Annotated in this window: 103 protein-coding genes (1 of these 103 only partly in view); 62 read left to right on the top strand and 41 right to left on the bottom strand. The window is 34.5% G+C overall.

All coding sequences use genetic code 11. The annotated features are described in order from the left end of the window. Nucleotides 1-48: 48 nt before the first annotated feature. From T367_RS0101110 to T367_RS0100985, 25 genes are all read left to right on the top strand, one after another. On the top strand, nucleotides 49-849 hold the full coding sequence (locus T367_RS0101110; RefSeq protein ID WP_157454077.1) for a hypothetical protein: 801 nt from the start codon (nucleotides 49-51) through the stop codon (nucleotides 847-849). Between the two features lie 15 nt (nucleotides 850-864). Beyond that, complete coding sequence (locus T367_RS20960; protein ID WP_051568263.1) at nucleotides 865-1,389, top strand: GNAT family N-acetyltransferase; 525 nt, start codon at nucleotides 865-867, stop codon at nucleotides 1,387-1,389. A 159-nt stretch (nucleotides 1,390-1,548) separates the two neighbouring features. Next, nucleotides 1,549-3,294, top strand: a complete 1,746-nt coding sequence (locus T367_RS0101100) for a serine hydrolase domain-containing protein (protein ID WP_027418190.1) — start codon at nucleotides 1,549-1,551, stop codon at nucleotides 3,292-3,294. A 4-nt stretch (nucleotides 3,295-3,298) separates the two neighbouring features. Next, the gene (locus tag T367_RS0101095; RefSeq protein ID WP_027418189.1) at nucleotides 3,299-4,327 is read left to right on the top strand and encodes a sensor histidine kinase; all 1,029 of its coding nucleotides are present in this window, start codon (nucleotides 3,299-3,301) and stop codon (nucleotides 4,325-4,327) included. Then, nucleotides 4,320-5,021, top strand: coding sequence for a LytR/AlgR family response regulator transcription factor (locus T367_RS0101090; protein ID WP_027418188.1), 702 nt, complete (start codon nucleotides 4,320-4,322; stop codon nucleotides 5,019-5,021). Before T367_RS0101095 ends, T367_RS0101090 begins: the two co-directional genes overlap by 8 nt. A 400-nt stretch (nucleotides 5,022-5,421) precedes the next feature. Beyond that, nucleotides 5,422-6,798 (top strand): serine hydrolase, encoded by a 1,377-nt coding sequence (locus T367_RS23520; protein WP_027418187.1) that lies wholly within the window; start codon nucleotides 5,422-5,424, stop codon nucleotides 6,796-6,798. A gap of 229 nt (nucleotides 6,799-7,027) precedes the next feature. After that, nucleotides 7,028-7,642 (top strand): Tll0287-like domain-containing protein, encoded by a 615-nt coding sequence (locus tag T367_RS20950; protein ID WP_169736005.1) that lies wholly within the window; start codon nucleotides 7,028-7,030, stop codon nucleotides 7,640-7,642. A gap of 584 nt (nucleotides 7,643-8,226) precedes the next feature. Continuing rightward, nucleotides 8,227-8,634: an OsmC family protein gene (locus T367_RS0101070; protein WP_027418186.1), complete on the top strand. Its 408-nt coding sequence runs from the start codon at nucleotides 8,227-8,229 to the stop codon at nucleotides 8,632-8,634. Nucleotides 8,635-9,061: 427 nt separating this feature from the next. Beyond that, complete coding sequence (locus T367_RS0101065) at nucleotides 9,062-9,628, top strand: Crp/Fnr family transcriptional regulator (RefSeq protein WP_027418185.1); 567 nt, start codon at nucleotides 9,062-9,064, stop codon at nucleotides 9,626-9,628. An 85-nt stretch (nucleotides 9,629-9,713) separates the two neighbouring features. After that, complete coding sequence (locus T367_RS0101060; protein WP_027418184.1) at nucleotides 9,714-11,087, top strand: TolC family protein; 1,374 nt, start codon at nucleotides 9,714-9,716, stop codon at nucleotides 11,085-11,087. Between the two features lie 23 nt (nucleotides 11,088-11,110). Continuing rightward, nucleotides 11,111-12,073, top strand: a complete 963-nt coding sequence (locus tag T367_RS0101055) for an HlyD family secretion protein (protein ID WP_027418183.1) — start codon at nucleotides 11,111-11,113, stop codon at nucleotides 12,071-12,073. 4 nt (nucleotides 12,074-12,077) lie between these two features. Further along, nucleotides 12,078-13,247 (top strand): ABC transporter permease, encoded by a 1,170-nt coding sequence (locus tag T367_RS0101050; protein ID WP_027418182.1) that lies wholly within the window; start codon nucleotides 12,078-12,080, stop codon nucleotides 13,245-13,247. Between the two features lie 69 nt (nucleotides 13,248-13,316). Next, nucleotides 13,317-13,907: a TetR/AcrR family transcriptional regulator gene (locus T367_RS0101045; RefSeq protein WP_027418181.1), complete on the top strand. Its 591-nt coding sequence runs from the start codon at nucleotides 13,317-13,319 to the stop codon at nucleotides 13,905-13,907. Between the two features lie 244 nt (nucleotides 13,908-14,151). Further along, a complete protein-coding gene (locus T367_RS25255) occupies nucleotides 14,152-14,433 on the top strand; it encodes a hypothetical protein (RefSeq protein WP_245593007.1) in 282 nt (93 codons plus the stop codon). A gap of 3 nt (nucleotides 14,434-14,436) precedes the next feature. Then, complete coding sequence (locus T367_RS0101035; protein WP_027418179.1) at nucleotides 14,437-14,745, top strand: DUF3817 domain-containing protein; 309 nt, start codon at nucleotides 14,437-14,439, stop codon at nucleotides 14,743-14,745. 217 nt (nucleotides 14,746-14,962) lie between these two features. Continuing rightward, a complete protein-coding gene (locus T367_RS0101030) occupies nucleotides 14,963-20,017 on the top strand; it encodes a translocation/assembly module TamB domain-containing protein (protein WP_027418178.1) in 5,055 nt (1,684 codons plus the stop codon). Between the two features lie 26 nt (nucleotides 20,018-20,043). Next, the gene (gene tamL, locus T367_RS0101025) at nucleotides 20,044-22,293 is read left to right on the top strand and encodes a translocation and assembly module lipoprotein TamL (RefSeq protein ID WP_245593006.1); all 2,250 of its coding nucleotides are present in this window, start codon (nucleotides 20,044-20,046) and stop codon (nucleotides 22,291-22,293) included. A 90-nt stretch (nucleotides 22,294-22,383) separates the two neighbouring features. Continuing rightward, entirely contained in the window at nucleotides 22,384-22,962 is a 579-nt protein-coding gene (locus T367_RS0101020; protein WP_027418176.1) for a Crp/Fnr family transcriptional regulator, read from the top strand. A gap of 82 nt (nucleotides 22,963-23,044) precedes the next feature. After that, nucleotides 23,045-23,665, top strand: coding sequence for a hypothetical protein (locus T367_RS0101015; protein WP_027418175.1), 621 nt, complete (start codon nucleotides 23,045-23,047; stop codon nucleotides 23,663-23,665). A gap of 145 nt (nucleotides 23,666-23,810) precedes the next feature. Further along, entirely contained in the window at nucleotides 23,811-24,257 is a 447-nt protein-coding gene (locus T367_RS0101010) for a hypothetical protein (protein WP_157454076.1), read from the top strand. 24 nt (nucleotides 24,258-24,281) lie between these two features. Beyond that, nucleotides 24,282-24,845 (top strand): Crp/Fnr family transcriptional regulator, encoded by a 564-nt coding sequence (locus T367_RS0101005; protein ID WP_027418173.1) that lies wholly within the window; start codon nucleotides 24,282-24,284, stop codon nucleotides 24,843-24,845. A gap of 61 nt (nucleotides 24,846-24,906) precedes the next feature. Then, entirely contained in the window at nucleotides 24,907-25,281 is a 375-nt protein-coding gene (locus tag T367_RS0101000; RefSeq protein WP_027418172.1) for a hypothetical protein, read from the top strand. 171 nt (nucleotides 25,282-25,452) lie between these two features. Further along, nucleotides 25,453-27,099, top strand: coding sequence for a serine hydrolase domain-containing protein (locus T367_RS0100995; RefSeq protein ID WP_084274262.1), 1,647 nt, complete (start codon nucleotides 25,453-25,455; stop codon nucleotides 27,097-27,099). 177 nt (nucleotides 27,100-27,276) lie between these two features. Then, nucleotides 27,277-28,587, top strand: coding sequence for a T9SS type A sorting domain-containing protein (locus T367_RS0100990; RefSeq protein ID WP_027418170.1), 1,311 nt, complete (start codon nucleotides 27,277-27,279; stop codon nucleotides 28,585-28,587). A gap of 244 nt (nucleotides 28,588-28,831) precedes the next feature. Next, nucleotides 28,832-29,134, top strand: coding sequence for a hypothetical protein (locus T367_RS0100985; protein ID WP_027418169.1), 303 nt, complete (start codon nucleotides 28,832-28,834; stop codon nucleotides 29,132-29,134). A gap of 2 nt (nucleotides 29,135-29,136) precedes the next feature. Here the strand turns inward: T367_RS0100985 and T367_RS0100980 are convergent, their stop codons facing one another. Then, nucleotides 29,137-30,003 carry a winged helix-turn-helix domain-containing protein gene (locus T367_RS0100980; RefSeq protein WP_051568261.1) on the bottom strand — a complete coding sequence of 289 codons (867 nt, stop codon included), beginning with the start codon at nucleotides 30,001-30,003 and terminating at the stop codon, nucleotides 29,137-29,139. Between the two features lie 140 nt (nucleotides 30,004-30,143). Between T367_RS0100980 and T367_RS0100975 the strand changes: the two genes are divergently transcribed. From T367_RS0100975 to T367_RS0100955, 4 genes are all read left to right on the top strand, one after another. Continuing rightward, on the top strand, nucleotides 30,144-31,052 hold the full coding sequence (locus T367_RS0100975) for a hypothetical protein (protein WP_027418167.1): 909 nt from the start codon (nucleotides 30,144-30,146) through the stop codon (nucleotides 31,050-31,052). A 69-nt stretch (nucleotides 31,053-31,121) separates the two neighbouring features. Next, entirely contained in the window at nucleotides 31,122-31,658 is a 537-nt protein-coding gene (locus T367_RS0100970; protein ID WP_027418166.1) for a dihydrofolate reductase family protein, read from the top strand. An 84-nt stretch (nucleotides 31,659-31,742) separates the two neighbouring features. Continuing rightward, nucleotides 31,743-31,973, top strand: coding sequence for a DUF1059 domain-containing protein (locus T367_RS0100960; protein WP_245593005.1), 231 nt, complete (start codon nucleotides 31,743-31,745; stop codon nucleotides 31,971-31,973). Nucleotides 31,974-31,981: 8 nt separating this feature from the next. Continuing rightward, nucleotides 31,982-32,515, top strand: coding sequence for a hypothetical protein (locus T367_RS0100955; protein WP_027418164.1), 534 nt, complete (start codon nucleotides 31,982-31,984; stop codon nucleotides 32,513-32,515). On the opposite strand, the gene msrA is transcribed toward T367_RS0100955, so the two are convergent. Further along, nucleotides 32,508-33,002, bottom strand: a complete 495-nt coding sequence (msrA, locus tag T367_RS0100950; RefSeq protein WP_027418163.1) for a peptide-methionine (S)-S-oxide reductase MsrA — start codon at nucleotides 33,000-33,002, stop codon at nucleotides 32,508-32,510. The two genes, T367_RS0100955 and msrA, sit on opposite strands and share 8 nt — an antisense overlap. A gap of 165 nt (nucleotides 33,003-33,167) precedes the next feature. Beyond that, nucleotides 33,168-34,250 (bottom strand): T9SS type A sorting domain-containing protein, encoded by a 1,083-nt coding sequence (locus tag T367_RS0100945; protein WP_035841987.1) that lies wholly within the window; start codon nucleotides 34,248-34,250, stop codon nucleotides 33,168-33,170. A gap of 135 nt (nucleotides 34,251-34,385) precedes the next feature. Here T367_RS0100945 and T367_RS0100940 point away from each other — a divergent pair, with 135 nt between their 5' ends. The 4 genes from T367_RS0100940 (at nucleotide 34,386) to T367_RS24435 (ending at nucleotide 37,307) form a co-directional block, all read left to right on the top strand. Then, nucleotides 34,386-34,877 carry a hypothetical protein gene (locus T367_RS0100940; protein WP_027418161.1) on the top strand — a complete coding sequence of 164 codons (492 nt, stop codon included), beginning with the start codon at nucleotides 34,386-34,388 and terminating at the stop codon, nucleotides 34,875-34,877. Then, nucleotides 34,877-35,392, top strand: a complete 516-nt coding sequence (locus T367_RS0100935; RefSeq protein WP_027418160.1) for a hypothetical protein — start codon at nucleotides 34,877-34,879, stop codon at nucleotides 35,390-35,392. The genes T367_RS0100940 and T367_RS0100935 overlap by 1 nt, the downstream gene beginning before the upstream one ends. 124 nt (nucleotides 35,393-35,516) lie before the next feature. Next, complete coding sequence (locus T367_RS25250) at nucleotides 35,517-36,983, top strand: peroxiredoxin-like family protein (protein WP_084274261.1); 1,467 nt, start codon at nucleotides 35,517-35,519, stop codon at nucleotides 36,981-36,983. A 159-nt stretch (nucleotides 36,984-37,142) separates the two neighbouring features. After that, nucleotides 37,143-37,307 (top strand): DUF1328 domain-containing protein, encoded by a 165-nt coding sequence (locus T367_RS24435; protein WP_027418159.1) that lies wholly within the window; start codon nucleotides 37,143-37,145, stop codon nucleotides 37,305-37,307. A gap of 129 nt (nucleotides 37,308-37,436) precedes the next feature. On the opposite strand, the gene T367_RS0100915 is transcribed toward T367_RS24435, so the two are convergent. Further along, a complete protein-coding gene (locus T367_RS0100915) occupies nucleotides 37,437-37,883 on the bottom strand; it encodes a hemerythrin domain-containing protein (protein WP_027418158.1) in 447 nt (148 codons plus the stop codon). A 293-nt stretch (nucleotides 37,884-38,176) separates the two neighbouring features. On the opposite strand from T367_RS0100915, the gene T367_RS0100905 reads away from it, so the two are divergent. From T367_RS0100905 to T367_RS0100890, 4 genes are all read left to right on the top strand, one after another. Then, nucleotides 38,177-38,395: a DUF6500 family protein gene (locus tag T367_RS0100905; RefSeq protein WP_027418156.1), complete on the top strand. Its 219-nt coding sequence runs from the start codon at nucleotides 38,177-38,179 to the stop codon at nucleotides 38,393-38,395. Nucleotides 38,396-38,422: 27 nt separating this feature from the next. After that, complete coding sequence (locus T367_RS0100900) at nucleotides 38,423-38,869, top strand: acyl-CoA thioesterase (protein WP_027418155.1); 447 nt, start codon at nucleotides 38,423-38,425, stop codon at nucleotides 38,867-38,869. A 94-nt stretch (nucleotides 38,870-38,963) separates the two neighbouring features. After that, nucleotides 38,964-39,377 (top strand): hypothetical protein, encoded by a 414-nt coding sequence (locus T367_RS0100895; RefSeq protein WP_027418154.1) that lies wholly within the window; start codon nucleotides 38,964-38,966, stop codon nucleotides 39,375-39,377. Between the two features lie 4 nt (nucleotides 39,378-39,381). Beyond that, nucleotides 39,382-39,879 carry a hypothetical protein gene (locus T367_RS0100890; RefSeq protein WP_157454075.1) on the top strand — a complete coding sequence of 166 codons (498 nt, stop codon included), beginning with the start codon at nucleotides 39,382-39,384 and terminating at the stop codon, nucleotides 39,877-39,879. On the opposite strand, the gene T367_RS0100885 is transcribed toward T367_RS0100890, so the two are convergent. Then, entirely contained in the window at nucleotides 39,876-41,555 is a 1,680-nt protein-coding gene (locus T367_RS0100885) for a hypothetical protein (RefSeq protein ID WP_027418152.1), read from the bottom strand. The genes T367_RS0100890 and T367_RS0100885 overlap by 4 nt on opposite strands. 224 nt (nucleotides 41,556-41,779) lie before the next feature. Here T367_RS0100885 and T367_RS0100880 point away from each other — a divergent pair, with 224 nt between their 5' ends. The 3 genes from T367_RS0100880 (at nucleotide 41,780) to T367_RS0100870 (ending at nucleotide 45,161) form a co-directional block, all read left to right on the top strand. Continuing rightward, nucleotides 41,780-42,556, top strand: coding sequence for a hypothetical protein (locus T367_RS0100880; protein ID WP_157454074.1), 777 nt, complete (start codon nucleotides 41,780-41,782; stop codon nucleotides 42,554-42,556). A 117-nt stretch (nucleotides 42,557-42,673) separates the two neighbouring features. Then, nucleotides 42,674-43,534 carry a dienelactone hydrolase family protein gene (locus tag T367_RS20935; RefSeq protein ID WP_035841986.1) on the top strand — a complete coding sequence of 287 codons (861 nt, stop codon included), beginning with the start codon at nucleotides 42,674-42,676 and terminating at the stop codon, nucleotides 43,532-43,534. Nucleotides 43,535-43,568: 34 nt separating this feature from the next. Beyond that, a complete protein-coding gene (locus tag T367_RS0100870; protein ID WP_027418150.1) occupies nucleotides 43,569-45,161 on the top strand; it encodes a phytoene desaturase family protein in 1,593 nt (530 codons plus the stop codon). Nucleotides 45,162-45,577: 416 nt separating this feature from the next. Here T367_RS0100870 and T367_RS20930 read toward each other — a convergent pair whose 3' ends face one another. Then, nucleotides 45,578-46,540, bottom strand: coding sequence for an alpha/beta fold hydrolase (locus tag T367_RS20930; protein ID WP_035841983.1), 963 nt, complete (start codon nucleotides 46,538-46,540; stop codon nucleotides 45,578-45,580). A 100-nt stretch (nucleotides 46,541-46,640) separates the two neighbouring features. Between T367_RS20930 and T367_RS0100860 the strand changes: the two genes are divergently transcribed. From T367_RS0100860 to T367_RS0100840, 5 genes are all read left to right on the top strand, one after another. Next, nucleotides 46,641-47,798 carry a DEAD/DEAH box helicase gene (locus tag T367_RS0100860; RefSeq protein WP_316930838.1) on the top strand — a complete coding sequence of 386 codons (1,158 nt, stop codon included), beginning with the start codon at nucleotides 46,641-46,643 and terminating at the stop codon, nucleotides 47,796-47,798. Between the two features lie 104 nt (nucleotides 47,799-47,902). Further along, nucleotides 47,903-48,739, top strand: coding sequence for an AraC family transcriptional regulator (locus T367_RS23515; protein WP_051568259.1), 837 nt, complete (start codon nucleotides 47,903-47,905; stop codon nucleotides 48,737-48,739). A 13-nt stretch (nucleotides 48,740-48,752) separates the two neighbouring features. Continuing rightward, nucleotides 48,753-50,051, top strand: coding sequence for a YCF48-related protein (locus T367_RS0100850; protein WP_262485451.1), 1,299 nt, complete (start codon nucleotides 48,753-48,755; stop codon nucleotides 50,049-50,051). A gap of 139 nt (nucleotides 50,052-50,190) precedes the next feature. Beyond that, nucleotides 50,191-52,947, top strand: a complete 2,757-nt coding sequence (locus T367_RS23510; RefSeq protein WP_051568258.1) for a PAS domain S-box protein — start codon at nucleotides 50,191-50,193, stop codon at nucleotides 52,945-52,947. Between the two features lie 263 nt (nucleotides 52,948-53,210). Beyond that, a complete protein-coding gene (locus T367_RS0100840; RefSeq protein ID WP_211252675.1) occupies nucleotides 53,211-54,341 on the top strand; it encodes a methyltransferase in 1,131 nt (376 codons plus the stop codon). A gap of 87 nt (nucleotides 54,342-54,428) precedes the next feature. On the opposite strand, the gene T367_RS0100835 is transcribed toward T367_RS0100840, so the two are convergent. From T367_RS0100835 to T367_RS0100815, 5 genes are all read right to left on the bottom strand, one after another. Further along, the gene (locus T367_RS0100835) at nucleotides 54,429-56,231 is read right to left on the bottom strand and encodes a T9SS type B sorting domain-containing protein (RefSeq protein WP_027418146.1); all 1,803 of its coding nucleotides are present in this window, start codon (nucleotides 56,229-56,231) and stop codon (nucleotides 54,429-54,431) included. 121 nt (nucleotides 56,232-56,352) lie between these two features. Continuing rightward, on the bottom strand, nucleotides 56,353-56,625 hold the full coding sequence (locus T367_RS0100830) for a cupin domain-containing protein (protein ID WP_316930837.1): 273 nt from the start codon (nucleotides 56,623-56,625) through the stop codon (nucleotides 56,353-56,355). 92 nt (nucleotides 56,626-56,717) lie between these two features. Next, nucleotides 56,718-57,443: an outer membrane beta-barrel protein gene (locus T367_RS0100825; protein WP_084274260.1), complete on the bottom strand. Its 726-nt coding sequence runs from the start codon at nucleotides 57,441-57,443 to the stop codon at nucleotides 56,718-56,720. Nucleotides 57,444-57,619: 176 nt separating this feature from the next. Then, entirely contained in the window at nucleotides 57,620-57,835 is a 216-nt protein-coding gene (locus tag T367_RS0100820; RefSeq protein ID WP_027418143.1) for a YwbE family protein, read from the bottom strand. A gap of 2 nt (nucleotides 57,836-57,837) precedes the next feature. After that, nucleotides 57,838-58,365, bottom strand: coding sequence for a hypothetical protein (locus T367_RS0100815; RefSeq protein ID WP_035841979.1), 528 nt, complete (start codon nucleotides 58,363-58,365; stop codon nucleotides 57,838-57,840). Between the two features lie 106 nt (nucleotides 58,366-58,471). Here T367_RS0100815 and T367_RS0100810 point away from each other — a divergent pair, with 106 nt between their 5' ends. Next, nucleotides 58,472-59,590, top strand: a complete 1,119-nt coding sequence (locus tag T367_RS0100810; RefSeq protein ID WP_027418141.1) for a DEAD/DEAH box helicase — start codon at nucleotides 58,472-58,474, stop codon at nucleotides 59,588-59,590. 1 nt (nucleotide 59,591) lies between these two features. On the opposite strand, the gene T367_RS0100805 is transcribed toward T367_RS0100810, so the two are convergent. Genes T367_RS0100805 through T367_RS23505 form a run of 3 tightly spaced genes read right to left on the bottom strand, consistent with a single transcriptional unit; the run spans nucleotide 59,592 to nucleotide 63,170 of the window. Beyond that, nucleotides 59,592-60,512: a T9SS type A sorting domain-containing protein gene (locus T367_RS0100805; protein ID WP_027418140.1), complete on the bottom strand. Its 921-nt coding sequence runs from the start codon at nucleotides 60,510-60,512 to the stop codon at nucleotides 59,592-59,594. 49 nt (nucleotides 60,513-60,561) lie between these two features. Then, nucleotides 60,562-61,464, bottom strand: a complete 903-nt coding sequence (locus tag T367_RS0100800; protein WP_027418139.1) for a hypothetical protein — start codon at nucleotides 61,462-61,464, stop codon at nucleotides 60,562-60,564. Between the two features lie 59 nt (nucleotides 61,465-61,523). Continuing rightward, nucleotides 61,524-63,170, bottom strand: coding sequence for a DUF2341 domain-containing protein (locus T367_RS23505; RefSeq protein ID WP_051568257.1), 1,647 nt, complete (start codon nucleotides 63,168-63,170; stop codon nucleotides 61,524-61,526). A gap of 147 nt (nucleotides 63,171-63,317) precedes the next feature. On the opposite strand from T367_RS23505, the gene T367_RS0100790 reads away from it, so the two are divergent. Further along, nucleotides 63,318-63,911 (top strand): phosphatase PAP2 family protein, encoded by a 594-nt coding sequence (locus T367_RS0100790; RefSeq protein ID WP_027418138.1) that lies wholly within the window; start codon nucleotides 63,318-63,320, stop codon nucleotides 63,909-63,911. Continuing rightward, nucleotides 63,904-64,278: a fluoride efflux transporter CrcB gene (gene crcB / locus T367_RS0100785; protein WP_027418137.1), complete on the top strand. Its 375-nt coding sequence runs from the start codon at nucleotides 63,904-63,906 to the stop codon at nucleotides 64,276-64,278. The genes T367_RS0100790 and crcB overlap by 8 nt, the downstream gene beginning before the upstream one ends. Before the next feature lie 56 nt (nucleotides 64,279-64,334). On the opposite strand, the gene rho is transcribed toward crcB, so the two are convergent. Further along, on the bottom strand, nucleotides 64,335-66,116 hold the full coding sequence (gene rho / locus T367_RS0100780) for a transcription termination factor Rho (RefSeq protein WP_027418136.1): 1,782 nt from the start codon (nucleotides 66,114-66,116) through the stop codon (nucleotides 64,335-64,337). Nucleotides 66,117-66,355: 239 nt separating this feature from the next. Between rho and glmM the strand changes: the two genes are divergently transcribed. From glmM to T367_RS0100765, 3 genes are all read left to right on the top strand, one after another. Beyond that, nucleotides 66,356-67,744 (top strand): phosphoglucosamine mutase, encoded by a 1,389-nt coding sequence (gene glmM / locus T367_RS0100775; RefSeq protein ID WP_027418135.1) that lies wholly within the window; start codon nucleotides 66,356-66,358, stop codon nucleotides 67,742-67,744. A 162-nt stretch (nucleotides 67,745-67,906) separates the two neighbouring features. Next, a complete protein-coding gene (locus tag T367_RS23500; protein ID WP_051568256.1) occupies nucleotides 67,907-68,965 on the top strand; it encodes a tetratricopeptide repeat protein in 1,059 nt (352 codons plus the stop codon). A gap of 40 nt (nucleotides 68,966-69,005) precedes the next feature. Next, entirely contained in the window at nucleotides 69,006-71,081 is a 2,076-nt protein-coding gene (locus T367_RS0100765) for an OmpA family protein (RefSeq protein ID WP_027418134.1), read from the top strand. A 243-nt stretch (nucleotides 71,082-71,324) separates the two neighbouring features. On the opposite strand, the gene T367_RS0100760 is transcribed toward T367_RS0100765, so the two are convergent. Both T367_RS0100760 and T367_RS0100755 read right to left on the bottom strand, forming a co-directional pair. Continuing rightward, a complete protein-coding gene (locus T367_RS0100760) occupies nucleotides 71,325-73,499 on the bottom strand; it encodes a 7TM diverse intracellular signaling domain-containing protein (protein ID WP_027418133.1) in 2,175 nt (724 codons plus the stop codon). Between the two features lie 98 nt (nucleotides 73,500-73,597). Beyond that, nucleotides 73,598-74,857: a hypothetical protein gene (locus tag T367_RS0100755; RefSeq protein WP_157454073.1), complete on the bottom strand. Its 1,260-nt coding sequence runs from the start codon at nucleotides 74,855-74,857 to the stop codon at nucleotides 73,598-73,600. A gap of 135 nt (nucleotides 74,858-74,992) precedes the next feature. Between T367_RS0100755 and T367_RS0100750 the strand changes: the two genes are divergently transcribed. Both T367_RS0100750 and T367_RS0100745 read left to right on the top strand, forming a co-directional pair. Beyond that, entirely contained in the window at nucleotides 74,993-75,550 is a 558-nt protein-coding gene (locus T367_RS0100750; protein WP_027418131.1) for an RNA polymerase sigma factor, read from the top strand. Between the two features lies 1 nt (nucleotide 75,551). Then, entirely contained in the window at nucleotides 75,552-76,247 is a 696-nt protein-coding gene (locus tag T367_RS0100745; RefSeq protein ID WP_027418130.1) for a tetratricopeptide repeat protein, read from the top strand. Here T367_RS0100745 and T367_RS0100740 read toward each other — a convergent pair. From T367_RS0100740 to T367_RS0100705, 7 genes are all read right to left on the bottom strand, one after another. Continuing rightward, complete coding sequence (locus tag T367_RS0100740) at nucleotides 76,223-78,718, bottom strand: CHAT domain-containing protein (protein WP_157454072.1); 2,496 nt, start codon at nucleotides 78,716-78,718, stop codon at nucleotides 76,223-76,225. The genes T367_RS0100745 and T367_RS0100740 overlap by 25 nt on opposite strands. Nucleotides 78,719-78,794: 76 nt before the next feature. After that, nucleotides 78,795-80,912, bottom strand: a complete 2,118-nt coding sequence (locus T367_RS0100735; RefSeq protein WP_027418128.1) for a S9 family peptidase — start codon at nucleotides 80,910-80,912, stop codon at nucleotides 78,795-78,797. 412 nt (nucleotides 80,913-81,324) lie between these two features. After that, a complete protein-coding gene (locus tag T367_RS0100730; protein ID WP_027418127.1) occupies nucleotides 81,325-81,897 on the bottom strand; it encodes a hypothetical protein in 573 nt (190 codons plus the stop codon). Between the two features lie 218 nt (nucleotides 81,898-82,115). Continuing rightward, nucleotides 82,116-82,490: a hypothetical protein gene (locus tag T367_RS0100725; RefSeq protein ID WP_157454071.1), complete on the bottom strand. Its 375-nt coding sequence runs from the start codon at nucleotides 82,488-82,490 to the stop codon at nucleotides 82,116-82,118. Nucleotides 82,491-82,815: 325 nt separating this feature from the next. Further along, nucleotides 82,816-83,127, bottom strand: a complete 312-nt coding sequence (locus T367_RS0100715) for a hypothetical protein (RefSeq protein WP_027418124.1) — start codon at nucleotides 83,125-83,127, stop codon at nucleotides 82,816-82,818. Nucleotides 83,128-83,130: 3 nt separating this feature from the next. After that, a complete protein-coding gene (locus T367_RS0100710; RefSeq protein WP_027418123.1) occupies nucleotides 83,131-83,700 on the bottom strand; it encodes a hypothetical protein in 570 nt (189 codons plus the stop codon). Nucleotides 83,701-83,896: 196 nt separating this feature from the next. Continuing rightward, nucleotides 83,897-84,520 carry a hypothetical protein gene (locus tag T367_RS0100705; RefSeq protein WP_027418122.1) on the bottom strand — a complete coding sequence of 208 codons (624 nt, stop codon included), beginning with the start codon at nucleotides 84,518-84,520 and terminating at the stop codon, nucleotides 83,897-83,899. Nucleotides 84,521-84,657: 137 nt separating this feature from the next. Here T367_RS0100705 and T367_RS0100700 point away from each other — a divergent pair, with 137 nt between their 5' ends. After that, complete coding sequence (locus T367_RS0100700) at nucleotides 84,658-86,742, top strand: alpha-ketoacid dehydrogenase subunit alpha/beta (protein WP_035841975.1); 2,085 nt, start codon at nucleotides 84,658-84,660, stop codon at nucleotides 86,740-86,742. Nucleotides 86,743-86,989: 247 nt separating this feature from the next. On the opposite strand, the gene T367_RS23495 is transcribed toward T367_RS0100700, so the two are convergent. Then, nucleotides 86,990-87,895 (bottom strand): C40 family peptidase, encoded by a 906-nt coding sequence (locus tag T367_RS23495; protein WP_051568255.1) that lies wholly within the window; start codon nucleotides 87,893-87,895, stop codon nucleotides 86,990-86,992. A 139-nt stretch (nucleotides 87,896-88,034) separates the two neighbouring features. Between T367_RS23495 and lpxB the strand changes: the two genes are divergently transcribed. Genes lpxB through T367_RS0100680 form a run of 3 tightly spaced genes read left to right on the top strand, consistent with a single transcriptional unit; the run spans nucleotide 88,035 to nucleotide 91,222 of the window. Beyond that, the gene (lpxB, locus tag T367_RS0100690) at nucleotides 88,035-89,153 is read left to right on the top strand and encodes a lipid-A-disaccharide synthase (protein ID WP_027418120.1); all 1,119 of its coding nucleotides are present in this window, start codon (nucleotides 88,035-88,037) and stop codon (nucleotides 89,151-89,153) included. Nucleotides 89,154-89,155: 2 nt separating this feature from the next. Then, a complete protein-coding gene (locus T367_RS0100685) occupies nucleotides 89,156-90,337 on the top strand; it encodes a SpoIID/LytB domain-containing protein (RefSeq protein WP_157454070.1) in 1,182 nt (393 codons plus the stop codon). Continuing rightward, nucleotides 90,338-91,222, top strand: coding sequence for an AEC family transporter (locus T367_RS0100680; RefSeq protein WP_027418118.1), 885 nt, complete (start codon nucleotides 90,338-90,340; stop codon nucleotides 91,220-91,222). It abuts the gene before it with no gap. On the opposite strand, the gene T367_RS0100675 is transcribed toward T367_RS0100680, so the two are convergent. Both T367_RS0100675 and T367_RS0100670 read right to left on the bottom strand, forming a co-directional pair. Further along, complete coding sequence (locus T367_RS0100675; protein WP_027418117.1) at nucleotides 91,208-91,564, bottom strand: DUF779 domain-containing protein; 357 nt, start codon at nucleotides 91,562-91,564, stop codon at nucleotides 91,208-91,210. The genes T367_RS0100680 and T367_RS0100675 overlap by 15 nt on opposite strands. A gap of 69 nt (nucleotides 91,565-91,633) precedes the next feature. Beyond that, nucleotides 91,634-93,133 (bottom strand): aldehyde dehydrogenase family protein, encoded by a 1,500-nt coding sequence (locus T367_RS0100670; protein ID WP_027418116.1) that lies wholly within the window; start codon nucleotides 93,131-93,133, stop codon nucleotides 91,634-91,636. Between the two features lie 113 nt (nucleotides 93,134-93,246). Here T367_RS0100670 and T367_RS0100665 point away from each other — a divergent pair, with 113 nt between their 5' ends. Further along, the gene (locus T367_RS0100665; RefSeq protein ID WP_027418115.1) at nucleotides 93,247-94,155 is read left to right on the top strand and encodes an AraC family transcriptional regulator; all 909 of its coding nucleotides are present in this window, start codon (nucleotides 93,247-93,249) and stop codon (nucleotides 94,153-94,155) included. A gap of 1 nt (nucleotide 94,156) precedes the next feature. Here T367_RS0100665 and T367_RS0100660 read toward each other — a convergent pair whose 3' ends face one another. Further along, nucleotides 94,157-94,384, bottom strand: coding sequence for a hypothetical protein (locus T367_RS0100660; protein ID WP_027418114.1), 228 nt, complete (start codon nucleotides 94,382-94,384; stop codon nucleotides 94,157-94,159). A 144-nt stretch (nucleotides 94,385-94,528) separates the two neighbouring features. On the opposite strand from T367_RS0100660, the gene T367_RS0100655 reads away from it, so the two are divergent. Continuing rightward, entirely contained in the window at nucleotides 94,529-96,067 is a 1,539-nt protein-coding gene (locus T367_RS0100655; protein WP_027418113.1) for a hypothetical protein, read from the top strand. Nucleotides 96,068-96,069: 2 nt separating this feature from the next. Here the strand turns inward: T367_RS0100655 and acs are convergent, their stop codons facing one another. The 9 genes from acs to T367_RS0100605 form a co-directional block, all read right to left on the bottom strand. After that, complete coding sequence (acs, locus tag T367_RS0100650; RefSeq protein ID WP_027418112.1) at nucleotides 96,070-97,980, bottom strand: acetate--CoA ligase; 1,911 nt, start codon at nucleotides 97,978-97,980, stop codon at nucleotides 96,070-96,072. Between the two features lie 10 nt (nucleotides 97,981-97,990). Then, the gene (locus T367_RS0100645; protein WP_027418111.1) at nucleotides 97,991-99,868 is read right to left on the bottom strand and encodes an acetate--CoA ligase; all 1,878 of its coding nucleotides are present in this window, start codon (nucleotides 99,866-99,868) and stop codon (nucleotides 97,991-97,993) included. Further along, nucleotides 99,865-100,083, bottom strand: coding sequence for a hypothetical protein (locus T367_RS0100640; protein ID WP_027418110.1), 219 nt, complete (start codon nucleotides 100,081-100,083; stop codon nucleotides 99,865-99,867). Before T367_RS0100640 ends, T367_RS0100645 begins: the two co-directional genes overlap by 4 nt. Nucleotides 100,084-100,136: 53 nt before the next feature. After that, nucleotides 100,137-100,499 carry a response regulator transcription factor gene (locus T367_RS0100635; RefSeq protein WP_027418109.1) on the bottom strand — a complete coding sequence of 121 codons (363 nt, stop codon included), beginning with the start codon at nucleotides 100,497-100,499 and terminating at the stop codon, nucleotides 100,137-100,139. A gap of 6 nt (nucleotides 100,500-100,505) precedes the next feature. Continuing rightward, the gene (locus tag T367_RS0100630) at nucleotides 100,506-103,202 is read right to left on the bottom strand and encodes a sensor histidine kinase (RefSeq protein WP_027418108.1); all 2,697 of its coding nucleotides are present in this window, start codon (nucleotides 103,200-103,202) and stop codon (nucleotides 100,506-100,508) included. Nucleotides 103,203-103,452: 250 nt separating this feature from the next. Continuing rightward, complete coding sequence (locus tag T367_RS0100620) at nucleotides 103,453-105,231, bottom strand: sodium:solute symporter family protein (protein ID WP_027418106.1); 1,779 nt, start codon at nucleotides 105,229-105,231, stop codon at nucleotides 103,453-103,455. 38 nt (nucleotides 105,232-105,269) lie between these two features. Further along, nucleotides 105,270-105,539 carry a DUF4212 domain-containing protein gene (locus T367_RS0100615; protein ID WP_027418105.1) on the bottom strand — a complete coding sequence of 90 codons (270 nt, stop codon included), beginning with the start codon at nucleotides 105,537-105,539 and terminating at the stop codon, nucleotides 105,270-105,272. A gap of 11 nt (nucleotides 105,540-105,550) precedes the next feature. After that, on the bottom strand, nucleotides 105,551-106,795 hold the full coding sequence (locus tag T367_RS0100610) for a hypothetical protein (RefSeq protein WP_027418104.1): 1,245 nt from the start codon (nucleotides 106,793-106,795) through the stop codon (nucleotides 105,551-105,553). A gap of 112 nt (nucleotides 106,796-106,907) precedes the next feature. After that, on the bottom strand, nucleotides 106,908-107,327 hold the full coding sequence (locus T367_RS0100605) for an IS1/IS1595 family N-terminal zinc-binding domain-containing protein (RefSeq protein ID WP_027418103.1): 420 nt from the start codon (nucleotides 107,325-107,327) through the stop codon (nucleotides 106,908-106,910). Between the two features lie 253 nt (nucleotides 107,328-107,580). On the opposite strand from T367_RS0100605, the gene T367_RS0100600 reads away from it, so the two are divergent. Beyond that, nucleotides 107,581-109,755: a S8 family peptidase gene (locus T367_RS0100600; protein WP_084274256.1), complete on the top strand. Its 2,175-nt coding sequence runs from the start codon at nucleotides 107,581-107,583 to the stop codon at nucleotides 109,753-109,755. 76 nt (nucleotides 109,756-109,831) lie between these two features. Here the strand turns inward: T367_RS0100600 and T367_RS0100595 are convergent, their stop codons facing one another. Together T367_RS0100595 and T367_RS0100590 are read right to left on the bottom strand one after the other, a co-directional pair. Continuing rightward, on the bottom strand, nucleotides 109,832-110,176 hold the full coding sequence (locus T367_RS0100595) for a single-stranded DNA-binding protein (RefSeq protein ID WP_027418101.1): 345 nt from the start codon (nucleotides 110,174-110,176) through the stop codon (nucleotides 109,832-109,834). 96 nt (nucleotides 110,177-110,272) lie between these two features. After that, complete coding sequence (locus T367_RS0100590; RefSeq protein WP_027418100.1) at nucleotides 110,273-110,617, bottom strand: single-stranded DNA-binding protein; 345 nt, start codon at nucleotides 110,615-110,617, stop codon at nucleotides 110,273-110,275. A gap of 285 nt (nucleotides 110,618-110,902) precedes the next feature. Here T367_RS0100590 and T367_RS0100585 point away from each other — a divergent pair, with 285 nt between their 5' ends. Beyond that, a complete protein-coding gene (locus T367_RS0100585; protein WP_027418099.1) occupies nucleotides 110,903-111,355 on the top strand; it encodes a hypothetical protein in 453 nt (150 codons plus the stop codon). Between the two features lie 6 nt (nucleotides 111,356-111,361). Here the strand turns inward: T367_RS0100585 and T367_RS0100580 are convergent, their stop codons facing one another. Further along, the gene (locus T367_RS0100580; protein ID WP_027418098.1) at nucleotides 111,362-112,048 is read right to left on the bottom strand and encodes a LytR/AlgR family response regulator transcription factor; all 687 of its coding nucleotides are present in this window, start codon (nucleotides 112,046-112,048) and stop codon (nucleotides 111,362-111,364) included. Then, nucleotides 112,045-113,088 carry a sensor histidine kinase gene (locus T367_RS0100575; protein ID WP_027418097.1) on the bottom strand — a complete coding sequence of 348 codons (1,044 nt, stop codon included), beginning with the start codon at nucleotides 113,086-113,088 and terminating at the stop codon, nucleotides 112,045-112,047. The genes T367_RS0100580 and T367_RS0100575 overlap by 4 nt, the downstream gene beginning before the upstream one ends. Before the next feature lie 215 nt (nucleotides 113,089-113,303). Here T367_RS0100575 and T367_RS0100570 point away from each other — a divergent pair, with 215 nt between their 5' ends. Continuing rightward, nucleotides 113,304-115,343, top strand: the 5' portion of a protein-coding gene (locus tag T367_RS0100570; protein ID WP_027418096.1) for an outer membrane beta-barrel family protein. Its footprint extends 321 nt past the window's final position; the window shows 2,040 of its 2,361 coding nt (coding positions 1-2,040); it begins with the start codon at nucleotides 113,304-113,306; the stop codon falls past the right edge of the window.

Here is a 115,343-nt window from a genome sequence, read left to right as displayed (position 1 = left end):
AATCGCATAATAAATTTCCTGCAATTACTACCAATTGTATTGTTAATTATGGTGGGTTGTCAATCTGCAAACAACCAAAAACAGCCAACAGATTTAATAAAACAAAAATTAAAAGGCAAAATCAAAACTATTAACGAATTCGTCCTGAGAATTGACCAAAACAATCTTTTAAAAGACACAATTTCTACTAACTCAATTACTTTTAACAAGCTTGGATATGCAATAAAAGAAGTAAAAACAACACAAAATAAAACCTTAAAAAAACTATACGAGAGAGACGACAAATTCAACATCACTCAACAATTGACTATGGATGAAAATGATACTGTTTTGCTTACTGAAAATTATTTTTACGACAATCTTCAATTAAAAACCGTAGAGCAAATTAATCAAAACGGCAAAAACTTAATCGAATATTTCTATGATGATAATGATTCACTAATTGAAGAAAGAAGGAGCGCAGATGGTTCTGAATTTAGTCTTACAAAATATGCATATTTCGAAGAAGATGGACTTAAAATAACACATCAATCGAATTATTTCCAATCCAAAAATAAAGCTCAAAAAATTATTCAAAAATTCAACAGTCAGAATCGCACCAATGAGACAACCTACGAAATTTATAATTCAGATCAACCTGTAGAACCACCTATTCTCGGATCAATTTTAAAAGTGAAAATGGATGAAAACTGGAATTTATCCTCAATGGAATCAATAAATGCACATGGCATAAGTTCTTTTACAACTATTAAAAATGAATATGACGAAATGGAAAACTGGATTAAGCAAGAACATTTTACAGATGGTCAATTGGCTGTTTTAATAATCAGAAAAATTCATTATTTTTAAGCTGATCTCGAAAAAATGGTCTATTTCAATCAAGAAAGCGAACGCTTAACATATAGAAAACTCACAGCAGATGACATCCCAAGTTGGCTTGAATTCTTCCAAGAAAATGACCGTTTACACTTTCTCGGTATGGATTTAACAAAAAAAAACACCGACCTTGCTGGAGATTGGATTCGAGCTCAATTCAATCGTTATGAGCAATTTGGCTTAGGTCATTTGGCTGCCATTGAAAAGGAAACCGGATTACTCATTGGATTGGGAGGTATCATTCCAAGAGAAATAGATGGTCATCAAGAATATGAAATTGCTTATTCGATAAAACCAAAATTCTGGGGAAAAGGATATGCTACCGAGCTAGCCCAAACCATGAAACATTTTGGCATGAAGCATATCAAAACCAAACGTTTTATTTCAATTATAGATGTGAACAATGTTGATTCTGCACGTGTTGCTAAAAAAAACGGCATGGATATACTTTTCAAAACAGAATTTTTAGGGATGCAGGTTAATATTTATGGGATTGAAAAAACGACAGAATAATGAATCCTTAATATAAAATTTCGTTCTATTTAATTGTTGATTTTCATCATTTAACAAACACATATCATGCGTTGGACTAATCAATCTACGCGTTTATCAAAAAGCAATTTGTTTCCATTCAATTCTAACTTACTATTGTTCCGAATAAAAAAAAGCAACATGAAATATTTATTGATAATCAGTTTATTTTTAGCGATGACTTCATCCGGACTAAGTCAAACTTACAATACGATTAAAGAAACCTCAAAATATACTATTGATAGTATTTACAACGAATTTATAACAACAAATGAAATTGCTGGAGCCAGTATAGCAATAGTCGACAATGGAAAAATTGTTTATTCGCAAGGCTACGGTTTTTCTGATTTAGAAAATCAAATAAAAGCTTCAGACAATACTATTTTTAGAATTGGTTCTTGTACCAAATCATTTACAGCGATGTCTATTATGCAATTACAAGACGCTGGTAAATTGAATGTCAACGATCCCATCACAAATTATATTGAAGAATTATCAATGTTAGATCGTTTCTCTAAAAAAAATGATTTAATCATTCGAGATATCCTCACACATACCTCAGGTTTGCCCGGTGATGTATTGAATGGATCATTCTGTGATGCTCCTGCTACTACTAACCTCACAATTCTTGAACTAAATAAGCAAACCTTTGCCGCTCCTAACGCTTATCAATTATCTTATTCTAACGTTGGCTTTGAATTGTTAGGTGAAGTGATTGCTAGATTAAGCAAACAAAGTTATGCTGAGTATCTTGAAACGAATATATTCTCTCCAATAGGGATGAAATCTTCTTATGTTTTAGGCACGACTCCCATTGGTTATATTGACAAAAAACCTTTTGTAGAACCGCTTATTCGAGATCAATCTGCAGGATTAATTCATAGCAATGCCATTGATATGGGGAATTATTTAATGCTATTATTAAACCGTGGTAAAATAGGAGAACTTCAAGTGTTATCCGCTCCTGCTATTTTAGAAATGGAGAAAAACCAAATTGAAGATGTTCTTTTTAATTATGGTTCTAAATGGGGATATGGTTTGTACAAAAAAATGGTGAAAATAGAGTCTGAAAAAGATACGACGCTAGTTGAAATGATAGGACATGGTGGTGATACTTGGGTATTTCATGCTGATATTAAATACATTCCTGAATTAGGAATTGCAGCAATAATAATGACCAATACAGACAAAGGTGCGCGCGTTACTTCGGCTGCCAACTTATTAAAAACTTATGTTGAATTAGAAAAGGACAAAAATCTAAACTTAAGGGTACCAAAAGATAAAAACACTAATTTAGTTGAAACCATTCCTAGTGAATCTGAAATAAAAGGATTTTATGGGGTATCAACTTTTCCTGTAATTGTAGAAAATACAGATGTAATTAAATTTAAAACTGGTTTTGGTAAAGCTGTTTTGAATCAAAAGAATGATTCGATGATTTATACAGGTAAAATTAATTTATTTCGCATCATACCTATTAAGTTAAAGCAGCAAGAATTTAAGTTTGTTAAAATTAATGGCGAAGTATTCTTAAAAAATATAAATGTAAATAGTCAACAAGGTTTCTACGAAGGAAGAAGGTTGAACTTAAACCCCATTCCAGACGAATGGGCTGAAATGATTGGAAAGTACAAGGCAATCAATGATTTTGCTTGTACCGATTGTCCTGCAAAAGTAAAACAATCTACCTTGAAATTAAGTAAAAAGGAAGGAATGCTTTTTTTCGAAGTTGAGACGACCGGATGGGTAAAAGGAGCTTGTTTTATAGAAATTATTGGTGATGGAATTGCCGTTACTGATGGAATAGGCAGAGGAACGGGGGAAACAGTAAAAATTCTAGAAAATGGTAACCTCTATTACAGTGGATACGAATTTTCTAAAAAATAGTAGCATGACTTTAAAAAAAATTGAAAAAGCAAAAAAGGAATTCTGGATAGCCAACACCTTGGGTTGGCTATCTGTTTATTTGGTGAATATTTTTTTTCAAACGAATGTGTTTACTGAGAATCCAGATGCCTACATTTATTCCGTTATTATTTGTGGCATGAGTTTTATAATGTCATTTTTTTTAAGATGGGTTTTGCTCTATTTTAATGTAATTGAAAGAAAGTTCGTTCATACCATTATACTCTCCGCTCTTTTAATGATTGTCGTTTCGCTACTCGTTATTTTTGCATATACCCCAATTATAGATTATTTCTTTGACGAAGATTCATTTAAATGGAAATATATTGTACATGATTGGGTAAATTTAGCACCAAGTTTTTTCAATTGGACGTTGATTTATTTAAGTTATATTCTTTTTATTCATCAACGAAAATTAACGGCTGAAAAGTATGAAATGTCGTTAGAATTAAAAGAGACTGAACTTGCGAACTTGAGAAACCAACTTAGTCCACATTTTTTATTTAATGCCATTAATAATATTCGTTCTTTGATTTTAGTTGAACCAGAAAGAGCCAGATCTGGCTTATTAGAAATGTCTGATTTACTTAGATATGTACTCAATTACCAGAAAAGAAAAACTGTTCCACTTTCAGAAGAAATGGAAGTTGTTCAAAGTTATATCGAATTGAATACAATTCATTTAGGTGATAACGTTCAATTTGAAGTATCCGTGGACGAATCATTAAATTCGTTTCAAATCCCTCCTATGTCCATTCAACTATTATTAGAGAATGCAATAAAACATGGTGAAATAAAAGATAAAGCCAAGGTGGTAATAGAAGTAAAAAATCAAACCGACTTCATCTCTATTCAGGTTATTAACCCCGGTAAATTATTAACCAAAAGTGACGAAGGTATAGGATTAAAGAACTTAAAACACCGCTTTAAAGATATATTTAAAGAGAAGGTGAAATTCAAAATTTTTGAAGCTAACAATACCGTAATTGCAAACATAACTATCGCTCATGATTAATGCTATACTTATTGAAGATTCTAAATTAGCCAGATTAGAATTGGTCAATTTAATTCAAAATTCGGAAAGAATTAATTTGATTGGTGAAGCCACAAATGGCGCTGAAGCCATTGCTATGATCAATTCAAAAAACCCTGATTTAATCTTTCTAGACATACATTTACCTGACATGAATGGTTTTGATGTTTTGAATGAAATAAATACCATTCCATCAATTATTTTCACGACTGCATATGATGAATACGCTGTTAAATCTTTTGAATACAACACCTTAGACTATCTACTAAAACCTATCAAAAAAGACCGATTTCAACAGGCCATTGAAAAAATTGTAACAGAAAAGGAAGAAACTTCTCTTTTAACAACCGAGCAAAGTATTTTTATAAAAGATTCTGAAAAGGTTTATATCGCAAAGTTAGCTGATGTCAGTCTATTTGAAACGGAGGGAAATTATACCAAGGTATTTTTTAAAGACAAATCTCCCTTACTTCATAAATCAATGAATCAAATTGAAAGCCGATTGGATAAAGATGTCTTTTTTAGAGTGAACCGGCAACAACTGATAAATATTCACCATATCGTAGATGTTAACCTCTGGTTTAAAGGCAAATTAAAGCTTCGATTAACGAATAATCAGGAAATTGAAGTAAGTGAAAGACAAAGTATTGCATTGAAAAGATTTTTGAGCTTTTAATTAAACTAATGCCCTCGGTATTAATTGCCGCTAGATTATCGACAATATCAACATTCAAACGATAGGTTACTTGTAACCTCAGCTCGACTATTCCAAACGCTCACAGTTGATTTTAGTTTTCTTAGTCAAGGCATGGGCTTGAAGTCATATTCACGACAAAAATTCATAACGCGGAATAAGTAAAATGAAATCAATCCATTAGGGAAGTCCAGAAAACGCTAATATTTTGACTGTGATAGACAAGTATTATAACAATACATTTGAAGAGTATGAATAACATTGGATTGAACTTTAAAAACAATAAAACGGATTTACCACCAAAATCCTGCGTTCGTCAAAAATGTGTTTGAGTTGGAAATATTCAGCAATACATTTGATTCAAAATATAATAACTACAATTATGACGAAAGTATTTCAAACATTTAATTTCAAGCAAGTATTCTTATTCATTTCGATTTCGATAATGAATCTTAGCCTAAATGCACAAATGAATCTTACTTATGCAGACACCTTAGAAGCGACTCTATCAAGTTTTGCGTATGATTCGGATATGCAAGGCGTAGCAAGTGCCGTTATTTTTCCTGACGGCTCAACCTGGTCGAGCGCATATGGACATTATGGAGATGAAGAACTCCATACTGATTTAATTTATGATATTGGTAGTAATACGAAATCGATGATTTCTACGATTATATTAATGCTGGAAGAAGAAGGGGAGCTCAATATTTCAGATAGCTTATATAGTTTTATTGATTTCATTCCAAATGTGCCTTATGGCATTAGTTTAAAACGATTGCTGGAACAAAGAAGTGGAATTGCAAACTATACTGAGCATCCAGATTTTTTTGATACTATTTTAGATGATGAAGACTTCTTTTGGCATCCTGATAGTATTCTAAGTAATTTTGTCTCTGAACCAGAATTCCCAGTGGGTCTATATTTTCACTATTCCAATACAAATTATTTATTGCTTGGTAAAGTAATTGAGGAAGTTGAAGGATTACCACTTAATGAAGTATTATACAACCGTTTGTTTGAACCGCTTGACTTAACCAATACATATTTAGAAGGCTATGACGCATATGACATGACGCATACTGGAGCATTCTTTGGGCCCGGAGATTATGAAATAGCGGCAGGCGTTGCACTTTATTCTTCGGCTTGGTCTGCAGGTGCAGTTGTCTCAACTCCAGAAAATTTTGCTGGCTGGTGTCATCAATTGTTCCGCGGCGACATATTAAGTGAAAGTTCAATGATAAAAATGCGAACAGGGACTTACCTTGGTGTCGGTTCGATATATGGATTAGGCATTGAAGAGGAAAGATACAATGGTCGAAAATATTTAATGCATGGTGGCAATACATTTCAAAATAGTGATATGCATTATAGCCTTGAAAGTGACTTTTCTGTGGTAAGCATGAATCTTGATGCTGGATTTTCTGATGAAACGAGAGCACTTCAGCACGCCTTGATTGATGTTCTTGAATTTGCTATTGAACACTTTGCGAAAATTGAAGAGGAAAAAAAGGTGTTGTCGATCGAACTATTTCCTAATCCAAGTAATAATGCAATAAGTTTAAATTTAACCAGTCATGCTACTTCAAATAATCTGCTTGTTAAAGTGTATAATACAATTGGTAAAGTTGTTTATATACAGCCTATCACTAATCAGCAAACAATACTGAATAAAAGCGATATTGGTCAAGGATTATTTATTGTTGAGATTTCGAGCGAAAGTAAAATATTGGCTACCGAGAGAATTATCTTTTATGATTAATTCCACTGAATAAATAAGTTACTATAGAAAGAAGCCAAACATTTTACTTGGTTTCTTTCTATTATTATTCTTCTTCAAAGTACTTAAAATTAATCTTATAGCCGCAAACCGCAAACGATTATAGATCTGCATATCTCCATAACCCTCGTTGGAAAAACTCATAGAAATCATGCAATCATCCCAACATACCGACTATCTTAGTACGAATCAAATCATTAAATCGGATCCTATGAAAAGCAGCGCATATTTCCTAATGCTTACGTCTTTCTTCTTGTTCAATTGCTCGAACCCTAAAACCGAAGAAGAAGACGTAGTTATTGCCCCCCCTATTGAGGAACCAATTCCAACGGTGGAATCAAACCCAGTTGAAGGCGGCAAAAAAATTGCGATGCAAACCGGAGGTGTTTTAATGGCCAATCTAACAAAAGCAATTGCAGCGGACGGAACAGAAAACGCTTTGACATTTTGTTCTACCCAAGCCATTCCTTTAACCGATAGCATGTCCGTAGCATTGAATTCCACAATCAAACGTGTATCAGACAAAAACAGTAACCCCAACAATAAAGCAAACGAAGAAGAATTGGCTTATATAACATCGGTAAAAGAAACTTTGTCAAAAGGCGAACAACCGACGCCAAAACTGACAGTTGTAGATGGTAAAAACGTGGCCTACTACCCTATCATGACCAACCAATTGTGTATGCAATGTCATGGAAAACCCAATTCTGAAGTCTTACCGAATACCCTGGCTAAAATTAAATCACTTTACCCCAACGATATGGCAATTGGTTATGCAATTAACGAATTGAGAGGAATTTGGGTTGTTGATTTTGAAGCCAATTGAGTCGGTAGTATTGGAATTTGTCTTTCTCTTTTCGTTGTCCAATATAGCTTTTGCTAGCGCGCATAAAGCTAACGGTTGTTCAGCGTAATTGAGACTATTTACCTAATTCGATGCTGCGGTAATCTACGGTCCTTTTTTTCTCTGTGCCCTTTGTGACAACCTTCGTGCGCTTTGTGGTTAAACCATCTATAATGTTTTATTTACAAAATTCGATACTGCGGTAATCTACGGGCTTTTTTCTCTGTGCCCTTTGTGACAACCTTCGTGCACTTTGTGGTTAAACCGTCTATAATGTCTTATTTACCTAATTCGATGCTGCGGTAATCTACGGGCTTTTTTCTTTGTGCCCTTTGTGACAACCTTCGTGCGCTTTGTGGTTAAACCGTCTATAATGTCTTATTTACCTAATTCGATACTGTGGTAATCTACGGGCTTTTTTTCTCTATAGTTAAACCTTTTATTCTGTTTTGCTTATTTGAATTGAGCTTTGATATTTGGAATCTGCAGCTTCAAAACCGAAACTGATAAATATCACCGTTTATTCATCTCGATACGCTTAACTTAGTACGTATAATTAAAATATCATGAACTACCACATAACAGCCTCATCTCTTTCCAACGCAGATGCTCAACTACATATTAAACAATCCAATATTGATTTTGGCACTACCCCAACAACGGCAAATCAATTACCCAATCCTGCAGAATTATTCTTAGGGTCATTTGCAGCTTGTATGTTGAAGAATGTAGAACGTTTCTCTAAAATGATGAAGTTTACCTATTCAAAAGCCGAATTAAAAGTAGATGCCACTTGGCTTGAAAAACCACCCCGAATGGATGCTATTCATTATGAATTGATTGTTTATAGTACCGAAGAAGACATTAATGTTCGTTTATTACAAAAGAACATCGAAAAATTTGGAACGATTTACAATACGGTTAAACTGGCATGTGCTATTTCTGGAACGATTGAGACAGCCGTTCAAGTTTGATAGTTGTTGCAAGTTAGGAGCTAATGGAAAAGGAAAGGAATTGAATTTAGATTTGTTTTTATCTCTTTTTTCTTTTTGAAGCCATTATCAGCCTCCGATTTGGTACCGGGAAATAGAATCACTGATCACATCATGTTAAAAAATAATGCCCGCAGATTCACGCAGATATAAAATCGCAGATTTACGCGGATTTAATTGAAGAATATTCAATCTTTAAAATTTCAAACATGAGAACAATCGTTAAACATATGTGAAAAATAAATGTAGTTTTTTTATTAACCTCACGACAGAAAAAAAAACAACACAGTTGGATCTTCCCCATCTTTTGTCTTCTCTCTTTCTATCTTTTTCCTCAAAAACAATTCCTAATTCCCTCTGAAATTACCATCTTAGCAATTCCGTTATTAAATAGTCAAAAAACTCAAGCATGTTAACAGCTTATTTTCAAAATCTAGTTCCTTTTACCGATGATGAAATAGCAGATGTTTTGTCCTACTTTGAGCATGAAACGATTAAAAAAAACACGACATTAATTAAAGAAGGACAAATCAGTAATAAGCTCTATTTTGTAGAGAAAGGCATTGGTAGAAGCTATTATCTAAAAAAGGATGGCAAAGAAGTGACGCAATGGTTTTTTGGTGCAGGTAATTTTATGGCAAGTGCCGACAGTTTTTTCCAACAGACGCCGAGTTTTTATTATTTAGAGGTTATTGAGGATACATTATTGTACACCATCACTAAAGAGAAGCTTGACCTATTGATAGAGAAGTATCGAAAAATGGAAACCATCATCCGTTTATTGGCCATTGAAATTTTAACCAGTTTTGTACACAAGTTAAATTCTATTCAATTTCAGACTGCTAGAGAGCGTTACGATTATATGCTGTCCGAATTCCCAGACATCTCTTACCGTGCACCATTGGGGCAAATCGCATCTTATTTGGGCATGACCCAAGAAACACTCAGTCGTTTGCGCCGATCGGAGCAAGCATAATCAATTTAAATTCATTTTTTGATTTAGGTCAAAGGATTCAATCTCATACCGCCGCACCTTTGTATTGTAATTAAAAACAATAACAATGCAAACAAAAAAAACAAGGCTCGGTGTCACTATAATTGCCATTCTTTGCCTCGTATCCCCAATCACAAATGCGCAACAGCTCGATCCTATTCTGTTGGAATTGATTCAAAAAGGAATAAATAAAAGTCACGCCGTTAGCATTCGGAATTCAGATGCTGCACTCGCACAGACAGATCAAAAAATAGCCAAAGCAGTTTATTTACCAAAGGTTACTTTGAACGGTAGTTTCACAAGGTTGAATGATGATATCACTTTTGGTGAAGACACTGAAAACCTTTTATTGTCTACTCAAAAACTATTGATTAAAGAAGCTGTCGGCATTCCTTTCAATACCCCATTACCAGAAAGCGTTCCATTAACAGCTGTTCCAAACTTACAAGACAAGAATATTCTTAAATCCTCAGTTGATTTGAATTGGGTATTGTTCAGCGGATTAACCGTTCACAATGCCGTTAAAGCGAGCGAACACAAAGAGGAATCGATGAATTACCTCAGCCTCGCCGAACAAGACAAAGTCGCTTTAAAAATAATAGAAGTATATGACCAATTGGCATTGGTTTACGCATCCAAAACAGCCTTAACAACGACAAAAAACTACTTAGACGAACAAACCAACTTCGTAACAAAAGCCATTAAGCACGGTTTAGCGACACCAATCGACTTGAAGAAAATAGAATTGGCACAACAACAAATGGCGGGTAAGTTTTTAGCGTTCGAACAAAATAAAACACTCTTAATCGAGGTCCTTCATCAACTCACAAACGAAGACAAATCGACCTTAGCATTATTACATCCTAAATTAAATCAATTTAGCAATGACACCTCTTCGACTATTGAAAAACGAAACGAGATTAAAGCCTTAGAAGAGGTTGATCAAGCATTATTGTATAAATCTAAAATGATCAAAAGTAATTTTATTCCAAAATTAGCTTTGCAAGGGCATTACGAATTCTTAGAAGATGATTTATCCTTATTAGATCCAATCTGGTATGTTGGTGTAGGCGTAAAATGGAATATTTTTGATGGTAATCAAACCCGTTTATCAAGTAAGAAAGTTGTCATAGAAAGTGACAAATACAAATCCCAAATTTCTGAAGCGACTGAAATGATCAATTTAAGTATTGTCAAAGCAGAATTAAACTATGAAGCTTCTATTCAGAATGCTAAAATCGTTGAAAAAGAAATAGAATTGGCAGACGAGACCTATCATCTTGTACAAGAACAATACACCAATAATCTTACAACGATTAACAATGTACTCGATGCTTTAAAAGATGTTGAACAGGCAAATTTCAAATTACAAAATTCATTATACGAACAGCGCAGGGCAGTTACTGAATTGCATCATGCAAAAGGCATTTTAAAATATTAATCAAATAAACTAGAAAGAAGAAAATGAAATCACGTAGAAATATATTCATCGGATTTATTGCATTGCTAACATTGCAAGCATGCTCCAACCAAGAACCAATTACTGACCCGCGCGGAAAAGTAAAATTCGAAACAATTACCGTGAGCAGTAAATTAGCTGGTCGTGTGAGTGCTTTATATGTCAACGAGGGAGACATTGTTCAAAAAGGAGATACATTGGCATTATTAGACATTCCCGAAGTTCATGCTAAAATGATGCAGGCAGATGGAGCAATCACTGCTGCAACTGGTCAATTAGACATGGCCAATAAGGGAGCAACAAGCGATCAATTGGCACAAATTGATGGTCAAATTAAAGCTGCTGTAGCCCAATTAAATTTCGCTAATGAAAGTTATAGTCGACTAGATAATATGTACAAAGATTCGTTGATCAGTCTACAACAATTGGAAGAAGTAAAGATGAAACGCGAAATGGCCAATGCTCAAGTGAGTGCTTTACAAGCCAAACGAACTGAAGTGAGTAAAAGTGCTAGACGCGAACAATTAGACCAAGCACAAGGTTTATTAGACCGCGCTTTGGGTGCCAGAGAAGAGGTGCTAACTGCCGAAAGAGAGCAATTCCTAATTGCGCCTGCAGATATGTCAATCGAAACAATCAGCTTGCAAGAAGGGGAATTATTAACGCCGGGATACGCACTTTTTAATGGTTACAAAACGAGTAGTGTCTATTTCAGATTCACGATTCCCGAATCTAAAATTTATGCATATAAGGTTGGGCAAAGCATGTCTGTTGACAACCCTTATATCGATCAAAAAATTCCTGGTAAAATTGTATCAATTAAACAATTGGCACATTATGCGGACATCACAAGTACAGATCCTATTTACAATATTTCTGAATCGATTTATGAATTAAAAATCATTCCAACAATAGACGTTAGTGAGCAATCATTTTACTTGAACGCTACAGTCCTTTTAAAACAATAATCTCATGAAAAAATTTATACGCTTAATCCGCGTCGAATTTAAACGCATCTTTTCGAATGGGGTTTTATTGGCGATCTTTCTTGGCGCACCAATTCTTTACGGAATACTCTTCGGTTTTGTTTACCAACAAGCCAAAGTAACAGATCTGCCAATTGTCATTGTAGATCAAGACAGAAGTCCGATGACGGAAAAAATAATTGATGCATTTGACGACAATGAGACCGTTAAAATAAGTGACATCAGGTATACAACAGGCGACATTCTAGCAGAAATGCCAACAAAACAATATGCTGCGGTGATCACCATTCCAAGCAATTTTGAAGCCGACATTCTTCAAAAAAGACATCCAGAAATTAGGGTTGATTTAAATATGGCGAATATGGTCAATGCAAACACCGCCAGCAAAGGTATTCAATCGGTATTAATGACTTTAAATGCAGGTTTTGAAATTGAAGGATTGAAGAAAAAAGGACTACATGCAAGTGAAGCGATGGCGCAATATGAAAGTTTTAAAATCAATTTTAATAAACTCTACAATGCTTCCGGGAATTATGTCACTTTTATGTTACCTGGTCTTTTGGCTGCGATTATGCAACAAATTATATTCTTAGCATTGGCTTTGGTATTCGCCCGTGATTTTGAGGATGGTTACTTTAAAACACTTGTCAAAGAAAGTAAATTCTCTTTGTATCATATCGCGTTAAAAGCTGTTCCATTCCTATTGATGATTCCAATTATGTGGGGCATTGTAAGTAGTTTTGTTCCCTTTTTTAGAATAGACATAGACATCTTTAATTATCCAATGTTTGTATTGGTAGCCCTATTGACATTTGCCTCTATTTTTGTAGGAATGCTATTCTCTGTTGCAATACCAAGTCAATTAAAAGCAACTGAATTATTAATGGTGATTTCTACGCCTGCTTTTGTTCTAAGTGGATTTACATGGCCAACTTCAACCTTCCCCTCTCCCATTATGGCGGTTGCAGAATACATTCCTTTGACTCAATTTTTAAGTGGTTTTAGAAAAATCGCATTCTATGGCGGAGATATGGCATCCATTCAAAAAGAAATTGGAATTTTAACGACCATAATCGTTATTACATTTGTTGCGATTGTTGCGATTTTACAGTTTAAAATCCACAGAACGGGTAAGAAAATGGAGAAATTGGCTTAAAAAGATACTAAAAAGGAGGATTTTAGTCGATTTTCCATAAATTGCACTTCATACCAACCAGTATCTTTTATGAGCAAAGCATCCAATACGAGACATACTATACTTGAAAAAGCATTCGATTTAATCTATAAAAAAGGGTATCAAACAACAAGTATCGACGAGATAATAGCGACCACAAAAGTGACTAAGGGAGCGTTTTATTATCATTTTAAAACCAAAGATGATATGGGTTTGGCAATTATCAATGAAATTGTCAAACCTACTATGCATGAGGAATTCATTTTGCCTTTAGAAAGTACGAACGATCCATTAGATAACATTTATAATATCACGGAATCTTTGCTACTTAAAAACGAGTATTTGACAATAGAATTTGGATGTCCTGCTGGCAATTTAACGCAGGAAATGGCGCCATGGAATGTCGAATTTTCTAATGCTTTGAATGAGATTATTCTAGAATGGCAATCCTCTATTGAAGAAAGCCTACAATTAGCAATCGAAAAAGGTTCAATTCAAACGACTGTGAACCCAAAACAAGTTGCACTTTTTGTTATTGCTGGTTATTGGGGAATAAGAAATTATGGGAAACTAGCTAAAAACATCGACTGCTACCATACTTATTTAGAAGAACTTAAAAGATATTTAAATCAATTAAAATAAACTTTACTGCTAGAACATACTAATTAGTATGTTTTGATTATTTTTGTAGCAAACATTATTTTAAATGATGATGCAAACGCTGCTTTATTTCCATTCCCTGTTCCGTTGGTTGGTCCTGTTATTTTTAATTTTCAGCATTTACCAAGGAATTAAGGGGATTATCAAAAAGAAAAAATTCTCTAAGTTTGACAACTTTTTAAGGCACTGGACCGCGACAATTGCGCATATACAATTGCTTATCGGCATGTTATTGTACACTCAAAGTGGAACTGTCAAATATTTTTGGAAGAATTTACAATCATCACTTTCCAATATCAACACCACATTCTTTGGATTGATTCATTTGACTTTAATGCTTTTAGCCATTGTATTCATTACGATTGGCGCTGCCAAATCAAAAAGGCAAACAATTGACAAGCATAAGTTTAAGACCATGCTTATATGGTATTCTATTGCTTTGATTATCCTTTTTATTGCCATTCCTTGGCCCTTTTCACCATTCGCAAATAGACCTTTAATGAGATAATTTATGACCAATTTATTCAAAACAAAAATAGGCCGATTACGCATCATCGGATTTTTAGAAGGCATTTCACTTTTAGTCCTCGTATTTATTGCCGTTCCAATGAAATATTATTTTGATAATCCCAACCTATCCACTTCTCTCGGCCCTATTCATGGCGCCTTGTTTTTACTCTTTTTATTCAATGCTCTCAGTGTTGGTGTAGAACAGGCATGGAAATTCAAAACAACAACTTGGAAAGTTGTGTTAGCTTGTTTCATTCCTTTTGGTACTTTTTATATTGACAAAAAAATATTGCGAAAAATAAAACAGTGACACGTATAAATTCCACTTGTATTATGCGCTTAAATTAAACTATAGCCCGAATGATTGAGCTGATGAACAAAAATATAATTCGTCTTATATCAAACAGATTACAAAGCAATTGCTCAAAAATTATAATCCATCCAATATATTTCTTTTTCTTGTAGTGATAGCCATAAAGAAACCTTAACTTTATACGTTTTTATAAAATTGGTAGTAAGAAAGCTTGGTGGAAAGAGATAAAAAAAAGCGTCCATGGTGGAAACGTGGCTTAAGAATATTATGGAGGATTATATTGATCCTTTTGATCCTGCTTTTATTATTGGTCCTTTTCGTTCGTAGTCAATGGGGCCAAGAAATAATTGTTGGCAAACTCACCACTTACGTTTCTGAGAAAACCAATACAAAAGTCACAATAGACAAACTTTACATTACTTTTTCTGGTGACCTTGATTTGCAAGGCTTGTATTTAGAAGATAAAAAAGGTGATACTTTAATTTATTCTGAAAAGCTTCAAGTAGCTATTCCTCTTTGGCCAATTATTCGAGGGAATCCCATTTCTATTGATGGTTTAGAATGGACGGGACTTCGCGCAAATATCATTCGTGAAGACTCTCTTGATGGTTTTAATTTTCAATTTTTAATCGACGCATTTGCTTCCGATTCTACGCATACCAATATTGATACAACAGCAAGTGAACCTCCTAAAATTGCAATTGGCACGATTGATCTTTCCAATTTCAATATAAAATTTGATGACGCCGTTACTGGCATGAACGCTGATTTAGATTTAGGTGCTTTATATTTAAAAGGTAAAAACTTCGACTTACAGCAGATGAAATTCGAACTTGCCGACCTTGTCTTGGAAAACACACAGCTCAATTATGTACAATCCAAACCCAGTCCTCCTTCAGACACCACAGAATCTACGCTACCTTATCTAAGTCTTAATAATTTATTGATTAAGAACGTCCACCTCAATTACAAAGCAATTCCAGACAGTTTAATTGCTGACTTGAATGTTGCTGAATTGGCTTTAAAAGTCGCAAAGGCCGATCTAGCAAATCAAGCTATTGATGTTGGTGATTTTGTTTTAAGCAATTCTAATATTTCATACCAATCTAATAAGCAGCAACCATCAGTTGATACTTTAAAAAAAGCAAATAAAACAGATGAAGAAATCGAATTTATATGGCCAGATTGGAATGTTACAGTTGCGTCTATCGTCCTTCAAAACAATAATTTGCGTTACCAAGCAGGTGAAAAATCAACGAATCAAAATGTTTTTGATCCCAATTTTATCGACTTGGCTAATTTCAATTTTAAGGCCAAAGACATCGGTCTTACAAGTCATGAAACGGCAAATATAAGTCTTGAAAACTTCTCGTTTATTGAGCAGAATAGCGGTTTAAACTTGAAAAATCTAGCATTTTCAATTGCACTAGACCCATCTAAATTAGCTATAAATAATTTCGATTTCTCACTTGGCAACAGCTCAATTCACACCAATTTAAAAGCCGAATTCTCTTCACTGAAAAGTTTCATCAATCAACCTGAACTTTCAATATTGACCATTGATTTAAAACAATTTGTCATTGATTTAAACGATGCATTTCTTATACAATCAGACTTAGTGGAGAACGAATACCTCCAGAAACTAGCAAAACATAAAATCACTGGGCAAATAAAAGCTGACGGCACATTAGCGACAGTAAACATATCAGAATTCTTGGTGAATTGGGGCCACAACACAATGATTTCAACCTATGGAAAACTAGAAAATTTAACAGATTTTGAGGATTTTACAGCAGCTATTGACAACTTCACTTTTAATTCGACTCGCACAGATTTACGCAATTTTGTTTCCGAAGCAGATCTAGGCATTTCCATACCACGAACGGTTCAACTTCAAACAAAATTAAATGGAAAATTAGATGATTTAGCGGCTAATTTATTACTGACTATACCAGTAGGAAAAATAAAAGTAGATGGTAATTTTAAGCATAAAAATAATATTCAGTTTGCTGCGAAGATGAATGTCATCGATTTTAACCTCGGTAAAATTTTAAATGATACAGCAATCGGAACTATTGCTTTTGAAATGATAGCTTCAGGTGAAGGCAAAAACATCAACGACTTGAATGCTAAATTGGTTTCAAATTTTTCTAAACTAGAATACAATGGATATAATTTCTCAGCCCTTCAATTAGATGGAAAGCTGAATAGTGGCAACGGGGATATCGCAGTGGTTTACAATGATGAAAATTTAGACCTACTCGTTAATTCAAAAATTCAATTGGATTCTATTGCGCCGAAAATTGACATTGATTTTAAAATGGAAGGAGCCGATTTGTATGCTATGGGTTTCACGGAGAAACAAATTAAAGCGAAATTAATCATGACAGCTAATTTCAAAGGGAACTCAGCAGCGTTCGATTTTGAAAGTCATATTACCGAGGGAATTGCAGTATACGATGAAAACACCTACAAACTAGGTACATTTGACATTTCAGCAAATGTCACTGCAGATAGCACTGCATTAGATATTAAAAGTGATTTCCTTACAGGTATGTTGAATGCAAATTCGGGTATTGAAGGCATAAGCAGTGCAATACAACAACATTTAGAAGGATATTTTTCAGATTCTTTAGCATATAACGATTCAATTAGTGATCCTGTGCAATTGAAAATGAAAATGAAAATTTCAGAATCAAAACTAATCACCGATTTTTTATTACCTGATATGAGGATGATGGATACCCTTAACTTAGAAATCGATTTCAATCAGGAACAGCATAAATTTACGGCAAATTTAAATTTACCCTATTTAGATTATGCGGAAAAAACGTTGGATAGTTTGCAATTAATATTTAATTCGACCGAAAATGAAGCCGATTTTAAATTCGGTTTTGCACAGCTGAATGCCGATCCTTTTGTCATGAATCGCACCTTTTTTGATGGGGACTTAAAAAAAGGAAATCTAAACTTGAATTTCAGTTCCTTTAATGGCCAAGAAGAAATTTATGCTATGCAATCTGTAATCACTGGAAACATTTCAGACCTCACAGTTCATATTCAACCAGAAAAACTAATTGCACAAGGTGAACAATGGACCATTCCAGCCAACAACCAACTACGTATTCATAATAAAACTATTACAGCACAAGATTTTATATTGAGCAAAAACGGAGAAAGCATTGCCATAGCAAATGATTATTTAGAAACCGCTCAAAACAATATAGGAATTGGATTTACGAACTTCAAACTAGCCAATATTTTGGCACTCTTTAATAAAGATGAATTATTAGCAGCTGGAAATTTACAAGGGCAAATTGTGGCTATTGATCCTTTTGAAAATCTTGGGCTCAAAGCCAACTTCAGTATTGAGAATTTAATTGCATTGGAAGCGCCATTAGGAATATTATCCTTAAATGCTACATCTACAAATGACAATAAATACAATCTAGATCTAACGGTAAAAGGAAATGATGTTGACCTCGCAGTAAATGGTGATTACAGCATTCAAAATATAGGTTCAGAACTTGATTTTAATTTAAAAATGAACAAAATCAGTATGGAGACTATTGCTACAATTTCAGGAGAAAATCTGAACGATGCATCGGGGAATATTTCTGGCGAATTCTCCATAAAGGGTGAAACAACTGCTCCCGAATACAAAGGATATCTTCAATTTAACGATGCTGCTTTTAATGTCACGCAAGTCAATTCAAAATTCCGTTTAGCGAATAATAAAATAGACGTCAACAATACAAAGATCACTTTAAATGAATTTACAATTGAAGATGAAACAAATAATGTACTTACGCTAAGTGGTAATATTTTTACCGAAGATTTATCTGATCCCTCCTTCGATTTGAGCGTGAACGGAAAAAATTTCCAAGCATTAAATTCGACAGTAAAAGACAATGAACTATTTTATGGTAAAGTAAATTTCGATTTAACGGGAACGATAAAAGGAAAACTAAGTTTCCCTGATGTCGATTTGAATCTTGACATCAATGAAAACACAAATTTCACATATGTAGTGCAGGATGCCCAAGCCCAAATTGAAACACGTGATGGCATTGTAGAATTCGTTAATAAAGAAAACCCTGACGATATTTTAACCCGAAATGTTGGAGAAGAAGACATTGCCGTATTTGGAGGTATTGAACTAAAAGCTAAAATAAACATTGATGAGAATGCAGAATTTAATGTAATTATCGATCCTAAAACTGGTGACAACCTAAATGTTTCCGGCGTTGCAGCACTGGATTTTAATATTGCAAAAAATGGGCAAATGAATTTGAGTGGAAGTTATGAAATAAACAAAGGTCATTATGATCTGAGTCTTTATAACTTAGTGAAACGTAAATTTGAATTCGAACCTGGAAGTTCAATTACTTGGCATGGCGATCCAATGGATGCGGACTTGAATGTTACAGCCAAATATGCATTAGAAACATCAGCATCGGCCTTAATGGCTTCACAAACTTCAGGCGCGAGCGAAGAAGTCAGTAATCAATATCGTCAAAAACTACCTTTCGAAGTATTTTTGAATGTTAAAGGAGAACTAGATCAACCAAAACTTGATTTTCGTCTAGACATGCCAGAAGATTCACGCGGTGCAATTGACGGCACTGTCTATAGCCAAATCAAACAATTAAATAATGAAGAAGATGAGTTAAATAAACAAGTGTTTTCACTTTTGGTTTTAAAGAAATTTTATCCAAATGCAGGCTCTGATGGCAGTGACGGTGGCGCAGCTAGTCTTGTTCGAAAAAACATCAATGATGCCTTATCTGATCAATTGAATGCTTTTTCGGATAAATTAACTGGAAATACTGGAATAGAACTCGATTTTGGGTTAAACAGTTATACCGATTACCAAGGAGAGTCTGCCGAGCAGCGTACAGATTTAAATATAAGCGCTCAGAAAAAACTATTGGACGATCGTTTAATTGTTCAAGTTGGTAGCGATGTAAATGTTGAAGGTACTGCAGATGAGAACCCAATTGTTGGCAATGCAAGCATTCAATACCTATTGACAGAAGACGGGCGTTGGCGATTAACAGGATTTAGAAGTAGTGAATATGAAAATGTTATTGATGGACAGATATATGTAAATGGAATTTCCTTAATTTTCCAACGTCAATTTAATAAATGGAATGAATTATTTGATGCGCCACCAACAGTGAGTGAAAAGGATGAAAATGTCGGATCAAAAAAGGAATTAGACAATCAAGATAACGATCCAGAAAAGGATAAAAAATCGAATAATTAATGCACAAATATTTTTCCATATATATTATGTTAATAGCACTGATAGCAATTCAATCATGCAGTGTTAAGAAATATATTCCAGCAGACGAAAATCTCTTCCGGGGTGGAAATGTTACCGTACGAGACACCATAAAAATTGAAGATAAATCAGGATTAGAAAATGAATTACAAGATCTTTTATACCCTGAACCAAATACAAAAATTTTAGGACTTTATCCGGGTTTAAGCATTCATTACAAAGCCCAAAAAGAAAAACCTGGATTCATAATTCGTTTTCTCAATAAAAAACTAGGAGAAGAACCCGTTTATTTCTCAGATGTTAATCTTGCAAAAACAGAAGATTTAATTGAAAATCGTTTGGTCAACAGTGGTTATTTTGAAAGTAAAATTTCGTCAACCATTCAAAAAGACAGTTCGTCAAAAACAGTAAAAACCAATTATTCCGTAGTTGTCGGTCAACCCTATCGTTTGAAAGATTATGTAATTGAAATTGATTCTGTCGATCTATCGGATTCGCTTCCAGTTTATGCAGAAATACGAAAATCACTTTCAGAAACAATTCTTAAAAAAGGCAATCGTTATGATTTAACGGCTTTCAAAAACGAACGCGATCGCATCGATCAGTATTTGAAAAATCAAGGTTATTATAATTTTAATCCTGATTTTATTCTTTTTCAAGCTGACACCAATTTACTTGATAATCGACAATATAATTTATATCTCAAATTGCAAACAGGTGTTCCAGCGAAGTCAAAAGTACCATACTTACTGAATAAAGTTGAAGTTTATTCGTTCGTTACAAATGACACCACGGCAATCCCCCAAGACACCATCACCCTTGATGAAGTCGCTTTCATACAATATAACGTATTCTTTAAACCCAAGCATTTGCGACCATTTATTTTACTAAAGCCAGGTCAATTTTACAATCCACTTAAATCAAAATATACGAGTCAAAGAATTTCATCCATCGGTACTTATAAATATATCAACATCAATTATAAAGAAATAGATACTTTGGGCATAGACACACTCGAGGTTAGATATTTAAATGCAATAATCTCACTTTCTCCACTCACTAAAAAATCAATTCGCGCTGAGCTGCAAGGTGTAACAAAGTCCAATAATTTCACAGGACCGAATGTTGGGCTGACTTATTTGAATAGAAATGCATTTAACGGAGGAGAAAATTTTTCAGCAACTGGAAGCTTTGGTTACGAAAAGCAATTCGGCAATAAAACAAACGGATCCAATAGTTTACAATTGGGAATGAATCTTGCGTTAATCTATCCAAGGTTAATTTTCCCTGGCAATCTCGATAAATATTTTAAATATGCTATTCCGAAAACAAAAATGAGTGTCGGTTTTGAGTATTACCGGAGAAGTAAACTTTATACGTTAAATTCATATAATGCGTCTTTTGGATATATCTGGAACGCAAACAGACGTGTTAGTCATCTGGTTACACCAATCAATTTAAATTATATAAGGCTTGTTAATACAACATCACAATTCGATTCGATATTGGATACTAACCCCTTTTTAAAACGTAGTTTTGAACAGCAATTTATAGCAGGCCTCACCTATTCATTTCATTACAGTGAGCTAAACGATGCACAGAAAAAAGGTAAGTTTAATTTCATATTCACTTTTGATATCGCCGGCAATGCGATAAGTCTATTGGGTACAAAAGGAGAATCAGATACGGCTAAAAGTTTTCTCAGTCTACCTTATGCACAATATGTAAAAGGAGACATTGATTTGAGTTATCATTACGACATTGGTAAAAAGGGTCAGTCCATAGTGGGGCATATTTTTGCAGGCATCGGCATTCCATATGGCAATTCGCAAACTTTGCCCTACGTAAAACAATATTTTTCAGGAGGATCATATAGTGTTCGTGCATTTCAAATACGAGGACTTGGACCTGGTATTTACGATCCCGTTGAGAATAGTAATTTGAATTTTGATCGCTCAGGTGACATTCGACTTGAAGGGAATTTAGAATATCGTTTCCCAATAATATCGGTACTTAAAGGTGCACTGTTCGTAGATGCAGGAAATATTTGGAATATCAATAATAATGTCGCAGGCGGACAATTTACTTCAGATTTTATTCAGCAATTTGGAATTGGTGCTGGATTTGGGCTGAGGATAGACGTACAAGGTTTTGTAATTAGATTCGACTTGGCAGCTCCGTTAAAAACGCCTGCCGGTGGTTGGGAATTTGATTATAAAAATCCCGTTTTCAATTTTGCAATTGGTTATCCTTTTTAGATTATAATTGAACGTAGTTGAATTTTATAAACTTTAGATATAATTAAAAACATCACAAATTTCGTTTAATTTAGTAACATAAAACAATAAATGGAACAAGTCCTTTTTGATTATCTCGCTCAATATATCGCATTAAATGCCGATGAAAAGCAAGCGATTATTGATTTAAATATATTTAAACAATATAAAAAAGGGGATATTTTATTGTCTGAAGGAGATCATTCTGACGAAGGTTATTTTGTGATTAAAGGGTGCATTCGTTCCTACTTCATCATTGATGGGGAAGAAAAAACAACAGCATTTTATACTGAAGCTGAATCACTCGAACCACATTGTAAAATTACTAAAAAACCTTCCGCTTATTTTGTTTCTTGTGTTGAAGATGCTATACTAATTGTTGCAAATTCCGGAATGGAAGAAACAATCTTTGCCCAATTCCCAAAATTCGAATCATTATGTCGGATTTTATCGGAAGAATTATTGGTAAAAAATCAAACTGACTTCGACAGCTTTAAAACCTCTTCGCCTGAACTACGCTATATGCATTTAATGGAGAATAGACCTGATTTATTGCAAAGAGTTCCACAATATCAAATCGCCAGTTATTTAGGCATCACTGCGCAATCTCTCAGCAGAATTAGAAGTAGAATCCTCGAAAATAAAGCTTAATTCCATTGTGTTTTTGCTTTTCTTATCTTAAGTGAACGAAATCTAGCTTTGCCCCTATTTACATTTGCATAAAAAACATATTATGCAAAAAGCAATTTCTTTATTCTTCATCATTTCAACCTTTTTTAGTAGTACATTAATCGGGCAAGAAACAGTATCCAACAAAAGTTCAGAAAGAAAATATTTTATTGGTAGCACACTCTTCATGTTGGGGAATTTCCTCCCAACCAATAAACCTGATTTTGTGCAATTGAATCTCGGTTATCGCATCACGCCTAAAGATGTCATTTCAGTCGAATTAAAAACATGGAAATATGCTTGGTCATTAGGCATTCCCTATGGACCTTCATTCGAGGCACCTGAAGAAAAATTCCCTGGTTACATTCGTGAGATAGGACTTGCTCTGGTCTACCAACGATTTTTATGGAAGGGGTTGTATGCAGGCATTCATATTATGAACGCTTATCAATTCTTTGTAGATGAGAAAGGAAACCAAATTGAAAACGGGTATCAAATGTTCAATACCTATCGCTTAGGATATCATTTTAAACTCTTCAATAATCGTTTTTTTATTGAACCATCAATAGCAGTAACACATCGCCCCATTCAAAATAAAATGCCTGTAGGATTCGAACAATTGAATAATAAATGGTCCAAATTCTTTTTTGGGGAACCTGGTTTTCATTTTGGATTTAATTTTTAATTCAGATTAAGCACTTGAAACAAAAACAATTCTGTTTATCTTAGTCAGCAATGAGTAATGGAACATTATTGGTATTAACATTCAATAAACAATTGCATTATGATAGACCTGTAGAGTCGGGGCTAGGTTATTATTAATAACGGCAATGAATAAAAATCTATTCTATAGACATATCTCCGTTTTTGGCAGTCTTCTTTTAATTTTGAATCTGCTTATCATTATGCATATTCCTAAATTGGATAACCTAACTATATTTATCGATTTGGTTATTGTACCGATTACGATGATTGCAGCCACCATCTGGATAAAAAAACGAATAGCTTTAATTGGCCTTGCTATTTTTATCATAGGTTTTACGCTCAATATATTTATTAAGATTTCGCTTTTTGATTCGTTAAATAGCTATCCTAACTTGACAAGCATTGCTACTTCTATAGACGTTTTTGGAATTTTAATCTTAATATTTTCACTTGTTTCCAAATCAAATCGGGGCTATATACTCAAAGCCTTGCATCATGCTGAAAAATGGACTTTTACAATCTGTTTAAGTTTACCTATTATTTTAGCAACTTGCATTTATCTTATCTTTTGATTCATTGCTATAACCCGCATCCACATGAAAGAACTAAAAAACTGTATCCAAAATCAAATCTCAATCGACACTGAAACATTGAATCATATTGTTACTCACTTTGAAGAAGTAACGCTTCCAAAAGGTGCCTTTCTTTTAAAATCTGGCACCATTTGTAGAGAGATGGCATTTATTGCATCAGGGTATTTGCGTATGTATGACGTTGTTGATGGCAAAGAAATCACCTTTTGGATTGGTAGTGAAGGTAAATTCATCACCTCATTGTCCAGCTTTATTTTTCAAACAAATAACCTTTGGAATATTCAAGCCATCACCCCTTGTAAAGTTTATACGATCAGAAGAACTGCTCATTTTGAATTGAGCGAATCCACACCAAAATGGTTGGCTTTTGACAATTTATTATTAGCAAATTCGTTCGCATTATTGGAGAAGAATATGTTCTCCCAATTGCACACAACTGCTAAGCAAAGGTTCGACCAATTATTACAAGACGAACCTGAACTATTTAATAATGTTCCTTTGCAATACATAGCTTCAATGCTCGGTATCGCTCCAGAATCTTTAAGTCGATTAAGAAAAGTCAATTAACTAACAATTGTCAAGAGAATTGGATAAACGATTGTCGAAATTTGTATAAAAAACAAAACAGATGAATCAACTACAAAAAGCGTTAACCCTAAATGCATTATTTTCGAGCTTATCAGGACTTATTTTAATCTTATTCAATCAACAAATCGCTGAGATATTCGGAACCTCCAACACCACGGTTTTTTGGATTGTAGGTTTGATACTACTTTATTTTTCAGTGACAATTTTCTACGAACGAATAAAGCAGAGAAAACCATTTGTATTATGGATTATCATTCAAGACATAAGTTGGGTATTGGGCAGTGTATTAATTTTGATTTTAAAACCATTCAACATAAGTTCAACTGGAAATCTAATTATTCTCATAATCGCATTAATTGTATTGTTTATGGCCGTCAATCAAAGTATCAAATTGAAAAAGCGAAATCAAAACTAATCAGTATGAAAATATTCGGTTTTGACATTCATGAATAATTCATTCATCTGAAAATTAAACTTTATACGACTGCAGGATTAACCGACTCACAAAAGTTCTGTACTTTTAATTCACTAAAAAAAGATGATCTGAATCAGACATCTTAAACCAAGAAGTGATTAAAAACAAATTATGAAATTCCTTATTTTATCTCTTCTACTTTTCCCAATCATTGGTTTAGCGCAAAACATGGCTAATTATAATGGGAATTGGGAAGGCAAAATCTTAAATACACAAACATTTAACTTCGACATTAAGATAGCCAACCTCGACTCAGACAGTGCTGATTTCAGTCTTTTAAATCATAAAAGCATCTTGCAAAAAAGATTTAAAACAACAGGAGGCAAACAGTTTAAAATTCAATTTACTACCGATCAATTCTTTGAAGGAAATCTTTCTACAAATGCTAAAACAATCAATGGATTTATTCATTCTGGTATCCTGCTTTATCATGTTGAACTGGTTAAAAATAAAGAGGATTATTACGTAGGGCGTTGGAACATTTTTATGGTCGATGAATTAAAAGCGCAACGCCTTTATTTAAGTGTTGAGAATGGCAATGAAAATGAATATCAAGCCTACCCTATTTTTGAGGACAATCGATTCACGGGAACTTGGTGCGCGAATTTTACAAAAGCTGAAAATAACATCGCATTTGTTGATTTCAAAACAGGATTGAGGTTTGCCGGTCAACTCAGTACCGATCAAATTAATCTAGATCTCTATTTAGGAGAATTCCTCATCACCAGCATTCCCTTCTCTCGTTCTGTTGACGACTGGACAATAGGCAATGTTCCTTCCACTGAAAACCAAAAATCGAAATTAAATTTATCCGATTTAGAGACAATTCTCAATGATACTTTTGTGAATACCCAATCCATATTGATCTCAAAGGATAACGAATTGTTTTATGAAAAATACTTCAATGGCTTTAATGCCGAAATACCGAATGATATGCGATCTGCGTCAAAAAGTATTTCTTCTGCTATTGTAGGAATTGCAAAGGATGAAAACTTATTCGTTGAAGTGAGCCAATCTATTTTTCACTTTTTACCTCCGGCTTATCAAATATATCAAGACAGTCTCAAGTCCAAAATTGATATACAAAGTCTACTCACAATGAGCTCAGGTTTAGATGCAGATGATTATACCAATAGTCGAAAATCTATGGCTTCAGAAAACAATTACCAAAGAACAAATGATTGGGCAACAACTGTTTTAAGAGCGCCAATGATGAATCCTCCGAATAAAGAAGCGAATTATGGTTCAGCCAATCCTTTTTTACTTGGTTTAGCAATGGACTCGATTGTAAATGGCCCGCTTGAAACCTTTATGCATGAAAAACTATTTCAAAAATTAGGCATTAAAAATTATATCATTCAAACCGACTTAAAAGGTCTGCCTTATTTTGGAGGAGGTATGTATCTAACGCCTAAAGACATGCTTAAATTTGGGTCCTTGTACATTCAGAAAGGTGAAGTTGAAGGGCAAAGAATTCTTTCAGAAAAATGGATCGAAGCCTCAATGAGAAATTATCGACCATTAATGAATGTTCCGGAGCAAAACGGATATGGTTATTTATGGTGGCATCACACATATCAATCAGAAGGAAAAACAATCAAAACTGTTGAAGCTAGAGGAAACGGTGGACAATACATTTTTCTAATTCCAAGTCTAAATTCAGTCGTTGTGATCACTTCAGGCAATTATAACAGTCGGAAAGGACAACAGCCAGAAGAGATTTTTGAGTCCTATATTTTACCGAAATTGATGCAATAAAAAAATGGTGCTTAATTTGAGCCCCTCTAGGTTTTGGTTTCAATCATGTAAACTGAATAAAGACCTCAAACAAAAAGGCGCACCTACTAATCGGACTTTTATTTACATCATTAACATCCTTATGTTCAATAATTAACGACTCGTTATAAATCATCAAATAATGATTAAATTGTGCAAATGACTCCAAAACAATCACCGTCGATTCAGATGAAGACAAAATATTTCAACGTTAACAATAAAACATTTCTATTATTTATTTTAATTACGTTAAGCTGCAATCAAAACAGTTTTTGTCAAGCTGATTATCCACCTCCATCCGGTATATGGTGTAGCTGTCCACCAAGCAATGGTCGCGGAACAGGATCGGTCGTTCCGGCAGTCGCAGAAAAGGATTATGTGCAAGGAATTTTAGTTCGTGTTGTTTGGAGTGATCTTGAACCAATTAATGACACTTATGAATGGTCATTGATTGATGATCAAATAACTGCAGCGAATAGTTATGAAAAAAAAATATCTCTAGCAGTTGGTGGTGGTCCTAACACTCCTGATTGGTTGTATGAATTAGGTGCTGATTCAATTCATTTTGATTTCCCTTTTAGTGGAACAATTCCGGTTCCATGGGACTCTACCTTTTTGGCTGAATGGACTAGTTTGATTATCGATTTAGGCGCGCGTTATCAAAATGACACAACCATTCAATTGGTTTATATGACCAATGCCACATCAAATGGATTTGAGATGCAAATGCCTTTCTCCCCTTCTCCAACTTACGAAGAATTAGGATATACTGAAGAAAAAGTGATCAATTCATGGCGCACTGTTATCGATCAATATAACGCAGCTTTTCCAAACCATTATTTAACCAACGATTTTCACCCTGTGAATACAAGCGATGAAATAGGTGAAGTGGTTTATACTTATGCGACAGAAACTATTGGTGAACGATATGGAGCGAATGCTTGGTGGTGGACGCAGAACAATACAGAAGTTTATCCTGCGCAATATGGCATACTGCAACACTCAACTGATAACAATATTTATAGCGGTGTACAATTCGCTAAAAGCGGTGTCAGTGATTCGGCAAGTTTTGGTCCTGGAGGCTTACCAGCAGCACTTGAACTTGCTATAGAGAATAACATTTGCTATTGGGAAGTTTGGAATGCAGATATTATTGATGGTGGTTTTGATTCCTTATTTACTGCTGCAAAATGCGTTGTTGACGACCTCAAAATTTCAGACTTTTCGAACACATCTTTTAAACTATATCCAAATCCAACAAGGGGAGAATTGACCATTATAATGAACCGAGGCCAGATTCAAGAAATCAGTATATATAATGCTATTGGAGACGCAATACAAAGTCATATTTATAACGAGTCGAATAATATTAGAATCGATTTGAACGAACTTAAATCAGGTATTTATTACGTGCAAATAACTACGGAAAATGGAGAACAATTCACAGAGAAAATTTTACTGATGCGCTGATCAATGTAACTATCTAGATTAAAGTAATTGATGCAATAAAAATATTGGTATTTAATGGTTATTTGTATATATCCATATCGAAATCAATACTTTCAATAAGTTTTATTTTTCGCCCCAAATTGAACTAAAACACGATAAATTAACGTTGTTTAACGCCAAAAACAGGTCAAAACGATCAAAAATGGCTATATTATTAGAATAAGAAATACGACAAGCGTAATTCAGGACATTAAAAACTAATACTATGAATACTGATAATTTTGACACCCTATCAACAGCAGTTGATGCATTAACAAAAAACGGCTTTAAAGAAAGTTTTAAGGCAGAAGAGGATTGTATTCGTGCTTTGTACTCTAAAAACACTTATCAACCAAACCAATTAACTATCGTTAATACTTTTAGGTTTGAAGGCATGACCAATCCACAGGATAATATGGAATTGTTTGCAATTGAAGCCGAGGATGGATTAAAGGGTACTTTGGTCATGTCATACAGCGCTGAACACTCTCAAAATGTCGAATTGATCAAACAAATTAAGGAGAAATAAAATCAATTCATCACAAAACGATACCCTACTCCTCTTACATTGACGATTTTTAAACTCGGATCAGCTTCTAGTTTTTTTCTTAATTTGGAAATAAAGACATCTAATGTTCGACCGACATAGTCGCCTTCATCACCCCAAACAACTTTCAGAATATACTCTCGTTCGAGTGTTTTATTCTCATTGGTGAAGAGCAAATAAAGTAAATCTGATTCTTTACTCGACAATTCAATGGTCTGTGCTTTTAATAAAAGCAACATTCCTTTTTGATCGTATTGGTATTGCCCAATTTCTATCAAATTAGAATCCGATTTAGACCGTTTTTTCTTCGTGTATAAATAGAAATAAGCCACTAGAATTATAAAACCAAGCAGAAATAGTATCCAATAAATAAGATTGGAGGCTGTTTTCTCTTGTACTTCTATCGGAACAGCTACGCTACTTTCAAGCAGCGTAAAATAAAAAACATAACACCCTTCTGGCAATGCGCGTCCTTTACAAGGTTGCATTTTATCTTCATCCTTTAAATTGGTTTCAAAAGCATGAATGATTTCGTTTGTTTCACACTTCTCCACCTCAACAATAAAACTTTCAGAAAGTTGCTGTTCTTCCAACACTTTTGTCGAAGCAAATAATAGCATATCTGGTTCGTAAGCAAAATGCTTTTCAAAACGAACTACATAGCGGTTATCAATTATTTCAACGGGAAGAATGCGAGAAGATTTGTCTCCAATTTGCAGTAAAAATTCGTGGGCGATTGAGCGCAAGACAATATTCATTTTTTGTTGCGCTGTTTCAGCTTTCACATTTGGAATAACCAAAGTGATTAAAAATAGAACGAATAGGTGTTTTTTGAATCGTTTCAATACCATACAGCAAATCTATTTGAATAAAGCTTATTCTAAAACTGATTTGTACTAAATTACAGAAGATTTACATTAATTTACATTAATTAAATCAAATCGGGGATGCCTGCATCTACTTTTAGCACTGTAACTAAAAAATATAGATCATGAAAATTAAAGCAATCCAATTAATTATGGTGTTTTGTCTAACATCATTAAGTTCTTGTTCGCAAGACTTTGAAAAAATAGAGCATAAAACAGACATCGTAAAAACAAGTGCTCCTGTGCAGTCAGTTAATAAAGAACCGCATAGGTACGGAGGTTGGTATTGTCCCGATAACCTAAACGGTTTCCCTGCTGTAGCTATTGAAGATTGGAAAAACGTACCGGTTGTTAATGGACGAATGCCTACGGTGGACGAGGTTCAAAGTGAAGCTTCACTAATTTTGGTAGACATGGAGAAGTACCCAGATGCAAAACCTTTGGAAATGACCATGCCAAAACTGGCCTATTTTAATAATTATTCAACCCAAAGAAAAGAACTCATCATTCTTATACAGGCATTGAATATTGACAATGACTCAATTGTTGGATTCAGGTATTTAAATGGAGGTAATGGAAGTGCAAGATTGAGTGAGGTACAAATTTTACCAGATTCAGAAATTGATAAATTCCCAAGTTCAAAATTCGTTACAATAGAATTCGATATTGATGCCAAACCTGATGCTATTTGGAATATTTTAACGGATGCAAAAAATGCGAACTCACTACAGCCTATATTCGACCAGAAGAATCAATTAAAATCTGATTGGAGAAAGTCGACAAATATCAACTTTCATTACCCTAAAACAGGTCAATCTACAGCCTTATATGCAGATAAATTATTCGGTAATTTCTATGTCCAAAATGACTATAAAAATTTAAATTATTCGGAAAAGTTCCTTATTACTACGAACGAGGAAACAAACCATTCGACTTTAAAAATTGTTTGCGGTCCTTTTGCTGACGACTATGCAACGCAAAAAACTATCATCACGAATTGGGGTGAAAAGGTGAAGGTATTGAGCGAGGAGTAATACAACATTGCTTTTTTATTTTGTATTTCACCATCCATTGCCTAATTTCACTCAGAAATTCATATATCAATGAAAAGAAAGAACAGTGTTTTTATAGCAACAAGTTTAGATGGATATATTGCAGATAAAAACGGGAACATAGACTGGTTACATTCAATTCCGAACCCAGAAAATAACGATATGGGATATGGTGCGTTCATTCAAAATATTGATGCCATTATTATGGGACGCACAACTTTTGAGACGGTTTGTAATTTTGATATGGAATGGCCTTATCAAATTCCAGTTTATGTCCTGAGCAATACACTTACTGCAATTCCAGATGATCTGAAAAATGTAATTATTGTATCGGGAAAACTCACCGATATATTGGCAAAAACACAAACAAATGGTCACAATAGACTATATATCGATGGTGGTAAAACCATTCATAGTTTTTTGAAAGAAGACCTCATTGATGAAATGATAATAACGACCATCCCTACGTTATTAGGCGGTGGTACAAGGTTATTTTCAACTTTAGACGCGCCTCTTGATTTTACTTGTATCAACTCCAAAATATATTTAGATAAAGTTGTCCAGAATCATTTTGTTCGCGTGAAATGAAAGCAAGCAGAGATGCTGATTTTTGTGCAGAAACCGCCATTAAAAACAAAATCTTTATATTGAACTTCACCAAAAAGCATTAAGATGATGAAAACAATGACATGTAAACAATTAGGAGGCGCCTGTGATTTAGAATTTAAAGCGGAGACTTTTGACGAAATTGCAGCCCTTAGCAAAGCACACGGCACAGCAATGTTTCAACAAAAAGAGCCTGCTCATTTAAAGGCAATGCGTGAAATGCAGGAATTAATGCAATCTCCTAATGCAATGAAAAATTGGTTCGACGATAAACGACGTGAATTCAATAAATTGTAACCTGAATAATGTCTCAAACTGCCCTTCTTGAGGAATTAGCGTCGAACCTTGTAAAAAGTGATGCCACATTGCGTAAACAATGGGCGGCTGATATCATTCAAAATAATTATGCCATAGTCGACTTTTGCACTTTACTTGAAAGTGATGAAAAAATTGCCATGCGCTTCACTTGGTTATTGAGTGATATTGGTATTTTAAACCCTGCTTATTTAAAGGATTCGCTTGCGACACTTTTTACAATAAGCCAAAACAGCCAATACACCCCATTCGTTCATGCTTTTGCTACCTATTGGCAAATTGTTGGCGTGCCGGCAGAAAATGAAACGGAAGCCATCAATTTATTATTCGACATGTTACAAAACAAGGAAATTAACGCAACGCTAAAGTCCCGCGCCATCTTTGTATGTGAAGGCATTGTGATAAAACATCCAGGACTGAAAAACGAATTTTTCGCCATCCTAAACAGGATCAAATCTTCGGCGAGCGAAGATTTCAAAAAAAGAGTTAAAAAAGTGATTAATCGACTTGAATTAATTAAATAAAACTCGAATCAAATCTTTCAAAATGACAAGTATACCCATCAGGGTTTCTCACTAAATAATCTTGGTGCTCAGCTTCGGCCGGCCAGAATTTAGAATAAGGTTCTAACGTTGTTGCAACAGTCCCATCCCATCTATTCGAAGCATTAACAATATCAATTACCTCTTTCGCTATTTCTTTTTCATTTTCATCTTGAAAAAAGATAGCAGAACGATAACTAGAGCCTATATCATTCCCTTGTCTATCAACTGTTGTTGGATTGTGAATGCGGTAGAAATAATCTAAAATATTTTTAAAGCTTGTGATATCCGCGTCATAAGTCAATTCAATACCTTCGGCATGACCGGGATGATTGCGATATGTTGGCGAATCATTCTCCCCACCAATATAACCTACTTCCGTGTCAATAATTCCTGGCTGAACTCTGAATAAGTCTTCCATTCCCCAAAAACAACCACCTGCGATATATGCTTTTTTAATATTTTCCATTGTATAACAAACTTTATAAGCTTAAATGCTATTTAATATGGTACAAAGATAAAGCAAGTTTTGATGATTTAGCTTGTGCTGACCTCCCTAATTCTTGATAATTTTTCCTTTGAGTAAATAGAAAAGGATTTTAGAAAATTATTGATTATTTCAAAATAAACCCTCCTATTTCCGAACAATTTTTTTAGTAAACAAGATCTTGTTATCCTGCGAGAAAGACTTTAAAAGGCACATACCATTCGCTAATTTAGTTAGATCAATCGTGTTTTCATTACTCGTTAAAACCACCTTTCCATTAAAGTCAATAATTTCATGATGTAATATTTGCTCAGTGTTTATTGTAATAAAATTCGATGTTGGATTGGGATATACTTCAATTCGCTCAGATGCAATATCATCGACATTTAAAACCTCCCGTTTCTTGTCTTTGTATTCGATTGATGAAACAGTTTCAGTTCCGATTAGTATCTGTGTAGTGACCTGTAGAATTGGTGTTTTCTGATCATTCGTCCACCAAGTATAGATTCTTTGTGTTGGTGTTGGAATACGTATCCAAGTTGCAATTTCACCAAAAACAATTCTCAATGAATCCGTATACTCAATTTCTGCGACCGTTCGGACAGCATCAAAAGTGCCATAAGGGGTTGTAATTGTGCCCCAACCATCAACGCTAGCTGTTCGTAATTGACGACGACGAAGGATTCCATCATAAATAGGATTCAAATCAATTTCAAAATACGAAGCAGATACCCAATCATCCCCATAATTCATTGGCAATTCATATTCCACATCCTTAATCTCCCATTTAACTGGAACTTCAATTCCTGCTATTTCAAGACCGACGCCTACCATTTCAACCTTATCCGATTCTACTTTCCTAAACGCAACAGGGTTATCTATTGAAACACCGATAAGTTCTTCAGTACTTGGTAAAGAGAAATTCAAAAATTTAGTATAATAGTCCGCTTGATATTCCGCATCAAAAAAGCCATTATTAAAAACAAATTGATACGTTACACTTGCTCTTCCCACACTATTAAAAGTATCGATGCGTTGACTTGCATGATTTAAGAAATCAAAATTCCAAACATAATCCGCTCCGGTCGAACTGTAATCAATTGCCAAGTCATCAGCAATACTGACCATACTTGTATCTCCGGGATTTGGAAAATCATCCGCTACAATAGTCGTTTGACTAAAAATTGAAGCGGACAGAAATAGGGCTAATATGCTCAATGTTACTTTCATAATACAATAAATTATTTGCTCTTCGCATCTAAATGTAGCCATGCCGAGTAAGAATTGCAAACAAACGACTTGATATCTTATCAAAACGGCACATTCCTGTTATATTTATCCCCTATACATCCTCGCAATCAAATTATGCCATCCAAATTAGATATTAAATTCGGTGTTTCTTTTCATTTTTTTTACATCGGATTAATTGCCATACTAGCAAGTCTTTTAGTCATGATTTATACCGATTTTAAAACAGCTGCTTTACTTGGAATTATAATTGGTATCTTTTTATTTCTTTCGCCTAGTGGAACCCTTTTCGATTTAAAAAATCAGCGGTATAAACAATACCTCAATATTTTATTCATTAAAATTGGAACTTGGAAAGATCTAAAAGCATTTACAAAACTTGAATTATTGGTGAATTACGAAACAGAAGTAAAAAATTATAGAAGTGTTAATACCAGAGTTAACGTTGATGCTTATCTAATAGCACTTAGCAATAAGGATAAAGATAAAATTGAATTAAAAGAATTTACAAATTATCAAAAGGCAAGCATTTATTTAAAAGAGTTGGGAACAAAACTCAATATAGAAACTGTTGACCGACAAAATTCGAAACAAAAGAAAAGAAAGTGATGAAACGGTATTATTCTGCACTTATCGTTATTGGAATTGCATTCATCATTTTCAATATGTTTGTACATATAATGCATTGGCCTAGTTTTTTATGGCTCCAGTCCGGATATCTCATAATTGCGATCATTTACCCCATTCAAATCTTGACTAAGCAAAAGAATCTCGTCAACATAATTCTTAGTTTAGCTCTAATCATTTGGGCCATATCAAGTATTCTATTCTTTAATACAGATGGGCTAGATAAGCAGATTTATCATCCATTTATTAATGGAGCACTTACTTTAGCATTTTTTGCAAGATTCTACAAATTCTTAGGATTAGACATTGTGCAAGACCGGCCTTTTCAAATATTAACTATTATTCCTTATATTCATGGAGCCATATTTTTTATCACTGCCATTATTTTTAGAGCACTTCATTGGCCAGATGTTGACTTACTTTTGTCTATAGGGATTGTCACGATGGGGATTGCTCTATTTTTCAGTATTATAAACTTCGACAAGAAACATAAATAACAGTATGTTACGCATATACTGTGAAAAAAACTTAAATTATTGTTAAAAACATTCGATCTGTAATGTTTTTAACTTAATCCCGACTATATTCGTAAATTAGAAACAAAACCAATCTACACATTTAATGAAATATTCTTTAATTCCACTTTTAAGTTTAACATTTTTATTTGCTTCTTGTAGCAATAATTCAACCGAAGAAACTGCTATGTCAGAAACGATAGAATTTCAAAACCCAGCGCATGAATTGGTCTATAAAATGACCGAGAAAGTCGGTAATTATCAAAAATTAAAAGACTTGAAAGATGTTAGTTATACATACATCTATCAAACACCAGATGGTAAAACAGATATTGCTGCAGAGAAATATATATTTGACGGCGAATATTCTTATGCGGATTATATTAAGCATGACAGAACTTTACCTGAATTATCAGGAAAGGTAGAACAAGGATTTGATGGTGAGACATTTTGGGTAAGACACAATGGTGTTATCACAGATGATCAAGCAGCGATAGACAGAGCTGTTTTCAGTAGAAAAACAAATTTCTATTGGTTTACGATGATGCAAAAATTAATGGATCCAGGTTTAAATTATGAAATGATTGGAGAAGATAAGGTTGGCGACAAAACTTATGATGTTGTTAAAGTATCATTCAACTCTCCGACTGACGAACCAACAGATATTTACCAATTATTCATCAATAGAGAAACAGGTATCGTTGATCAGTTTTTATTCACTGTTGTTGCTTTTGGTGTTGTTGATCCAATGTTAATGCAAATGGAATATGAAGACGTTCAAGGTGTTTTAATTCCAACAAAAAGACAGTATAAAAAATCAAATTGGGATGCTGAAGTAAATGAAGATCCATGGATTTATGTGAATTGGACAGATATCAAATTCGATAATAATTTAGATAAATCTATTTTTGAACAAAAAGACATTGATGTATCTTTATTGTCGCTTTTAACAGCAAAAAAAGATGCTTCAGCACTAAGAAGTGACGAGCATAAAAAAGCTGTTTACGCAGCTGGAATTGAAGCAGTCGCTAACAGTGGTGTATTAACTTCAGCAATGCAAGTTGGTGATGTTGCACCTAACTTTACTTTAAAGAATGCTTTAGGAGAAAATGTTGCTTTATATGACGAATTGAAAAAAGGTAAAGTAGTTTTAACATGGTACCGTGGAGGATGGTGTCCTTATTGTAATTTAACTTTAAGTGCATTACAAAAAGAATTGCCAAACTTTAAAACCAACGGGGCGAATTTAATAGCGTTAACACCTGAGTTACCAGATAGCTCATTAAACACATCAGAAAAAAATAAATTAGAATTCGAAATCCTTAGTGATGTTGGGAATAAAATTGCAAATAAGTTTGGAATCGTTTTCGATTTAACTCCAGATGTTGCAGCAATGTATAATGCTTCATTCGATATGAATGCTTACAACGGTGACAAATCAAATCAATTGCCATTGGCTGCAACTTATGTAATAGCAGAAGATGGTAAAATTCTATATGCATTTTTAGATGCTGATTATAGAAACAGAGCTGAACCTTCTGAGATTACAGCATTTTTAAAAGAAAAGAAATAAGTTAATATTTAGAAGAAATATGGGGTGAATTTCAACAGAAAATGCCCCATATTTCCCTTTTAAACAATAAACTTAATTATTAAGCTGCTAATTTTCAAGCATTTAAACTGTCGGCGTGATTTTAGATATAGTTATATCGAACCATAAATCATGTAAATTATGTTTAGATTAACAATAGTATTTTTAGTAGTAGCTATCGTAGCTGCAATATTTGGGTTCGGTGGCATTGCCGCTAGCGCCGTAGGAGCAGCCAAAATAGTATTCTTTATAGCTGTCGTACTTTTTATAATTAGTTTAATAATGGGCGGATATAAAAGGTCCTAAATTTTATAATAACAACAGTAAAAGCACCTAGAATATTCTAGGTGCTTTTTTTGTATTCACAGGGTATTCGTAATAATACTTAACCTGAGTTTAATACTTAATCTGAGATTCAGAATCGCACTCAAATTATTAGGCAATTCTATGTTCCTCTATATATTCGAGGTATGCCCCACCTAAGTCTTCTTGTTTAGCAGTATCCAATATTTTACCTGCTAATTGAAAAATCTCATGTTCTTCTTCATCTAAGTGATGATTGATCTTATGCGCCAATTCTTTCGCTATTGGCAACCATTGCGGAGAACTCATATCAGTTTCTTCCAACTTCTCTACTAATTCATCCATTTCATGATGCTCAGCAATTCCATGTCTTGATTTACCTTGTGTCAGATCAGCATCGATTAATGGTTTATAAAAGAACCGTTCTTCTGCATCTGCATGTATCGCTAATTCGTGTTTTAATTTTCTAAAAATTAAGTCACGCTCATCCGACTTACCTTCAGTATCAATTAGTTTATCAGCTAAAGTTCTTTGAATTTCATGGTCATCTCTTAGTGTTTTAAAAATTGTATTTTTCATTTTATATATTTTTAGTTATGATTAATTAAGTTGCCTTTGAAAGCAATCTTATCCAGTTCTACAACCTATAATGCATCAATCTTGCCATTCATTATAAAAAGCAACACCCTCTGAATAACAAATACTTAATATAAATATTAGAAAATTTAAGGCGTGAAAATTGTAGAAAAAAACCACGGAATTGGGAGAAAATAGCGACAAGTAAATTACTGAATCTTTTACATCCCTTTGAATTATATCAACTAACTTTGTCATCCTAGATTAAATTAAAAACAACAAGTAAAACAATTCAAATGAATAAAGGCATCTGTGAAAAAATAATCACGATTTGTGACGAAAAAATCGAAAAAAAAGGTAAAAATGTAGGTTTATCATTCTATGCTTTTTTCTCGAATTATAATGAAGATCCAGAATTATTAATGGAAGTTGCAACATGGTGGATTTCTACTCAAAAATTGAATCATTTTGAGAAAGCGGTTAAGATTAAAGAATTGATTGAAAAGGAACTTTAACTATTCATTATCCTTAAAAAGAAACTTATGAGTTCATTCGAATCAACAATTGAAGTTCGCTGGTCGGATTGCGACCTGAATAGACATGTCAGACATTCTGCTTATTACGATTATGGTGCACATACTAGAATGCAATTTTTCCTGAAAATTGGATTTAACACCACCAAAATGGAGCAATTACAAATAGGCCCCATCTTATTTAAAGAAGAATGTACCTTCATTAAAGAATTAAAATTAGAGGATGTGATTCAAATTAATCTTTCAATCGGACAAATTTCGCCTGATGGATCAAGATGGGTTTTACACCACGAGATTTTTAATGCTGCAGGCGAAAAATGTGCACATATTTCAGTAAAAGGTGCTTGGATTGATCTGGTTAAAAGAAAATTAACAGCACCTCCTACTGAAATCTTAAATGCATTCGATCAATTGCCAAAAGGTGAACCTTATGAGCATAGGTCTCAAAAAGGTTAAGCATACCCTTCAAATCATCAATATTTTTCATTTGCGTAATATTTTCGTATTTTCGTTTGTATTGCAACCTGTTAAATCAATTTAATAAACGAATATGAATCCACTGATTAGAAATATTATCGCCGTTGTAATTGGATGGCTGATAGGTAGTGTAATAAACATGGGACTGATTACAATTGGTCACGGTTTCTACCCGATACCAGGAATTGATCCTAATGACATGGAAGCATTGGCTGCAATAATGCCAACACTGACATCAGAATTTTTCTTATTCCCATTTTTAGCGCATGCACTCGGAACATTATTCGGAGCATTGGTTGCTGGGTTAATTGCCAAATCGAATAAAATGCGCGCCGCCTTAATCGTAGGTTTAATCTTTTTAATTGGAGGCATCACTGTAAACATTTTATTACCTGGCCCCTTTTGGTTTGCTGCAGTTGACATCATTTTTGCATATATTCCGATGGCTTGGATTGGTGGTAAAATCGTACAAAAACTTTCAAGTTAAATAAGTGGACACGATTAACAAGACGTTAACACCGAAATTATTCCTTCGAACCATTCGAATTATACATTTTACCATTGTATTGGGCTCTACCTTATTTGCAATTATTGTCTTTAATTTAAGTTCTAATTGGAGTGTTGTCATCAAAAACAACCAAGATTCATTCTTTATTGCTGTTCCAGTATGCGCGGTATTTTCAATAATTGCTGGACCATTAATGTTCAGACACCTTATTTCTAAAGTAAAAAATAATGCAAGTTTAAAAGTAAAATTATTAACGTTTCAAACGGCGTCTATTGTCAAATGGGCAATGATTGAAGCCGCAGCAATGTTTTCGATTATAGCAGCGATGTTATCAAACGATTCGTTTTATTTCATTATTGGTGCTTTTCTAATCAGTTATCTGATGACCCAGCATCCAACCAAACGAAAAATAAAAAAGGCATTGGTACTTGATTATAATTTATTGTACGCATTTAATCAAGAGGATACTGCTTTAATCTAAAGATTCAATATTTTTTGTAGATCTCTTGTATTCTTTACCTCTCCCGTAATATTCTTCAATTGCATTGCTACATTATTTTCATTTGTGTTAATTTTTGCAAAATCTGATTGATCAAAAATATAAATCTCTTTTGACCTTGTAAACAAAACCAGTTTAGCATTCAAATTACCGTTTACAACCAAATGATTCGGATGAAAACTAAAGGCGGCATTCATATCTAAGTCTACGATACTAGCCACATATAATTCCTCCAATTGCTTGCCGGTCTCTTCATCAAAATAAGTTGGAGATAAAGCCAAAGGTTCCACAATTCTCCTTGTCTGATCACAATTAAAAACACCAAATCCTCTCGACTGTAAACCTCTAATTAAGCCAGGACTAGGCGGAATCTTTTCGTCTCCAAGAAGATTTCTCAATCCAGGTTTTTCTCCGATATCACCAACACTATACGAAGTAGAACCATCTTCATTGTCAGTTTTATCAATCGATTCGATCGGAAACTCTAATACCATTTCAATAAAATCAACACTCTTTTCTCGACTTAATAACATACCTTTTATTTCCGAATTCACATCCGAAACCCAATCTACCAATGGACTTGATTTATCATCATATAAAGCTTTAAATACGCGCCAAGATTGCGAACTTAAAATGGCATAAAACTGACGTTCATCTATTTTAGTTTTATCTGCTATCCGGCTGTACCCTTCAAAAGTCACATCTCCAAACTTAAAAGCCGGTCTAAATTTTGACAATTTCACTTGTTTCCCCAACATCTCATTCGAATAGAGCGTGTATTTACTTCCTTCTTCAAAAGTGATATCTGTTTCATCGTAATCCAATTCAAACTCAGCATCCCAATGCCCGTCTTCTGACATCTTAAAAAAGGAAACATCAGGCAGTATTTCTGTCGTTTGAAAATTAACAATTACATCATCCTTTAAAAAGACTTCTTCCCCATTCTTTTTTGCTCGAATCTCATACATCCCAACCGAATTAAACTGTTTTTCAATACCATTTTCATCCAGGGTCATTGGCAAGCCTGACATTATAAATTCTGCCTGCGTCCTAAACTCTCGATAATACAATTCATAATCACCTTCAATCGAAGCACCATCTTTATTTACAACTGCTAAAGGTTCAATTTCAATAGAACTACCCGTATAATACTCAACACGACCACCAGTTTCATTGTTTATTTTGATGGTTGAAAAAGGAACTTGAATGGATGTAAAAAATTCAGACTTTGATTGCCATGTCAAGTCTTTTCCATAATGAATTACAAAACCGTGGAACATTGCTTTTGCATCCGACCGTATAGTCGCACCAGTTTGCTCGTATTGAGAAATCACTGGTTTATCACTATTTATTTGAGGCAATAATTTTTTAAGCTCTTCCAACTTTCGCTCGTTCAGTCCTATTTGATCAAAATCAGCAGCTTCCTTATATGATGTATAAACCAAATCCACGTGATGAATTTTATTAGATTTGAGTTGTTTTAAATCCTTTTTACTAATGATAAATGGCCGCGCAAAATCAGTAGGAAGGTAAATGACATTTGCCTGCGTACAATCGTACTTTTCCAATTTTATAGGATCGGTCTTTATCGTTATCTCATTGGCAAACGAATGGGCGGCAATAAGTGTTAAAACCAAAGTCAAATAAAATAGTCTCATAATAATGTAGGTGTTAGGCCATCAATATAAACAAAGCAAATATATTTTTATTGTCATACCACTTATTTATTAAGCTTTATTAACAACCGAAAATACGAATGATTTTGAACTTAAAACTTCAGTGAAAGCAATTAACTAGCTTAGTATTCAAGGTAATAATTCGCACCGCTAAATTGGTTACAGAGAAGAATAAACTATCTTAGCTACTTAAAATCCTAATTAGTATGAAACTTAAACACATCCACTTACTATTTATTTTACTCTGTTCTATTGCCATAGTTTCCTGTAAAAAGGGAAGGAACTGGACTACAACTGTATACATGGAGGACATTCAAATGAACAGTGCTGAATTTAAAATAATATTCGAGCTTGGGACAAATGACAGCTATCAAACCGCTGGTCTCTGTTGGTCAACAGAACAAGAACCTATTCCAGACGGAATTGAGGGGGTTCACTATAAAGAATTTACTGTAACTACTTCAGATGAACGCAATACTTTTATATATGATTTAGAGCCAGCTACTACCTATTATTTGCGTTCATACATTTATGTTAATGGAGAATATATTTTCTCGAAAGAGATTGACATTACAACGCTACCAAGTGAGCCGGCTCCATGTGATTGGACACCAGGCATAATCAATATTCATGGCAACAATTTTACAGCGAGCAACTTTACTTCAACTAATGGAGATAGATATGTTTTAAACAGCAATTATAGTGAAGGTAATATAGAATTTACTTTTCTTGAAAAACCTACCAAATCAGGTATCTATACAGGTGTTCAATATCTAAATTATTCTGAACCAAAAACGGTTGAAATATATGGCAATATGAGATCTATTGATGGTTGGAGCTGTGTGTTTTATGGAGGAACAGATGAACCGATCTATGTTACCGTAAATGAAGATGACGAAATTTCAATTACCCTTTGTGAAACTAGATTCGGTACTTTTGGATCATGTGAAGATCTATTTGTAACTGGTGAAATGCACCAATAAACCATCCGTATAATTCAAAAATTAATGAAAAATATAATTTGCAATGGTATTAATACTGATTCTAAAACATAAATTCGGAATGATATTTTTAGTACCTTGTTCTTTTAATCTGGAAAAATGAAAAATATTCTAAATCCAATAACCTTACTTTTCTGTATTTCAGTATTCTTTGTTGAATGCTCGGATTCAAATAAAATGGAAGCAGTATCAACTGATAACAAGGACACAATTGTCGCCGTTGAAGAAGTTGAATTGATCAAAGAAAAACTGATTTATTTTGATGGAGCAGATACATTAATTGGATACCTTTTTTACAATAGTGACATTGTAAATAAACCTGGAATCCTGGTCGTTCATGAATGGTGGGGCAATAATGATTATGCACAATCGCGTGCAGAAATGTTAGCCAATTTAGGTTATGTTGCTTTTGCGATTGACATGTATGGCAACGGTTTGGTTGTTGATAATCCAGACGACGCAAAAATTGCTTCTGGAAAAATATACAGCAATCCAGAATTATTAAAAAGTAGAATGATGGCAGCTAGAGAAACCCTCATCAAAACGAATAAAGCCAATTCGGAAAAAATTGCTGCTATTGGTTATTGTTTTGGAGGAAATGTCGTTCTAAATGCTGCCAACGCGGGCGTTCCATTGAATACTGTCGTTAGTTTTCACGGTGGTTTAGGTGGATTCAAGGCGCAGAACAATATTTTATATAGTCAAGTACTCGTTTGTAATGGTGCTGCTGATAATTTTGTTTCACCAGAGGATATCAAGAATTTTAAAAGTGAAATGGATCGTGTAGAAGCACCTTATACTTTTATCGAATATGCTGATGCAACACATGCATTCACAAATCCTAATTCGACTGCTGTTGGTGAAAAATTTGGAATGCCAATTGCTTATAACGAAGTTGCTGATAATAAATCTTGGCAGGATATGCTTATATTCTTTGATACGCATTTCTCTATTGATTAAACCTATATCGAAATAATTCTATCTTAACGCATTCATGTCGAAAACCTATCACAAACGACTTACAGCTGATGCTGATTTTTCTGGTATTGACCATATAATAATCGGCTCAGGAATGGGTGGTTTAACCGTTGCTACTTGGTTGGCAAAAGCAGGCAAAAAAGTAGTTGTATTCGAGCAACATTACGTTCCAGGTGGGTTTACACATAGTTTTAAGCGTAAAAAAGGGTTCAATTGGGACGTAGGCGTTCATTATGTGGGGAATGTAGGCAAAGGAGGATCACTGAAAAGTCTCTTTGATTTCATCACCAATAATAAGGTTGAATGGGCATCAATGGGAGATGTTTACGATCGCGTTCATATAGCGAATGATATTTATGAATTTAAGGCGGGCAAAGAAAATATGCGCCAACAATTAAAGGAGTATTTCCCTGAAGATGTTGATGCTATTGATGCATATTTAGCGTTAATTGATAAATCGAATAAATATGGGAGTGCTTTTTTCTTTGAGAAGACTTTCAAACCCGTTTTGGCTTTAACGATTGGTAAACTGATTCAACGATTATACCGGCCATATTCACAAAGAACAACTTACGACGTTATCAGTTCAATTACTGAAAACAAACGATTGAAAGCCGTTTTATGTGCTCAATGTGGTAATTATGGACTCGCACCAAAAAGCAGTAGTTTTGCTGCACATGCCATGGTTATTGGACATTTTATAGACGGTGGCTATTATCCTATTGGCGGTGCAGATAGATTGGCGACGACAACGATTGAAAATATTCATAATCACGGCGGAGAAGTATATATCAACGCCTCAGTTGATGAAATTGTCGTAGAAAGAAATCGAGTAAAAGGAGTGAAGATTGACAACCGATTCATTCCTTGTAAAAGCGTAATCAGTAATATTGGTGTTGACAATACCTTTTATAAACTGTTATCAGAAAAGGAAAGAAAAAAATGTAAATTTGATTTATCCAACATTAACCCTTCAACAGGGCATAGTTGCCTTTATGTAGGATTGGATGCCTCTGATGCAGACCTAAAACTACCCAAACACAATATTTGGTATTTTAAACATGATGATCAGGATGAAATTATTGATAAGGCGACTGTTGCAAATGCGCCGCTCAACTTTTCTTATATCTCATTCCCTTCTGCTAAAGACCCTGATTGGGCGAAAACACATCCCAACAAGTCAACCATTCAAGCCATAACATTAGGACATTACGATTGGTTTAAAGCATATAAAGATAAGCCATGGATGAAGCGTGGTGAAGCATACGAAGCCTTAAAATTAGATTTCGAAGAAAAAATGTTAGCGCGGCTTTATGAATTATATCCACAAATAAAAGGACATGTGGTAGAAACAGAGGTCTCAACCCCACTCTCTACACAACATTTTACCAATCATCCACATGGAGAGATTTATGGTTTAGAACATTCTCCAAAACGTTTTACCCTTGCTTTTCTACGACCGGAAACTAAAATTAAAGGACTGCGTCTCGTTGGTCAGGACATTACAATTGTAGGCGTGGCTGGCGCCATGTTATCAGGAATGTTAGCTGCCATCACTATTCTCAAATTCGGCGTCTGGAAATTGTTCAAACAGATGAAGAGGAGTTAGTGAAGAGATTTGATCGGAAATAGTATCTCTTAACCACGGAGGACACCAAGGTTTTCACAAAGGACACGGAGAATTCAAGTTAACCATTAATATTTGGGTATTACGTTTTGATAGATTTGCAAATACAAAAATATTACTTCACCCCTTCAGGGTTTTAAAACTTAATTATTACAATTATCGAAGGAATACTTTCCTCCGCTATTGTATGTCGTCCCTTCAGGACTTGGCAGAGGGTAAGATGAAGGACTAAAAAATATTTTGATGTTGTGTTTTAGTATAAGACGCTAAGACGACTATTTGCGTTAGAGATTGCAGCGGATATCCTTTTTTATTCGCCTGAGGCGGAGGAAAAAGATTAGAGCGAAAAGCCCGACGCCGACTGAAAGGAGGGGAAACGCCCTAAAAAAATCAATCTTCTATTTCAAAAAATCCAATAAATAATCATTCACGATTGCTGGTTGATCCATTGTTAAAAAGTGACCAGATTTTGGAATAATTCCGGTGGTTAAATTTTTTATTTTTCTTTTAGCTTGTCGAATGCTTCGCTCCGAATTGATCATATCATCATCTCCTATCAAAAGCAGAATCGGCATTTTTAGTTTTCGCCATTCAAATAAATTATAAGGTTGCATAGTAAGAAATAATTCATCTACTTTCCACATGGTAGTCGCTCTATAATACTGATCGATATACAATTGTTCAATCTTATCAACATTGTTAGTCATTGTTTGCAATACTTCTCTTAATTCATCTCTTTCTGGCGTGAGGGTATACGAAATATTCTTACCTAAATCTAGACTGGGATCAATCATGGTGAAAGTTTTAGCAGGACTGAGTAAAGCCAATTTAGTGATGCGATCTTTCATTTCCAACGCAATTGATACAGCATTCCACCCGCCTCTTGACATTCCTACTAATGCAAACTGATCTAAGTTTAACTGATCAAAAACAATGGCATACCATTCCAATGCATTATCCATTGTAATAAGTGCGTCTTTACGGGTTGATTTACTCGGTTCTAATAAAAAATCAATGGCATAAACCCGGTATTCTTTTGCAAGTGATTCGATATTTGGATACCACATTGTTGAGCTAGAATTCAATCCATGCAACAATACCAAAGGTTCGCCATTTTCAGGTCCACTAATAATAACATGCGCTATTCCATATTTCGTTTGAATGTTTTTTCCTTCAAAATCGACAGGCCACAAACTCATCGCCCTATCATACAATTCATTATAAGTTAAACTATCAGGATTGGCATTAATTAATTCATCCAAATATGCATTATTTGAATCGCTTTCACTCAGTCCAGATTTACAATTAACGCTAATAATCCCAAGGAAAAACAAGTAAACAATATACTTAAACTTAGACATAGAGTGATTTATTTTTAAAATGTTCGCAAATGTATTGAAATCATTTCGTATTCATGCATTTAATTCAATGTGGACCAATTTCTCTCTAATTCGGCTAACTTTGCTAAAAATTGAATTATTAGATATGTCATTTGAAAATATTGGCTTGCCAGCTGCAATTGTTAAAACATTAATTGAATTAAAATTCAACCAACCTTATCCGATCCAAGAAAAGGCTATTCCAGCCATTCTTGCTCAAAAAGATGTATTAGGTATTGCTAAAACAGGCTCTGGAAAAACGGCGAGTTATGTTTTACCGATTCTAGCTAACTTATTGCAAGTGCAAAACAATAAAAACAGGCATATTGATGTATTGGTCTTGGTTCCAACGCGAGAATTAGCCGTACAGGTTCAAGAGGTATTTGCATTGTTTAATAAGAACTTAAAAGCAAGCTTAAAAACACTAGCTGTTTACGGTGGTGTTTCCATTAATCCGCAAATGATTGCATTGCAAAATGTAAATATATTAATCGCTACTCCAGGTCGTTTGATTGACCTGATTGAATCGAAAGCGTTGCACTTGACAAGTGTGAAGACTTTGGTACTTGACGAAGCGGATAAAATGCTGAATTTGGGTTTCAAAGATGAGATGGAGCAAATTTTCAAACTACTTCCTACCAAAAGACAGAACTTATTATTCTCCGCAACTTTAAGTCCAGACATAGAGGCGATCAATGCGATTGTTTTGAATAATCCAGAAGTGATTAAAATTGAAGAGGAAGAAGAAGCGATCGATTTGATTAATCAAACCGGTTATTTTGTAGAACAAGAGAAGAAAGGTCCTTTATTGAGACACCTCATAAAAAGTCAAAATTTACATCAGGTGCTTGTTTTCACAGCATCGGTTTATAAAGCGGACAATGTTGCCAATAAATTGCGTAAAAATGGCGTGGAGGCTCAATCCATACATGGTAAGAAAAGTCAAATGACAAGATTGAATGCTTTAAATGATTTTAAGGCAGGTAAACTTCGCGTATTGGTAACGACTGATTTATTAGCAAGAGGAATTGATATTGAATTCTTGCCCTGCGTGATTAATTTTGATTTACCACGTTCGCCAAAAGATTACGTTCATAGAATTGGACGAACTGGAAGAGCGGGAAGAACTGGAATTGCGATGTCATTCGTTGCTGAAGAAGATAAACATCACTTCAAAATCATCCAAAAAAAGATGGGCAAATGGGTGGACATGATTGACAGTGCAAATATTGAATTTTAACCCTTTTGAGAATAAAAGAATAAATACAATTCCTCCATTATGCTAACATTTTCATTTGTAAATTAGGGTAAAATCGAATCAAACACTCGATTATTTATACGATTATGATACCTATTCACGATTTTCAATCTTCTTCGAATGCAAATATTCGCATTATAAAATTGGGTACAATTTCCAAATATGATATCTCAACACACCATCGGCACAACTATATAGAACTGTTTATATTTGAAAAAGGAGGAGGAATTCATTCAGTAGACTTCCAAGAATTGCCAATAAACGATCACTGTATTCATGTGGTGACTGCCGGTCGTGTGCACCGCATGCAACGGGCCTTCGATTCGAATGGCTATGTTATATTATTTAAGGCAGACATTTTTAAAAGTGACAGTATCGCAGCTCAATTCATTTTTGAATTAATGTGTTACGATGTTTCCGAAATACCGCCTGTTTTTATGCTAGAGCAGCACGAAAAGTCTTTCATTAGCAATTTAATGCAGGAAATTTGGCGTGAAAACAATCAAGAAAACCCACTAAAGAATGAAATCATTCTTGGGCACTTAAATATTATTCTACTGCTTTGTTTAAGAACCATGCCTAAACAAGAACATAACCCATCAGCCGAACAGCAGATTTACAGAAAATTTAGACAATTATTACAAAAACAGTTCAGGTCTTTAAAAAAGGTAAAGGATTATTCCGCAATCTTGAATATTTCAGACAAGCAGCTCAATGAAACAGTTAAAAAACATACGGGTCAATCTGTAAGTAGTATTATTTATGGACAGATAATTTTAGAAGCGAAAAGGCTTTTACAAACTCAAATCAGCACAAAAGAAACCGCTTATGCGCTCAACTTTGAAGATCCTTCGCATTTCAGTAAATTTTTCAAATCCCAAACAGGTCTTTCACCATCTCAATTTGCAAAAGTACATGCATAAGGATGAATAATACATCGACTTAACATCTAAAATCCTTGATATTTGTATAAAAAAAAACACCATGAAAAATACATTTATCATCTTACTCAGCTTATTCATCAATACAATAGGCAATTCGCAAGACTGGCATCAAATTCCGTCTGGCGTTACAAATCAATTAAATGTCATTGACTTCCCCTCTGCTGACATTGGTTATATTGGAGGAAACGATAGTTTGCTCCTCAAAAGCACTAATGGCGGTGCGACTTGGGAACGAATTGACTTCAGTGGCGTCAGATTCCTTGAAAATGATATTATAAATTTAGAATTCGTTTCAGAAACGACTGGTTATATGGTTACAGGACCTTATTCCAACAATATATACAAAACAATTGATGGAGGTTTTAATTGGACCGACGTTGCGACTACAATTACTGGAACATGTTATAATTATGCCCTATATTTTTTCGAAGAAGACAATGGCTTTTATGGAGGATCAGGTTGTTTTGGTGATGAAAGAATCATTAAAGTGACCGATGACGAAGCAGAAGATGCAGTATTAACTGGTGAATTTACCTCAGCAGCGATTCGGGATATAGACTTTTTAAATGAAGATTTTGGGCTAGCAGCGAGTGGTCTTTTTTTAGAAGGAAGAATTTTAAGAACAACAGACGGAGGTTTAAACTGGACAATAATTGAAACGGGGCTAGGCGAAGGTTATCCACTCACTTCGGTAAAAATAATTAACGCTTCACTGGCATACGCCGGTTATGATAATTTAGGCGAAGGTTTTGGATTATTAAAATCAACTGATGGTGGATTAACTTGGGAAAGTGACACTGAAACGGGGACTTTTTATTATCCTTCTTATCATGCGATTCATGAAACAGGTTCAAATGATATTTATGTTGGCGCTAGAACAAGTCTTGACTCGACGGGATTGATTCTGGAGAATGATCCTGTTTCATTTGTATGGAATTTTTACCCCGTAGCTCAACCTATATACAGCATGGACTCGTACAATGACTCAATCGTTTGGGGAGTAGGAGAAAATGGGTATATTGTGGTAAACATTGCTCCAAGTTTCTTGTCTTTATCCGAAGAAAAGCCAGAAACGATTAATCTTTATCCTAATCCTGCAGCAAATGAGCTTCATTTTGAATTTGCCAAAACACCAACCAAAATTGAGATAATTGACATGAATGGTAAATTAATTAAACGCGTCGATCCTTCTAAAAAGGAAATGAATATAAGTGAACTAAGTCAAGGTCTTTATTATTTGATCGTTCAATTTGATTCTGAAATTTCAACAGCAAAGTTTATTAAACAATAAGAAAACGGAGATTATTCTCAATCATATCCTGATTTCGAGTAGAGATTAGACTATAAATACAGGTATGTTATTAACCCGAAATGATTATATTGTGTAGAACAAATTGAATTGAAAGTTCAAGATCAATGCGCATTTCAATATGAAAAAACCCAACATACCTGAAAACGAAGCAGAAAGGTTAGCTGCACTAGAGGCCTATAATATTTTAGATACAATTGAGGAGGAGGATTATGATTTTATCACGCAAATGGCTTCGAGTATTTGCGGTACAAAAATTTCATTAATTAGCTTAATTGATTCGGATCGCCAATGGTTTAAATCTCATCACGGAATAGATGTTAGGGAAACACCTCGAGATCTAGCATTCTGTGCACATGCTATCAACGAACCCAATGACGTTTTTATTGTTAAAGACGCGAGAAAAGACGAAAGATTTGCTGACAATCCTATTGTTATCAACGCCCCTGATGTCATTTTCTATGCAGGTGTCCCATTAGTTAGTGAATCTGGACATGCTATTGGTACGCTATGTACAATTGACAATCAACCAACAGAATTAACTACAGATCAAATAAATGATTTAAAATTATTAGCGAAACAAGTAATAAACTTGCTTGAATTACGAAAAAACAAGGTTGAACTTGAACAAAAGCAAATAGAACTCGAAAAATATTTCAATCAAAATACTGACCTGATCATCATTTGCGATAATGACGGAAAGATCATCAAAGCTAATCAATCAAGTTGTAAGTTTTTTGGACATACAAAATTAGAAATTGTTGGACTTGAGATATTCAATTTTATCACAAATGAAAGTGAAAGAGAATTGGCACTGAAACGTATTCATGAAAGTGACGGAATTTCCCATTTTCATTTCAATAATTATATGGAGAATACCAGCGGTTCAAAACATTTAATTCAATGGGAAGCCAATAGGAATCAGGAAACGATTTTCTTTTCAGGTAGGGACATATCAGAAAAACATAATGCGGAAAAAGAAAAAGCATACAATTCCGCCCTTCTTAAAGCACAATTCGATGTTTCTCCAATCGGTTTAGCATTAAATGATGCTGAAACGGGTACTTTCTTAGATGTTAATGACATTTTACTTGAAGCTACTGGCTATACAAAAAGCGAATTCCTTGAGCTGAGTTATTGGGATTTAACACCAAAAGAATATGAACCTTTAGAAACAATTGCCCTTCAACAACTAGATGAATTCGGATACTATAAAACTTTTCGCAAGGAGTATATTAGAAAAGATGGCACACGATTTCCAATAGCATTAACAGGCTCACTGATCAAAATAAACGATAACGACAAAGGAAAAATCTGGTCATATATTGAGGATTTGACTCTCCGAAATGAAAGTGAAGAGAAATTAAGAATTAGTGAAGAAACATTTAGAGGAAGTTTCGAATATGCCGGCATTGGTATGGCTATGATTGGACAGAATGGAGAGTGGTTAAAAGTTAATAAGAAACTTTGTGAGATTGTTGGTTATACTGAAGAAGAGTTAGTAGAATTAACTTTTCAAGACATCACACATACAGAAGATTTAGAAAAAGATCTAACTTTATTAAATGAACTCATAAGTGGTAAACGTGATTTTTACCAGATGCAGAAACGTTATATCCATAAATCAGGATCTATCGTTTATATTATCCTTTCTGTTTCAGTAGTAAAAGACCTCAATGGCAATATCATGAATTTTGTCTCGCAAATCATTGATATTACACCGGAGAAAGTAGCACAAATTCGTGTAGAAAATTTATTGGCAAAAAACCAAGCAGTTCTTGCCGCAAGTACGACGGTTTCCATTATCGAAACAGATTTAGAAGGTACGATACAATCATTCAATAAAGGGGCTGAAAACCTATTAGGACATGTGGCTACAGAGATGGTAAAAAAGGGCTCTCCTGCCATTGTCCATTTGACATCTGAATTAATAGAAAAAGGCCGTTTTTTAAGTGAAAAATTCAATAGAAAAATTGAAGGTTTTGATATTTTCAAAACCATTGCATTAGAAGAAATAACCGATCTAAACGAGTGGACATATGTACACAAGAATGGTGAAGAAATTCCTGTTATCCTTAATATCACCCCTATTAAATTGCAAGATAAGGTAACAGGTTTCTTAGGAATAGCAGTCGATATTTCACCACTTAGAAAGGCCAAAATGGATTTAGAAACCGTTTTGGAATTAACAAAAAATCAAAATGATCGTTTAAAAAATTTCGCTTACATTGTTTCTCATAATTTGCGGAGTCATTCTGGAAATCTTTCATTACTGATGAAATTATTCACCAATGAAAAGCCTGATTTAGCTGACGACGAAGTTTTTAAATTGATACAATTATCAACTGACAATTTGAATGAAACAGTTTCCCACCTTGCTGAAGTTGCAATGCTTAGTGACAACCAGTTAAAACAATTGCAACCTATTGAATTGAAACCAGTTATTGACAAAGCGATTGCAACAGTTTCATCCAGCGCACTTGAAGGCAATGTAGAGATAATTAACCAAGTTGATGAGCACATTAAAATTCTTGGAGTACCGGCTTATTTAGACAGTATTATACTCAATTTTTTAACCAATGGAATTCGTTACCGTTCTGAAGAAAGAGATAGTTTTATCAAATTACATATTGTAAAAAGTAAAGAATATTTGCAACTACATATTGAAGACAATGGTTTGGGAATTGACTTAAAGCGGAATAAAGATAAAATGTTTGGCATGTATAAAACCTTTCACAAGAACAAAGACTCACGTGGTGTAGGTTTATTCATTACTAAAAATCAAATAGAAGCTATTGGAGGTTTTGTTGACCTCAAAAGTACGGTTGATGAAGGAACAACATTCAATATTCGATTTCAATACGAAAAAGAAGTTTAAGCTCTAATTTGAAATTGATTCTTGTTGAATTAGCGAAATCACTTTACCGAATACACTGTACCTAAAACCAATATAACAGATAGATTATGGTGGTGGATTGATTCTTTTATACCTCGTTTTACATCACCTTTAAAAATGCTCAATTATTGAGTTTAAATTCACTTCAAAAGCATCGAAAATCTGACTTGAATCATAAAAATGATTCGAACCGCGTGCGTTAAAAAGAATTGAGCCCAGTTTTTTAAGAAAATTAACTTATTTTTATGTTTTTAAAATCGAGATCTTTCACAAAAGACAGCAATAAGAATATGTTAAAAGAATATTATATAGACAATTTAAATGCCAGAGAAGCAAAAGAAGAAATTCAAAAATTGAGTTTTTATCCAATGATGTTTCAAGCTGCAAGAGTTTTAAAATCGACTGGTATCCTGAAAGAAGTTTATAAGAAAAGAAGGGTCGGTATTACTTCAAAGCAAATTGTAGAAAATTTGAGCTTACCTTATTATGGGGTAAACATGTTACTGGAAACTGGTTTGACAATTGGTGTTGTTTATTTAAAAGAGGATGATGTTTATACATTGACAAAAATGGGCTACCATTTACTTTTTGACGAGGCTACAGAAGTTAATATTAACTTTACTCACGATGTTTGTTATAAAGCGATGTTCCACCTTGAAGAGTCTATTCTAGAAGAAAAAGCGGCAGGTTTACATGAAATTGGCATTAATGATAAAACTATTTATCCTCATCTAAGTGCAATGCAAGAACCGATGAAGAAGAGTTGGTTCGATTTTGATCACTATTATTCAGATAGAGCTTTTCCTGAAGCATTAAAAATTGTATTCAAAGAAGATCATAAGCACATGCTTGACATTGGTGGAAACACTGGTAAATGGAGTATTAAATGTTGCGAGTATAATCCTACTGTAAATATGACAATTGTCGATTTACCGAAACAATGGGAAAAAGCGAAAGAAAATATTAAACAATTAGGTTTTGAAGATAGAATTACGGGGATAGTTGGCGATGTTTTAAGCAAAGACTTAGCTTTACCAAGTGATGCCGATGCAGTTTGGATGAGTCAATTTTTAGATTGTTTTTCAGAAGAACAAATTGGGCATATCTTAACGAATATTTATAATAATATCTCAGACGATGCAGTTGTTTATATCCAAGATTTATTCTGGGACAGACAAAAAGATTTTGCTGCTGCTTACTCTTTACATGGAACGAGTCTTTATTTTACAGCCATAGCAAATGGTAATAGTAAAATGTATCATTCTCGTGATATGATTAATATTATTAAAGCTGTTGGTTTTGAAGTTATAGAAGATATTGATGAAGTGGGTGAGTTTCATACCATTTTAAAATGTAAAAAAGTAAGCAAAGGATAATCCTTTATCTTTAAAAACATTAAACAAAAAAGGTTGACAAATATTTGTCAACCTTTTTTGTTTATAGGTACTTTATTCGAATTTAAGTTATCTAAATAAAGTAGTATTTCCTTTTTGTTTTCCTCTTTTCCCTGTCAGGAACTCATATTGAAGTATCCAAGTAAACACACCCGGATTCTGCGGACGATTTAAGTAGGTTCCATCCCATCCTATATTTTGGTCGGAAGTTTCGAAAATTAATTCTCCATATCTATTATAAATCGCAAAATACATTGAAGCCAATCCTTCCCCTTTAACGAATAAGACATCATTTTCATAATCTCCATTCGGTGAAAATGCGGTTGGTACACCAATACCTTCAATAAAGTTAACAAGTACCAATACTGTATCTGAAGCAGGACAACCGTTGACATCTATAAAATCGACTTTATACGTTGTACTCTCTGAAGGTTTTGCCGTTGTTATTGGACAATCACTACAGGTAATATTGTATTCAGGAGACCATGTATATTCGCCATCAATCATACTTGTTGCAATCAAATCTGCAGTACCACCTAGATCAATTATCGTATCCAATTCGGTATTTAAAGCAGGCAACGGATAAACAGTAACCGATCGCGTTACCGTTTCTTCCACACCAAAAGTACTCGTAATGGTCAGCGTAATATCAAAGACACCCAATGTATCAAAACAAATCAAAGGACTCCGCTCAGCAGAGGTTGTTGGATCTACAGCGTCATTAAATTCCCATTCCCATGTAGATATCGTAGGACCCGTGCTGGTATCCTGTAATTCAACACAATCCCCAATACAAACGATAGGATCATAAATAAAACCTGGAACATTTTTTGGACAATCAAGCACATTCACAGTAATTGAAGCCATACTTTCACAACCATTATCATCCGTTCCAATTACCGTATAAATTGTAGATCCAGCAGCAATTGGAGTATTAACTTCTCCATCTTCAATACTATTATCCCATTCATACGTTGTTGCACCACCTCCTGTCAATGTAAAACTTTGTCCTAAACAAATTTCTCTATTATCTGTAGTAGCTGTAACAATTGGCAATTCATTCACAATAATTGTTACTGTAAAATCACAATCTTCTTCAACATCACTGGTTGCCGTATAAGTTGTTGATCCCACAGGAGGCTCAAATGCTATTCCACTAACAACTCCACCATCCCAAGAAACGGTTCCACCTAATGTTGAAGACGCACTTAAAACAACTGATTCTCCTTCACAAATTTCAGTAGCAGAAACAGATGTTTCTAAATCAGCACAAGGCGGAATAATACGCGTTCCTTCCAAGACAAGTACGCCATGTGGATCGGGCGGTCCAGCACCATCCGATAGTGGTTCAAAAACAACACCAATAACACCTTCACCCGGTGGAATAATATAATCCGCAAAATCAACCAATTGTGATGGCCGTTCATAATTGAAACCTAATACAACACCTCCACATGTAGCTAATGAACCAAGTGCATTTGATGTTACTAAAGTTAAATCATATAAGCGGTAGGAAGTAGTGGTCCCATCTGACAATCGCAATGCGACATTCCATGATTCATCATATGTATGCAAAGAAACCAATAATAACTCATCTCCTATTCCGTCAAAATAGGTACTCCCACTTGACCAAGTGCCAGAGAAATGCCATCCTATCGGTATATCCGCAGCACCATTTGCAAAATCCGCATCTCCTATTGCCGCATTCACACCTGCAATACTTCCACAAGCTGGCCCTTCAATAGGATTGGTATAATCAGTTGCATAATCGATTCCTGTATATGGTCCTACAACTTGAGCAGAAATATTATGGGAAAAATTGAAGAGAATTGCATACGCAACTAGACATATAAAATGCTTTCTAAGTTTCATAGCCAGAATAGTAATATTAAATAATAATGTTTCAAAATTGAACAGAAACAATATACTAGTTTTTAACTAGTAACGAACAAAAGCATTACAAAATAACAGTTATCTAAAAAACTGTTAAATATTATAATCGATCTAATTGATCCTTGGTAAGGTCACTGTTAATATCACCCGTATTGATTGTCGATTTAGGTTCAAATAACATCACTTTAACCTCCTGCTCAGCGATAGGTTTATGATAAACTCCTTTTGGTATAACTACCATTTCACCAGGGTTTAATGTGATTGTATTTGTATCAAATTCTATTTCTAATACGCCTTCAATAACAAAAAACAATTCATCCTCATCAATATGCTGGTGTCGAACGAATTCCCCCTTCAAACGAGCTAACTTCACAAATTGCCCGTTTAATTCACTGACGATTTTAGGACTCCAGACGTCCGAAAATTTGTCGAATTTCTGAGCAATATTAATTGGCTTTATACCCACTACTCTACTTCTTCAATTTCTTCTACCTCTTCTTCAGGAATCAATTGCTCCGGTCTTTTATCTTTTACTAGATTAATTTTGACACCAATTCTAGCGGTAGTAAATTTCATATTTTCCGCATCATTTAGATTATCAATATTATTTAGACCTTGATAGGCAGTTAAATAAATAGATAACAATGGACTTACCCAATAATTCAAATCTAAACGGGCACCAAAATCTATTAAATCATAATTTTTTCTACCACTTCTATCATAAACAGGTTTATCAAAATCTGTAATTATAGTATCTACACGGTAATTGTATTTTTGATGAACACGTTCTGTAACACCTGCTAAATATGAAATATTTACACCTCCTGCAATTGAAAATTTATCGTGATGCCATACACAAAGTATAGGCATTCCAACATAAAGAAATTTGGAATTAACCTTAGTATAATCGTAATTTTCTGAAGTCGGCTTCGGAGCTATTGTTCTTTCAAAAATTAATTGACTTGCATTTAAAACACCATTAAATCCAACAATAAGTCCAAATGTTTTTTGAATATCCGTCTCATAGTAAAGTTCTAATTGACCAGAATAGCCAGGAGAATAAGTTGTATATTCCGCACTTGGGTTATATGATAAATTAGCAATTCCTCCATCTAAGCCAAATCCCCATCTACTTTGCGTAAATCCCAAAACACCAGTTAATAACATCAATACAAGAAGAGCAGTTTTCATCACAAAATAATTTAATTTTTGACAGTAAATATACCAAATCTTCTTACTAAAACAGCTGATTTTTAAATTGTTTGATCTCGAATGCAAAATTCAATGTCATTATTTCACAAAATCGATGGCGACGCAGTAATTCGAATCGCGAAAAAACTTAAAGAAATTTAAATGTTGAGACAAATCTAATCTTCGTCATAAATGACTTTGACGCGACCCACTTCACCAGTATCCAATTGCACTTTTATTCCGTGGGGATGGAATTTGGAATTCGTTAATATTTTGGTAATAATACCATCGGTAATTTCTCCTGATACTTGATCTTTCTTAAGAACAACTCCAACATAAAGATCCAATGCTACATCATTCCTATTTCGGCCATCTAATTCTGAAATCTCCATGATTACTGTATCAATTTAGCGTCAACAAAATAGTTCGAATATATTTCGATATAGTGTTTTTCATCAATAACCTCGTCAGTTACAGTATTAACACGTAATGTGAATTTATCTTTTTTAATATATTCTTTCAAATCGTTGTCTGAAGTCTCTAATATCAATTCTTTAACTGCCATATCGCCAATTTCTAGCGCCCAAGCTATTCTAACTTCTGGTAAATCTTCAGCATTTAAGAAAAGCTCTATTGATTCTAAAAAGTTAAAATTCCCCTCGGATGGTCCATTTAAAGTTAATTTTAATTCTAGCAGTTTTATCTCTTCAACAAGATCTTTTCTCGTGTTATTTACGGCAAATTCAGCTTCTGAATTGGTTTCAACATTAGGTGTAATCAAGTTAAAAGGAAGATTCAACGGATATGAAGGAGAAATTTCAATTTCTTCCGTAAAATCAATATTGAACTGTGTTAGTTTCTCTACTTTTTTACACCCAAAAAACAGAAAACTCAAGCAAATTAATATTGTTATTCTCTTCATATAATTATTATTTACGCTAATTCGTACAATGAATTCTAATTATTCAAACGAGAAGCGAGTCAATATCGTTGGTTAAACCGTACTTTTGTTGCAAATGTAATTGATTATGGACGATTTCAAATCATTAGGAATTAATAATGCGCTTGTAAAAGGTCTTAAGGCTTTAGAAATTACAAAGCCATCTGAGATTCAACAAAAGGTAATTCCGGCTGTACTAAACAAATCGGTTGACATAGTCGGTCAAGCGGCTACAGGAACAGGTAAAACTGCTGCTTATGGACTGCCAATTCTGCAAGCAATAGACCCGTCAAAAACTAAAATACAAGCGCTAATACTGTGTCCTACGAGAGAACTTGGACAACAAATCGCGAAGCAACTATTTAAATACAGTAAATTTCTACCTAAAATATTTACAGAATGTGTTTATGGTGGTGCACATATCAACGAACAAATTAGAGCACTTCAGCGCACAACACATATCTTAGTCGCAACTCCCGGTCGATTAATCGACCTCATCAAAAGAGACGCTGTTGATTTAAAACAAATTAATACTATTGTTTTAGATGAAGCGGATGAAATGTTAAGCATGGGGTTTAAGCAAGAACTTGAAGAAATTCTGATGCAATTAAGAAATGTAGACAGACGCTGGCTTTTTTCAGCGACTATTCCTGATGACATCAAACAAATTGTAAATACTTACCTTTCTCCAGAAGCCATTAAATTCACTTCTGCAGACAAGAATAAAATCAATAAAAACGTTACCCACCAATTCCTTATTTGTTTAGGGCATGAAAAACTATACATTCTAAAAGAATTCATTGCCAGTCAAGGTACGAATAGAGGTATAATTTTTTGTAAAACGAAAGCAGCGGCACAAAAACTAAACGATCAATTAATTGCAGGCAAAATTAATGTAGCACCTATTCACGGTGATTTATTGCAAAAAGATCGGGAAAAAGCAATGCGGGCTTTTAAAAATAAAACAGTTCAAATTCTTATCGCTACTGATATTGCAGCGCGAGGAATTGATGTTGAGAATTTAAGTTTTGTTGTGCATTATGAGATGCCTGCAAAAGATGCATATTTCGTTCATAGAAGTGGTAGAACTGGACGTGGTGGTAAATCAGGTCTTTCTTTAAGTATTGTAACAAGTGCTGAACTTAAACAAATAAGATTCTTTGAAAAAAGTCTAGGTCTGAATTTCACGCAACTGAGAAGAAAATAAGTTATTTTTTGAGAATTGTTTTTGTACCAACTTTATCATCATATTTTACAGCTATGATATATGTCCCTTTAGATAAATCGGACAAATTAAAGGATATGTCTTGCTCACCCTGCATCAATTCACCTTGGTAAAGTGTTTTGACAAAAGCTCCGGTTAAGCTGAATACATTTATTTCTATCATCTTTTCTTCTGCCAAATAAAAAATAAGCTGAGCATCTGAAATAACAGGATTAGGATTAACAAACAACTCAAACGTTTCAGCAGAATGCCTTAATTCTTTTACATTCAGTGTAGGCAAAGTATAACTTGTCAATGTATCCTCTAAATAATGATAAAAATTATCAGGAGCAACCATTCCACCAGCGATATTCATTTCTATTTCACTCTCTAAAAAAACCGTTGGTTCAGGTTCAATTGGAACAATAGCTGGAACACCTGAGAGGATCTGATGAGGAGCTTCAATTTTTGGAACAGAATCTATCGGGCCTTCTTTCAAATACTCCACTAAATTAACGGTGTCCTCATTCATTACCTGTGCATTAATATAAGTCGAATCGATTTCAATGCGTCCCAATTCTTGAATGATCTCTATCTCGCCAAGCATTTGAGCATTTCCATTTTCACAACTAAATAGAGATAAACCAAAAACCAATAAAAGCGCGAATATAAATCTACTCTGAAAAGTTCTTGGTCGATTGTTCCGCCAAACTAAATAAGATGCATTCAATTCACTTATTTGGTTTTGATTCAACTGACCACAAATATGATTTCCTTTTTCTTTGAGTAAAACGGACTTAATTTCGTTTGCAGACAGTTGCTTAAAATCGTAAGTATCAATCTGACATTTTTGACAAAATGCACCACGTTCTGTTTTAGTCATTTTGGTAAAATCCTCATGACAAGGTGTTGGAATAGAAATCATAATTCATGTTTTTATCCTGTACAATAAAAGACTTGAATGGTTCAAAATTTTATTTCACATAAGGATGCAAACCTCTCAATCCCATATCAACAACTCGTTCCCCTTCACCTGGTTCGAATAAACCATCTTCAATAACCTCTTCCCATTCGAATGAATTATTGATAGAAAACGCTAAAACCACTTGAACATTATCAGTCTCATTTCCGGTTATTACGAGCGGTTCTCTTAACTCCCCTGTAACCACACATGAACCTGGAGGAACAGGACTTGTACCGCTAATTGGATTCACTACAGTCACACCAGCTCCATCACCAGAACTAACAGAACCATAAGGTACACCTGCATATATTAACCCCGTTTCGAAAGCCCAATATCCTTGTGCTTTATTTGCATTCACAACGCGAACAGAATCCTTAATTGTATGACTTTTTATATAAGTATTAAACCCAACAAAAGAAGCCAAAGTACCGTCTAGTATTAAATCTTCAAAATAAGGCGGATTATTATAACGGTATTGAATCACATATTTTTGATAAGTCAAAGAAACACGTAACCAAGTATATGTTCCGGGCGCCAATTTTGTAAGGTCAACGGATAAAAACAATTCATCTTCACCAGAGCGAGGAGCTTTGTCAAAATCTACAGCTGCTGCACCACCCACTTCCGTTTCAGTTCCTTTATAAACGATTTGACCAGCACCTAAAGGCGTCGTTGCATTGGGTGCAAACTCAATATAATGCACACTCACTTCTTCCATTTCAGGATGTTGTGCTGCATTGCCTGCTGCAACTTCAACTTCTTCACCAAAATTACCTAAGCGCGGTAATGTCTCATCAAACTTTAATGAAAATTCTATTTGTTTACTTTCTAATGGATCTTCAGGAATTTCATCTTTTTTACAACTTGATAAAAAGAATAAACCGATTGACACTGGAATGAGTAGATTTTTCATAAGCTTTTAATTATATATAAGTTAGATCAATAAATCAGTTACATAAAAAATAACAACCTTTATAACTTTTGGAATTTACATCGCTTCTCCCCAATTTCAAGAATATAAAATCCAGGCGATAAGGCCGCCACATTTAGCATTAATTTTGAAGGTTCAGAAGTCATTAACGAAACTCTTCCTGTCACTTCTTGGCCAAGCGTATTGTATACATGCCCTCCAAAATAAACACCATTATACCCCGTTACAACAATCGTGTTTTTAGAGGGATTTGGATATACGGTCAGTTTTGAATCGCTCGAATTTAATCGATAATCTATCGTTTCAATTCCAGAATAAGAATAGGATCCATCAAAATCAGTTTGTTTTAATCGGTAATAAAAGATTCCTCTTAAATCCAACTGATCTAAATACTGATAATCAATTTTCCTTGTCGAATTTCCTGCCCCATCAATAATGGCTATTTCTTCCCAGTTTTCTGTATCTAATGATCGTTCGATAGTGAAGAAATCATTATTAATCTCCGATGCAGTTGTCCAATCAACTTGCACTTTATTCTCATCAAATAAGAAAGCATTAAAATGCAACAATTCAATAGGCAATAAATCACATAAAGTACCTGCTAGAAATTCGGCAGTAATGGCATAAAAATCACTTGGATTGTTTTGATTATTGTATTCTGTTAAGATCCAATCTCCTGTTCTATATTCATGAATCACGCGTCCTTCATCAATTCGACCATTAAAATAATAAGCATTTTTCTGTTTTCTTCCAATATTTAAATGTTCGGCAGGGTTGCCCATAGGACCAGTATGCAAACCTGTTGTACCACTTACAACGCCATCAATATAACATTGAATCAATCCTGTATCATAATTATAAACAACTGTAATAAGATGCCATTCACCATTCGATGGTGCACTATTATCAACAATATCCTTTTCACCTGAACGCTGTAATTCAATTCGTATTTGATTACTTAAATGAAACATACTGTAACCATCATCAGACCATCCGCCCCCCTTATTAATGATATGCCCATTTGACGCATCACTATTAATCCAAGCAGAGAAGGTGATACTTTCTATAGGGTCTGTTGATGGTAAATCATCACAATCAAAAAAATCATTCGACCCGTCGAAGTCAATCGCATAACCAATTTTACCTGCCACTAAATCTGCAGCATCCATTCCACCATTCGCTATTCCGTCATTCACATTGGCTGTATAATCAATTAATTGCGGTGCAGCCAAATCAGGAGACTGATTCATATGCCAAACAGCAGCATAGTTAGGGCCCCAAACGTCGGTTGTAGAAGGATCGGCAACCACACCACTATTCCCATAATACATATGGATATTGGTCAATTGAGCAGCATATAAAACAGGCAATGTTACCCAAACTATAAATTCGCCCGTTAAAGGATTATATCTTTCAATTTGATGATCTAACTGCGTTGCACAATCTCCTAAAGTGAATAAAATGTCATATCCATTTGCAGATTCTACATGACCGCCATTAGCGACTGTTCGCAAGTCGTCATCAACCAAACTAACTAGAATTGTAAAGTCAGTAAAATCGACACCTCCTTCTACTAAAGAATCTTGAAAAGAGATATACTTCCCATAGCCATAACCAACTGGTTGAGCAAGTGCTACGATTGAAAATAATAAAAAAATCACAAGCGTAGTTATCCCTTTTGAATTCATAGTATTAATAATTTAGATTGGTCGTCTTGTCAGTAAATATAACACTTTAGGAGAATCCGCAATAAATTCAACTTAATTAAACACAATTTTAAGACCTTTAAATACGTTGCTCAATTAAGAACTAAAAAAATAATATCTTTGCGAGCTATGCTTGAGACTTTAGAGCAATTTGACAGACAAATATTTCTTTTCTTAAACGGATTACATGCCAATTGGCTTGATCCGATAATGTGGTATATCAGTTCAATCGGTATTTGGGTACTGCCCTACTTATTTTTTATTTGGTTTGCCTATAAAAAAGGGAATATCAAATTTGTATTGGTCATTATGTTAGGTACGGCGGTTTGTATTTTATTATCCGATAGAATTTCTGTTGAGCTTTTTAAGGAAGTATTCCAAAGATACCGCCCAACGCATAATAGTGAAATTGGCGATCTCGTTCATACTGTTATTAAACCAAATGGTGAAGAATATAGAGGTGGAACTTTTAGTTTTGTTTCTTCTCATGCCAGCACAGCAACAGCTATTGGGTGCTATATCCTCTTCCATTTTAGACGATTCTCAAATTATTGGTTTTTCATCATACCCTTTGTTGCCTTAATCTCTTATTCTAGAATTTATTTAGGCGTTCATTACCCCGCAGATATTATTGGAGGTTCAATATTGGGTATTGTTATTGCTGGATTTGTATATTGGCTTAGTAAAAAGTTAAAATTTGCTCAAATTGAGATGAATGATTAATAGCACGACATTACTTTTAGTATTTATTGGAGGAGGTATTGGATCAATCTGTCGCTTTAGTATTGGACACTGGGCAGCCGAATTTTCTGATAAAATAAAATTTCCTGTAGGCACCTTAATTGTCAATACCCTTGCATGTATCATTCTAGGATTCATTCTATTCACCTATAAAGAGAAGATTGCAGCAAATGAATGGCTAAAATATCTTGTAGCCATCGGTTTTTGCGGTGGATTTTCAACCTTTTCAACATTCAGTCATGACACTGTAAAACTATTTCAGGCCGATCTTTTTCTCATCGGAATATTCAACATTCTAATCAGTGTAATACTTGGAATAGTAATCCTCTGGTTATTTATTCGAGCATAAAAAAACCCATCACATACACATGCAACGGGTTTTTAATATTTTTAATAAAGATAAATTTATCCGTTCATTGAGATCAAAAACTCTTCGTTAGATAAAGTTCCAGTCATTCTTTCTTTGATAAATTCCATTGCTTCAACAGGATTCATGTCAGCAAGATATTTTCTTAAGATCCAGATACGTTGTAGAGCTTCTTTACTCATCAATAGATCTTCACGTCTTGTTCCAGAACTAGTAATATCAATAGCAGGATAAATACGGCGATTAGATATTTTTCTATCCAATTGTAATTCCATATTACCGGTACCTTTAAATTCCTCAAAGATAACTTCATCCATTTTAGATCCAGTTTCAGTTAATGCTGTAGCTAAAATTGTTAATGAACCACCATTTTCAATTTTTCTTGCAGCACCAAAGAATCTTTTCGGCTTGTGTAATGCATTCGCATCAACACCACCTGAAAGAACCTTACCAGAAGCTGGTTGAACAGTATTATAAGCTCTTGCTAAACGTGTGATTGAATCTAATAAGATAACAACATCGTGCCCACATTCAACTAGACGTTTCGCTTTATCTAAAACGATATTGGCTAATTTTACGTGTTTTTCAGCAGGCTCATCAAAAGTAGATGCAACAACCTCGGCATTTACCGAACGCGCCATATCTGTTACCTCTTCAGGTCTTTCATCAATTAATAGAACGATCAAATAAACTTCTGGATGATTAGCAGCAATTGCATTCGCGACATCCTTTAATAAAACCGTTTTACCCGTTTTAGGTTGCGCGACAATCATACCCCTTTGTCCTTTACCTATAGGTGCAAACAAATCCATCACTCTCGTTGACATTGATTCGTTTTTATGCCCTGTAATTTTAAATTTTTCTTTCGGAAAAAGTGGTGTTAAATATTCGAATGGTACACGATCACGTACAAAACTTGGATCTCTACCATTCACACTTTCCACACTGATTAATGGAAAATATTTCTCTCCATTCTTCGGTGGTCTTACAGCACCTCTTACGGTGTCTCCTCTTTTTAAACCATAACGTTTAACCTGACTTTGAGACACATAAATATCATCTGGCGAAGCTAAGTAGTTATAATCAGACGAACGCAAAAACCCGTATCCGTCTTGCATCATATCTAAAACACCTTCACTAATTATTAAACCATCAAAATTATAGCCATAAAAATCTTCAGCAGCTTTTTTTCTGTTCGGATTTTGAGGGCGTTTATTTGGATTTTGAGGAGCGTTATTATTGTTGTTATTGTTAGAATTCTCACGATCATTTGACCCGCTATTCTCCCGATCCTTTCTCTGTTGAGGTTTTTGGTTGGGGTTTCTATTTGGATTTTCTGATTTTTGTGGTGAATTCTGATCGTTATTCTGCGCCTTTGGTCCTTCATTCGGACTTTTTTGTCTTACCGGATTAGGTTTGCGTTGTGGCCTTCTAACGTTTTCACTCTTTTCAGATTTATTGTCTTCAGTTGTATTGTCTTCAGTTTTATTAACTCGTGGCTTACGCTCTTGAGGTTTATTTTCCTCCGTCTTTTCCGTTACAACTTCTTTAACTTCATCAACCGTTGAAAATAAATCCTCTTTTACTTGTTTCTTTTCAACTGGTTCAGGAACGCGTTTAATTCGCTTTCTCGTTTTATTTTCAACCGGTTTATCATTTGATTTTTCAGGAGTATCAGCGGTATTTGCCTTGTTATTCCCAGCGATTAAATCTACAATTTCTTGTTTCTTTAATGTTTTTGTGTTTTGAATCCCCATTTCTGCGGCGATTTCTCTTAATTCAGCTACCTTCTTAGAGTTTAGCTCTGAAGCATCAGTCATAAATATATCTTGGTTCGAATGTATAGTAGATTGAAAATCTAGTTCTTGAAATTTGTTGTGAAATGAAATCCTATTAACTAAGAATCGATGCAATAATACAAATTATTATAATAAATACTTAACTAATTATGAAAAAAATACTTTTTTTTACTAACCATGGGTGTTCCTAAAAAACTCAAAATCTCCATATTACCATCAAGGTTTTAACTTATATTTGTAGATAAATAAAAACATAACAAGTGACTTTAATTAAATCAATTTCAGGAATTCGAGGTACAATTGGCGGACCAATAGGTATGGGACTAACACCTATAGACGCGGTAAAATTTGCTGCTGCATACGGGGTTTGGATCAAAGAAAACAACCCTAATATCAAACCAACCATTGTAATTGGAAGAGATGCGAGAAAATCCGGAAAGATGATACAAGACTTAGTCATCTCTACTTTGCAAGGGTTAGGGATCAATATTGTAAACCTTAATCTTTCAACAACACCTACCGTTGAAATTGCTGTACCACTTGAAAATGCAAATGGCGGAATAATTATCACGGCAAGTCATAATCCAAAGCAATGGAACGCCTTAAAATTATTGAATGAGAAAGGTGAATTCATTAATGACGAACAAGGAAAAAAGATATTGGCATTAGCTGAAGAAGCAAGCTTTGAATTCGCAGAAATTGATGACCTGGGAACAGTTAGAGAGGATAATAATTACTTAGAAAAACATATCAATGCAGTCCTTGATCTCGATCTAGTGGACGCTGAAATTATACGTAAAGCCAATTTTTCAATTGTCGTAGATGCTGTTAATTCATCTGGAGGTATATTTATTCCGGCACTGTTACACGCATTAGGCGTGAAAGTCATTCACGAATTATACTGTGATCCAACGGGAGAATTTCCACACAATCCAGAACCCCTTCCAGAAAACCTAACAGCAATCGCTGCAAAAATTAAAGAAGAAAAAGCTGATTTGGGTATTGTAGTCGATCCTGATGTTGATCGTTTAGCTTTTGTTTGCGAAGACGGTTCGATGTTCGGAGAAGAATACACCTTGGTTGCTGTAGCAGATTATGTTTTACAAAACACACCAGGGAATACCGTTTCAAATCTATCCTCAACTATTTCATTGCGTGAAATAACTGACAGATATGAAAACAGTAATTATTCAGCTGCTGCAGTTGGAGAAGTTAATGTCGTTCAAAAGATGAAAGATACCAATGCTGTAATTGGTGGTGAAGGTAATGGAGGAATAATCTATCCAGCAAGTCATTACGGTCGTGATGCTTTAGTTGGTGTTGGTTTATTCTTAACACTACTTGCTAAAAAGCAATTAAAAACTTCAGAATTAAGAGCAACTTATCCTGATTACTATATATCTAAAAACAAGATCGAACTTGATCCTTCAATGGATGTTGACAGCATCTTAAGTGCTATTCAAAAAGAATATCCAACGCAAGAAATTGATACCACTGATGGTGTGAAAATTTATTTCGGTAGCGAATGGGCACATTTACGAAAAAGTAATACGGAGCCAATCATTCGAATCTATTCGGAAAGTGCGACAAAAGTGCAAGCTAATAAAATTGCATTTGACATCATGGATAAAATTCGATCTTTAGCCTAACAATTAAGCGGCACCAACGTTTCTTTATCGCAATCTTGAATAGATTGTTAATAACATATGCTTTAATCTACGGTGATTTCTAGATAAATTAAAGTATTTTCATAGTCTTTAACTAAAACATTTGACGTGAAAAAAACTTTCCTTATTTTAACCCTCTGCTTCGTGAGCACCTTATTATTTGCTCAAGATGATGACTTAACGCCAGAAGAAAAATTTTATAGAGATTCTATTTCTCACTTGAATGAATCAAATGCGGCCATTGAATTGTCGCAAACGGCTTATAACGAAGGCATCAGTTTATTTAAATCAAAAAATTATAAGGGAGCAATCGCAAAATTTGAAATTGCTGTTACCAACGATCCTAATTTCACACCAGCTTATTACAATAAGGCCATTGCCGAAATAAGCGCTGCAAAACACGCAGATGCTGTAAAAACGTTAGATGCCTTATTGGTCAAAAAAGCCAATTATCCAAAAGCATACTTCCAATTGGCACTGGCTTATCAAGGACTAAATGACAATATCAATGCTGAGAAAAATTATTTGAAGGCCATTGAATTAGATCCTAAAAATCCGAAACCTTATTATAATTATGCAACGATGCAATTCATGCAGCAAGACTATTTTGATGCTGTTGCCAACTTCTCAAAAGTAATTATGCTTTCACCTGAGGATGCACAAGCATATAATGATAGAGGATCTTGCTTTAGAATGTTAGAAAAGTATGCGGAGGCATTAAAAGACTATGAAGAAGCAGCGAGAAAAAATCCGAATTTGGCTTTTGTCTTAAACAATATAGGCACAACAAAAACAAAGTTAAAGCAATATCCAGCGGCACTTGAAGCATTCAACCGTGCCTTAAGTGTTGATAAAGATTTTTATTTAGCTTATAACAACCGCGGTGTAACCCATATGAAAATGGATCGTGTTGACGATGCGATCAATGATTTCACTAAATCTTTAGCCATTAACCCTAAACATGCAACATCTTATGCCAATAGATCAGGTGCTCATTTTAGAAAAGGCGATTATGAAAAAGCAAAAGCTGATGCTGACGAAGCGATTAAATTGAATCCAAAATTGGCAGATGCTTATGTTAATCGGGGAATGGCAAAAGAAATGTTACGTGATTTGGAAGGTGCCTGTGGAGATTGGAATAAAGGTAAAGAATTAGGTTCTGAACTTGCAAAACAATACCAATCAGGCAATTGTTCGAACTAAACGCATCCCAAATAAAGTTTTATAAAAAGAAATTAAGATCATGAAAATATTATTATTCACAATAGCTTTCACATTCATCCTTATACCATCATTTGCACAGGATATAGAATTTAAAGCAAGTAATTTTAAAGAAGACAAAGAAGGCTTTAAAGCTGCCAAAGAGACTTTCGAACTAGGACTAGAGCAATGGGAATTAGGGAACGAAAAAGCTTTTATGGTAAAGAGTCCGGAATTGTTTTTTGTTAAAGCGTTGAAACATTTTGAAACCGTATATAAATTCAACCCAAACAGTGCAGAATTGAATTTTAAAATGGGTGTTTGTCACGCCTACTCTACTTCGCGTGTTAAATGTATTCCATATTTCAAAAAAGCGTACGAATTAAACCCATTGGTTGATCCGTTTATGAATTATTATATGGGATTAGTCAATCAGTTTGAAGGCAATTTTAGAGAAGCCGTTACTTTTTACGACAAATTTGAGGCTGAATATAAAAAAGCAGATGATTTTGCAAAGTTTGTAAAGCAGCGAAAAGTAGAATGTAAATCTGCAATCGCATTGATTGACCAACCGATTAGAGCATGGATTGATCATGTGCCTTCACTTTCAACCGAATTTGATGATTTTGCCCCTTCAATTTCAATGGATGGTTCTGAAATTATTTTCACGTCTAACCGTCCGAATTCGCATACACCAAACGAAGAGGGAATTTATGATAATGATATTTATTCAGCAACATACAACGATAATAAATGGTCTAAACCGCAAGCTTTAAAAGGAAAAATAAATACGGAGGGTGATGATGTTTCGAACAATCTATTTTTTGATGGTACTAAAATGTTAATGAGTAAAGACAATGGTGCAGGAAATACAGATATTTATGAATCTTTCTTAAAAGGTGATACTTGGACCGATCCAGTTGGTTTTTCACGTGATATTAATTTCAAATCGAACGAACGTTATGCGGCATACGATTATAACGATCGTGCGATATACTTTGCAAAAGACAAAGAAGGTGGCGTAAATGGTTATGATATTTTCATGTCAGGTGTTAAGGTAAAAAGAGAGCGATCTTATGGTCTGCCTAGAATGGAGCAAGGAGTAAGTTCTAATTTTAATGATGGACCGATCTATATGCACCCTGATGGAAAAACAATGTACTTCGCTTCAGAAGGTTTCAATTCGATGGGTGGATATGACATCTTCTATTCAGAAAAGTTAAACGGTGGAGGCTGGGGAAAACCAGTGAATATGGGCGCACCTATAAATACGCCTTATGACGATTTCTTTTTTGCAGCAACAGTAAATGGTAAGTTTGCCTTCATCACATCGAATAGAGATGGTGGCAAAGGCGGTTATGACATTTATAAGGTAACTTTCTGGGGGGATGAAAAAGCACCTTCATTAGCAACGGAAGATTATTTATTGGCTTCGATTGCACAACCGATTCAAGATCCTGAAATTGTAGGAGAAGTTAAAGTAACAAGTATGGCATCTTTGACTGTATTTAAAGGTATTACAATTGATGCTATCACTAAAAAAGCGGTAGAAGCGGTCATTGACATTACAGATAATGGTACAGGAAAAGTAGTTGAATCATTCACAACGAATAGTGCTACGGGGAAATTTTTATTATCGCTAAACGCTGGCGCCAACTATGGCATAACTGTAAAGGCTGATGGTTACCTTTTCCATTCAGAAAACTTTGATATCGCAAGTGGAAGTGCATATAATTTAGTCAATAAAACGATAGAACTGAAGAATATTAAGATCGGTAGTAAAATTGCTTTGCGCAACGTTTTCTTCGATTCAGGCAAGTCTGAAATTCGATCTGAGTCGAATACAGAATTAGATCGTTTAGCACAATTATTGAAGGATGTACCAGGATTAAAAATTGAACTATCAGGTCATACAGACAATACTGGATCTGCTCCAAACAACTTAAAACTATCTCAATCTAGAGCTGATGCGGTAGTAACTTATTTAACGGCAAAAGGAATTGCTGCGAATAGAATGAAAGCAGTTGGTTACGGTTCTAATAAACCTGTCGCAGAAAATTCTACAGTGCAAGGAAGACAAGACAATAGAAGAACTGAATTTGAAATTACAGGAAATTAAGGAGGTTCGTTGATAGGGGTTAGATAATTGGTTTGAGACGCTAGTAATATAAAAAGGCAAAGCAGAAGGCAAAAGGTTTTAGCCGATAGAACGCTTACTTCGCCTTCGCTCAGTACAAGTCGCTACTCAACTATAGTAGCTTTATGCGAAGGCAGTGTTAGATCCAATTACGCATAAAGCTTCGTTGGACAAAGTGCTCGAGGCTAGTTAAAAAAAGGTAGAATTGAATCGTTTTGATTCTGATTAAACCTTGACCCCAATAACCAATATGTCATCCAATTGCCAGGTATCACCTTGCCAATTTACAAGTGTTTCATGAATGTTTTCTTCCTGTTCGTTAGCGGGTAACTGACTTATTTTAATCAATAGCTCTCTAAACCTTCCGTAAGTAAATTTTTTCTCTCTAGGACCGCCAAATTGATCAGCATAACCATCACTAAAAAGATAAATTATATCGCCTTCAATTAGGTCTACTTTATGATTGGTAAATGGTCGTAATGTATTGTCAAAATAATTCCCTATCGGATGCGAATCGCCCTTAATTTCGCAAAGAATTAAATCCTTGGTCTCTATTCTTAATTCGGCATGCTCAGGAAGAACAAAATTACCATTTGCATCTTTTCTTCGAACAATATACATTGGATTTTTGGCACCTGCAAACATCAAATGACTACGATCTTCACTTATTGCACATAAGGAAATATCCATACCATCCCTCACAGCATCATCTTGCTGCTGCTGTTGTCTCAGTGTTTTACTTAATCCAACATTCAAAAAATCAAGTGCTTCTGCAGGCGTATTTACATTTATTTCTGTGAGAGATTCCGTCAATAAATTATTCCCGACAATACTCAAAAATGCACCTGGTACGCCATGTCCGGTACAATCAACCGCTGCAATTAAAGTATATCCATTCACTGTTGAATTGGATGTAAATATCTTCTCAACAAAATAAAAATCCCCACTCACCACATCCTTAGGCAAATAATAGACAAATGAATCAGGAATTAATGCTTTGACATAATCATTAGCTGGTAAAATGGCTTCCTGTATTCTTTTAGCATATTTAATACTACTGACAATTTCATCATTAATAACGGCTAGTTTGACGTTTTGCTCCTCAATTTTTTTGGTACGCTCCAATACTTGCTGTTCCAATTTGACATTTATCTCGTCCATCAGCGTATTCTTTTCTTCTAATCTTTTTAACGCGATTGCTTGCGCTTGATTTTTTTCACGCTGCAATTGACCATACTTATTAGACATTGAAATACTCAAAATTACAAACTCTAATGCTGAACTAATTTTAAGCGCACCTAAAGTAAATGTCTTATTTTCAACCAAGTTAAAGTTACCCAGGATAAAAATAACTGCCCCTGTTATTAATACAATGAAGGCAATTGTGAAAAATATATCCACATTACCTCCCTTTGCACGAATATATAAAACAGAAAAAACAGTGACTATTATCGCGAATAAACTTGAAAGATTGATGATCGGATAGGCAATAACATAAAGGGGACCAACAAAAAGAGCCAATACCATTCCTAGTATTACAAAAACACCCACACCAATAAAGACCCTCCTCAAAGTTGGAAAACGTTTTTTTAAGTCTAAAAAAGAATTCACGTAGAGCAATAAAAACACAATTGTTATTCCCGCAAAAAGTAGTAACGAATGATTCGTCAAATAACCTCCTTGACTAAAAAAATGATGATGAGAATAACCATCCAAAGAAAACTGTAATAAACCTTGACTCAACACATAAAAAATGTAAAACAAAAAACTTTTGTCTTTCAAAAAAATATAGAAGAAAAAATAAATGATAAAGACTAAACTGATTAAACCATAATAGAAACCATTGGTAAATTGCACTTTAAAATCTTGGGTATGAAAAGCTGCTTTATTATTAATATAAAGTGGGAAGAATAGCATTTCTCCATCACTAACCATCTTCAATAAGAACGTACTTGTATCTCCTTTATCGAGATTTAATTGAAATAAATTTTTTCGATGTCCAATTTTTTTAATGGCATAGGGATAATCATCACCACTAAAAGAACTATCAACTACGACGCCATTTACAACCTCATATAAATTAACCTTATTCGTTATTGCCCTTGCAGTCTCAATATAAAACTCTTTAAAATCGGAATTATTAATTACCGAGAATTTTACCCAATACGTTTTATTTGTAAAATCAAAATTAATAATCTCTTGATCTACACTTACAAATTGATTATCTGGAATTTTTAAAACTTGGCTGGCTGATAAATCATCTTCATCCAATACTAAAATGGAAGTTTTATTAGCAAAAGAATTGCTTAAATTTTCATTATCCAAATGAATTACTGGAGACGTTTGGGTAAATGAAATCGTAATTGAAAAGAAAATAATACTGAGGAATATTGCTTTCATCTGGTTAAAGATAATGAAAATACAATATGAAAACTGAAAACAAAAAGGGCCGCCATGATTTCTCATAACAGCCCTTATCGATTTACAATAAAAATATCTTAATCAAAATAGATTGTACAGCCACCATCAACACAATCAGCATCGGGTCCAACACCATTCCCAGACAAAGTATTTACTGCAGTTACGCCCTCAGGTGTTGTCTGTACAACTCCCGAGCAGTAAATACTAGATGACCCTCTCATGTAAACAGCCCAACTATTAGAATTGGTTATTGTAGTATTATTCATTTCAATACGACCATCAACATCTATTGTTGCGTAATTAAATCCCCAATATGCACCAGCATCACCAATACTAACATAATTGAATTTATTGTTTGGATTCGTTGAGTAAATTTTTATTCCATCCCAATATGCAGCTGCAGTGTATCTTCCAAAAATTGTAATTCTATCCACAGCAGTACCCGTAGCATTTAAATAACCAGAAGCAGCGACACTAAAATCTGCCCCAGATTCCATTAAGATGGATACCCCTGGCATTAAAGTCAAACCTGCACTTACTTTTGTAGTCGCATTTAACAATAATGGAGTGTCTAATTTCTGCCAAGTTTGGTTGATTCCAATTTCCACTCCTCTAACATGAATATAAGACTCTGTATTCGAAATATTATAATTTGAAGCCCCATCCAAAGAACCAACATGTACAGAATTAATATTTAAACCAATTGTACCATTATTCGAAAACGTATTATTCGAAAAACCAGGTATTGTTGATGAGTTTTCCGCAAACAAACCAACACTCTGACTATTACTAACTGTAGAATTTTTCATAGTTAACTGTGCACCATTTGCTATATATAAATTTGCATAATCCCATCCCCAATATGTTCCTGCATCTTTTACTGTTACATAATTAAATTGATTATTAGGGTTATTTGATTTAATAGCAATACCTTCCCAAAACCCAGCTGTTTCTGTCTCGCCTTTAAAAACTATTGGCAATGCCGCAGTTCCATTCGCTTTAATGGCACCTGTCTCCTCTATATCTAAACTTGAACCAGCGCACATTATAAATATTACCCCTGGCTCAACTGTTAATACTGCGCTAACATTAATATCAGTACAAATTTTAACAACACCAGCTTTTATAGTTGTATTTGTTGTTATGTCATCTTTAATTTCATCAGTAATCACAGCGCCGCCACCACCGCCTGCACCATAAATACAAGAATTATTCTCAACGTTGGCTTTCTTGTCATAGTTAGTAGCAACAGGATCAGTACATCCATCCTTTTTACAAGCCGTAAAAATCATTGCCAAACTAAAAGTAGCGATTATAATATTCATTGAATTTTTCATCCTTTTCATTTTGATTGTTATTTGTTTTGACCTTTAGTGCAGAAAAAAAATAAAAGGTGACCACGAGCAACAAGTTTTTCTATTTTTGTTAATAATTGTTTTAAACGGTTACTTTTTATTATTTAAAAACACTAATTGGAAAACACAGCGAAAATATTAGCAATAAAAGAAGGCGACCAAAAAGTCATACATGAACTTTATAATGCTTTTCAGCCGAAATTCGTTAATTGGCTTAAAGGTCGATATAAGATAAAGCAAATTGAAACTTGTCACGAAATTTATCAACGCAGTTTCACCGTGCTTTACTTTAATATTAAAAAGGATAAGCTGAACGATTTGCAAGCGTCTATTGAAACGTATTTATTTGGTATCGGAAAGATGGTATTGAAGGAGTGGTGGCGCGAAGAAAAGAAACAGATGGATGAATTAGACGAAAATATGGCACCAATTGAAGAGGTGGACATTTTTGGTAATTTATTTGATTCGACTGATGACAAAAACTTGTTGACGAACCAAATTGCTGCAGCAATGGAGAAACTTGACGAACCATGCAAATCTGTCATTCGTTTATTCTATTGGGAACGCAACAGTATGGAAGCCATTGCATCGAAATTAAATTATAAAAACGAGCAAGTAGCTAAGAAGAAAAAATACCTGTGTATTAAAAAGTTAAAAGAATTATTAAAACAATAAGATGGCGGACAACGAAAATGAAATGGAAATATTTGATGCTTATTTATTCGACGACGCATCTGATAAATCAGCATTCGACAAACGACTGCAAGAAGATCCTGAATTTAATACAAGATTTGAAGCATATAAAACCTTAACCCAAGCAATTGAAAAAGTTGAAATACTCGATTTTAAAGCTAATTTGAATAATTGGGACAAAGAAAAAGTAACAAAACCAACCAAAATATTCACCTTGAAATGGGTAGGAATAGCCGCTAGTTTAATCTTACTATTTGGACTTGGTTATATCTTTCTAAATCAAAAATCACCGGAAGACTTGCTTGCGGCGAACTTTACGCCTTATGATAATATTATCACCGTTAGAGGAGAAAAGGTTTCTATTGACGATGCAATGACCGCTTACCAGAATAAAAATTATACCGCTGCCATTCAAATGTTTGAAAGCTTACCGAATGATATCATGACTACCTTTTATTTAGGAGAGTCTTACATGGCCGCTAAAGAATATGAAAAAGCAACAACCGCATTTCTTCAAATTAATGATGAAGAGAGTTTATTCTACCCTATTGCTGAATATCATCTAGCACTTGCTTATTTAGGTTTAAATGATATTGAAAATTCGACTTTAACACTGAAGAAAATTAAACCTACAAGCGAATATTACGCGTCTGCTCAAGACCTTTTAGAAAATTTATAATAAAAGAAAACCGAGCTTGCAACAAACAGAATCCCAAAAATCCAATACAAATAAGCCTTAGATTTTTCTTTCTTAAAAATAGGTTGATCTGAACCATACATCACATAATTGGCCCAAAAAAACGGCTGACTTTTAATGGCGTCTGATTCTTTTAAATAAGCCAATTTTGCAGCTTGTAAACTTTCCGACTTTCCTTTCCCTTCCTTTAAGTTCGTATAGAAACCTGTCATAATATCTGCCGAACTTTGATCTTGTGCACTCCATAAACTACTCACTGTGGCCGGAACACCTGCAAAATAAAAAGCATTGGCCAAACTTAATGTTCCAACCCCCTCTTCTATTACTCCATGACCAGAATTACATGTACTCAAGGTAACCAAGTCAGCATTTACAGTCAAAGAAAATATTTCATAAGCAAACAACTTATAATCAACGGTATCATTGTTCTTATTAAAGATAATATAAGAACCATAAGGATTCTCAAAATCTAAAATGGCGTGACTCGCAATATGAATGCTCTTTTTACCATTTGCCGATTGAATAAAGTTGTACTTGGTTGCTGAATCATCCAGAAAATTTTCCGTTAGCATTAAACCTTCAATGGCGTTGATTTCCTTTTCAGCATAATGTAAATAAGCCAAATCATCTGTTCCATACTTTGAAGGATAAAAACTTATTGATCCCCCTAATTGACGACTACTTTGTTGATTAATAATTGAAAATAATGAAGAAGTATATTGAATGGAGAATTGATTTACTGCATATTCCTTTTGCTGATCTTGTAAAGCATCAACACTGATATAACTTAATTCTCCTAACGGATAAATAACCAAACCTTTTTTATCCAATAAGTCGATAACCGGATCAAGCATATAACGATAGAATTTTTGATTCGATTGTACTTGCTTTTCTATTGCTGTTAAGGTTGTATTTAATTGAGAATTCAATTTATAGTTTTCATGAATTTCGCTTTTAAATTGATCGGAAATATGTGCAACCCGCATAAAATATTTTGATTGAGCATACCCTAAAATAAAAAGGCTATCCCTATCGGCTGTATTGAAATAAACCAGTAAATCCTTTTCCTCCTTCTCAAAATGATCCGTAATTAATTCGCCAAATTTCTCTTGACCCAATTGATATTCGGCTAAAATCACATCTTTCTTTGCAATGGCGCGAATATCTGACAACTCCATGGATACTTCATAAATTAACGCACGAATCGAATCAACTTCTTCCAAATCATTTTCATCTAAAACAATATTTTCAAGTTGAATATTATAGTATTTTATCTGATTCTTTAACTCTTTTTCACGTTCCCATAAAGCGGCATTTTGCTCGAATGAAATTCGTTCATAATGCAATTGTGTTGACTGGTAAACATCAATTATTCGAATGACTTGTTGAATCTTTTCTTGTGTGAGTAAATTATATTGATCCAAATTCAAACATGAAATTAGGATTGCCAATACTTTATTTTCTGGATTTTGAATAACACTCCCTAATTTCTCAACATTACTTTGAATGGCATATTTTTCTGCCAATTCAAAACCAATAAATTGCCATCGATATGCTTGCTCGTAATGATATGTATCTTCATTGCGTTCACCTAGTTGACTATAGGCAAAAGAAATGACAAAAATATTATTAATTATTTTAGCCACTTCAAAATCGGAGCGTGATTCAGCATACTCAACAAGGTTACCAATATTATTATAAGGCGCATATTGCATCATTTCTTCAAGCAAAGCTTCGTATTCACCCGAATTATACAGCACAGCAATTAGTGAATAAAAACTACTATGGATATCACCGTCACCAGGATACAATCGAGAGAAATCACTTAAACACTGCCTGAAAATTGATTTTGCCTTGTCTTTTTCTTTAAGCTTGACCAGTACTTCACCATATTGCCGACGGATTTCAAGGTAACGTTTATCTTCTTTATTAGGCATCAAATTCAAAGCCTTTTCGTATTGCGATTTGGCTTCTTCAAATCTAGATGCGTGATAAAACAAAACAGCATAAGAATTATAGAACCCTGGCAACATCGCTCTATACTCCTCTGGAGGTAATAAGTTAGCTAGACTTAAATAGCTTTTTTCAGCCTCTTCAAAATACCCTATTGCTTTGTCAAAGTTCTTTAGAGTAGATTCGAATGTTGAAATATTTTTATAGAGATAACCAATATCATAGAAACTCTGCGCGTCTTTTAAATTGTATTTTTCGATACGATATTTAGCAAAATAAATAGACTGTAAATAATAAATTCTCGCATTCTTTTGATCTCCTATATCTTGATATTTGATCGCTATTTCATTACATAAAATGGCTTGTTGATCTAATTCATTCAGTGATTCTTTCCCCTCTAACAAACTCAATTCTTGCGCCAACGAATCTATAATCGTGGCATACGAATGATTCATCCAGCAGAAGAAAAATAGGATCGGGAAATATTTACAAATTTTCACACCACTAATTTAGCTAAGATTAGGCACAAAAAAAGCGCCTATCATAAATAATAAGCGCTTCTATTTTAGTTTTTTTTTACAGATTATTAATCATTACATAATCCAAAACCTTGCGCATTAAATGCACTCGATCTTTACCTCGAACATTATGCTCATGCATAGGATAAGGGAAAAAGTCCATTTGTATTCCTTCGTTAACAAAAGCTTGAATCAATGACATGCTATGTTGCATAACAACAACATTATCTGATGTTCCGTGAATCAATAATAATTTACCTTCTAAATCTGCAGCATAAGTCATTAAACTGCTGTTTTTATAACCTTCTGGATTTTCTGAAGGTTGATCCATATAACGTTCGCCATACATTGCTTCGTAATATTTCCAGTCTGTAACTGGTCCACCAGCAACACCTACATTAAATGTACCTGGTTCTCTTAACATTAATGAAGAAGTCATGAATCCACCAAAACTCCAACCGTGAATGGCCAATCTATCACCATCAACATAAGGAAGAGATTTAAGATGTTTTACACCTGCCATTTGATCTTCAATTTCAGCATTCCCCACATTTCTATGAATTACACTTTCAAATTCGAACCCCCTATTTGCTGACCCTCTATTGTCAACTGTATACACTAAATAACCTTGTTCTGCCAACCAAAACATCCAACCACTTGTTCCGCCTAACCACGAATTCGTGATCATTTGTGCATGAGGTCCACCATAAACATAAACCAATACTGGGTATTTTTTGGTCGCATCAAAATTACTTGGCTTCACTAAACGATAATATAAATCCGTTTTATTGTCACCCGCTTTAATTGTTCCGTAATCTACTGTACCGATATTAATATTGGTCAAGGGATCAGTTGAAGTTAAAATTGTACGTTTAACTTTACCTTTAGTCACATCTATAATTTCTTCTTTAAAAGGAACAGTAAAAGATGACATCCCATCATACATCAATGAATAATCAGAATTAAACATCACGCTATGTGTGCCTGCTCCTGTTGTTAATTGTTTTTGTTTACCGTCCTTCGTATTCACAACAAAAGCATGAGATTCTCTTGGATCAGCGCCAGTTCCTTCAAAATAGATGTTTCCTTTGCTATCATGACCAATAATTGAATTGGTCACCCATTTATTATTGGTCAATTGTTTCACCAATTCTCCATCAGTATTGTATAGGTATAAATTCATGAACCCATCACGTTCACTCATCCAAACAAATTCGTTGTCGTTAACAAAATAAACAGGATTTTCAGGTTCTACCCATTTATCGTTTTTCTCTTCGAATAATGTTTTCACCAATTTACCTGTAACATCATATTTATTCAATTTCATATGATTCTGACCACGGTTAACTTCCGCGATATAGAAAAACTCATCTTTAGGTCCCCAACCAAAATTGGTTAAATAATCATCTTTGGCTCCTGTTGTTTTAACCTTAACAATATCTCCAGATGATTTATCAAAAATACAAACACCTGCAATTTCACTTGATTGACCAGCCATAGGATACTTAATAGATTCAAGCACTGCTGTTGGCGCTTCAATATTCACCAATGGATAATCAGCTACTGCCGATTCATCTTTTTGATAATAAGCTAATTTTTTTCCATTATTAGACCAGAAAATTCCTTTGGTAATACCAAACTCACTTCTTGCAATGGCTTGACCAGAAACAATATTCGTTTCCAAATCCTCTATAACCTTTGTTGATGATCCAATATACACTTTGTTTCCGACGGTATAAGCTAAATCTCCAGCAGCCAAAGAAACATCAATATTCTCTGCTCCATTGGGAACTCCACTTACTAGCTTTCCAGTTTGTGATTTTGTATCAATCAGAAAATAGCTAAAGCCTGATTGAGTTAAGAAAGTATGGTCATCTTTCCATTCAATGACATTGACATACTGCACATCGCCACCCATTATTTCTTTCAATTTTTCGGTCGTGATAATAGCTGATGTATTACCGTTTTTTGCATTCCCACGCAATAAAGTTTGGTAATCAGCAGATAAAAAAGAGTATTCACTAGTACCGGGAATCCAATTAAACAATAAGGTTCTTTCGCCGTAAAATGCGCGTTGGCCCATTACTGATTGCTCTAAAGTAATCTCAGACTTTTGTCCATAAGAGGTTGTAGCACTTGCCACCCCAATAAATAAGTATAAAAATAATCGTTTCATCTAATTTTATTTGAAAACAAAAATAAGCATTTTATGAAGCGAAAAGTCAAGATTATTTATGAACGGTTGGATTGGGTTTTTGAGTTTTAGTGTAAATTGGGAAACACTTAAACAAAAAAACGCCTCATTAACTAATTTCTCACGCTCATTACGCTATCGCTAAATGAGCGTGTCCTTCAGTCGCATTTGCAATGCGAATAAACCTAAAGTTTAAAAAGATATATATGTACAAATTACTGTTTACTTTATAACTTTTAACAGAACTCAATTCTAAACAGCTAAAACCGTTTGGTGAGGCATTGCAAATGCCTAAATAAGCACGTACACGTTCGGCAAAAGCTCAGTGCAACGGTCATTACGCCAAGGCTATCCCGTAAGTGTTCGGAAGAGCGAGAGAGATATTATTCGTAAGTTAATATCTAAAATCAAAGCGACCATCTGTAATTTTCAGGATAGTATGACCATCACAATCAGAATTGATTAAATTTATATAAAAAGTACCTGCGATTATATTTTCTTCTTCGTTTAAATAGGTAATAGTAATTTTACCTAAATCAAAATCAGGTTTTGATTCGTAAGTGTAATTACATCGGCTCATCCCCCAACTAGTATAACCACGTGAACCACTTTCAACATTATAGGTATATTCATAAACACCAGGTCCATCCAAAACGAAGCTTCTAATCTTTACATTATCACTTATTAAAGAATCCAAATACCTAGTGCCTTGTATTACTATTTTTTTTGTAGATTCATCATAGCTACCGCTTATAGCAGGAATATCCCAGAATGAAGTACCCCCTCCTGCCACGAATAACTCACCGTCAATATAACAGCCAAAAGTATTTTCACCTGTATGCGTTAAAGGCGGCATCACATTGGGGTCGTATTTATCTTTTGGTTCTTTTGGTTCAACTGGGGGGTCTTTTTTACATCCAAATGCAAAAATTAATAATAGAAAAGAAATAATATTTAGTGTTTTCATAAGTTAGGTCACCTTGCTGTTGATTTGGTAAGATACTGATTTTAAAATGAATCACAAAATTTATCAAGTCCTAATCTGCGCACTTTAGTAGCGGCGTTGCTGTGGTATATTCTAAATAAAATGAGTTTTATGGACAACCAATTTCTTTATTGTGACTTGGTAAAGGTTTATGTTTATTGCAAGACTTACCAGCCGCAGCAGCACAGCTACATGCGGAGCTAATCTTGCGGAGCTAAGGGGATAACTGATGACAAAGGGCTTACTGTATCAGATATACTCCTATAATCTTCTGGTGCCGGCAGGGCGACTGTCGAATCAATCGTCATTGAAGCGAGAGAGGCATAAGCTAAACCAAAAATCATATTATTGGCTTTACTGCTGTCAGTAATTTGCCCATTAAAAGCGGTTAAGTTAATGTATGGAAATCCATGTTCATATAAAATACCTGACGGAACCTGAGTAAGGTCAACATCGTCAAAAATTTCTACTAACCTATTTTGATAGGCAATGTTTACAGTATTTAAGCTTTGTATTGAGTCTGGAATGCCTTGTGCGGTTCCATTAAAATTTAGGCATAGCAACGCCGTTATCATAAAAATAAAAGTTTTCATAAATTAGGTTTTAAGTTTTTTCCTTAAATGGAAAAATTAGTTAGTAAAAAGATGAAAAATCAATATCGAAAATCAAAACGACCATCAGTGACTTTCATTAAGGTATCTCCCTCACATCTGTCATTGACTAGGTTCATATAAAAAGTACCCGAAATTATACGCTCCGATTCATTTATGTAGGTAATTGTTAGTTTGCCTAAATCTGGGATATCCGTATAAAAATAATCACAGCGATCAGTATGTACACCTACGAAACCTTTGGTTCCTTCATCATAAACCATAAAGTCCTTTTCACCTAAGCCCGTTGCTATATACGATAATATATATATATATATTCCGACTTATCTTCTTTTGGAGTGATACGAGTTCCTTGAATCTTCAAAAACCGATCTTCTTCATCAAAACTACCACTTAAAGCTGGTAAGTCCCAACTTGTGGTACCCCCCCCCCCAACAAACAACTCACCATTAATATAACATCCAAAAGTATTTTCACCTGTATGGGTAGCTGGCGGCATCACATTAGGGTCGTACTTATCTTTGGGTTCAACTGGGGGGTCTTTTTTACATCCAAATGCAAAAATTAATAATAGAAAAGAAATAATATTTAGTGTTTTCATAGGTTAATATCGAAAATCAAAACGACCATCTGTAATTTGCATTAAAGTATCATCAGGGCAATCTGGATTAATTAGATTTATATAAAAAGTACCAGCGATTATATTCTCATCTTGATTCAGGTATGAGATAGTAATTTGACCATTATTAAAATCTGGAATATTCTGATAATAATACTCACAACGTTCACATCTACGATTATCGTATCCTCCTGAACCCTCCTCCATATTGAACGTATATTCATAATTCCCTAATTCATCTAATACATAACTTCTAATAGTGACAACATCACTATATTCGTTTATATATCTAGTACCTTGAAAGGCTAACTTCATTGTTGACTCATCAAAACTACCACTAACTGGCGGTATTGACCATACCGACTCTCCTCCTCCAGCAACAAATAACTCACCGTCAATATAACAACCAAAAGTATTTTCACCCGTATGGGTTAGAGGTGGCATTACGTTGGGGTCGTATTTATCTTTTGGCTCTTTGGGTTCAACTGGGGGGTCTTTTTTACATCCAAATACAAAAATTAATAATAGAAAAGAAATAATATTTAGTGTTTTCATAGGTTAGGTGAGCTTAAAAGCCAATTTCGGTAAGATACTAATTTTAAACCCAATAACAAAACAACTGATCGACTAATCCTATTGAATACCACGCTAATTTTACACTTTAACAAAAAACAACGCTTCATCTAATTCTTACATATTGCAGAACTAAATGAAGCGTAAAATCGGATACTTATAGGGCAATATATCCAATCTAAAGTTTAAAAGTCAAGCCTATTTTTGCACGAGAGAAATTCCCATATCCTCCTTCAACATGCACAGCTACCGCATTTGAAAAATAATATCTAAAGCCGGCGTAAGAGCCAAAACTTGGACCTGTAGTTCTTTCTTTTCTTTTATGATCACCAGCTGCAGTAGTCCATTTTTGCGTTTCATCGGTCACTATAAAACCAGGTAGTAATGTCACATAGAAATCGAGCTTTTCAGAATTTAAGCCACCGATATGTTCACCCACTAAGTTTTTAATCAACTCTAAATAATGGAATGAGGCTCTAAGGCTAAATACTTTTGTTGAATAATTATAACGCGTAGGATCTATAAAGAATATAAAATTCGATTGATAAGTTCTAAAACTATATCCAAATTCAAGACCTGCACTTACATAATCATGAAAAGCATATTCGAAATTAAGAGACACAGCTGGAATTAAATTTGTACCATTTAATCCGCCAACAATATAATTGGTATTCGTAAAAAGCGAAATACTCGGAGCAATTAATAAATCGCCTTGTTCAATAGATTTATTTGCCTGGGCATGACTATTTTGAATGAATAAACAAAATGATAATAGTGTAAGAATTCTTTTAATCGGTTTCATATTAATTTAGTTTTTATTGAGTGAGTCAAAAAACTAAAAGGTTACCATTTACATGTAAAATAATTTCGCTCATGTAAATTCGATTATAGAAATCAAGCTAAAATTAGTAACTTGCGACTTCAAATAAGAGGATAAATATGGCTACTGCAACCAAGCTGAAAAATATAAAAACGAATAAAAAAACAATTGAAAAAGCATTGCGCCTTATGTGCACTGCTAAAACCATGTCTGAAGTTTATGAAGCGAATGCTAAAGTGACATCAAAATATGTGCACGCTACATCAAGAGGACATGAAGCTATTCAATTGGCACTAGGTATGCAATTAAAACCCCAAGATTGGGTCGCTCCTTATTATAGGGATGATTCGATTTTATTAGGTATTGGTTTAAGTCCATACGAAATTATGTTACAAGTTTTCGCTAAAAAAGATGATCCTTTTTCTGGCGGAAGAACGTATTATTCTCATCCAAGTTTGAATAGAGATGACATGCCAAAAATACCGCATCAATCTTCTGCTACAGGAATGCAAGCCATTCCAACAACAGGGGTTGCGATGGGGATTCAATATAAAGAATTAACAGGTTTAGCGGATGACTATGACGGAGAGAATCCAGTTGTTGTATGTTCGTTGGGAGACGCATCATGTACTGAAGGTGAAGTTTCGGAAGCATTTCAGATGGCAGCTTTAAAACAGTTTCCAATTTTATATTTAGTTCAAGATAACGAATGGGATATTTCTGCAAGTGCTGATGAAATTCGTGCACAGGACATTACTTATTATGCACAAGGATTTAAAGGATTAGAGGTTGTTACGATTGACGGAACCGACTTCGATTTGGCGTATCAGACGATTAAAAATGTGATTGAAACGATGCGTAAAGAACGTCGTCCATTTTTAATTCATGCAAAAGTTCCTTTATTAAATCACCATACATCTGGCGTTCGAATGGAATGGTATAGAGATGATTTGGATGAGGCTGCTTTACGTGATCCTTATCCTAAATTAATTAATTTGGCGCTTGAAGCTGGTTTATCTAAAAAGGATGTTCATAAACTTGAAGCAGAAGTTAAAGCACATGTTGATGAAGATTTTGACAAAGCTTTAAATGCTGAAGAACCAGATCCAGATTCGATTCAAGATCATTATTTTGCTCCTACTCCAATTACTGAGGAAAAAGGAGAAAGATCTCCAGCTGGAAAAACGCCAACTGTAATGGTTGATAGTGCACTTTTTGGCATTAGAGAAATTCTTTCAGCACATCCAGAAGCATTATTATATGGTCAAGATGTTGGTGGAAGATTAGGTGGTGTTTTTAGAGAAGCAGCAACCTTAGCACAGCAATTTGGTGATGACCGTGTTTTCAATACACCTATTCAAGAAGCATTTATTATAGGATCGACAGTCGGAATGTCTGCAGTAGGATTAAGACCAATAGTTGAAGTTCAGTTCGCTGATTATATATGGCCTGGATTGAATCAATTGTTTACTGAGGTGAGTCGTTCGTATTATTTATCGAATGGTAAATGGCCAGTGAGTGCAATTATTCGTGTACCTATTGGCGCTTATGGTTCTGGTGGACCTTATCACTCATCGAGTGTGGAGTCTGTTCTAACTAATATTCGTGGAATAAAAATCGCGTACCCTTCAACTGGTGCAGATTTAAAAGGATTGATGAAAGCGGCATTTTACGATCCAAATCCTGTTGTGATGTTAGAGCATAAAGGTTTGTATTGGAGTAAAATAAAAGGAACTGAAGGCGCAATCACAGTCGAACCAGACGAAGATTATGTCATTCCTTTTGGCGTGGCGAGAAACGTTATTAAAGCTGACGAAGAAAAAATGCAATCGGGAGAATCTATTGCTATTATTACATACGGTAGAGGTGTTTACTGGAGTTTAGAAGCTGCAGAATCTTTCCCTGGTCAAGTTGAAATATTAGATTTACGAACGTTAAGTCCTTGGGATGAAGAGGCTGTATTTGCTGCAGTAAGACGAAATAATAAATGTTTATTGGTAACGGAAGAATCTATCGAAGCGACATTTACTTTAAGTATTGCTGCTAAAATTCAACGCAACTGTTTTGAATCACTTGATGCACCAATTGAAATTATTGGATCTGTTGATACACCTGCTATTCCATTGAACTCTGCACTTGAAGCAAGATTATTGACAAATGCCGATAAGGTAAAGGTTGGAATTGAGACTGTTTTGAGTTATTAGTTGTTCCGCTTGCGCTAATATCTTCGCCACGGGCTTCCAAATCTTGCGAAAAGCTTCAGCGGACGAAGTAGTTTTTTAGGCAAGAAGCAAGAGTAGTTAGTTGTTAGTAGTTCGATAATAGTTGCAAGGAGGTTAAGGATTAGTTAAAATACAAAAAAGAATATTACCTGAGACACGTTGTGAGACATAGCCTTGACACGATATCCACTTTTCTCAACTTCTTTAAAATCTTTTATAGATTATTGATCTACAAATAAGTCCCGGCACCTTTTAATTTAGGTCGCCAATAATTAGACTGATCGATTTCTGTAATGATAACACCTTTGCTTGTTGAAGAATGAATCATTACTAATGGCTCACCTTTTTCTGAGATGACAAGACCAACATGTGAAATATTTTTTCCTGAACCGAAAAATAGTAAATCACCTTTTTGCGCATTCTTTACATCAACCTTTTTAGCATCATTCATTTGAGCTGAAGCAGTTCTTGGAATCAATATCCCAGATTTCTGATAGACATGACCAACTAAACCTGAACAATCAAAACCTTTGGTATCACGACCAGACCATGCATATTTTGTTCCAATTAAAGAGCGAGAATAATCAACCATTGCATCACGATAATCACCTTCTGCAGCTTCAATCTTCGTTATTTTAGGTTCTGGTAATGTTGCCTTTGGACTCAGTTTTTTAGGTCGATAATCTGGACGAGCATTCACTTCCTTTAATTCTTTATTCCTAAAATTATCAAGTGCTAAAGCTTCTTTTTTAAGTTGCTTTTCCTCTAACTTGACCTGAATTTGATCTAAATATGTTTTTAAACTGGCTATTTCAAAATAGTGTGCAAATATATAATCTTCTACTTTTTCATTCTCTAAAAAGTTCTGGTACAATTCAATCGCTTCAAATATATCCGCACTATGTTTTTTAAAATGCGTATCTTCCTCAAACAAACGGAATGTTGCCAAGGATTTATAATAAGACGGCATTCCGCTATAATCATAATTCGGATCAGCCAATAACCGATTCGAATTTCGAATTACCTTCGTATAATGTGCTTGATCATAAAGCATCTCAAGTTTATCAATTTTTTTATCCTGCCCAAACGAAGTTAAGGTGATAAATAAAAAGCCGAAAAATAACAATTGCCTCATAATACAAAAATAGATTGAAATACTTCAATTTTATGTTAAAGAGCAATACATATATTCACATCATATTGTTAATTCTATTTAATTTACGAACATTTAGACATCAATTTTGTCGTAATTTTGTTCATTAAATTCTACTCCATTGAAATACTACATAATAGCTGGTGAAGCGTCGGGCGATTTACATGGTAGCAATCTAATAAAGGCTATTCTAAAGAAAGACCCTACTGCCGAAATAAGATTTTGGGGTGGGGATAAAATGGCAGCCGTTCATGGCACCCAAGTAAAACACATTAAGGATCTGGCTTTTATGGGATTCATTGAAGTCATCAGCAACCTCAATACCATCCTCAAAAATATTCGATTTTGTCAAGAAGACATTCGAGAATTTAAACCTGATCGATTAATTTTAATTGATTACCCAGGGTTTAATTTAAGAATTGCAGCCTTCGCAAAATCAATTAACATTCCAGTTCATTATTATATTTCACCTCAAATTTGGGCTTGGAAACAAAATCGAGGACATAAAATCAAAAAATTAGTCACCAAATTATATTGCATCCTCCCTTTCGAGCAAGAATTTTATAAAAAATTCGATATGGAAGTGGAATATGTTGGACACCCTTTGGTAGATGCCATTCAAGACTTTAGAACGAACACTTCAAATCCGGAGCAATTCAGAGAGAAGTACAATATCAACGACAATAAAGTTTTGGCCTTATTGCCGGGCAGTCGATTACAAGAAATTAAAGCCCAATTATCAGTCATGCTTAAGGCGGCTCAGTCATTTCCTAATTATCAGATATTGATTGCAGGTGCACCCAATATGGACGACCAAGTTTATTTAGATATTGCTAAAAAAACACCTGTCAAGATTGTTCGAAATGAGACCTATGAATTATTGAATATTGCACATATGGCTGCTGTAACATCAGGCACAGCGACATTAGAAACGGCCTTATTCAAAGTTCCACAAGTTGTATGTTATAAGGGGAACCCAATTTCAGTAGGCATCGCAAGGAAACTGATCAAGGTTAAATACATCTCTTTGGTTAATTTAATCATGGATAAAGAATTGGTAAAAGAGTTAATTCAAAAAGATTTAACGAAGACCAGTCTTGCTAATGAATTAGAAAAATTTGATGATGCCAAATCTTCAGATCGCTTAGCATTGGTTAAAGCATATACCGAACTAGAAACCATACTCGGTGGTGGTGGAGCATCAGAAAAGGTGGCCGATTTAATTATAGCAGAAAATTAAATTTGAAAGTACTATTCTATATATCGCTCCTATTCATCAGTTTTCAAACTTATAGTCAACAGCTTGAAATTGGTGTAATGCGTGACTATTCGATTAGTACTTTAGAAGTTACTTATACCGACGGGAATTATATATTTTATGGAGATTCTACCGAAATCACCACCCTTTGGAAAAGTCAAATTGTACACCTAATTCGATCAGGTGATAAAATTAAAATTCAGAAAGACGGCAAAGTATTGGGAAGTTATTCATCTATCTTCATCAAAGAAAAAGAAGCCAATTTGACGCTTAAAATTCAAGGTGTAGCGCCGAGCACGAAGAAATCGAGGCGGTATATGAATAATTTCATGATTACGCCAGAAGGATCTAACGCGATGAAAATAATCAACCTCGTTGAGATGGAGAATTATTTAGGCGGTGTAATTGAAAGCGAAGGCGGAGGAGGAAAACCAATGGAATACTATAAGGTACAAGCCATCTTGAGTAGAACCTATGCCTTAGGACATCTTAAAAAGCATGCAAAAGAAGGTTTTGAATTATGTGATCGGGTCCATTGCCAAGCTTACCACGATAAATTAATTTACACACCGGATATCGACATTGCTGTAAAAGCAACAAAAGGGATTGTGATGTTAAATCAAGAATTAAAACTGGCACAAGGTTTTTTCTTTGCGAATTGCGGTGGACAAACAAGCGAAGCAGATTTTGTATGGAATACACCTGTAGCGCATTGCAAAAGTGTAATTGACACCTTTTGTACACGCAGCAGACAAGCCACTTGGACCAAAAAAATTGAAGTCAGTAAATGGAATAAATTCTTAGTTGAAGAGTTTGGATATCCTGCAGCCGACACATTGCTCCACCAACTTCAATATAGTTTTAATCAACCTCAACGCGACGCGTTTTATCAATTTCCTCAATTGGGTGTTCCGCTGAGAGATTTACGATACGAATTTAAGCTCAAATCAACTTGGTTCGATTGTTTTAGAGAAGGAAATTACATTGTCATCAATGGTAAAGGATTCGGACATGGCGTTGGTGTTTGTCAAGAAGGCGCGATGGGCATGGCCAAATACAATTTTAACTACAGTCAAATTCTTAATTTTTATTTCACTGGAATTCATTTAATGGATTATTACGATTGGTTATACATTAAACAAAACGCCAAAAATTCAATTGAATAGATGGTTCTAATTTATTTAATTCTAACCGTATTACTCGGAATCACATTAGCCCAATTTAACCTACTACAATTTAAGCATGTCCATCTTTTAAATAAATGGATAATAAATATTGCTTTCCCTGCAGTTGCTATCCTTGTCATCCCGAAATTAGAATTCGATATTGGACTAATCATTCCGATTATTACACCTATTGGACTGTTTTCCCTCTCTTACCTTGTCTTCTTCCACCTTATTCCCAATTTAACACAAGCACAAAGACTGGCACTAACGATACTCACAGGACTGGGAAATACATCCTTCCTTGGTTTTCCATTTATCTCTTTCTATTATGGCCCATCGCATTTACCTTATGCTGTAATATTTGATCAAGTTGGTTTCTTAATCCTTGCTACAGTTGCGCAATTACTGATCAATAAATCAGGCGGTACAGCGAACAAAACTAATCCGTTAATAAAGGTAATTACTTTTCCACCGTTCGTCGCTTTAATCGTTGCGTTTTTAATTCCAGCAGGATGGACAGATGGTATTACAGCGGAGGTTCTCTCTTTTATCGGACAATCCATTAGTCCAGTTGCGATGATCGTTGTCGGTTACCATATTGCAAAAAACATCGTCCTAAAAATAAGTAAAGAAGCGTGGATTGGTTTGGGTTACAAATTAGTATTTGCTCCATTTATTGTATTGCTATGCATTTACTTTATTGGGCTACCTGAAGACATTGTAAAGACAACCATTATTGAGGCAGGAATGTCACCAATGATAAGTGCATCCATTCTTTTATTAGATCGGAATATTGCAACAAAATTAACAACAGAATTGTTGTGTTGGGGAATTATAGGCTCCTTTATTACCAGTCCTATTTGGTATTTACTACTTAATATCTAATTCTTTGATCTCCTCATCCGTAAAAAGTCTTGATCGAACTAAAAATCGGAATCCATAGGGAATTTCTAGAGAAAAGCTTGCTCCTCTACCTTCGACAATATCTACCGTTAGATGTGTAAATTTCCAGTAAGCGTATTGATCCTTATTCATATAAAAAGGGACACCTCCAACTTCACCTAAAAGGATATCACTCTCATCTAAATACATATCTCCTTCAGCAAACAACATTGGTGCAGAGCCGTCACAACAGCCGCCACTTTGGTGAAAAATTAAGGCACCATTTTTATTTGCTATTTGCTTTACCAACTCAACTGCTTCAGGTGTTATATCTACTTTATTCATATTATAAATTTAATGAAAAAGTGGGCGACAAAATGCCACCCACCAATTTGAACAAACCTCAGATAACCACTAGAAAAATCCTAGTTTATTTTTGTCGTATGAAATCAACATATTTTTAGATTGTCTGTAATAATTCATCATCATTAAATGATTTTCACGTCCGAATCCTGATTTTTTATAACCTCCAAATGGCGCATGAGCAGGATATGCATGATAACAGTTTACCCAAACACGACCAGCTTTAATGGCCCTTGGAATTTGGTATAATTGATGGGCATCCCTTGTCCAAACACCAGCACCTAATCCGTATAAAGTATCATTTGCTATTTCTAAAGCTTCCGCTTCATCCTTAAATTTAGTAACACAAAGAACAGGTCCAAAAATTTCTTCTTGGAAAACACGCATTTTATTGTGTCCTTCTAATATTGTAGGTTGAATATAGAATCCTTTTCCTAATTCACCATCTAATTCACAAGATCCGCCACCAACAAGAACTTTAGCACCTTCTTCTTTACCAATTTCTATATAAGATAAAATTTTCTCATGTTGATCTTTAGAAGCCTGCGCTCCTACTTGCGTATTCACATCATATGGACTTTGTTGCACAATTGCTTTGGTTCTAGCAATCACGCGCTCCATAAATGCATCATAGATATCCTCTTGAACAAGCAATCTTGATGGAGCAGTACAAACCTCACCTTGGTTGAATGCAAACAGCACAGCGCCTTCAATTGCTTTATCTAAAAACGCATCATCCTCATCCATCACACTATTAAAGAAAACATTTGGCGACTTACCACCTAATTCCATTGTTACTGGATTTAAGTTCTTTGATGCATATTGCATAATCAACTGACCTGTTGTTGTTTCACCTGTAAAGGCTACTTTATCAATATCAGCATGCGAAGCCAAAGGTTTTCCAGCTTCTGGACCAAATCCATGAACGATATTCAAAACACCAGGAGGGAATACCTCAGCGATTTTCTCAAGTAAAAAAGTAGCAGACGATGGTGTTTGTTCTGCCGGTTTTAAAACCACACAATTCCCCGCTGCCAAAGCTGGAGGCAATTTCCATGAAAGCATTAACAACGGAAAGTTCCAAGGAATAATTTGACCAATTACCCCAAGCGGTTCCTTAATAATTAATGATAAAGTATTTTGATCTAATTCCGAAGCAGATCCCTCTTCAGCGCGAATTGCCGCTGCAAAATAACGCCAATGGTCAACAGCTAAAGGTATATCAGCATTTAATGTTTCACGAATTGGCTTTCCATTATCGCAAGTTTCAATCAATGCAAACTCCTCTAAATTCTCTTGTATAATATCAGCAACCTTATTTAATAAAGTCGCTCTTTCGGTAACAGAAGTATTTCCCCATGCGTCTTTTGCTGCATTTGCTGCTGCAACAGCTATATCAATATCCTCAGAAGTTGAACGCGGATAAGAAGCAATCACTGAACTATCAATAGGAGATGTATTCACAAAATACTCCCCATTCACGGGAGCAACGAATTTTCCATTGATGAAATTTCCATATTTCTCTTTAAAACTTGGTTTCTTATAAGACATATTTTTTTATTTAGTTTAACAATTGTATAAACTTAAATCATTAAATTGGGAAGGAATTGAACGATCCTATCAAGAACTAACACAATTCAATTAACTTTAAATATTTACTACAAATGATTAGAGATAGCTTCCTTATCGACAGAAAAATTTCGACACTTGTTGAGAATAGAACGGTTTTTACTTCCACCCATTCTGAACTGAATTTGTTTGAAACTTATCAAGTTGCACAAAAAGTAAGCTTAACATTTGACCAACCAGTAATCGCTAGTATGATGCAAGGTAAAAAGGTGATGCATCTCGACGACAAACCAGCATTTGATTTTTTTCCGGGAGAATCTGTAGTACTTGCACCAAATCAAGAAATGATAATTGATTTTCCTGAGGCAGATAAAACCAACCCGACACAATGTATTGCATTAACGATTAATCAAAGTATCATCGCGGAAACGATCGCCTATTTTAATGATGCGATTCAAATAGAAAATGATCAAATGAATACGATCGAATTTGGAGCAAACTTAAATCATCTGAATCAAAATATGGATGTTGATCATTTAATAGCACGTTTAGTCCAGACTTATACCAATAAAAATAAATCAAAGGATCTTTTACTAGATTTAATGATTAAAGAATTAATCGTTCGACTACTCCAGACTAAAGCTAAGTTTAACTTGATTGTTCCAAATACTGATACGATCAATAATAACCGCATTGCTTTTATTATTGATTATATCAAAACGAATCTTCACGAAGCTTTATCCATTTCTACATTGGCAGAAAAAGCATATATGAGCACATCCAACTTCTATAAGAGCTTTCGCAATACAATAGGAGAATCACCTATTGATTTTATCAATAGTGAACGCATAAAACTTGCCAAAAAATTAATATTGACGACAGACCAAAAGCTTTCAACCATTGCCTATCGTACAGGCTTTAATAATGTCAGCTATTTCAATAGGCAATTTAAAAAACTAGAAAACATTACCCCTAAAGAATATAGATCAAGACTTTCTCAGTAAATTAATCTGCACCACCAAAACTCAATAATAAGTCGTCACTTTCTTTTTTCTCTTTGGATGGCTTTAATAAACTCGCCAAAGGATTGGTAATTGCATTTTGTTCCCCGTACCTATAAAACTCGAATTGACAATTATGTTCTTCTTCAACTTTACGCAATGCAGCAAGAGAATCTCTGATCAACTTATCATTAATTCCTTCTGCCAATTTTACACCAATTTTATATTTCATGCGACTTGTTTTAAATTCTAGTGTAAATTTAAGCGGTAAATATCGCTTAGAGAAACGAAGCCTTTCGAATATTACTATGTTCAACAACTTGAAAAAACGACATAACAAATTAAATTACAGTTACTTAAATAGTTAATTTTTACAATGTCCAACGAGAATAAAAACATACTTTTTACTTTAATCAAGTCTTTATCTAAGTCGGAAAAAAGACAATTTAAGCTCTATGTGGGTAGATTAGGCAAAAATGAAGATGCCAATTATCTAACCTTATTTAATGTCTTGGATAAGATGGATGAATTTGAAGAGGATGCCATTCTACTTAAATCACAACTTAAAAAAAGGCAATTACCCAACTTAAAAGCCAATTTATACAAACAAATTCTAACGAGTTTACGATTGGCTCCTCAACATCAAACGTTGAACATTCAAATAAGAGAACAATTAGATTACGCCACCATTCTTTACAATAAGGGATTGTACGAGCAAAGTTTAAAAATTCTTGAAAAAGCAAAACAACATGCAATTGACGCTGAGAAAAACTTTATGGCGTATGAGATTGTGGAATTTGAAAAAGAAATAGAGTCACAATATATCACACGAAGTTTAATCTTTAGGGCTGATAATTTAGCGATTGAAGCGAAGAACTTAAGTATTCAAAATGTATTAGCGAGTAAATTATCGAATCTCTCCTTACAATTGTACAGTTTTTTATTGCGCAATGGTTATGCTAAAAATGAGGATGATTATTTATTGGGTAGAAATTATTTCTATTACCACCTCCCTACTTTCGAATTTGAAGATTTGGGATTCAGAGAAAAATTATACCTCTATATGTCGCAGCTTTGGTACGCCTTAATTGTCCAAGACTTTAGAGGTTCGTATAAGTATGCTAGTAAATGGACCGATCTATTCATTGAACATCCACAGATGATTGCTTCGCATCCTGTTTATTATTTAAAAGGTAAAAATCATCTTTTAGAGTCATTGTATTACCTCAGATACTTGAGCAAATTCAAGTCGGAATATCAAAAATTATTGGCAATCGAAGAAGAGCCACATATATTGTCAAGCGATAATATGAGGGCGCTTTGGTTAATGTACAAAACCTATAGCAAACTCAATTTATACTTTTTGAGTGGCGAAATTCAAGAAGGAGCGAATGAAATCCCCAAAATAGAGGCTGAATTAAAAATCTATCGAAATAAAATCGACGACCACCATTTAATGGTAATCAACTACAAATTTGCATGTATGCATTTTGGTTTAGATCAATATGCTTCGAGCATTGCCTATTTAGATAAGATCATTAACAATAGAGAGCTTGTTTTGAGAGAAGATTTGGGCTGCTATACGCGGATTTTAAAATTGATTTCACTGTTCGAATTGGACAGTGATCAATTGGATAGTTTTATTCGAAACACCTATCGTTTTTTAATAAAAATGAATGATTTGCACTTAATTCAGCGCGAAATCATTCTATTTTTAAGAAATTTGAATTCAATTCTGCCGAGCCAATTGAAGCAAGCATTTATCAACTTGCACGAAACCTTAAAAAAACTAGAGGATCACCCTTTCGAAAAAAGGTCATTCCTCTATTTAGATATTATCTCATGGCTTGAAAGCAAAATTGAATCCAAACGGTTTTTATTGATCATTCAAGAAAAAGCCAAAAACTTGAAATAAGTTTATTGTTGCGCGTCCTTAATAATTTCTTCAACAACTTCAGGATTTAATAAGGTTGAAATATCGCCTAAATTATCCATTTCATTGCAAGCAATTTTACGTAAGATTCGACGCATGATTTTACCTGATCTTGTTTTAGGCAATCCTTTTGTGAATTGAATTTTATCCAACTTCGCAATAGGGCCGATATGATCAGAAATCAATTGATTAATCTCTTTCCTTAAATTATCATGATTTCTTTCTTCTCCAGCTTCTTTCAAAGTGACATAACCATATAATGCACTTCCTTTAATGTCATGCGGGAATCCAACAATAGCAGATTCTGCAACAGCAGGATGTTCGTTAATAGCATCTTCAATCGGCGCTGTTCCTAAATTATGACCAGAAACAATGATCACATCATCTACGCGACCAGTAATTCGGTAATATCCAACCTCATCTCTTAAAGCACCATCACCTGTGAAGTACATATTATCGAAGGCAGAAAAATAGGTTTCTTTATACCGTTGATGATTCCCCCATATTGTTCGCGCAATACTTGGCCAAGGGAATTTAATACACAACCTTCCATCGACTTGATTTCCTAATATTTCATCTCCACTTTCATCCAATAATGCAGGCTGAATTCCAGGTAATGGCAGTGTAGCATAAGTCGGTTTTGTAGGCGTTATATAAGGCAATGGCGATAACATAATTCCGCCTGTCTCAGTTTGCCACCAAGTATCAACAATAGGACTTTTTCGTTTCCCAACATTGTCATTATACCAATGCCAAGCTTCCTCATTAATAGGTTCACCAACCGAACCTAAAACTTTTAGAGAACTTAAATTATAATCTTCCAAGAAACTACCACCTTGTTTAGCCAATGCACGAATAGCAGTTGGCGCCGTATAAAATTGATTGACTTTATGCTTCTCAATCACCTGCCAAAATCGTCCATAATCAGGATAACTTGGTACACCTTCAAACATTACCGTTGTTGCGCCATTTGCCAAAGGACCGTAAACAATATAACTATGCCCTGTTATCCAACCGATATCTGCAGTACACCAATACACATCATTCTCACGGTATTGAAATACATTCTTAAACGTATAAGCCGTATAAACCATATAACCAGCAGTGGTATGCACCATTCCTTTTGGTTGACCGGTAGAACCTGATGTATATAGAATGAATAAAGGATCTTCTGCATCCATTATTTCCGCTTCACATTCCGTAGAAGCTGTTTCTAATAAAGGAGCCAACCATTCATCTCTACCTTCCTTTAATTCAATTTCAGCATTAATACGATTTACAACCAATACCTTTTCAACACAAGGACAATCAATCAAAGCCTCATCAACGATACCTTTCAGATCAATCGTTTTAGAACCTCTATATGATCCATCAGAAGTTATCACCATTTTACATTCGCTATCATTAATTCTAGACGACAATGCATTAGATGAAAACCCTGCAAATACAACAGAATGAATTGCTCCAATTCTAGCACAAGCAAGCAATGAGATTGCCAATTCAGGGATCATCGGTAGATAAATACAAACCCGATCACCTTTTTTTATCCCTTTACTCTTAAGTACATTCGCCAATTGATTGACACGTTCGTATAATCGATTATAAGTGATATGTTCTGCAGGCGCATTCGGATCGTTTGGCTCGAATAAAATAGCTGTTTTATCCCCTTTCATTCTAAGATGACGATCGATACAATTTTCCGTGATATTCAATTTTGCACCTTCAAACCATTTCACTTCTGGTTTACGAAAATCCCAAGACAAGACTTTATCCCATCGTTTTCTCCACACAAAATGTTCTTCAGCAATTTCCTCCCAAAACAATTCAGGTTCCCTTACTGATTTACGGTGTGTTTTAAAATATTCCTCTAAATGTTTAATGTGGTAATTACTCATAATAAATTGCTTAAATTTTTATACTTAATCTCTCTTTAATTTCATCAATAATAGAAACATCATCTATAGTTGAAGGAACGCTAAACGCTTCATTATCGGCTATTTTTCGCAATAGCTTTCTTAATATTTTACCAGAACGAGTTTTTGGTAATCTTTTTACAATTTTCAGATCTTTAAAAGACGCAACAGCGCCTATTTGCGATCGCACCAATTGAATAATTTCTTTTTCAATTTCCGTATCATTTTTATCATTATCCGACGATAAAACAACCAAACCCATCGGTTTTTGTCCTTTTATCTCACATAAAACGCCAAAAACAGCACATTCTGCAACTGCAGGGTGACTTGACACAATCTCTTCCATTTCTGCTGTTGAAAGACGATGCCCCGCAACATTGATAATATCATCTACCCTACCCGTAATAAAGACATAACCGTCTTCATCTACATATCCTCCATCACCAGTGAAATAATAACCTGGGAATTTCGTCAAGTATGAATTATTAAAACGTTCGGGATTCCTCCATAAATTCATTAACATACCAGGAGGCAATGGTAATTTTATAGCTACAAATCCCTCCTCATCTGTCGCTGCCACTTCACCCGATTCATTTAATATTTGAATATTATATCCACAAACAGCTTTTGCGGCAGATCCAGGTTTCACTGGTAATAATTCAACACCTACCATATTGGATAACATGGGCCAGCCAGATTCAGTTTGCCACCAATGATCGATAACAGGAACCTTTAAATGCTCTTCCATCCAATTTAACGTCGATATATCACAACGCTCACCAGCCACAAATTGATATTTCAAACTTGACAAATCGTATTGCTTAATAAAGTCCCCATTTGGGTCCTCTTTTCTTATTGCTCGAATGGCAGTAGGAGCAGTGAACATTGCTTTTACTTTATATTCCGAAATAACGCGCCAAAAAGTTGATGCATCCGGAGTTTTAATAGGTTTCCCCTCAAATAATATTGTTGTATTTCTATTTAAAAGAGGGCCATACACGATATAACTATGACCTACAACCCAACCAACATCACTTGCTGCCCAAAAAGTATCCCCTTCTTCCATACCATAAATATACTTCATGCTAAACTTTAAAGCCGTAGCATAACCACCCGTATCTCGAATAACACCTTTGGGACTTCCAGTTGTGCCAGATGTATACAGAATATAAAGTGGATGTGTAGATTTCACAGGCACAGCTGGAATCACTTCAGACATTTCTATTAAGACGCCATAATCTATATCTCGATCTGTGTTATCATATTCAACTCCGCGCTCACGATCGTAGATTATAACACGTTCAGGCTTGTGTTTTGCCAATTCAATTGCCTCATCAACAAACGGCTTGTAAGGAATAATACGATTTACTTCAATACCATTTGATGCCGTTATAATTAATTTAGGAAGGCAATCGTCAATTCTTAATGCTAATTCGTGCGGAGCAAAACCGCCAAAAACCACTGAATGAATTGCGCCAATTCTTGCACATGCTAACATGGCATAAATAGCTTGTGGAATCATTGGCATATAAATAATAACCGTATCCCCTTTTTTAACACCTAAATCTTTTAATCCTCCAGCTAACCGTCCAACCTCATACAATAAATCAGTATAAGTAATCGCCAATTTGGTATCTGTTACTGGGGAGTCATAGTAAATAGCAACATCATCTCCATGCCCATTTTCAATATGCGCATCGATACATAGGTAGCTCATATTTAACTTGCCGTCCTCAAACCAATTATTCCAAATTTCAGTCGCTGAAATGATTTTTTTTGGTACTTCATGCCACTTCAATTCATTGACCTGTCGCTTCCAAAAAACATCAGGTTTTTCTATACTTTCTTTATACAAGTCATTATAATTCATTTTACCCTTTTTTTAAATAATCCAAACCAATTAGGATTCAATACTTTTGTTTTAATCATCACCCAAAGAATCAGGACAAATATCAACCCTACGAATACCGAAGTCAGCGTAGATAAAGCAACTTGATTTTCTAATTTAAATCTTATATAGAGTGTTGCAGTAATGTAAATTAAAATAAACACATCTGACACTAAAGGACTGAGACTAAATTTCATAATTTCATTTTTAAAAACACTGACCTGATTCAATAGTTGCGCACTAGAGGAAATCAGGCCAGCATTTCAGTTACTTCGTTTACTATTTTTTTAACAGAAAAAGGTTTGGTCATATACTTGTTCACTCCTAAGTTCATTCCCTTTTCAACATCTGTTGATTTATTCTTGGCAGTTAAGAAAATGACTTTTACATTCTTTAATTCTTCATTTTCTCTAATCCATTCCAATGTTTGATATCCGTCAACTTGTGGCATCATAATATCTAACAATACCATGTCTGGCACATTGTGTTTTAATATCTCCATTGCTTCACTACCATCCCTTGCAATAAAAACTTCGTAGCCTTTCTTTTTAAAAGCATATTCGAGTGTCATCACAATATTCGGTTCATCATCTACGATTAAAATTTTTCTTATCATTATCTATTGCTGATTTACTGGTATTTCAAATTTAAAATTGGCGCCCCCTCCTTCATCATTGACAACTTCAATTGTTCCGTTGTGACGTTCGATAATGCGTTGAGAAATTGCCAATCCTAATCCACTTCCCTCTGGCTTAATTGTATTTTGATTTTTAGATTGATAAAATTTATCAAAAACAAAATCGATATCCTCATTAGGCACACCTAGACCATTATCGGAAACACTCACATTCAACACCTTTTTTGAGACTTTATATTGAACCCATACTATGCCGTCTTCTTTATTCGCAAATTTAATTCCATTGGAAAGTAAATTTGTCAAGACTTGAATAATTCGGTCTTCGTCATATTCAATAAAAACGTCTCGCTGCGTTGTTACTTTAATTCTAACATTTGCAGCTATTGCCACTTGGCTCAGTGAGAGCACAACATGCTTAAGTGTTTCTCTAAAATTATACTTTTTCAACATAAGTTCTTCTCTATCTTCCGATAATTTTTCAAAATCAAGGATATTGTGAATAAGGCGTGCAAAACGATCAGAATCTTGTAGGATATTTCTTAAAAATTGATCTCTTATTTCTGGAGTCATTTCGTCCGCATCATCTAATAATAATTCTGCAGCACCTCTAATTCCAGTTAATGGTGTTTTAAGTTCATGCGCTACCGTATCCAAAAATTCATCCTTTTGTTTATCCTTCTCAATCAACTCACTATTCACATCTTTTAATTGACTGGTAAGCTCTGTTAATTGTCGCGATTTATCTTTTAATAATTTATTACTTGCGATCGTCTCTTTCGACTCCTCAAGGATTTTCAATACCTCAACTAGACTTACTTCATCCTCTTTTACAACACTTGATATAAGAATTTTTGCAGATGCCCCTCCAATTGTTCCTGTTAGTAATTTTTCAGAAAAATTTATCAATCTAGCGTCCGCTAATTGTGCATCGGGAGCGATATCATACTTTCTAAAAAATAACGATAGCGCACGCTCCGTTCGTTCAACGCCTAAAAATTTAATTAATACATTTTTAATATCAATTACATATGCTTCACCTTTCCATACATAAGCATTATCATCAAGACTGGAAGTAACTTTAGGATCTACAAATATCTCAGCATAATTCCGTTCTCTATAATTTCCTTTTGATGAAATTGAAACCCATAAATAAACGATGGTATTCACAATTAAACTCCAGAAAAAGGCATGTGAAGCTGGCGACAAAAAGTCGATTCCAAATAAAGCATGTGGACGCAATGCTTCAATACCAAACAAGCCATTTTGAATAAAATAATCTGTTGTACCGTAAGCTTCAATAATGAAAGGAATAATCAGCGTATAAAGGATTATAATAAACCCCGAAATTATTCCAGCTATTGTTCCGCGTGCCGCGCCCCTATTCCAGTATAAACCAATAAAAAAAGATGGCGCCAATAAAGCAATAATCACAAACGAGATTAATCCTATTGAATAGAGTGACATTTGCACAGAGAAGTTAGCGTAAAAGATGTACGCTAGAATGATGATTGAAAAAATTGCTACACGCCTAATTAATTTAATGTAAGACTCATTCCCTTCCGAATTACCAGAAACGAACTTATCTAAAAAGCCATAAGGAATGACCAAATTATTACTCACCATATTTGAAAGTGCGATAGTTGAAATCACAACCATTGAAATCACTGCAGAAAAGCCACCTAGAAAAACAAGTAAAGCGATTAAAGTGTTTCCATTTTGAAGCGGCAGTAAAAGCGTATAGTAATCCGAATTTACGGTATCACCGAATGTCAGTTTACCACCCCAAGCAATGAATATTACAAAAACATTAAAAAGTAGTAAGTATAATGGGAATAGCCAAATTGCTTTTTTAAGATGTTTTTCACGATCGTTTTCAACTACAGCCACGTGGAATTGTCTCGGCAATAAAAAGATCGCAAAGAAGGATAATAATACGAGGAAAAACCAATCCAAACCTTGTTCAATGCCATCAAAACCAATTAATTTCTCGAAATTTTCGGTCTGTGATATTTGATTATAAATATCTGTCGTTCCATCAAACATATAGAAAGTCACGTAGATTCCTATAGCTAAAAAGAATGCTAATTTTAAAATAGCCTCAAAAGCAACAGAAACTATAATCCCTCTATTTTTTATTGAGGCATCTGTTTTCTGAGTACTAAAAAACGTAACAAAAACAGCAAGAATTAGTGCTATATAAAAAGTTGAATCATGGAGTATATTTTTCGAATCGAACTGTGAATCTACGGTCATCACTTTAAAGGTTTCTGAAATCGCCTTTAATTGAAGAGAGATATAAGGAACGGTGCCTACTATACAAACAAGTGTGACGATAGCACCTAATAATTTATCACGTCCATACCTCAAAGAAATAAAATCAGCAATAGAGGCAATTTTATTATGCTTTGCAATTCGAATTATTTTTCTCATTACTACAATCCAAAGCGGAATAGCGATGATGGGACCTAAATAAATAGGCAAGAACATTATGCCAGATTCGGCTGCTGTTCCAACACTTCCATAATACGTCCAAGCCGTACAATACACTGCCAAAGACAAGGTGTAAACGTAAGGATTATTCACCCACCGACTTCTACTCTGCTTGTTGCCCCAATGAACAATGTAAAAGAGTAGCGCCAAATAGGCAAATATGATCAATATTAAAGCGTAATTACTCAAAATGACGCTTTAAGACAATAAAAGAAATGATTATAGCTGAAAGCCATATTGTAAAAATTGAAAAATAGATAATTGGAAACCCCAGAATAGCTCTAGTACCATTAAACATTAACACCAACGGAATATTCAACAGCACAAAAAGTGCGATTGCTAATATTACTAATTTTTGCTCGTGTCTTTTTTTCATAGGTCTTAAAATAGTAAAAAACAGCAATGCATTAATATGCACTGCTGTTTTTTAACTCCTTCTTTAATGATTAGCTGCAGCTTCACCTGCACCACTCGGAATTCGAATATTTTCTACAATTTCCTGAACCTCAATAGGAGGTGCTGGTGTTAGTCGAGAAACAACGATTGAAACTGTAAAATTTAAAATCATTGCGACTGTTCCAAATCCTTCAGGAGATGTTCCAAACCACCAATCTTCTTCAGGTAAAGGTCCCATCACACCAATTAAACCAGTTTTAAATACGATCATGTAGAATAGCATCAAGACAATACCTACAATCATACCTGAAATGGCACCTTCTTTATTCATTCGCTTATCAAAAATCCCTAAAACAATTGCAGGGAAGAATGACGCTGCGGCCAGTCCAAAAGCAAGGGCAACAACTGCGGCGACAAATCCTGGTGGATAAATCCCAAATAAGCCAGCCACAATAATCGCAACTACAATTGCAATTCGAGCTGCCAATAATTCACCTTTTTCAGATATTTCGGGTTTTAACTGTTTCTTAATTAAATCGTGAGAAACGGAAGTTGAAATCACAAGTAATAAACCAGCAGCAGTTGACAATGCCGCGGCTAAACCACCAGCTGCAACTAATGCAATCACCCAATTCGGAAGACTTGCAATCTCGGGATTGGCCAATACCATAATATCTCTATCAACATATAATTCGTTTACATTGACACCAGCATTAGATACTAGTCGTTCTCCATATATTCCTCTTTCTCCAGTGAAAAGTGGTTTTTTACCTTCCATTGCATCACCAGCTACATATTGAATTTTTCCATCTCCATTTTTATCAGCCCATGCAATAAGACCAGTATTCTCCCAGTTTCTGAACCAATCTGGCATCTCCTCATAACTTTGGTTGGTTACAGTTTCAATTAAGTTAGTTCTTGCAAATACTGAAATTGCAGGAGCAGTGGTATAAAGTATCGCAATAAATAACAACGCTAAACCAGCAGATTTACGTGCATCTTTCACTTTCGCTACCGTAAAGAAACGGACGATTACGTGAGGCAATCCAGCAGTACCAACCATCAAAGCGATTGTTATTGCAAATACATCCCAAGTAGATTTAGATCCGCTTGTATATTCTTTAAATCCTAAGTCCGTATGTAAAGCATCTAATTTGTCAAGCAAATAAACGCCATCCGCCCCTTTACTTCCCATACCCACCTGAGGAATTGGATTTCCAGTCATTTGAAATGAAATAAAGATAGCAGGAACCATAAAAGCGAAAATCAATACACAATATTGAACGACTTGTGTATATGTGATCCCTTTCATTCCTCCCAATAGGGCAAACACCAATACTACAGTCATACCAATAACAACCCCAATATTAATATCAACTTCTAAAAATTGAGAAAAAACAATACCTACTCCACGCATTTGACCAGCCACATATGTGAATGAAACGATTAATGCACAAATAACAGCAACTGTTCTAGCTGTATTAGAATAGTATCGATCCCCGATAAAATCTGGAACAGTAAATTTCCCGAATTTCCTTAGGTAAGGCGCTAATAATAACGCCAATAATACATATCCACCGGTCCATCCCATCAGATATACCGAACCATCATAACCGATGAATGAAATAATACCAGCCATTGATATAAATGATGCGGCACTCATCCAATCGGCTGCCGTTGCCATTCCGTTTGCCAATGGAGAAACACTCCCTCCGGCAACATAAAATTCTTTAGTAGATCCTGCGCGGGCCCAAATTGCAATTCCAAAATAAAGGGCAAATGTAATTCCTACTAAAAGCCATGTCCAAACTTGTAAACTCATAATTAATTTTTTTAATATTTATAATTCTATCAAATAGCTTACTCTTCGCTATATCCGTATTTTTTATCTAGTTTGTTCATTAAGCGTACATACACAAAAATAAGCACTACAAATACATAAATTGAACCTTGTTGGGCGAACCAAAAACCTAGTTTGAATCCACCTATTCGAATTGTATTCAGTTGTTCACGTATCAAAATTCCGAAGACACATGAAACCAAGAACCAAATACTCATGAGAATTACGAGATACCGGATGTTTTGCTTCCAATATGCTTTTGCGTTACTTTTTTTATCTAATTCAGTCATATTTTTATTTATTAAAGGAAAATCGATGCTTGTAAAGTGACTATATTAGCCTGTGCAGCACCAAATTGTTCATTTTTATATTCGAGTGTTAATTTTGAATGATGCCCTGTGAAATATGCGTTTATTCCTGCACCAATATTATTTCTTGCATTTGGAGTTGCATCATAAGCATGGTTAGCAAATGATACATAAGGCTGGAATCTTGTTTTAGATTTATCTCCCGGAATGACATAACCAATATGTCCGTAAATCATTGTTCCCGAACCGTAGGCACTATATAAATAGTTCTCGCCGTAATTATTGTATTGAAAAGTGGCATAAACAGAAAACGCAGCTCCTTTTTCACCTATTGGTGTTTCATAAAAAACATCACCAGCAAAAATGCTCACATTTTGACCGCTCAATCCACCTATTGTATCAGTTGCAATAACAGCACCATTAGGATGAACATAGAATCCAGAGCCGATATTAAATACTCTCTTCGCTCCTAAATACGACCCTACTTTATACGGTAGAAAGTTAGACTCTTGATCTAAGAAATTATATTCAAAATATCCAGCATAAGTAAATCCAGCTGTTGCCGAACCTAGTAAACGTTTACCTCCATAAACAGCTCCTTCATTGACGACTGGAGCTCTAGCATCAAGACCATTTGTTACTGCCTCATTCACTGCTACACGGTATTGCAATTTTCCAAATGAACCTTTCGCAAAAACACCGACATGTCTTACAAATTGATCAGACAACCCCAAAGTAGCCCATGATTGACGGTTATTATCCAACGTAATCATATTAAGAGTGCTTTGATTGTTCAATCTTGAAATGCCATTATAATAATGCAAACCACCACCTAAAGTATGTTTTTCATTTATGCTGTACTGCACCCATGCGTCATGTAAAAAAAGTTGAGAACCATCAGCTACTCCTGTGGGACTCATATTATTTGCATTCAAACTATTTAATCCGAAATGCGTTAGTAAAAGGAATTTTTTACTGATTTGAGAATACATCAAAATACGTGCTCTTCGCAAATTAAAATTCACTGGGGAAGTATTCGACGGGGCATCATCTCTATAAACAGTTTGTGCTTGCGCCCATGATATCAATCGGAAGTATCGCGCACCATCTTCACTTAATTTCACCTTTAAACCATCTTGGTAAGGATCGGTAACTTTTGTGTCTTGACCAAAACTCAATTGATAAGTCATCGCTGACATGATCATTGTGAAGGTCAATTTTAGTAAACTATTTTTCATAGTGTTAAACAGGTTTAGTTAATAAATTGTTAACCTAGTGCGCTTCACTAAATTCAATAAAAACCTGTTCCGATTACAAACTAATATAGTTAATCGTTAATACTATAGTTAATTAATCCCTAAATCGCTCCCACTTTATCAGCATATACTTATCTCCTAGCTCAGTTACTATGACACCAGACCCCTTTACATTCTCAACCTTGCTAAAATAATTTGACAGTTCTGCCGCATTCAAAATTCGATAAGTTGGGTGATAACCTGGATTTTCTGGACGCTTAATCTTGTACTTCTTCACCCAATTCAAAACACTAACGTGTGAAACACCTAAGACGCGCTCAATCTCCCGATAAGTCAACCCCTCCAAATACAACTGCAAAGCCTTATTGACATAGTAATCATCAATTTTCTTACCGATCTTATTAACAGTGAAAAAATACTTGCAAGACTTACACTTATATCGCTGACGATCATTCACTACACCACTCTTAATATAGTCCTGACTATTACAATTTGGGCACGAATTAATCTTCATATATACTTATTTAGCATAAATATATCTATTTAGCATAATTTATTCATACAAACTTGTCTTTTTTTTCATAAATAGTTAAAATAAAAGCATTCCGTTAAATAAAAAATAAAACCTTAACCGTTAATATACAAAGCTTTAAAATAAAATATTTTCAGTACTCTATTTCAAAAAAAATGACAATTCGATATATTTAAATGTGTTTTAATCACGCTCAATTATACTTTTATACTTAAATTATGATAAATTCTACATTATGAGACTGTGTATCTTGCTTTTAGCAAACTTATTCTACTTAAACTCCATTGGACAAACAGTGATGTCTAACAATTGTAAAATGGATATTGAATTATTAATGACTCACCTCGCATCGAATAATCAGCAACCAGCTGAACAATTCATTCAGAAATATCCGATTCATAAAATAAATGGCATATCTTATTTATCTACCCTTGCTGAAACCGATAGGGATTTTGACGCAAGTTTATTAAAAGGAGAAGGGTATATAATAGGAAGTCAAATCAATAAATTCATATCGCTTAAAGTACCATTCCACCTATTAGATAAAATTGAAACACTAGAAGGAATTAAAACGATTCAATTGGCAGGAAAGATTAAACCTGACTTGCATAAAGTGAGATATGACACCCACGTTGACAGTATTCACAAAGGAATTGGTTTACCAGAAATTTATTCGGGAAAAGACATTATTATCGGTGTTACAGATTGGGGCTTTGATTATTCATCGCCTATGTTTTATGATACCTTATTGGAAGCAACAAGAATTATAGCTGCTTGGGATCAATTTAAAACCAGCGGTCCAAATCCTGTTGACTATGCTTACGGAACAGAATTTAATTCACCCGCGACATTAATAGCAGCTGGCAGTGACACAGCAAATATCTATTCGTACGGCACGCATGGCACACATGTGGCAGGCATAGCTGGTGGTAGTGGCGCTGGAACAAACTTCAGAGGAATGGCTTATGAAGCGCAATTTCTATTTGTAACCTTTTTCCCAGACGAAGGAGCTGTTTTAGATGCTTGGGAATGGATGTATAATAAAGCTGTGGCGGAAGATAAAAGATTGGTCATAAATATGAGTTGGGGATTATATCACACCGGTGCCTTAGATGGAACTTCAATTTTGTCACAAGCCTTAGACAGCTATTCGGATTTAGGGGTCACTTTTGTTACATCAGGAGGTAATAACGGATCTGTAAATTTTCATATCAAGAAAGAGTTTACAGGTGATACTCTGTATTCTAAAATTGAATTTTACGAATCAGAAATGGAGACACTTTATGGACAAAGTATTCATGCTTGGGGTGATTCAGAAAGTAGTTTTACCGCCGGTTTTAATGTCTTAAACATTTCAAATGAAATTGTTGGAAGTAGTGAATGGTATTCGACTGCTGAATTCACTGACTATATAGAGAGCTATATTGCACTAGAAGGAGATATTGATACGGTTAGGTTTAATTTAAGTATGGATGATGCGTACCCGACTAACGATAGACCACAAATGCGTTTACGTATTAAAAATCCGATTGATTCCTATAAAATCATTTTAAAATCAACTCATCTAAGTGGCACTGTACATTTTTGGAATGTGACAGAATTAACTTCGGATGTCGGGAATTGGGGCATGCCTTTTACTCGATCGAGCCCTGATTATGTTTCAGGAGATAATGAATACGGTGTTGGTGCACCGGCATGCTCACATGCTGCTATTTCTGTTGCGGCCCATGCGGCGGAATATGCTGCAGAACCGGGCGATCCACTTTTTGGAGGAGGTGCAGCCAGTTTCTCTAGTAATGGTCCACTTATTACGGGTGAAATAAAACCCGACATTTCTGCACCAGGCGTAAACGTTACTTCATCTATCTCTTCTTATACAGATGATGCTTTTGGTTTTGTTGTGAGCTCAGTCGATTTTGAAGGAAGAACTTACGATTTCGCACGTTTTTCAGGCACATCAATGTCTGGTCCAGCAGTAGCTGGAATTTGTGCTTTAATCTTAGATGCCAATCCATATTTATCACCTGATCAAGTAAAAGAAATCATTATTGAAACCGCAAGATTAGACAGACATACCGGAGAAATTGGGCCAGAAGGAAGCACATCATGGGGATGGGGAAAAATTGATGCTTATGATGCAATTAGAAGTGCTATCACCATCACTGGATTAGATGAAATCACCAAAGAATATAAATGGAAAATCTATCCGAACCCCACCAATTCAATCGTTAATATTGGTGGTGATTTGCCAGGATTAAAGCAAATTGAAATCATTGATTTAAATGGAAAAGTTTGTTTGCAGTCTGCCGCACAAAATACAATTGCGATTGACCAATTAAGCCCAGGTATTTATATCTGCAAATTATTGATCGGTGAAAAAGTAGAACAGCAAAAATTCATTGTTCAATAGCAGAAATTATAGCACACAAAAAAGGCAGCCGAACCGATGTTCGCGCTGCCTTTTTTTGTTAGCAAACTTGCCCCCTTTAACCCGCTTGCTTTTTAGGATTAATCATTAAAATTTCGTTGACTTGAATCTCAGTCACTTTTTTATTCGTGCCTGACGCATCTGTATAAACCCGATTGATCAGCTTCCCGTCAATCGCTAACATTTGCCCCTTTTTAACGAATTTCTCGATTAATTCTGCTTTTTTACCCCAAGCCACAATACTATGCCATTGTGTTTTAACTGATTTCCCATTGATCTCTCTAATGGTTTCGTTGGTTGCTAATGTGAACTTGGCCAATTTTACACCATTTTCGAAAGTTCTTATTACTGGAGCTACTCCGATGCGTCCAATTAAGTTTACTGCGTTTTGTAATTTATTCATGATGATTTTTTTTAATGCGATTAATTAATTTTTAATTGAAGGTGTTGGGGATCAAGCAAGTGATTTACAACATGCTTAAATCCCCATCCCCCACTTCTACCCTTTTTTAGCGTTACCTAAGAACAAGAATTCTTGAATTTGAATTTCTGTCTTCGTTCGCTTCTCCCCCTCTTTCGTCTCATAAGTTCGGGTTACCAACTTACCTTCAATAGCAATTTCTTGCCCCTTATCTGTGTACTTTTCTAAAATCTCTGCTTGTTTACCCCAGGCAGTTGCTTGATGCCATTGTACCGCATCTACTTTTTCTCCTTGGGCGTTTTTATACGACTCGTTCGTAGCGATATTTAACTTTGCTAACTTGTTTCCATTTTCGAATGAAATGATTTCAGGTGCTTGACCTAAGTGTCCGATTAATTGTACTTTGTTTCTTAACGTGTTCATGTTGTTGTTTTTAAAAATTATTTGTAAATGTTTCTGTCGTTGTTTGTTAGCGACGAGGCAAAGTAATGGACGATTCAAATCTTTAGTCGGTTACAAAACGTTTGTATACGAATAAAGTACGTTTGTAAATGTTTGTAAACGTTTTTATATTTGATATACAATGATTTACATCAAAAAATGTGATTTAATTTGCACAACTGCCTGAATTAGATGCTTCTATTCAAAATACCTTATAAGACACTGGTAATTTTTGGTACTTTTAGATTTGATTAAATCAGTAATGAAATGAAAATCTGGCTAATATTTCCATTGTTCACTTTATTGAACTGCAACTACGATATAAACAAAAATAAGGCATCAACAATAATTGCTCCTGAACCAAATGATCACATTATTATTATGTCGATTATTGTACTGGATAGTCTTGAAAATGAAGTTGCCTTAAACATTTCCTATTCAATTATTACTCAGACAAGCCTATTAAAAAGTTACGGATTTAACAACCTAGAAGAATTTGATGATGAGGTTTTAAAACCAGTTATTCGTAGTTTTATTCGCTCTGAAATTTCAAATATTTCAAAAGACAGTATTAATAAAATTGATATCGAAAAATTAAAAAATAAGCTCAATAAGCAAATAAGTGATGGCAGAATAAGTTTTGATGGCAAAAAAATAAATTCTTATAACTTTTCTATTGGAATACTCAGTATCGCCAAACAGAATTTACAACAAAATTAAAACCAACTACCCCTTCACATACTTCTCCAAGAAAGCATCTTTATAAGCGCGCCCTATTGGTACTTGAATGTCTCCCAATAAATAAACTTGATTTCCAGCAATTTTTTCAATGCAAGCGGTATTGATCAAATACGATTTATGTACACGAATGAAATCATTGGCTCTTAATTTATTTTCCCAGAACGACAAAGTTTCTGGCGTCAACAGCTTCTTATCTTTTTGATGAATCTCTGTATAATCCATATCAGATTGAATATAGATAACTTCCTCACTTTTCACTTTAATATATTCATGCCCCGACTTCACGAAAAACTCAAGGTTCGCCGAGGTGTCTTGGACAGTTTCTTTTGGTTGAACTTTATTAATCGCTTGCACGAATCGTTCGAAGGAAAACGGTTTAACCAAATAATCAATTACATTCAATTCAAACCCCTGTACCGCATATTCCGAAAAGGCAGTAGTAAAAATTACGGCTGGCGGATTGGTGATCGTCTTTAAAAAATCTATTCCTGAAATTTTTGGCAAATGAATATCCAAAAACATCATATCAACACTATTCAGTTTTAAATAGGCCAAAGCTTCAATCGCATTTGAGAAAACAGCTTTCAATTCAATGGTACCAACATCAAGAATGTACTTTTTTAACACCCTTTGCGCTGGCGCTTGATCTTCTATGATTATGCAGGTGATCATTGTGTTACTTTTAAATTGATCTTTAAATGTACATCAAAAATGTTTTCACGGCTGTCGATTGACAAAGTATGAGAATTAGGATAAAGCAAAGTCAAACGTTTCTTCACATTCTCCAAACCAATTCCATGTGCTAAGTCATTTGTATTTGTATCCTCTGTAAAAGTATTCCTACAATGGAATTTTAAACTTCCCTTTTCATCTAAATCAATAGCAATACCAATTTCAATATCATCCGTTTGACTACTTGCACTATGCTTAAAAGCATTTTCAATAAATACAGATAAAATAAGCGGCGCAATTTGATAGCCAGAATTAATATGCTGTGCATCAAAACTGATCGTTCCGCGATCTTCAAATTGTAACTGACTTAGGTTTACAAAACTTTCCAATTGATCAATTTCTTTTCCTAATGGGACAAATTCTTCTTTGCATTCATACAGCATATAGCGCAATACATTTGACAATTCTAAAATTATCTGTGGTGTTTTAGGTGAACTCTCTAATGCATAAGCATATAAATTATTAAGATTATTGAATAGGAAATGAGGATTGATTTGCGACTTTAAAAACTGTAATTCACTCTCCTTTACAGCAGATTTTAATTCATCAACTTCCTTCTGTTTATTCAAAGCATCCCATGCGAATTTAAATCCGGCCAATATGGTGATTGTCGGTAAAGAATCCGTCAGACTTCTAAAAACACCTGGAAAACTTGCTCCTCTGGTATCAGGAAAATAAATCTGTTCAATCACCCCTTCCTCTATAACAATAACGATGGCAATCACGGCTAAAACTGACAGTCCAAAAGTCCAATATTTTTTCGGATATAAAAATTTAGGCAACAAAACATAATTGATAAAGAATGCTGCAACTACGTAATTTAGAAAGAAAAGGACAGTAGATATTTCAAAATCAAACTCCGAAAACCCACCACCTCTTTTACGTTCGAATGCATAAAACACAAAAACCATTCCTACAAGAAACACTTGAAAAAAGGCTTCGTACCAATATTTTCGCGTTTGATTTTCTTCAAAAGTCATAGATCAAAATTAGACATAAAGTAATTGAAGATAAAAAAGAATCGGCAAACGACAGAATTAAACAGTCACACGTCAAATAAATGCATCGAAAAAAGTCCGTTTTTATTAATAAGAAAGTGAATTGTTGTTTGCAGGCTCATTTATGTCGTTGAACAGGTTTAATTTTTTCAATTGAAATTAAGTCCTCAAATTTGCATGAAATAAAGAACCAAACCATGAAGCATCTACTTCTTATATTAATAGCGACAATTATTCCTTCAGCTATAATATTCGCTCAATCGACAACAATTAGTGGAATAGTAATAGATGAACCAAGTGGCCAACCTATTCCTTATGCAACAATTGCTATAATGAGTCCGACCACCAATAAAATTCTGGCTGGAACGACAAGTAAAGATGATGGTAGTTTTAATGTCACAACAGATTCATCTGCATTTATAATTGAGGTCAGATTCATTGGATTTATCACTAAAAAAATTGAAACATTTGACATTATTGACGGCAAAATAAATCTAGGTAAAATCTTATTGTCTAATACCGAACATAGCTTAGACCAAGTGCAAGTGACTGCCGAAAAATCATCAGTCGAATTCAAATTAGACAAGCGTGTTTTTAATGTAGGAAGTGATTTGACAAGCTCAGGTATGGGTGCAATGGATCTTTTAAACAATGTTCCGTCTGTTAATGTTGACATAGAGGGTATCATAAGTCTTAGAGGGAATTCTGGTGTTCAAATCCTTATCAATGGAAAACCATCTGTATTATCTGACGAAGGCAGTAATGCATTAGGAACGATTTCAGCTGATATGATTGAGAGTATAGAAGTGATCACAAATCCTTCTGCGAAATACGAAGCCGAAGGTTCAGCGGGTATTATCAATATCATCCTTAAAAAAGAGGATAAAAAAGCATTCAACGGATCTATTTCATTGAATACAGGCTATCCTAATAATCATAGTATTGGGGTAAGTTTGAATCAACGAACAGAGAAATTTAACTTATTTGCGCAATTGGGAGCGGGTTATAGAACGCGTCCAACCATAAGAAAAACCGAAAATATTAACCACATCACGGGATCTGAAATTTATGGTTTGGGCGAGGAATCTAAAAGTGAAAATTTCTACAATGTAATTCTGGGCACTGATATTTATCTAAACGATTTCAATACAATTACTGTTTCAGGGAATTATATGTACGAGATAGAAGACGAACCTACTATTACGACATTTTCTCTTGAAAACGAAGGTTATTTATTAAGTCAATATACAAGAACAGGTGCAACTTCAGCAACCAATCCTAAATACCAATTCGATGTTCAGTATGCCAAGCAATTTAAGAATCACAAGGACCATAATTTGTTGTTTAGTACGACTGGTAATTTCTTCGGTAAAAAACAAACCTCCGAATATATCAACGAAAACACGCTCGGTTTTTCAGCGCCTGACAACCAAAGAATAGAGACTGACTTTTATCAATCAAACTATGCTTTTAAGCTCGATTACACCAATCCAATCACCAAGAAAATAACAATAGAAACTGGTGGTATTTATGAATTAAATAATGTAGGAAATGAGTATAGTGTATTAGATCAAAGCAGCGATGTTTGGGCACTGAACACGAATTTAAGTAACGATTTTAATTTCGATCAAAAGGTTTTAGGACTATACGGAACGGCATCTTACGAAGCGGAAAAGTGGGGTGTAAAAGCTGGATTAAGATTCGAAAATACGGATGTTCAAACATTACTTGCAACGACTAACGAAAGCAATTCGATGAATTATACGAACCTGTTTCCGTCGGCGCATGTATCATATAAAATAAGTAAACAATATTCGTTACAGGCAGGTTATTCTAAACGAATTTACAGACCAAGAATGTGGGATTTGAATCCATTTTTCAATATTCAAAACACATACAGCGTTCGCAAAGGTAATCCCGAATTAATGCCTGAATTTGCGGATTCGTACGAGATAACCGGAATATTTATAAAAGAAAAAATATCATTAAATGCCAGCGTTTACTTCTTACATACCGTTGATGTGATTGAACGAGTATCCTTTTTTGAAGATGATATTAACACCGTCACCCCTACTAACATTGGAACAAGAGATCAGTTAGGCATTGAGTTAAACGCTAAATATTCACCGAATAAATGGTTAACGTTAAGTGGTGATTTTAACTATGGGTATTTTAATCGAGTGGGAACTTTTGAGGATCAAGTATTCGATTTTAATGGTGACAAATGGTCGTCAAAA

The sequence above is a fragment of the Crocinitomix catalasitica ATCC 23190 genome (genome assembly GCF_000621625.1).
GTDB classification, from domain to species: Bacteria; Bacteroidota; Bacteroidia; order Flavobacteriales_D; family Crocinitomicaceae; genus Crocinitomix; species Crocinitomix catalasitica.
This window is presented reverse-complemented; position numbering and strand designations above follow the sequence as displayed.

Excerpts from the sequence above, each read along its gene's own strand:
- T367_RS0100975 (WP_027418167.1), top strand. The coding sequence starts at position 30,144 with ATGAAAATTAAAGCAATCCAATTAATTATGGTGTTTTGTCTAACATCA.
- T367_RS23495 (WP_051568255.1), bottom strand. The coding sequence starts at position 87,895 with ATGAGGCAATTGTTATTTTTCGGCTTTTTATTTATCACCTTAACTTCG.
- T367_RS0100900 (WP_027418155.1), top strand. The coding sequence starts at position 38,423 with ATGAGTTCATTCGAATCAACAATTGAAGTTCGCTGGTCGGATTGCGAC.
- T367_RS0100730 (WP_027418127.1), bottom strand. The coding sequence starts at position 81,897 with ATGAAAACACTAAATATTATTTCTTTTCTATTATTAATTTTTGCATTT.
- T367_RS0101015 (WP_027418175.1), top strand. The coding sequence starts at position 23,045 with ATGCAAAAAGCAATTTCTTTATTCTTCATCATTTCAACCTTTTTTAGT.
- T367_RS0101050 (WP_027418182.1), top strand. The coding sequence starts at position 12,078 with ATGAAAAAATTTATACGCTTAATCCGCGTCGAATTTAAACGCATCTTT.
- T367_RS0101020 (WP_027418176.1), top strand. The coding sequence starts at position 22,384 with ATGGAACAAGTCCTTTTTGATTATCTCGCTCAATATATCGCATTAAAT.
- T367_RS0101010 (WP_157454076.1), top strand. The coding sequence starts at position 23,811 with ATGAATAAAAATCTATTCTATAGACATATCTCCGTTTTTGGCAGTCTT.
- crcB (WP_027418137.1), top strand. The coding sequence starts at position 63,904 with ATGATTAATAGCACGACATTACTTTTAGTATTTATTGGAGGAGGTATT.
- tamL (WP_245593006.1), top strand. The coding sequence starts at position 20,044 with ATGTTAATAGCACTGATAGCAATTCAATCATGCAGTGTTAAGAAATAT.
- T367_RS0100835 (WP_027418146.1), bottom strand. The coding sequence starts at position 56,231 with ATGAAACTTAGAAAGCATTTTATATGTCTAGTTGCGTATGCAATTCTC.
- T367_RS23515 (WP_051568259.1), top strand. The coding sequence starts at position 47,903 with ATGATACCTATTCACGATTTTCAATCTTCTTCGAATGCAAATATTCGC.
- T367_RS0101060 (WP_027418184.1), top strand. The coding sequence starts at position 9,714 with ATGCAAACAAAAAAAACAAGGCTCGGTGTCACTATAATTGCCATTCTT.
- T367_RS25255 (WP_245593007.1), top strand. The coding sequence starts at position 14,152 with ATGTTATTGTACACTCAAAGTGGAACTGTCAAATATTTTTGGAAGAAT.
- T367_RS0100885 (WP_027418152.1), bottom strand. The coding sequence starts at position 41,555 with ATGAGACTATTTTATTTGACTTTGGTTTTAACACTTATTGCCGCCCAT.
- T367_RS0100995 (WP_084274262.1), top strand. The coding sequence starts at position 25,453 with ATGAAATTCCTTATTTTATCTCTTCTACTTTTCCCAATCATTGGTTTA.
- T367_RS0100800 (WP_027418139.1), bottom strand. The coding sequence starts at position 61,464 with ATGAAAAATCTACTCATTCCAGTGTCAATCGGTTTATTCTTTTTATCA.
- T367_RS0100990 (WP_027418170.1), top strand. The coding sequence starts at position 27,277 with ATGACTCCAAAACAATCACCGTCGATTCAGATGAAGACAAAATATTTC.
- T367_RS0100755 (WP_157454073.1), bottom strand. The coding sequence starts at position 74,857 with ATGAAAAATTCAATGAATATTATAATCGCTACTTTTAGTTTGGCAATG.
- T367_RS0100595 (WP_027418101.1), bottom strand. The coding sequence starts at position 110,176 with ATGAATAAATTACAAAACGCAGTAAACTTAATTGGACGCATCGGAGTA.
- T367_RS0100680 (WP_027418118.1), top strand. The coding sequence starts at position 90,338 with ATGGTTCTAATTTATTTAATTCTAACCGTATTACTCGGAATCACATTA.
- T367_RS0100660 (WP_027418114.1), bottom strand. The coding sequence starts at position 94,384 with ATGAAATATAAAATTGGTGTAAAATTGGCAGAAGGAATTAATGATAAG.
- T367_RS0100700 (WP_035841975.1), top strand. The coding sequence starts at position 84,658 with ATGGCTACTGCAACCAAGCTGAAAAATATAAAAACGAATAAAAAAACA.
- T367_RS0100615 (WP_027418105.1), bottom strand. The coding sequence starts at position 105,539 with ATGACTGAATTAGATAAAAAAAGTAACGCAAAAGCATATTGGAAGCAA.
- T367_RS0100580 (WP_027418098.1), bottom strand. The coding sequence starts at position 112,048 with ATGATCACCTGCATAATCATAGAAGATCAAGCGCCAGCGCAAAGGGTG.
- T367_RS0101005 (WP_027418173.1), top strand. The coding sequence starts at position 24,282 with ATGAAAGAACTAAAAAACTGTATCCAAAATCAAATCTCAATCGACACT.
- T367_RS0101110 (WP_157454077.1), top strand. The coding sequence starts at position 49 with ATGGTGGGTTGTCAATCTGCAAACAACCAAAAACAGCCAACAGATTTA.
- T367_RS0100745 (WP_027418130.1), top strand. The coding sequence starts at position 75,552 with ATGGCGGACAACGAAAATGAAATGGAAATATTTGATGCTTATTTATTC.
- T367_RS23505 (WP_051568257.1), bottom strand. The coding sequence starts at position 63,170 with ATGAATTCAAAAGGGATAACTACGCTTGTGATTTTTTTATTATTTTCA.
- T367_RS0101100 (WP_027418190.1), top strand. The coding sequence starts at position 1,549 with ATGAAATATTTATTGATAATCAGTTTATTTTTAGCGATGACTTCATCC.
- rho (WP_027418136.1), bottom strand. The coding sequence starts at position 66,116 with ATGACTGATGCTTCAGAGCTAAACTCTAAGAAGGTAGCTGAATTAAGA.
- T367_RS25250 (WP_084274261.1), top strand. The coding sequence starts at position 35,517 with ATGAAATATTCTTTAATTCCACTTTTAAGTTTAACATTTTTATTTGCT.
- T367_RS0100760 (WP_027418133.1), bottom strand. The coding sequence starts at position 73,499 with ATGAAAGCAATATTCCTCAGTATTATTTTCTTTTCAATTACGATTTCA.
- T367_RS0100905 (WP_027418156.1), top strand. The coding sequence starts at position 38,177 with ATGAATAAAGGCATCTGTGAAAAAATAATCACGATTTGTGACGAAAAA.
- T367_RS0100985 (WP_027418169.1), top strand. The coding sequence starts at position 28,832 with ATGAATACTGATAATTTTGACACCCTATCAACAGCAGTTGATGCATTA.
- T367_RS0100575 (WP_027418097.1), bottom strand. The coding sequence starts at position 113,088 with ATGACTTTTGAAGAAAATCAAACGCGAAAATATTGGTACGAAGCCTTT.
- T367_RS0100670 (WP_027418116.1), bottom strand. The coding sequence starts at position 93,133 with ATGTCTTATAAGAAACCAAGTTTTAAAGAGAAATATGGAAATTTCATC.
- T367_RS0101035 (WP_027418179.1), top strand. The coding sequence starts at position 14,437 with ATGACCAATTTATTCAAAACAAAAATAGGCCGATTACGCATCATCGGA.
- T367_RS0100935 (WP_027418160.1), top strand. The coding sequence starts at position 34,877 with ATGAAACGGTATTATTCTGCACTTATCGTTATTGGAATTGCATTCATC.
- T367_RS23510 (WP_051568258.1), top strand. The coding sequence starts at position 50,191 with ATGAAAAAACCCAACATACCTGAAAACGAAGCAGAAAGGTTAGCTGCA.
- T367_RS0100655 (WP_027418113.1), top strand. The coding sequence starts at position 94,529 with ATGTCCAACGAGAATAAAAACATACTTTTTACTTTAATCAAGTCTTTA.
- T367_RS0100960 (WP_245593005.1), top strand. The coding sequence starts at position 31,743 with ATGATGAAAACAATGACATGTAAACAATTAGGAGGCGCCTGTGATTTA.
- T367_RS0100665 (WP_027418115.1), top strand. The coding sequence starts at position 93,247 with ATGATTAGAGATAGCTTCCTTATCGACAGAAAAATTTCGACACTTGTT.
- T367_RS0100955 (WP_027418164.1), top strand. The coding sequence starts at position 31,982 with ATGTCTCAAACTGCCCTTCTTGAGGAATTAGCGTCGAACCTTGTAAAA.
- T367_RS24435 (WP_027418159.1), top strand. The coding sequence starts at position 37,143 with ATGTTTAGATTAACAATAGTATTTTTAGTAGTAGCTATCGTAGCTGCA.
- T367_RS0100605 (WP_027418103.1), bottom strand. The coding sequence starts at position 107,327 with ATGAAGATTAATTCGTGCCCAAATTGTAATAGTCAGGACTATATTAAG.
- T367_RS0101095 (WP_027418189.1), top strand. The coding sequence starts at position 3,299 with ATGACTTTAAAAAAAATTGAAAAAGCAAAAAAGGAATTCTGGATAGCC.
- T367_RS0100940 (WP_027418161.1), top strand. The coding sequence starts at position 34,386 with ATGCCATCCAAATTAGATATTAAATTCGGTGTTTCTTTTCATTTTTTT.
- T367_RS0100870 (WP_027418150.1), top strand. The coding sequence starts at position 43,569 with ATGTCGAAAACCTATCACAAACGACTTACAGCTGATGCTGATTTTTCT.
- msrA (WP_027418163.1), bottom strand. The coding sequence starts at position 33,002 with ATGGAAAATATTAAAAAAGCATATATCGCAGGTGGTTGTTTTTGGGGA.
- T367_RS0100815 (WP_035841979.1), bottom strand. The coding sequence starts at position 58,365 with ATGAAGAGAATAACAATATTAATTTGCTTGAGTTTTCTGTTTTTTGGG.
- T367_RS20950 (WP_169736005.1), top strand. The coding sequence starts at position 7,028 with ATGAAAAGCAGCGCATATTTCCTAATGCTTACGTCTTTCTTCTTGTTC.
- T367_RS0100825 (WP_084274260.1), bottom strand. The coding sequence starts at position 57,443 with ATGAAAACTGCTCTTCTTGTATTGATGTTATTAACTGGTGTTTTGGGA.
- T367_RS0100840 (WP_211252675.1), top strand. The coding sequence starts at position 53,211 with ATGTTTTTAAAATCGAGATCTTTCACAAAAGACAGCAATAAGAATATG.
- T367_RS0100790 (WP_027418138.1), top strand. The coding sequence starts at position 63,318 with ATGCTTGAGACTTTAGAGCAATTTGACAGACAAATATTTCTTTTCTTA.
- T367_RS0101000 (WP_027418172.1), top strand. The coding sequence starts at position 24,907 with ATGAATCAACTACAAAAAGCGTTAACCCTAAATGCATTATTTTCGAGC.
- T367_RS0101090 (WP_027418188.1), top strand. The coding sequence starts at position 4,320 with ATGATTAATGCTATACTTATTGAAGATTCTAAATTAGCCAGATTAGAA.
- T367_RS0100725 (WP_157454071.1), bottom strand. The coding sequence starts at position 82,490 with ATGATAACGGCGTTGCTATGCCTAAATTTTAATGGAACCGCACAAGGC.
- T367_RS0100600 (WP_084274256.1), top strand. The coding sequence starts at position 107,581 with ATGAGACTGTGTATCTTGCTTTTAGCAAACTTATTCTACTTAAACTCC.
- T367_RS0100610 (WP_027418104.1), bottom strand. The coding sequence starts at position 106,795 with ATGAAAAATAGTTTACTAAAATTGACCTTCACAATGATCATGTCAGCG.
- acs (WP_027418112.1), bottom strand. The coding sequence starts at position 97,980 with ATGAGTAATTACCACATTAAACATTTAGAGGAATATTTTAAAACACAC.
- T367_RS20930 (WP_035841983.1), bottom strand. The coding sequence starts at position 46,540 with ATGTCTAAGTTTAAGTATATTGTTTACTTGTTTTTCCTTGGGATTATT.
- T367_RS20935 (WP_035841986.1), top strand. The coding sequence starts at position 42,674 with ATGAAAAATATTCTAAATCCAATAACCTTACTTTTCTGTATTTCAGTA.
- T367_RS0100970 (WP_027418166.1), top strand. The coding sequence starts at position 31,122 with ATGAAAAGAAAGAACAGTGTTTTTATAGCAACAAGTTTAGATGGATAT.
- T367_RS0100895 (WP_027418154.1), top strand. The coding sequence starts at position 38,964 with ATGAATCCACTGATTAGAAATATTATCGCCGTTGTAATTGGATGGCTG.
- T367_RS0100980 (WP_051568261.1), bottom strand. The coding sequence starts at position 30,003 with ATGGTATTGAAACGATTCAAAAAACACCTATTCGTTCTATTTTTAATC.
- T367_RS0100585 (WP_027418099.1), top strand. The coding sequence starts at position 110,903 with ATGAAAATCTGGCTAATATTTCCATTGTTCACTTTATTGAACTGCAAC.
- T367_RS0100640 (WP_027418110.1), bottom strand. The coding sequence starts at position 100,083 with ATGAAATTTAGTCTCAGTCCTTTAGTGTCAGATGTGTTTATTTTAATT.
- T367_RS0100675 (WP_027418117.1), bottom strand. The coding sequence starts at position 91,564 with ATGAATAAAGTAGATATAACACCTGAAGCAGTTGAGTTGGTAAAGCAA.
- T367_RS0100715 (WP_027418124.1), bottom strand. The coding sequence starts at position 83,127 with ATGAAAACACTAAATATTATTTCTTTTCTATTATTAATTTTTGCATTT.
- T367_RS0100735 (WP_027418128.1), bottom strand. The coding sequence starts at position 80,912 with ATGAAACGATTATTTTTATACTTATTTATTGGGGTGGCAAGTGCTACA.
- T367_RS0101055 (WP_027418183.1), top strand. The coding sequence starts at position 11,111 with ATGAAATCACGTAGAAATATATTCATCGGATTTATTGCATTGCTAACA.
- T367_RS0100945 (WP_035841987.1), bottom strand. The coding sequence starts at position 34,250 with ATGAAAGTAACATTGAGCATATTAGCCCTATTTCTGTCCGCTTCAATT.
- T367_RS0100810 (WP_027418141.1), top strand. The coding sequence starts at position 58,472 with ATGGACGATTTCAAATCATTAGGAATTAATAATGCGCTTGTAAAAGGT.
- T367_RS0100620 (WP_027418106.1), bottom strand. The coding sequence starts at position 105,231 with ATGAGTTTACAAGTTTGGACATGGCTTTTAGTAGGAATTACATTTGCC.
- T367_RS0101045 (WP_027418181.1), top strand. The coding sequence starts at position 13,317 with ATGAGCAAAGCATCCAATACGAGACATACTATACTTGAAAAAGCATTC.
- T367_RS0101065 (WP_027418185.1), top strand. The coding sequence starts at position 9,062 with ATGTTAACAGCTTATTTTCAAAATCTAGTTCCTTTTACCGATGATGAA.
- T367_RS23520 (WP_027418187.1), top strand. The coding sequence starts at position 5,422 with ATGACGAAAGTATTTCAAACATTTAATTTCAAGCAAGTATTCTTATTC.
- T367_RS0100915 (WP_027418158.1), bottom strand. The coding sequence starts at position 37,883 with ATGAAAAATACAATTTTTAAAACACTAAGAGATGACCATGAAATTCAA.
- T367_RS20960 (WP_051568263.1), top strand. The coding sequence starts at position 865 with ATGGTCTATTTCAATCAAGAAAGCGAACGCTTAACATATAGAAAACTC.
- T367_RS0100820 (WP_027418143.1), bottom strand. The coding sequence starts at position 57,835 with ATGGAGATTTCAGAATTAGATGGCCGAAATAGGAATGATGTAGCATTG.
- T367_RS0100765 (WP_027418134.1), top strand. The coding sequence starts at position 69,006 with ATGAAAATATTATTATTCACAATAGCTTTCACATTCATCCTTATACCA.
- T367_RS0100590 (WP_027418100.1), bottom strand. The coding sequence starts at position 110,617 with ATGAACACGTTAAGAAACAAAGTACAATTAATCGGACACTTAGGTCAA.
- T367_RS0101070 (WP_027418186.1), top strand. The coding sequence starts at position 8,227 with ATGAACTACCACATAACAGCCTCATCTCTTTCCAACGCAGATGCTCAA.
- T367_RS0100805 (WP_027418140.1), bottom strand. The coding sequence starts at position 60,512 with ATGATTTCTATTCCAACACCTTGTCATGAGGATTTTACCAAAATGACT.
- T367_RS0100705 (WP_027418122.1), bottom strand. The coding sequence starts at position 84,520 with ATGAAACCGATTAAAAGAATTCTTACACTATTATCATTTTGTTTATTC.
- T367_RS0100645 (WP_027418111.1), bottom strand. The coding sequence starts at position 99,868 with ATGAATTATAATGACTTGTATAAAGAAAGTATAGAAAAACCTGATGTT.
- T367_RS0100710 (WP_027418123.1), bottom strand. The coding sequence starts at position 83,700 with ATGAAAACACTAAATATTATTTCTTTTCTATTATTAATTTTTGTATTT.
- T367_RS0100880 (WP_157454074.1), top strand. The coding sequence starts at position 41,780 with ATGAAACTTAAACACATCCACTTACTATTTATTTTACTCTGTTCTATT.